A 90,415-nucleotide genomic window follows, 5' to 3' on the forward strand; every position below is an offset into this window, starting at 1 on the left:
ACGTGAACAGGTTGCAATTGACGGCGAGCGTCGTCGAACGCGCACCGGTGCGATACACGCCGGCAGGTGTTCCGATCGCAAGCGCCACATTGCATCACCGCACGGAAGTCGTCGAAGCAGGCATTCCCCGCCAGGTCGAAATGACGATCGAGGCGGTGGCGGCCGGTGAGGCGAGCGGCAAGCTGGAAAGTCGTGAAATGGGCGTCGAAACGCTGTTCACGGGCTTCCTGGCCAAGAAAAGCCGCAACGCGAGAACCTTGGTGTTTCACATCACAGCATTGCAGGACATTGGAAAGGACTGAAATCATGCCCCGCCCGACTGGTAAGAAATTCGACAAGCGTCGTCAGCAACAAAACCCGCTCTTCAAGCGCAAGAAGTTCTGCCGTTTCACGGCTGCCGGCGTCGAGCAGATCGACTACAAGGACACGGAAACGCTGAAGGACTTCATCGGCGAAAACGGCAAGATCACGCCGGCTCGTCTGACGGGTACGAAGGCGCACTATCAGCGTCAGCTGGATACGGCCATCAAGCGTGCGCGTTTCCTCGCGCTGCTGCCGTACACCGATCAGCACAAGGCGTAATCAGGCGACGCAATAAGGAGAATTCGAATGCAAATCATTCTGTTGGAAAAAGTCGCCAATCTGGGTAACCTCGGCGATATCGTCAAGGTCAAGGACGGTTACGCTCGCAACTTCCTGATCCCGAACCGCAAGGCTCGCCGTGCAACGAAGGAAGCGATCGCCGAATTCGAAGTGCGCCGCGCTGAACTCGAAAAGATCGCCGCTGAAAAGCTGGCGGCATCGCAGGCAGTCGGCGAGAAGCTGAACGGCCAGACGTTCGAAATCACGCAGAAGTCGGGCGTCGACGGCCGTCTGTTCGGCTCGGTCACGAACGGCGACGTCGCGGAACTGCTGAAGAAGGCAGGCTACGAAGTCGAAAAGCTGCAAGTGCGCATGCCGGAAGGCCCGCTGAAGATGATCGGCGAGCACAACGTCCAGGTTGCGCTGCACACGGACGTCGTCGTCGACGTCACGATCAACGTGATCGGCGACCACGCGTAAGCGTATGCAAGCTTGCCGGGCGGCTTCCGCCGTCCGGACAAGGGCAGGCGCCCGGGCAACCGGGGCCTGCCTTTTTTATTGCCTGCTCGCCGGCAAGCGGTGGTAGCGCTGCCGTCATCTATTCGCGATAATCCCAACCCATGAACGCGCCGCAAGATCCCCAAATCGAATCGCTGAAAGTCCCGCCGCATTCGGTCGAAGCCGAACAGTCGGTGCTCGGCGGCCTGTTGCTCGACAACGCGGCATGGGACCGGATTGCCGACTTCCTGTCGCAGGGCGATTTCTACCGCTACGACCATCGGATCATCTACGAGCACATCGGCCGGCTGATCGCGGCGACGCGCCCGGCCGACGTCGTGACCGTGTACGAAGCGCTGACCACGTCCGGCAAGGCCGACGACGTCGGCGGGCTCGCGTATCTGAACGCCCTTGCGCAGAACACGCCGAGCGCGGCGAACATCCGCCGCTACGCGGAAATCGTGCGCGACCGCGCGGTGCTGCGCCGGCTGGTGTCGGTCGCCGACGAAATCTCGGCCGACGCCTTCAATCCGCAGGGCAAGGAAGTCCGCCAACTGCTCGACGAAGCCGAATCGAAGGTGTTCTCGATCGCCGAAGAGGGCGCGCGCGGCAACCAGGGCTTCCTCGAGATCGGCCCGCTGCTCACGCAGGTGGTCGAGCGCATCGACACGCTGTACCACACCGCGAATCCGAGCGACGTCACCGGCACGCCGACCGGCTTCGTCGATCTCGACCGGATGACGTCGGGGATGCACGGCGGCGAACTGATCATCGTGGCCGGCAGACCGTCGATGGGTAAGACCGCATTTTCGATGAACATCGGCGAATATGTCGCGGTCGAGTACGGGTTGCCGGTCGCGGTGTTCTCGATGGAAATGCCGGGCACCCAGCTCGTGATGCGTATGCTCGGCTCGATCGGCCGGCTCGACCAGCACCGGATGCGAACCGGCCGCCTGACGGACGAGGACTGGCCGAAACTGACGCACGCGGTGCAGAAGATGAGCGAGGCGCAGCTCTTCATCGACGAGACGGGCGGCCTGAACCCGATGGAATTGCGCTCGCGCGCGCGGCGCCTTGCGCGGCAGTGCGGCAAGCTCGGCCTGATCATCGTCGACTACCTGCAGCTGATGTCGGGTTCGTCGCAGGGCGAGAACCGCGCGACGGAAATCTCGGAGATTTCGCGCTCGTTGAAGAGTCTCGCGAAGGAGCTCGACGTGCCGGTGATCGCGCTGTCGCAGCTGAACCGCGGCCTCGAACAGCGCCCGAACAAGCGTCCGGTGATGTCGGATTTGCGCGAATCGGGCGCAATCGAACAGGATGCGGACGTGATCCTGTTCATCTATCGCGATGAAGTCTACAATCCCGACAGCCCAGACAAGGGGACGGCCGAAATCATCATCGGCAAGCAGCGTAACGGCCCGATCGGGCCCGTTCGGCTCACGTTCCTGGGGCAATACACGAAGTTCGACAACTTTGCCGGGGCGCAAACCTTCTACGGCGAGTGAAGCCGGTTGTAAACACCTATTTCGCCAAATGTTGTATCCAATCCCGGCGTGCGCATATGCGCACGTCGCGTCGCGACCGGAAACGGTACAATGTCGCCCGTTTTCGTGACAGTAGTTTGACAATCTCTCAGGAATCCCATGTTCGGTCGATTCATGCCCACCGAGGGCAAGTTCTTTGAACTCTTCAACGCGCACGCGAAGCACATCGTTTCCGGTGGCCGCGAGCTCGAACTGCTGATCGACAATCTCGCCGACGCCGAGATTCACAAGCAAAACGTGCAAATCGCCGAGAAGGCCGCCGACAAGCTCACACACGAGGCGATCGATCTGCTGCACAAGACCTTCATCACGCCGCTCGATCGCGACGAGATCCACAAGCTGATCACGACGATGGACGACATCCTCGACCTGATGGAAGACGTCGCGACGGCCGTGTCGCTGTACGACGTGCAGTCCGTCACGTCCGAGGCGAGCCAGCTCGCGCACATCGTCACGCAGTCGGCCCAACACGTGCAGCAGGCCGTCGGCTTGCTGTCCGACATGAAGCAGTCGGCACAGATCCTCAAGCAGTGCGAGGAAATCGACCGCTGGGAGTCGGAGGCCGATCGCGTGCTGCGCGCGGCGATGTCGAAGCTGTTCCGCGAGGAAGACGACGTGAAGACGCTCATCAAGCTGAAGGCGATCTACGAGCTGCTCGAGGAGATCACCGACAAGTGCGAGGACGTCGCGAACATCATCGAAGGCATCGTGCTGGAAAACGCCTGAGCGGACCACGATGCATTCGATACAACTCGCCCTATGGATGGTCGCGACGCTGGTGCTCGTCGCGCTCGTATTCGACTTCATGAACGGCTTTCACGACGCGGCGAACTCGATCGCCACCGTCGTGTCGACCGGCGTGCTGAAACCCCAGCAGGCCGTGGTGTTCGCGGCCGCGTTCAACGTGATCGCGTACTTCATCTTCCACCTGAAAGTCGCGCAGACCGTCGGTAAAGGCACGATCGACCCCGAGATCGTCGACCATTACGTCGTGTTCGGCGCGCTGGTCGGCGCGATCGGCTGGAACGTGATCACGTGGTACTACGGGATTCCGTCGAGCTCGTCGCACGCGCTGATCGGCGGCCTCGTCGGCGCGGCGCTCGCGAAGTCCGGCTGGAGCGCGCTGAACATCGACGGGCTGCTGAAGACGATCGCGTTCATCTTCATTTCGCCGCTGCTCGGTTTCATCCTCGGGTCGCTGTTCATGCTCGGCGTGTCGTGGCTGTATTTCCGTACCGCGCCCAGCAAGGTCGACCGGCGCTTCCGCCGGCTGCAACTGCTGTCGGCCGGGCTGTACAGCCTGGGTCACGGCGGCAACGACGCACAGAAGACGATCGGTATCATCTGGATGCTGCTGATCGCGAGCGGTTACGCGTCGGCGAGCGCCGATGCGCCGCCGGCCTGGGTGATCGGCGCGTGCTACCTGTCGATGGGCCTCGGCACGCTGTTCGGCGGCTGGCGCATCGTGCGCACGATGGGCCAGAAGATCACGAAGCTCAAGCCGGTCGGCGGTTTTTGCGCGGAAAGCGGCGGCGCGATCACGCTGTTCATCGCGTCGTTCCTCGGCATTCCCGTGTCGACCACGCACACGATTACCGGCGCGATCGTCGGTGTCGGCGCGACGCAGAAGCTGTCGGCCGTGCGCTGGGGCGTCGCCGGCAACATCGTGTGGGCGTGGGTGCTGACGCTGCCGGCGGCCGCGTTGTTCGCGGCTGGCGGATGGTGGCTCGGACGCCAGATCTTCTGAGCGCCGACACGGCCGGATCGACATGAAATGCGCCGCAAGCCGAAAGGCTGCGGCGCATTTTCTTTTGGGGGCGGCGCAAGAGAGCGGCGACGAGGCGGGGGCGGCAGATGCCGTCAACGTCGTTGACGCGCGGAGTCGGGCAATCGCTCAATAACTGCCGTTCGCAAACCGCGCGATCGGATCGTCTGCCGTACCGGTGCGCGGGCTGATGGGCGCGGATTGCGTCGATGCTCGCCACACCTGCACGGGCGCGGGCTCGATACCGCGTGGGGGCGTCGACGCGATGGCGGGCGGCGGTTCGGCATCGAAGGCGGCGGCCTGGGCGGCCGTCAGCGCGGTCGTCGGGATCTGCGTGCCGACTTCCGCCGGGGTGGCCGGTGCGGCATTGGCCGTCATCGCGGGCATCGCGTCATTCGCCGACGTGGCTTGCTGCTGCGCCGCCTGCATCCGCGGCGGCGGAGGTTCGTACGGATCGGCGACCGGTGCCGCCGGTGCAACTGCGGCGGCCGTCACGACCGGCGTGGTCGGGGCGGCCGGCGCCTGCGTCGCTCTCGTTTGCGGCGGCGCATACGCGGGCTGCCGCGGCGCGGCGGCAGCCGTCACGACCACGGGAGCGGCCGCGACCGCCGGGGCATTGCGCGGCTCGTCGCGCTTGGCTTCGTAGGTCGGCGCATCGAACGGCGTCGGGGCCGAGCGCGGCGGCGCGACGCGACGAATGCCGTCGAAGCGCTTCGCCCAGTATGGATTGGTCAGATAGTCGAGCCGCACGGTGCCGCCGCTCGAGGGCGCGTTCACGAAGCGCAGCTTGCCCACATAGATGCCGACGTGCGAATGCGGACGCCCGGTCGTATTGAAGAAGATCAGGTCGCCCGGCGCGATCTCGTCGGGTTCGATCGCCACGCCGCGGCCGCTCATGTCGGCGGTCGTGCGCGGCAGGTTCACGTCGGCCGCGCGGCCGATCACGTAGCGGACGAGCCCGCTGCAGTCGAAGCCGCTCGCCGGCGTGTTGCCGCCCCAACGATACGGGACGCCGACGAGGCTCATCGCCTGGATCGAGATTTCTTCCTGACCGACGCTGTGGTCGACGAATTTCGGGAAATTGGCGGGCGCGGGGAATGCACGCGGCGTCGTGATCTTCATGCCCGAAGCGGAACGCGATGCCGACTGCGGCGGCACGCTGGAACAGGCCGCAAGCAGGGAGACGACGGCGACGGGAACCCAGATTCGAAGCATGGCAAGGCGGGCGAGCGCGGCGCGCTCGCGAATCGTATGACGACAGACAGACCCGATGGTAGACGCACCGGCGGGGCTTAAGCAACCATTCTTGAGAATTTACTTGAAGTTTCGCGCGTAAACTGCATGGTCGCGTGACGAAGCATTACTTATATCTTCGACCCTAAATAAAAAACGGCGCTCCAAAAAACGGAGCGCCGCGTGGCGTCGAAAGCCGGCCGATCGGCCGACCTGCGCGTTACAGGATGTCCGACGCGTAGTCGGCGAGCCGCGAGCGTTCGCCGCGCGCGAGGGTCACGTGGCCGCTGTGGCCCCAGCCCTTGAAGCGGTCGACGACGTAGGTCAGGCCCGAGCTGCCTTCGGTCAGGTACGGCGTGTCGATCTGCGCGATGTTGCCGAGGCAGACGATCTTCGTGCCGGGGCCCGCGCGCGTGACGAGCGTCTTCATCTGCTTCGGCGTCAGGTTCTGCGCCTCGTCGATGATCAGGTACTTGTCGACGAACGTGCGGCCGCGCATGAAGTTCATGCTCTTCACTTTGAGGCGCGAACGGATCAGCTCCTGCGTCGCGGCGCGCCCCCATTCGCCGGCCGCATCGTCGGTCTTCTGCAGCACTTCGAGGTTGTCGTCGAATGCGCCCATCCACGGCTGCATCTTCTCTTCCTCGGTACCGGGCAGGAAACCGATGTCCTCGCCGACGGGCACGGTCGCGCGCGTCACGATGATCTCGTTGTAGCGCTTGTCGTCGAGCACCTGCGCGAGGCCGGCCGCGAGCGCGACGAGCGTCTTGCCGGTGCCGGCCTGGCCGAGCAGCGTGACGAAGTCGATCTCGGGGTTCATCAGCAGGTTCAGCGCGAAGTTCTGCTCGCGGTTGCGCGCGGTGATGCCCCACACGTTGTTCTTGTGGTGGCTGTAGTCGCGCAAAGTCTGCAGCAGCGCCGTCTTGCCGTTCAGCTCGCGGACGATCGCGTGGAACGTCGGCTCGCCGTTCTGCGGCTCCAGATAGACGAACTCGTTGACGAGCATCGACGCGACGAGCGGGCCCGTCACGCGGTAGTACGTGGTACCCGTCTTCGTGTCCTGCCAGCTCTCCATGCCCTTCGCGTGCTTGGTCCAGAAGTCCTGCGGCAGCTCGCGCACGCCGTTGTACAGGAGATCCGAATCCTCGAGCACCTGGTCGTTGAAGTAGTCTTCCGCGGGCAGGCCGAGCGCGTGCGCCTTGATCCGCATGTTGATGTCTTTCGACACCAGCACGACCTGGCGATCGGGGCGGTCGCGCTGCAGCGCGCGCACGACGCCGAGGATCTGGTTGTCGGCCTTGCCTTCGGGCAGGCCTTCGACGGGGGCGATGTCGGCGAGCTTCGTCTGGAAGTACAGGCGGCCGAGCGCGTCGCGGCTGCCGAGGCGCGACAGCGGAATGCCGGCCGAGATCGGGCCGCCGTCGGCGACGAGCGCGTCGAGCGTGCGGCTGACCTGGCGTGCATTGCGCGCGACTTCGGACATCCCCTTCTTGTGGTTGTCGAGTTCCTCGAGCGTCATCATCGGCAGATAGACGTCGTGTTCCTCGAAGCGGAAGAGGCTGCTCGGGTCGTGCATCAGCACGTTGGTGTCGAGCACGAACAGTTTCTGCAGTTCGGCTTCGGCGGGTTTGCGGCCGCGCGACTTCGTCGCGGCGCCGGCGTCGCGCGCGGGCGCGGCCGCCGGTTTGCCGGCGGCCGGCTTGTCGTTGCGTGCGACGACCGGCGCCGCGGGCTCGACGGGCGCCGGCAGCGGCTGCAGCAAGGCGGCCGTCTGCTTGGTCTTGCGGCCGCGTGCGGGTGCGCTCGCGGCGCCGGACACCGAAGACGCGACGGCGCGCAACGGCGCGGCCGTGTTCGCGGCTTCGATCATCGGTGGGGCCACGCTGGCCGAACCATAGTCACCGGCTGTGGATGCGTCCCCTTCGGCGGATTTCTTCGCGGCTTTCGCGGGCCGCGCTTTCGCCTTGTATTCGTCGGGCGGCAGCAGGCTGCCGAGCTTGCTGGGGGGAGTAGGCAAAGGCATGGTGTCCCTCGGGAGGAATCGTGTCGCATGAAGTGCGCCGCTGATCGCATCCTGCGTGACGTAGACGCATGCAGTTTGCGCGCGGTGGCGCACAGGAATTTCGTCTAGCCGGTTCGCCTAAGTGTCGATCAGCTCCTCGATGCGGTAAGGGCCGGACCGGGGAGGGCCGGCGCGCGTTCCATAAAAAAAGCCGCTGCCCCGTCGACAGGGACATGCGGCTCGGCTGATGCCGTCGTGATGCGCGTCAGGTGCCGGCAAGCATTGCAACGGGCACCGGCGCAGCTACGAGAAATATGGGGCGAACTGGCATTCATTGCGGCCCAATATAACGCGCCTCAAAGCGCTTGTACAGCCTTTAGCACGTCGTCCACGTGACCCGGTACCTTGATGCCGCGCCATGCCTGGCGAAGCACGCCGTCGGCGTCGATCAGGAACGTCGAGCGCTCGATTCCGCGCACTTCCTTGCCATACATTTTCTTCATCTTGATGACATCGAACAACGCGCACAGCGCTTCGTCGGCATCGGAGATCAGCGGGAACGGCAGCTCGAGCTTGGCCTTGAAATTGTCATGCGAGCGCAGGCTGTCGCGCGACACGCCGATGACTTCCGCACCGGCCTTCTTGAACTTCGGATAGAGATCGCGGAACTGCAGCCCTTCGGTCGTGCAGCCCGGCGTGTTGTCCTTCGGATAGAAGTACAGCACGAGCTTCTTGCCCTTCAGGTCGGACAGCGAAATGTCGCCGCCCGTGGCCGGTGCGGTGAAATCGGGAACTTGACGGTCAACTTCGACGGACACGTGTTTCTCCTGTTGTTATGGAAGAGCGCCGCTGCGGCGGCGCGGTTCGGCGGGGCGTCGCAAGGGCGCGGCGGCGACGCCGGCTCGCGCGCGAACTCAGTCGGGCTGGACGATCAGTTCACCGGAGCGGCCGGGGATTTCGCCCCACGCGACAGGGTACGATGGCAGCGAGTCGCGGTCCAGCGTTGCATGGTAGTCGCCCATCGTCGCAAACGTGTGGCCTTGCGCACGCCAGCCGGCGAGCAGTTGCTCGAATACGGGCGCGAGCTTCTGGCCTTCCAGTTCCGCGTGCAGCGTGAACACCTGGTCGTGCGGATTGGTTTCGGTGAACTTGAGGAGGTGCGCGGCGACGTTGTGCGTGTCGACGCCGTCGACGCCGAGCACTTCGTCGAGCGTCGGCAGCGTGGTCGGCATCTGCACGTGCGACAGCGTGCGACCGCCGACCACGGGCAGGTACGGCGAGTGGCCGCGACCGTCGGACGCGTAGCGCATCCCCCACGCGTCGATCTGCTCGAACGCGGCGTCGTTCATCTGCCAGCCCGCCGCGCCGTGCGTGACGGGCGGCGCGCCGAAGATCTCGACGAAGCGCGCGTGACTCTTCTGCATTTCACGCGCGGTCCAGTCGCGATCGCGTACGCGCACGTTGTCCTGCCAGTAGACGTGATCCCACGTGTGGATCCCGCATTCGAAGCCGGCCTCGTGAATCGCGCGCATGTCGGCGATCGCGCGGCGGCCGATGTCGGGGCCGGGCAGCAGCACGCCGTACATCAGCTGCTTCACGCCGTAGTGCTCGACCACCGACGTACGCGACACCTTCTTCAGGAAGCCCGGGCGGAACACGCGCCGCAGCGCCCAGCCCGTGTGATCGGGGCCGAGGCTGAAGAGGAAGGTCGCGCGGGCATTGAAGCGGTCGAAGATGCGCGCGAGGTTCGGCACGCCTTCGCGCGTGCCGCGCAGCGTGTCGACGTCGATCTTGAGGACGATACGAGCCAAGCGAGCGTCCCGATCAGCCTTGCTGTTCGACGAGCGCGCGCGCGTCGGCGACGTGGCCGCGGTACGCTTCGAAGATGTTGCGCAGCGCGTCGTCGAACGTCGCCTGCGGCGCCCAGCCGAGCTCCTGCATCGTGTTGTCGATCTTCGGCACGCGGTTCTGCACGTCCTGATAGCCGTTGCCGTAGTAGGCGCCGGACGTCGTTTCGACGAGCTTCACCTGCTTGGCCGACTCGGCGTACTCGGGGAATTCCGCGGCCAGTTCGAGCATCTTGTGCGCGAGCTCGCGAACCGAGAAGTTGTTCTTCGGATTCCCGATGTTGTAGATCTTGCCCGACGCGACGCCGCCCTTGTTCTCGATGATCTTCATCAGCGCGCTGATGCCGTCGCCGATATCGGTGAACGCGCGCTTCTGCGAGCCGCCGTCGACGAGGCTGATGTTCTCGCCGCGCACGATGTGGCCGAGGAACTGCGTGACCACGCGCGAGCTGCCTTCCTTCGGCGTGTAGATCGAGTCGAGGCCCGGGCCGATCCAGTTGAACGGACGGAACAGCGTGAAGTTCAGGCCTTCCATCCCGTAGCCCCAGATCACGCGATCCATCAGCTGCTTCGAGCACGCATAGATCCAGCGCGGCTTGTTGATCGGGCCGTAGGTGAGCGCCGACGCATCCGGGTCGAACTGCTCGTCCGAGCACATGCCGTAGACCTCGGAGGTCGACGGGAACACGAGGTGCTTGCCGTACTTGACGGCCGAACGCACGATCGGCAGGTTCGCCTCGAAGTCGAGTTCGAACACGCGCAGCGGCTGCTGGACGTAGGTCGCGGGCGTCGCGATTGCGACGAGCGGCAGGATCACGTCGCACTTCTTCACGTGATACTCGACCCACTCCTTGTTGATCGTGATGTCGCCTTCGAAGAAATGCATCCGCTCGTGGTTGACGAGGTCGCCCAGCCGGTCGGTCTGCATGTCCATGCCGAACACTTCCCAATCGGTGGTTTCAAGAATGCGCTTCGACAGGTGATGGCCGATGAAGCCGTTCACACCCAGGATCAGGACTTTTTTTGCTTTCATGAATGACGGGAAGAATGAATGAACTGCGCGAATTCCGCGGGCGTCACGACGGTTTCGCCGCCGTCGCGCTGCTGCCACAGCTCGAGAATGGATAGGGCGCGGCTGTCGCCGCAGACGCCGAATAGCGCATTATCGCTTACGTGCAGGCCGGGCGGCAAATCTGCCGCGGCCGTCGCCGCCGCGCTGCCGGGCGCCGCAAGGCGCGCGCGCGCGATCACGAAGCGCGCGCCGCCGACGTCCGTGAATGCACCCGGATACGGGGGGGCGACCGCGCGCACCAGGTTGTAGACCTGCGCGGCCGGTTTCGACCAGTCGACGCGGCCGTCCTCCGGCTTGCGCCCGCCGTAGTAGCTGCCGGTCGCGAGATCGTTCGGCAGGTGCGGCGCCTCGCCCGCGAGCAGCGCGGGCAGCACGCGCCACAGCGTTTGCTCGGCGGCTACCGTGACCTTGTCGAATACCTGCGCGGCCGTATCGTCCGGCAGGATCGGCACCGCGGTCTGCGCGAGGATCCCGCCCGCGTCGGGCTTGGCGGCCATCTCGTGCAGCGTCGCGCCGGTTTCGGTCTCGCCGTTCAGCACGGCCCAGTTGGTCGGTACCCGACCCCGGTATTTCGGCAGCAGCGAACCATGCATGTTGTACGCGCCGCGCGGCGCGATCGCGAGCAGGTCCACCGGCAGCATGTGCCGATAGTAGAACGAGAAGATGAAATCGGGCCGCGCGTCGGACACCGCGCGGCGCAGCGCCGGATCGGCGGGATCGGCCGGCGTGACGACCGGAATGCCGTGTTCGGCCGCGACGGACGCGACGCTGCCGAACCAGATGTTCTCGTTCGGATTGTCCTCGTGCGTGACGACCAGCGCGACGTCGACGCCGCGCGCGAGCAGCACCTGCAGGCACCGCACGCCGACGTTGTGATACGCGAAGACGACCGCGCGCGGCTTCATTGCGCGGCTCCCGGGCGGTGCGCGGCGGCCGGCACCGGCGGCACGCCGTCGTGCTGCTCGAGCACGGCCTGGATCAGGTAGCGCGGCCGCGCGCGCACCTGCTGGTAGATGCGGCCGACGTATTCGCCGAGCAGGCCGAGCGCGAAGATGATCACGCCGAGCAGGAAGAACGTGATCGCGAACAGCGTGAACACGCCTTGCACTTCCGCGCCGACGATGAAGCGGCGCACGAGCAGCAGCGCGAACAGCGCGGCGGAGCCGAGCGACAGGATCACGCCGATGAACGACAGCCACTGCAACGGCACGACCGAGAAGCCCGTCACCAGGTCGAAGTTCAGCCGGATCAGGCTGTACAGCGAATACTTCGATTCGCCCGCGAAGCGTTCCTCGTGCGCGACCTCGATTTCGGTCGGGTTCTGCGCGAACGTGTACGCGAGCGCGGGGATGAACGTGTTGACCTCGCCGCACACGTTGATCGTGTCGATGATGCGGCGGCTGTACGCGCGCAGCATGCAGCCCTGGTCGGTCATCTTGATGCGCGTGATACGCTCGCGCAGCCGGTTCATCATCTGCGACGCCTTGCGTCGCCACAGGCTGTCCTGGCGCTGCTTGCGGATCGAGCCGACGTAGTCGTGGCCCTCGCGCATCTTCGCGATCAGCTTGCCGATTTCCTCGGGTGGGTTCTGCAGGTCGGCGTCGAGCGTGACGACGATCTCGCCGCGCGATTGCGCGAAGCCGGCGAGGATCGCCATGTGCTGGCCGTAATTGCCGTTGAGCAGCACCACGCGCGTCGTGTCGGGCCGGACGTGGAACTGATCGGCGAGCATCGCGGCCGAGCGGTCGCGGCTGCCGTCGTTGATCAGGATCACTTCGTACGACGCGTCGAGTGCGTCGAGCGCCGGATACAGCCGCGCGAACAGCGCGGCGAGGCCGTCTTCCTCGTTGTACACGGGGATGATGACCGATACTTCGGGCCGGCCGGCGTCCAGGTGCGCGGCGCCCGAGTGCCCGGCGCGTGCTTCAAGGTGACTCATGTACGCTTATTTTCCGTATTGTTCGCAAATCTGATTGACGGCGTCGACCACGCGACGCACGTCGCCTTCCGTCATCTGCGTAAACAGCGGCAGCGTGACGGTCGACGCGCCGTACCGTTCGGCGTGGGGGAACATGCCCTCCTTGAAACCGCGCGCACGGTACAGCGTGAAAAGATGGATCGCCGGGTAGTGGATGCCCGTGCTGATGCCGCGTTCCTTCATCTGCGCCATGAACTCGGCGCGCGAGATCGACAGCCGCTCGAGCGGCAGCGTGACCAGGAACATGTGCCAGTTGCCGTGCTCGAATTCGGCGACCGGCAGGCCGATGCCGAGCTTCACGGCCGTGCCGCCGTCGAACGCGGCGAAATACGCGCGGGCGAGTGCGCGGCGCTGCGCGGTGAAGCGCTCGATGTGCGGCAACTGGCCGAGGCCGACACGCGCGGCCACGTCGGTCAGGTTGTACTTGCCGCCGAGCACGTCGCAGTCCATCCCGTCGAAGCCGGTGCGCGTGATGCCCTGCAACCGGTACTTCTGCGCGAGCACGGCTTCGTCCTCGTCGTTCAGCACGAGCGCGCCGCCTTCGATCGTCGTCAGGTTCTTGTTCGCGTGGAAGCTGAACGACACGAGGTCGCCGATCGCGCCGATGCGCTTGCCGCGCCACGTCGAGCCGAACGCCTGCGCGGCGTCCTCGATCACGCGCAGCTTGTGCGCGCGGGCGATCGCGTACAGGCGATCCATGTCGACCGGCAAGCCGGACAGGAACACGGGGATGATCGCCTTCGTGCGCGGCGTGATCGCCTGTTCGAGCTTGTCGAGGTCGATGTTGCGCGTGACGGGATCGATGTCGGCGAACACGGGCGTCGCACCCGTTTCGATGATCACGTTGCTGGTCGAGACCCACGACGCCGGCGTCGTGATCACCTCGTCGCCGGGCCCGACGCCCGCGATGCGCAGGCCGATCTCGAGCGTGCAGGTGCCCGAATTGAATGCGCGGACCGGACGGCCGCCGCAGTACTCGGACAGCGCGGCCTCGAATTTCTGGCACTGCGGGCCGGTGGTGATCCAGCCCGAGCGCAGCACGTCGACGACGCCCTGGATGGTTTCCTCATCGATCTCGGGGCGGGTGAACGGCAGAAACGGAGCGGTAGTCTGGCTCATGAACGCGTTTGGCCTGTAATGGCGTGTAATAAAAGGGTCGGGCGATCCGTCCGAAACCGGCATTAAACACCGGTTGGCGGATTCGTACCGTGATTTTTTGTAGGCGGACGCTTAACGCGGCGGGCCGTGCTCAACTGCGCGCGAGCACGAGCACGCCGATCAGGATGATGCCGATGCCGACGAGCCGCTGGACCGACAACACCTCGCCGAACAGGTACCACGCCGCGAACGCATTGACGACGTAGCCGAGCGACAGCATCGGGTACGCGATCGACACGTCGACCCGCGACAGCCCGACGATCCACACGACGACGCTCAGCACGTAGCAGCCGAGGCCGCCGATGATCGGCAGTTGGGTCGCGATCTTGAGCCCGACCGGGATGATGTTCGCACGGCTGAATTCGAAGTGTCCAACGGCGTTGACGCCGGCTTTCAGCAGAAGTTGCGCACAGGCGTTGAGCATCACGCCGGTGACGATGCAGACGAACGAAACGGGATTCATGCGGGGGCGTCCTTACGATTGCGGTTTCTCGACGATCACGCGGCGGTTGTCGCGCGCGATCACGCGCATCGGCACGCCTTCCTTGACCAGCGCGTCGTACTGGCCGGGCGCCATGATCGCGAGCGCATGGGCGTCCTGCTTCCAGCGCGTGATCCATTCGCCGACGGTCGGAATCCACTTGTTCGGCTCGACCGAGATCCCGAACGCGAGCTCGTCCTGGCGCTGCACCATGATCGTCGTGTGGCCCATGTAGAACGGGAACGTGTGATCGAGCATCTCGACCGAGTAGAACGGCGTGTCGGGCGGCAGTTTCGCCAGTTCGGCGCGCACGGCCGGCGCGAGCAGCGCGCCCGAGCTGTAGCGGCCGAACTCGTCGTGCCCGGTGCCGCCGATCGTCCCGAACGCGAGCCACGCGGCGCCGAACGCGGCGAGCGCGGCGGTCACGCCCGCGCGGCGGTTCAGCCACGCGGCCGCGAGCGTCAGCGCGGCCGAGACCGCGAGACCGGCGTACAGCCACATCTGGAAAGCGCGGTACAGCGCGTTCGGCGTGCGGGCGTCGCCTTGATAAGCGAGGAAGATGATCCCGAACGCCGCGGCGACGAAGAACACGAGGTAGCCGAGCAGATGGCGACGGAAGCGCTCGGCCGTCATCAGCGGCAGGTACGCGCCGATAATCAGCGCGAGCGCCGGTGCGACCGGCAGCACGTACGAGATCAGCTTCGAATGCGACGCGCTGAAGAACAGGAAGATGAACGCGCTCCAGATCAGCAGCACGAGCATCGGCGAGAAGCCGTTCGGCTGGCGCGGCATGCGCAGCGCATGACGGATGCTCTGCCACGCGACCGACAGCCACGGCAGGAAGCCGACCAGCAGCACGGGCACGAAGTAGTACAGCGGGCCCGGGCGGTTCTGTTCCGGGGTCAGGTACCGGCGGAACTGCTGGACGATGAAGAAGAAGTTGAAGAATTCGGGGTTGCGCTGCTGGACGAGCACGAACCACGGCATGACGATCGCGAAGAAGATCACGAGGCCGCTGACCAGGTACAGGCGCTTCCACAATGCCCAGTCGCGCGCGATCAGCGTATACAGCACGAGCACGGCGCCGGGCAGGATCAGGCCGACGAGGCCCTTGGACAGCACCGCGAACGCCATCGCGGCCCAGCACGCCCACATCCAGCCGCGCACCGCGCTCGGGCGCAGCCCGGGCCGTTGCGCGAGCAGCAGCGAGCAGAGCGACAGCGCCATCCAGAACGCGAGCCCCATGTCGAGCGCGTTGAAGTGGCCCATCAGGTTCCAGTACGGCGAGCTGGCGAGCACGACGGCCGCGAGGAAGCCCGACAGCGGGTTGAACAGGCGCGCGCCGGTGTAGCCGACGAGCAGCACGCCGGCGAAGCTCGCCACCGCGGTATACAGACGCGCCTGCCACTCGCCGATGCCGAACCACGCGAACGTCAGCGCGTTCAGCCAGGTTTGCAGCGGCGGCTTCTCGAAGTACTTGTAGCCGTTGTAGCGCGGCGTGATCCAGTCGCCGGTGACGAACATCTCGCGCGCCATTTCCGCATAGCGGCCTTCGTCGCTTGGGATCAAGTGGCGCAGCCCGAGCGGCGCGAACCAGACGATCGTGAGCGCGACGAGCAGGAGGACGAGCGTGATGCGATTGAGCGGTAGCCTCGACGGCGTATCGTTCATGGGTTTTCAGCCTGTTTGGTTGTTGTGACGGGCCGCCGGCGGATGCGCCGGGGCCGGGCGGCCTGGCCGGGGCGATCGGGGGATCGACCCGCTGCGCCGGCCCGATTTTTACCGCATCGGGGGTTAACGTTCAATTAAGAGCGCGGCGGCGACTTTGCGGCCCTCGGCCATCAGGATGTTGTAGGTGCGGCAGGCGGCCTGGAAATCCATCGTTTCGACGCCGATCCGCTTCGCGGTGAGCGCCGCGACGAGCCGCGGATGCGGGAAGCGCAGCCGCGCGCCGCTGCCGAAGATCACGAGCTCGGGCGTCGGGTCGAGCAGCATCGCGAAATGCTCGGGCGCGAGCGCGTCGAACGACGACACGGGCCAGGTCTGGACCGGCGCGCCGGGCAGCACGATGACGCTCGTTTCATGGCGTTCGAGGTTGACGTCGACATAATCGGGGCCGTAGCCGGTGACGGTGTTGAGCGCGCCGCTCGTGTCCTGGTGCAGTTTCAAATCGGTATTCCGCGGTTCCGTAGGAATGGGTTGGCAGGGCCGTACCGGCCCGGCCGGCCGGTTTCGCGCCCTCGGGCACGCGCGGACGCCCGACGGCGCGGGCCCGGCACGGCTATGGTGCATTGCGAAAGTCGGCCAAAATCCGCTAAATTATAACTTTTTGGTCGCCCGCGGGCGCCACTCGCGTCGTGCGCCGCCACAAGCCGCGTCCGACCGCCGCTTTTTCCCAGCCTAGACAGCGCGCACAGACCGGCCGCTTTCCAGTTTTGATCCCGTCCCCCGGCCGCAAGGCCAACCCAGGAACCGTGTCGTCGTGAAACCGATTCAGAAGTCGAACAAGCTGCTCAACGTCTGCTACGACATCCGTGGCCCGGTGCTCGAGCACGCGAAGCGCCTCGAGGAAGAAGGCCACCGCATCATCAAGCTGAACATCGGCAACCTCGCGCCGTTCGGGTTCGACGCGCCGGACGAGATCATCCAGGACATGATCCGCAACCTGCCGGCGTCGTCCGGCTATTCGGACTCGAAGGGCGTGTTCTCGGCGCGCAAGGCCGTGATGCACTACACGCAGGAAAAGGGCGTCGTCGGCGTCGGCCTCGACGACATCTACATCGGCAACGGCGCGTCCGAGCTGATCGTGATGGCGACCCAGGCGCTGCTGAACGACGGCGACGAAGTGTTGCTGCCCGCGCCCGACTACCCGCTGTGGACGGCGGCCGTGAGCCTGTCGGGCGGCACGCCCGTGCACTACGTGTGCGACGAGCAGAACGCGTGGATGCCCGATCTCGACGACATCCGCAGCAAGATCACGCCGAACACGAAGGCGATCGTCGTGATCAACCCGAACAATCCGACCGGCGCGCTTTATTCCGACGAATTGCTGCTCGAGCTGCTCGAGATCGCGCGCCAGCACGGGCTGATCGTGTTCGCCGACGAGGTCTACGACAAGATCGTCTACGACGGCCTCGAGCACACCGCGTTGGGTGCGTTGTCGGAGGACGTGATCACCGTCACGTTCAACAGCCTGTCGAAGAGCTATCGGTCGTGCGGCTATCGCGCGGGCTGGATGGCCGTGTCGGGCCTCGGCGGCGACAACCGCCGGCGCGCGAAGGACTACCTCGAAGGGCTCGGCATCCTGTCGTCGATGCGCCTGTGCGCGAACGTGCCCGGCCAGTTCGCAATCCAGACGGCGCTCGGCGGCTACCAGAGCATCAACGAGCTGATCGTGCCGAGCGGGCGCCTGTACAAGCAGCGCGAACTCGCGTACGACATGCTGACGTCGATCCCGGGCGTGACCTGCGTGAAACCGCAGGCCGCGCTGTACATGTTTCCGCGCCTCGACCCGAAGCTCTACCCGATCCAGAACGACCAGCAGTTCATTCTCGACCTGCTGCTCGAGGAACGCGTGCTGCTCGTGCAGGGCACGGGTTTCAACTGGGCGGCGCCGGACCACTTCCGCGTGGTCTTCCTGCCGAACCTCGACGACCTGGCCGATTCGATCAACCGGATCGCACGCTTTCTCGACGGCTACCGCAAGCGCCATTCGGTCTGAGCGGGCAGGGGCCGCACGGAACTCACTACTTCTTACTCATCGATCACACGCAGCATGGAACCGATCAAAGTTGGCCTGTTGGGCTTCGGCACCGTCGGCAGCGGCACCTTCACGGTGTTGCACCGCAACCAGGAAGAAATCAAACGACGCGCGGGACGCGGCATCGAGGTCGCGCGCATCGCCGTGCGCAACCCGGCCAAGGCGCAGGCCGCGCTCGGCGCTCACGCCGGCACCGCGCAGATCACCGACGATTTCAACGCGGTCGTCGACGATCCGTCGATCGCGATCGTCGCCGAGATGATCGGCGGCACGGGCATCGCGCGCGAGCTCGTGCTGCGCGCGATCGCGAACGGCAAGCACGTCGTGACGGCGAACAAGGCGCTGCTCGCGGTGCACGGCACCGAGATCTTCGAAGCCGCGCGCGAGCAAGGCGTGATGGTCGCGTTCGAGGCGGCCGTCGCCGGCGGCATCCCGATCATCAAGGCGCTGCGCGAAGGCCTGACCGCGAACCGCATCCAGTACATCGCCGGCATCATCAACGGCACGACGAACTACATCCTGTCGGAAATGCGCGACCGCGGGCTCGACTTCGCGACCGCGCTGAAGGCCGCGCAGGAACTCGGTTATGCGGAAGCCGATCCGACCTTCGACATCGAGGGCGTCGACGCCGCGCACAAGGCGACGATCATGAGCGCGATCGCGTTCGGCGTGCCGGTGCAGTTCGACCGCGCGTACGTCGAAGGCATCAGCAAGCTCGACGCGACCGACATCCGCTACGCGGAGGAGCTCGGTTACCGGATCAAGCTGCTCGGCATCGCGCGCCGCGCCACGAACGGCATCGAGCTGCGCGTGCACCCGACGCTGATCCCGGAAAAGCGCCTGCTCGCGAACGTCGAGGGTGCAATGAACGCGGTCGTCGTGCACGGCGATGCGGTTGGCACGACGCTGTACTACGGCAAGGGTGCGGGCGCGGAGCCGACAGCGTCGGCCGTGGTCGCGGATCTCGTCGACGTCACGCGCCTGCATACGGCCGATCCCGAGCACCGCGTGCCGCACCTCGCGTTCCAGCCGGACAGCCTGTCGAACACGCCGATTTTGCCGATCGAGGAAGTGACGAGCGGCTACTACCTGCGCCTGCGCGTCGCCGACCAGACCGGCGTGCTCGCCGCCATCACGCGCATCCTCGCCGAATCGGGCATCTCGATCGACGCGCTGCTGCAGAAGGAATCGGAGCAGATCGACGGCGCGAACGGCGAAACCGACATCATCCTGATCACGCACGAAACGGTCGAGAAGAACGTCAATGCGGCGATCGCACAAATCGAGAGCCTCGCGACCGTCGTGTCGAAGGTGACGAAGCTGCGCATGGAAGCGCTGAACTGAGGCTGACGACATGAACTACATCTCCACGCGCGGCGCCGGCATCGGCGAGCGCCACACGTTCTCCGACATCCTGCTCGGCGGTCTCGCGAAGGACGGCGGGCTCTATCTGCCGGCCGAATACCCGAAGGTCTCCGCCGACGAGCTCGCGCGCTGGCGCACGCTGCCGTACGCGGATCTCGCATTCGAGATCCTGTCGAAGTTCTGCGACGACGTGCCGGCCGACGACCTGCGCGCGATCACCCGCCGCACGTATACGGCCGCCGTGTACAGCAACACGCGCCACGGCGAGAACGCGTCCGACATCACGCCGCTGAAGACGCTCGGCACCGAGAGCGGCGCGGCGCTGTCGCTGCTCGAACTGTCGAACGGCCCGACGCTCGCGTTCAAGGACATGGCGATGCAGTTGCTCGGCAACCTGTTCGAGTACACGCTCGCCAAGCATGGCGAAACGCTGAACATCCTCGGCGCGACGTCGGGCGATACCGGCAGCGCGGCCGAATACGCGATGCGCGGCAAGGCCGGCGTGCGCGTGTTCATGCTGTCGCCGCACAAGAAGATGAGCGCGTTCCAGACGGCGCAGATGTTCAGCCTGCAGGATCCGAACATCTTCAACCTCGCGGTCGAAGGCGTGTTCGACGATTGCCAGGACATCGTGAAGGCCGTGTCGAACGATCATGCGTTCAAGGCGCGGCAGAAGATCGGCACCGTCAACTCGATCAACTGGGCGCGTGTCGTCGCGCAGGTCGTGTACTACTTCAAGGGCTACTTCGCGGCGACGCGGTCCAACGACGAGCGCGTATCGTTCACGGTGCCGTCGGGCAATTTCGGCAACGTCTGCGCGGGCCACATCGCGCGGATGATGGGGCTGCCGATCGCGAAGCTGGTGGTCGCGACCAACGAGAACGACGTGCTCGACGAGTTCTTCCGCACCGGCGCGTATCGCGTGCGCAGCGCCGAGCACACCTATCACACGAGCAGCCCGAGCATGGACATCTCGAAGGCATCGAACTTCGAGCGCTTCGTGTTCGACCTGCTCGGCCGCGATCCGGCCCGCGTGATGCAACTGTTCCGCGACGTCGAGGAGAAGGGCGGCTTCGATCTCGCGGCGAGCGGCGATTTCGCGCGCGTCGCCGAATTCGGTTTCGTGTCCGGCCGCAGCAGCCACACCGACCGTATCGCGACGATCCGCGACGTGTTCTCGCGCTACGACACGATGATCGATACGCATACGGCCGACGGCGTGAAGGTCGCGCGCGAGCATCTGGAGGCCGGCGTGCCGATGGTCGTGCTCGAGACGGCGCAGCCGATCAAGTTCGGCGAGACGATTCGCGAAGCGCTCGATCGCGAAGCCGAGCGGCCGGCCGCATTCGACGGGCTCGAGGCGCTGCCGCAGCGCTTCGAGGTCGTGAAGGCCGACGCGCAGCAGGTGAAGGACTTCATCGCCGCCCATACGGGCGCATGACGCGCGGCCGGGCCTGCGGGCCCGGTCGTGCAGGACGGCCGGAATGCCGATTCGTCGAACGGATCGGGGTTCCGGCCGTTTCGTTTGGCCTGCGGCATCGCAGGTGGCGCGAAACACGTGCCAAATCCGCGCGTTCGCGCCGATCACAGTCTTCGCATGTCCGCCATATCGCGCGCCCGCGTGGCGGCGTCGCTACAATGACGTACTGACTCCAACGATTCCCGATTCCATCGATGTCGAACCCGAATCCCGCGGCGCCGCGCGCGCCGATGCTGTCGACCGCCGAGGCGCTTGCCGCGCTGCTCGATGCCGCGCAGCCGCTGCCCGGCGCCGAAACCGTCGCCACGCTCGACGCGCTCGGCCGCGTGCTGGCGGCCGACGTGAGCTCGCCGCTCGACGTGCCGCCGATGCATACGAGCGCGATGGACGGCTATGCGGTGCGCGTCGCCGATCTGCTGCACGGCGATCGACGCTTGCCGGTGTCGCAGCGCATTCCGGCCGGCCATCCGGCCGCGCCGCTCGCGGCCGGCACGGCCGCGCGGATCTTCACCGGCGCGACGGTGCCGCCGGGCGCCGACGCCGTCGTGATGCAGGAGCAGACGTCGGCCGACGGCGACGCGGTCGAGATCCTCCACACGCCGAAGGCCGGCGAATGGATCACCGCGCAGGGCGCGGACATCCGTCGGGGTGCGGTGATCCTGCCGGCCGGCACGCGGCTCACGCCGCAGGCGCTCGGCCTGGCCGCATCGGTCGGCTGCGCGCAACTGTCGGTCGCGCGGCGGATTCGCGTGGCGGTGTTCTTCACCGGCGACGAACTGACGATGCCCGGCGAGCCGCTGAAGCCCGGTGCGATCTACAACTCGAACCGCTTCACGCTGCGCGGGCTGCTCGAGCGGCTCGGCTGCCACGTGACCGACTACGGGATCGTGCCCGACTCGCTGGTCGCGACGCGCGACACGCTGCGCGAGGCCGCCCGCGATCACGACGTGATCCTGACGAGCGGCGGCGTGTCGGTCGGCGACGAGGATCACGTGAAGCCGGCCGTCGAGGCCGAAGGGCGGCTCGCGCTGTGGCAGATCGCGATGAAACCCGGCAAGCCGCTCGCGTACGGCGCGGTGCGCCGCGGCGACGCGCGCGCCGATGCGCATTTCATCGGGCTGCCCGGCAACCCTGTGTCGAGCTTCGTCACGTTCCTGCTGTTCGTGCGGCCGTTCCTGCTGCGCCTGTCCGGCGTGCGCGACGTCGCGCCGCGCGCGTTGTCGCTGCGCGCCGATTTTTCGCAGAGCAAGGGCGACCGGCGCAACGAATTCCTGCGGGCGCGCGTCAATGCGGCCGGCGGCCTCGACCTGTTCCCGAACCAGAGCTCGGCCGTGCTCACGTCGACGGTCTGGGGCGATGGCCTGATCGACAATCCGCCGCAGCACGCGATCAGCGCAGGCGAGACCGTGCGTTTCATTCCGTTTTCCGAATTGCTGTCGTAACGCGGCGGCTCCCCGAACCATGAAGATTCAGCTGAAATTTTTTGCAAGCGTGCGTGAAGCACTGGGCGTGGCCGACGAAGAAGCCGACGTGCCGGACAGCGTGACGACCGTCGGCGACGTGCGCGCGTGGCTGCGCGTGCGCGGCGGCGCGTGGGCCGACACGCTCGCCGAAGGGCGCGCATTGCGCATGGCATGCAACCACGAGATGACCGATCCCGGCACGCGGCTCACCGAAGGTTGCGAGGTCGCGTTCTTCCCGCCGGTGACGGGCGGTTGAGTCTTGCATGGGGCCCGGGGTAGGCACTGAAGCGCTCACGCGGGTCGACAGCGTTGCATGGGACCCGAGTAAGCGCCAAAGCGCCAACTCGGGTCGACAGGAGCAGGAGCAAACGATGGTTATGGTACGAGTCCAGACCGACGATTTCGATCTGAATGCCGAAGTGACGGCATTGCGTGCGCGCAACCCGAAGATCGGCGCGGTCGCGTGCTTCGTCGGCACGGTGCGCGATCTGAACGAAGGCGATGCGGTCGCCGTCATGGAACTCGAGCACTATCCTGGAATGACCGAGAAGGCGCTCGAGAAGATCGCGGCCGAGGCCGGCCGGCGCTGGCCGGGCATCGACGTCGCGATCGTGCATCGCGTCGGCAGGCTGCTGCCCCTCGACCAGATCGTGATGGTCGCGACGGTCGCGGCGCACCGCGGCGATGCGTTCGCGTCGTGCGAGTTCGTGATGGACTATCTGAAGACCGAAGCGCCGTTCTGGAAGAAGGAAACGACGCCGGACGGCGAGCGCTGGGTCGATGCGCGCAGTACCGACGACGCCGCGCTCGCGCGCTGGGGCGTCGAGTCGGGCAACACGCCGCGCTGAGCGCGGCACCCGGGCGATGCGGCGATGTGCCGCAGGCGCGCCATCGTCGTGCGCGAGGGGCGTTACGCGTCCGGGTCGACGCCGCGCCCGATGATCTTGGCCGGAAACGGCTCGCCGCGGGCGCGCGACGGCAACCCATGCGGATCGTCGCCCGTGTCGCGGCGGCGCGGCGCGATCGCGTCGAGGAGCGCCTGCTGCTCGGGCGGAATCCGGTAGTCCCAGCCGAACCGGCTCAACTGCAGGCTCTGCGCGATCCGCAATGCGGGCTCCATGAAACGGATCGCCGCGGGCGGCGCGTAGCGCGCCTCGACGGTCTTCAGGAACAGCGCCAGCCAGCGGCTGAAATGGGCCGGCTCGATCCCGTCGAGCGGCTGGTGCGCTTGCTGCACGTTGCCGCGATAGCCCTTGGTGCCGAGCACGAGGCTCGACCAGAACGTCACCATCTTCGGCAGATGATCGTCCCAGCGCCCGGCCAGCTTCGCGTCGAACACGGGCCCGAGCAGCGGATCGGCGCGCACGCGGTCGTAGAACGCGTAGACGAGATCGCGGATGTTGTCTTCGGTCGGCTCGGCGTCGCGAGGGCGGGCCGGTGCGGGTTCGGGCGAGGCGGGCAGGGCAGTCATGACAAAAAAGGGGCCGGTGGATCGGGGCGGCGGCGCGGGCGACGAGCAGGACGCCGGCCGGATTTTGACGCAAAATAGCGTCCTATAACCCCTGAAAAACGTGTAGATACTGCGCATCTTATTGCGCGCACGCGCTCCCGGCAACCCGCGGCCGTGCCACGGCACCATCATCGGCCCTGCACGCATCGAGCGCCGCCCGGCTCAGGTAATCGGGGCACGATCGATCTTTTCCGTATTCGCTCATGAGACTCACCGACTACACCGACTATTCGCTACGCGTGATGCTGTACCTGGCCGTGCGCGGTGAGGGGCTCGCGACCATCCAGGAGATCTCGGACGCCTACGGCATCTCGAAGAACCATCTGATGAAAGTCGTCCAGCGACTCGGCGAACTGGGCTGGGTCGACACCGTTCGCGGCCGCAACGGCGGGTTGCGGCTGTTTGCCGATTCGCTGGAACTGACGGTCGGCCAGGTCGTGCGGGCGACCGAGAACGACTTCGCGCTGGTCGGCTGCTTTTCGCCCGACGGCAGCGAGTCGCGCGGCTGCGTGATCGAGCCGCAGTGCCGGCTGAAGGGCGTGCTGGCGGCCGCGCGCGACGCGTTCTTCGCGGAACTCGATCGCCACACGCTCGGCGAACTGGCCGAGCCCGCATCGCCGCTCGTGGCGCTGCTCGGCATCCGTCCGGTCGCGCTCGTGCGTGCCGCGCCGGTGCCGGACGACGCACCGGCTGCCGCCGAGCCGTCGTCCAACACCCACTGACACGCGGACGCCGCGCGCCGCACGGCGATTCCGTCCCCATCGCGCCGCTGGACCGTTTTCAGGCTATCCGGCAATTTTTGCGCTGAATCAACCCGAATTTCGCTTGAAAGCCGCATAGCCATCCTCATCTTGGTGTTAATCGAAAATTGGAGGTCTCGACTAAATGAGAATCGACAAGCTCACCACCAAGTTCCAGGAAGCACTCGCGGACGCGCAAAGCCTTGCCGCCGGCCGCGACAATCAATACATCGAACCCGTTCACGTGCTGGCGGCGCTCATCGCGCAGCAGGACGGCTCGGCCCGCTCGCTGATGTCGCGCGCGGGCGTGCACGTGCAGGCGCTGCAAGGCGCGCTGAACGAAGCGATCTCGCGCCTGCCGCAAGTGACGGGCACGGGTGGCGACATCCAGGTCGGCCGTGAGTTGGCCGGACTGCTGAACCAGGCCGACAAGGAAGCACAGAAGCTCAACGACACGTTCATCGCGAGCGAGATGTTCCTGCTCGCCGTGTCCGACGACAAGGGCGAGGCCGGCAAGCTCGCACGCCAGCACGGCCTCACGCGCAAGTCGCTCGAAGCCGCGATCGCCGCGGTGCGCGGCGGCTCGCAGGTGCACAGCCAGGACGCGGAAAGCCAGCGCGAGGCGCTGAAGAAATACACGGTCGACCTGACCGAGCGCGCCCGCGCGGGCAAGCTCGACCCGGTGATCGGCCGCGACGACGAAATCCGCCGCTCGATCCAGATCCTGCAGCGCCGCACCAAGAACAACCCGGTGCTGATCGGCGAGCCGGGTGTCGGCAAGACCGCGATCGTCGAAGGGCTCGCGCAGCGGATCGTCAACGGCGAAGTGCCCGAGACGCTCAAGGGCAAGCGCGTGCTGTCGCTCGACATGGCCGCGCTGCTCGCCGGCGCGAAGTATCGCGGCGAGTTCGAGGAGCGCCTGAAGGCGGTGCTCAACGATATCGCGAAGGACGAAGGGCAGACGATCGTCTTCATCGACGAGATCCACACGATGGTCGGGGCGGGCAAGGCCGAAGGCGCGATGGACGCGGGCAACATGCTGAAGCCGGCGCTGTCGCGCGGCGAACTGCACTGCATCGGCGCGACCACGCTCGACGAATACCGCAAGTACATCGAGAAGGACGCCGCGCTCGAACGCCGCTTCCAGAAGGTGCTCGTCGACGAGCCGAGCGTCGAGGCGACGATCGCGATCCTGCGCGGGCTGCAGGAGAAGTACGAACTGCACCACGGCGTGGACATCACCGACCCGGCGATCGTCGCCGCGGCCGAGCTGTCGCATCGCTACATCACCGACCGCTTCCTGCCCGACAAGGCCATCGACCTGATCGACGAGGCCGCTTCGAAGATCAAGATGGAAATCGATTCGAAGCCCGAAGAGATGGACAAGCTCGACCGTCGTCTGATCCAGCTGAAGATCGAGCGCGAAGCCGTGAAGAAGGAGCAGGACGAAGCGTCGCAGAAGCGCCTGCAACTGATCGAGGAAGAGATCGATCGCCTCGGCCGCGAATATGCGGACCTGGAGGAGATCTGGACCGCCGAGAAAGCCGCGGTGCAGGGCAGCGCGCAGCTCAAGGAAGAGATCGAGAAGGTGCGGGCGGACATCGCGCGCCTGCAGCGTGAAGGCAAGCTGGAGAAGGTTGCCGAGCTGCAGTACGGCAAGCTGCCGCAGCTCGAGTCGCAACTGAAGCAGGTCACACAGGCCGAAGAGCAGGAGCAGCACAACCCGACCCGCCCGCGCCTGCTGCGCACGCAGGTCGGCGCCGAGGAAATCGCGGAAGTGGTGTCGCGTTCGACGGGCATTCCCGTGTCGCGGATGATGCAGGGCGAGCGCGAGAAGCTGCTGCACATCGAGGAAAAGCTGCACGAGCGCGTGGTCGGCCAGGACGAGGCGATCAGCGCGGTGGCCGATGCGATCCGTCGTTCGCGCGCGGGTCTCGCCGATCCGAACCGTCCGTACGGCTCGTTCCTGTTCCTCGGCCCGACGGGGGTCGGCAAGACCGAGCTGTGCAAGGCGCTGGCGTCGTTCCTGTTCGATTCGGAAGAGCACCTGATTCGCATCGACATGAGCGAATTCATGGAGAAGCACAGTGTCGCGCGGCTGATCGGCGCGCCGCCGGGCTATGTCGGCTACGAGGAAGGCGGCTACCTGACCGAAGCCGTGCGTCGCAAGCCGTACAGCGTGATCCTGCTCGACGAGATCGAGAAGGCGCATCCGGACGTGTTCAACGTGCTGCTGCAGGTGCTCGACGACGGCCGCATGACCGACGGGCAGGGGCGTACGGTCGACTTCAAGAACACGGTGATCGTGATGACGTCGAACCTCGGCTCGCAGGTGATTCAGGCCATGACGGGGGCGCCGCAGGAAGAGATCAAGGACGCCGTGTGGCTCGAGGTGAAGCAGCACTTCCGTCCCGAGTTCCTGAACCGGATCGACGACGTCGTCGTGTTCCATGCGCTCGACCGCAGCAACATCGAATCGATCGCGAAGATCCAGCTCGCGCGCCTGCACGACCGGCTCGCAAAGCTCGACATGGCGCTCGACGTGTCGCCCGCAGCGCTCGAACAGATCGGGAAGGTCGGCTACGATCCGCTGTTCGGCGCCCGGCCGCTGAAGCGCGCGATCCAGCAGGAGATCGAGAACCCGGTCGCGAAGCTGATCCTCGCCGGCCGCTTCGGCCCGAAGGACGTGATCCCGGTCGACGTCAACGACGGCCAGTTCGTGTTCGACCGCGTCGTTCACTGATCGCCTGCCGTCGGCAGCGCGCCCGGTTCGCACCGGGCGCAAAAACGAACACCCCGCCTCGGCGGGGTGTTTGCTTATGGAGCGGCCGAACGGGCCGCCCGGTCGCGGCGGGCGCTCAGGCCTGCTTGTTGCCGCCGAACATGCCGGCGAGCTGCGTGAGCGTGCCGAGCACGTTCGACGTGTCGACCTGGCCGCCGGCCGGCACTTCGCCGTTCGGCGTCGCGCCGTTGACGACGTGCGGCAGCACCTGCGCGAGGATCGACGAGGCCTGCGCCGGATCGATGCCGACCTTGCTCGCGAGCGAGCCGACGACGTCCGAGCCCAGTACGTTCTGCAGCGTGTCCGGCGAGATCGGCTGGTTTTCGCCGTTGCCGACCCACGAACCGATCACGTCGCCGGCGCCGCCGGCCTTGAACTTCTCGATCAGCCCGTTCAGGCCGCCCGGCTGGTTGTTGATGAATTCGAGCGCGGTCGCGATCAGCGCGCTTTGCGAGTTGCCGCCGGCCTGGCCGCCGATCAGACCGCCAACGATGTCGAGGAGACCCATGGTTCTTCACCTTTACTGAAAAGGGCGCCGTGACGACGGCGCCCGTTGAACGAATGCCGCGCGCACGCCGTCGTGCGCGCGGCGCACATCAGGCGCCCGACGCCGCGGCGGCGGAGGCTGCCTTGTCCTTCTTGCTCTTCTTCTTCGAACCCTTCGTCGCCTTCGTGGACGACGCGGCCGCCGGTGCGCTCGCACCCGCGTCGGCGGATGCCGCGGCAGCCGCTGCCGCCTTTTCCTTCTTCGATGCGCGCTTGGTCTTGGCCGGCTTGGCGGCCGCCTCCGGTGCGCTCGCCGTCGGCGCGGGCGCCGCGGTCGTCGTGCCGGCCGTCGCGGTCGTGGACGTCGATGCGGTGCCCGCCGACGTCGTGGTCGACGTGGTCGCGGACGTCGTCGCGGCCGGCTTCGACAGCTTCACGCCCTTCGGCGGCGTCGACGCGCCGCCGATCGTCAGGCCGTTTTCCTCGAGATGCCCGACCGACTTCGTGCCGAGGCCCTTCACGCGGTTTGCGAGATCGTCGGCGTCCTTGAACGGGCCGTTCTTGGTGCGTTCGTCGATGATCGCCTTCGACTTCACGGGCCCGAGACCCTTCACGGATTCGAGCGCGGCCTGGTCGGCCGTGTTGACTTCGACGGCTGCGGCAAGGCCGGCGGCGAGCGACAGCGATAGCGCGACGAACAGCATCAGCAGCTTTTTCAGCATGGCAAAGGCTCCCTGGTTCTGACGGATGAATGGCTGTTGCAACGGACGACGGGGCGCGAGGTGGCCGGGCGTCGCCGTTAAGCATAGGACAAATGCGTGCCCTTTTTAAGACAAGCTGACCGAATCTTGCTGAAGGCTTGCGGTGCTGTAAAGGCCGAAACCGATGCCATGCGCCGATTTTGACCATTCTTTACGGTGTCGCCGGTTGTCGCGACGCTGGCCGTTCGACGACGCTTGACTTAGAGTGAACTCTAACTCCTAACCTTGTTCCTGCCATGTCGAAAACCGTATCCCAACCCTCCGCCGCCGGTCCGCTGACGATCGGGCAAGTCGCCGAACTGACGGGCGTGTCGACGCATACGTTGCGGTATTACGAGCAGGCCGGCCTGCTGCGTGCGATTTCGCGCACGGCGGCCGGGCACCGGCTCTATGCACCGGCCGACCTTGCCGGGCTGGCCTTCGTGATGCGCCTGAAGGCGACCGGCATGCCGATCGCGCAGATCCAGGCGTTCGCGGTGCTGCGCGAGCAGGGCGAGTCGACGTTCGGCGCGCGGCGCGACTTGCTGGTCGCGCATCGCGACGCGGTGCGCGCGCATATCGCGGAGCTGCAGGCGAACCTCGATGCGATCGGCGACAAGATCGCGTACTACGAGGCGCAGGCACGGGAAACGGAACGACGGGCGAATCCTTCTCACTCTTTATCGGAACAGGACGGACACGATGGAACGACTCGCTGAGGATCGCTACACGCGCGGCTGGAACAAACTCAAGGAAATCGACGGCGAAGTGGGCGAACGCGTGATCGCGGCGCTTGCGCCGATCGCGCCGGACTTCGGGCGGCTGCTGGTCGAATTCAGCTTCGGCGACATTTACAGCCGGCCGCAGCTCGACCTGAAGGCGCGCGAAATCGCGACGATCGCGGCGCTGGCCGCGCTCGGCAACGCGCAGCCGCAATTGAAGGTGCATATCGAGGCCGCGCTGAACGTCGGCTGCACGCGCGACGAGATCGTCGAGGTGTTCATGCAGATGGCCGTGTATGCGGGGATGCCGGCCGCGCTCAACGCGCTGTTCGCCGCGCACGAGGTGTTCACGCGGCGCGACGAAGCGGCCGGCGTGGCGGACGACGCGAACGAAGCGGCCGGGCAGCCCGCCTGACGGAGCGTGCGCCGGTGCGTCACGCGCGGTGCGGCGCGACGATCCGGTACTTCGCGATGCGCCGATACAGCGTCGCGCGCGACATGCCGAGCGCGCGGGCGGTCGCGTCGGGCCGCCAGCGATGCGCTGTGAGCGCGGCGACGATGCGGCCGCGTTCGCCATCGGGCAGCGCGCCCGTCTGGGCGCCGTCGAGTTGCGCGGCGAGATCGGCCGGCAGGTCGCGCCGCGTCACGCGTGCGGCGTCGCACACCGCGCATGCATAGCGCAGCACGTTACGCAGTTGCCGCACGTTGCCCGGCCATGGATACGCGGCGAGCTGTTCGGCGAGCGTCGCGTCGAGCGTGAGCACGTGGCCGGTCGCCTGCGCTTCCTCGGCGAATACGGCGGCGATCACGTCGCGCACGTCCGCGCGTTCGCGCAACGGCGGCAGGTCGAACGTCGCACCGCTCAACCGGTAGTACAGGTCTTCGCGGAACGTGCCGTCGGCCACCATCCGCGCGAGATCGCGGTGGGTCGCGCAGATCACGTCGAGGTCGACACGCACGGGCGTATCGCTGCCCAGCGGCACGACCTCGCCGTCGGCCAGTACGCGCAACAGACGCGTCTGCAGCGCGAGCGGCATGTCGCCGATTTCATCGAGAAACAGCGTCCCGCCGTCGGCGAGCGCGATCTTGCCGCGCGCACCGTGCTTGCGTGCGCCGGTGAACGCGCCGGCCGCATAACCGAACAGTTCGCTCTCGATCAGCGCTTCCGGCAGCGCGCCGCAGTTGACGGCGACGAACGGCCGCGCGCGCCGTGGGCCGGCGTCGTGGATCGCGCGGGCGAACACTTCCTTGCCCGCGCCGGTTTCGCCGAGCACGAGGATCGGCAGCCGCTTGCTCGCGACCCGCAGCGCGAGTTCCGCCTGTTGCGCGATGCGCGGGGCGCTGCTGTTCAGGAACGGCGTCAGCGCGCCGACGTGACGCGGCGCGGTGGTGCCCGGGCGGCGCGATGCCGCGCCGGGTTCGCGGCCGGCGCGCCGTAGCGGCGCACGCAGCCGCGCGTAGAGCGGGGCGCCGGTCGCGCGCAGCCGCAGCGCGACGATCGCATCGAGCCGCGCGGCGTCGCGCAGCGGCATTTCGGTCGCATCGAAGATCTCGTCGATATGGCGCGGCTCGCGTAGCGCCGGCAGCGCGTCGCGCGCCTGCCGGTTCGCGGCGACGATGTTGCCGCATTCGTCGAACGCGATCAGCCACTCGGGCTGCGCCTCGACGTAGTGACGGTTCGGATGCCCGAACAATATCCAGTGCTGCGCGGTGCTGTGCACGAAGTAGCCGTCCTCGATCAGCGCCGCGCTCTGTCGCACGAGCTGGTAGACGAGGCGCTGGCTGTCGCGGCCGTCCGGCGAGTGCACGGCCGACGCGTCGAGCACGCCGATCAGTTCGCCGCCCGGCGAGAAGATCGGCGCCGCGCTGCACGTGAGCGTCGTGAACGCCGCACGAAAGTGATCGGTCTTGTGCACGGTGATCGGCGCGAGATCGGTCAGCACGCTCGCGACACCGCAGGTGCCTTCCTCGCTTTCCGACCAGCACGAGCCGATGTGCAGCCCCGCGTGACGGAAGTCGTTGCGGCGTTCGCGGTCGATCCGATAGTCGATCGTCACGCCGTGCGCGTCGGTCAGCATCACGCAGTAGTCGGCGACGCGGATCATGTCGTGCAGCCGCGTCAGGCACTGGCCCGACGCGCGCAGGAAGGCTTCTTCCTTGTCGCGTACTTCGCGCAGCTCCGCCGCGGTCAGCACGCGCGGGCCGATCGACGAAGCGGGGTCGAGGCGGTAGCGCTCCAGCGACCGCTGCCACGACGACACGAGACGCGCGGAATCCGCCGGCGCGGGCAGGCGTCCGGCGAGCGCGCCAAGTACACGGTCGGCGTGCTGGGCCTGGGGGACGGCGTAGGGCATGGTCGGCTCCGGTTCCGTACGGCGGGGATGTCGCTGTTCTTGTAGCACATCCGGTCCGGCGGATCACATTGCATCGCAGCACGCGATGTGCGTGAGACGGTCGTCTCACCGGTATCGCAACGTGTCTCGCGCCGTTGAGACGGCCGGATGCGCGGCGTGCGGCGGGACGTCGCCTGCGCGACGCCGCGCGAACGCTGGGTTTGCGGCGGAACGACGCGCATGCGCGGGCGCCGCGACGATCGCGTTCGCCGTATCGACGAGGTGAGACGTCCCGGCGAATTCGATGCGCGCCGCGTCGTCACGGTCGCGCATTCCGAACCCGTGCAGGCCCGCTGCGCCAGTGCGGACGCGGGTTTCGCGGCCATCGCACGCACGATGGCACGCCGCTTGCAGAGATAAGGGCAAGCCGGCGCGATCGCATCGGCGACGACGATCCGCCGCCCGTCGATGGCGGCGGACGAAACAGGCGGAGCCGGCGCGCGCCAACGCGCGGGCCCTGCAGACTGGATGGAGACAAACCCGTGACGACGCCCGTTACCGTCGGCGTGATCGCGAACCCCGCGTCGGGGCGCGACATCCGCCGCCTCACGACGCATGCATCCGTGTTTCCGACCGCGGAGAAGGCGAACATGATCGTGCGCCTGCTGGCCGGCCATCGGTGCGATGGGTGTCGAGCGCGTGCTGACGCTGCGCGACCGCACGGGCATCGCGACGCTGCTGCTGCGCGCGATCGACACGCATCGTGCGGTCGCGCCGCACGAGCGCTGGCCCGAGGTCGACTTCGTCGACCTGCCGATCACCGATACCGTCGCCGACACGCAGGCCGGCGCTGCCTATCTGCACCGGATGGAGGTGTCGCTGATCGTCGTGCTCGGCGGCGACGGCACCCATCGCGCGGTGGCCGCGCATTGCGGCGCGACGCCGCTCGTCGCGCTGTCCACCGGCACCAACAACGCGTTTCCCGAACATCGCGAGGCGACCGTCGCCGGCGTCGCGGCAGGGCTCGCCGCGAGCGGCGCGGTCCCGGCCGAGGTCGCGTTCGTGCGCAACAAGCGGCTCGTCGTGCGCTGCGTCGCGGGCGAGCAGCCGGGGCGCGAGGAGATCGCGCTCGTCGACGTGTGCGCCGCGCGGCAGCGCTTCATCGGCGCACGCGCGATCTCCGGCCCCGACGACATCGACTCGCTCTACCTGACGTTCGCGGAACCGGACGGCATCGGCCTGTCCGCGCTCGGCGGCGCATGGGCGCCGCTCGAACGCAGCGCGCCGCACGGGCTCGCGATGCGCTTCGCGCAAGCCGGCAACGCGGCCGGCACACCGCTCGTCGCGCCGATCGCGCCGGGGCGCGTCGACCGTGTCGTGATGCGCAGTTGCGAGCGGCTCGAACCGGGCGCGTGGCACGCGATTCCGTTCGAGCGCGGCACGCTCGCGTTCGACGGCGAGCGCGAGATCGAGGTCGCACGCGGCGATCGCTACGAGATTTCGCTCGATTGGCGCGGGCCGTTGACGGTCGACGTCGGCCGCACGCTGCGCTACGCATCGTCGCGGCAACTGCTGCGTGACGCCGGTGTGCGGCACGACTGACGACCGGCGCAACGATATTTCGGCATCCGTCACGATCATCAAGGAGACATCGCCATGACAGCCCCTCTCGAAGGACAGGTTGCCATCGTCACGGGCGGCGCGCGCGGCATCGGCCGCGGCATCGCGCTGACGCTCGCCGGTGCCGGCGCCGACATCCTGCTGGCCGATCTGCTCGACGACGCGCTCGATTCCACCGCGCGCGAGGTGCGCGCGCTCGGTCGCCGGGTGGCGGTCGCGAAAGTCGACGTCACGCAGGTCGAGCAGGTCGACGCGATGGTCGCACAGGCGCTCGCCGAGCTCGGCGGGCTCGACATTCTCGTGAACTGCGCAGGCGTGGTCAGCATTCGTCCGGTCGCCGAACTGACCGAGCGCGACTGGGATTTCGTGATGGACGTGAACGCGAAGGGCACGTTCCTCGGCTGCCGCGCGGCGCTCGCGCATCTGAAGGCGCAGGGCCGCGGCCGGATCATCAACGTCGCGTCGATTGCGGGCAAGGAAGGCTTTCCGAATCTCGCGCATTACAGCGCATCGAAATTCGCGGTCGTCGGCTTCACCAACGCGCTGGCGAAGGAGCTCGCGCGCGACGGCGTGACCGTCAACGCAATCTGCCCCGGCATCGTCCGTACCTACATGTGGGACCGGCTGTCCGACGCATGGAAGACCGACGGCGAATCGGTCGAGGAATCGTGGCAGCGGCACCAGTTGACGCTGATTCCGCAGGGCCGCGCGCAGACGCCGGAAGACATGGGCCGGCTCGCGCTGTTCTTCGCGACGATGGACAACGTGACGGGTCAGGCCGTGAACGTCGACGGCGGCTTCACGTTCCACTGACGGCCGCAAACCGTGCAATCCGCCGCCGCGGCATGGCCGGGGCGGCATTCGCAGTCAGACCTACCCAGGAGACACACATGACCGCTTCGACACAGCTCAGCAGGGACAAGCTGCTGGATGCCTACCGGCTGATGCGCACGATCCGCGAATTCGAGGAACGCCTGCACGTCGAATTCGCGACCGGCGAGATCCCCGGCTTCGTTCACCTGTACGCAGGCGAGGAGGCGTCCGCCGTCGGCACGATGCTGCACCTCGGCCTCGACGACTACGTGGCCACCACGCACCGCGGCCACGGCCATTGCATCGCGAAGGGCGTCGACGTGCACGGGATGATGGCCGAAATCTACGGCAAGAAGACGGGCGTCTGCCATGGCAAGGGCGGCTCGATGCACATCGCCGATCTGTCGATGGGGATGCTCGGCGCGAACGGGATCGTCGGCGCGGGCGGCCCGCTCGTGTGCGGCGCGGCGCTCGCGGCCAAACACAAGAAGACGGGCGGCGTCGGCGTGTGCTTCTTCGGCGACGGCGCGTCGAACCAGGGCGTGATCTTCGAATCGATGAACCTCGCGTCGGTGTGGCGGCTGCCCGCGATCTTCGTCGCCGAAAACAATGGCTATGCGGAAGCGACGTCGTCGAGCTGGTCGGTTGCGACCGACAACATCGCCGATCGGGCGAACGGGTTCGGGATGCCGGGCGTGATCGTCGACGGCTTCGACTTCTTCGCGGTGCACGAGGCGCTGGGCGAAGCCGTCGAGCGTGCGCGCAACGGCGGCGGCCCGACGCTCATCGAGGTGAAGTTCACACGCTATTTCGGTCACTTCGAGGGCGATGCGCAAACCTACCGCGCGCCGGGCGAAGTGCAGAAGCTGCGCGACGAGAAGGACTGCCTGAAGCATTTCGAAACGCGTGTCGTGCGCGCCGAAGCGCTGACCGCCGCCGACCTGCGCGCGATCGACGCCCAGGTCAAGGCGCTGATCGACGACGCGGTCGCGCAGGCGAAGGCGGCACCGCTGCCGGATGTCGCCGACCTGCTCGCCGACGTCTACGTGTCGTATCCGTGAGCGCGGGTTGACCCGGCGGCCGGCACGGCGAAACGAACATTCCAGGAGACAGACATGGCAAGGAAGATCACTTATTCACAGGCGATCAACGAGGCGCTCGCGCAGGAAATGGCGCGCGACGACAGCGTGATCGTGATGGGCGAGGACAACGCGGGCGGCGCGGGCGCGCCGGGCGAGGACGACGCATGGGGCGGCGTGCTCGGCGTGACGAAGGGGCTGTTCCACAAGTTTCCGGGCCGCGTGCTCGATACGCCGCTGTCGGAGGGCGGCTACATCGGCGCGGCGGTCGGCGCGGCCGCGTGCGGGATGCGGCCCGTCGCGGAACTGATGTTCGTCGATTTCATGGGCGTGTGCTTCGACCAGATCTTCAACCAGGCCGCGAAATTCCGCTACATGTTCGGCGGCAAGGCCGTGACGCCGGTCGTGATCCGCGCGATGTACGGCGCCGGCCTGCGCGCGGCCGCGCAGCACTCGCAGATGCTCACGTCGCTGTTCACGCACATCCCGGGGTTGAAGGTCGTGTGCCCGTCGACGCCGTACGACGCGAAGGGGCTGCTGATCCAGGCGATCCGCGACAACGATCCCGTGATCTTCCTCGAACACAAGCTGCTCTATACGCGCGAGGGCGATGTCCCGGAGGAATCCTATGCGATTCCGTTCGGCGAGGCGAACGTGATGCGCGACGGCGACGACGCGACGATCGTCACGTACGGCCGGATGGTGCATCTCGCGATGGACGCGGCCGCGACGCTCGCGAAGGACGGCATCCAGTGCGACGTGATCGACCTGCGCACGACGTCGCCGCTCGACGAGGAAACGATTCTCGAGAGCGCCGAGCGTACCGGGCGCGTGGTGGTCGTCGACGAAGCGAACCCGCGCTGCTCGATCGCGACCGACATCGCCGCGCTCGTCGCGCAGCGCGCGTTCCGCTCGCTGAAGGCGCCGATCGGGCTCGTCACGGCGCCGCATACGCCCGCGCCGTTCGCCGGCGTACTGGAAGACCTGTATATCCCGTCCGCCGATGCGATTGCGCAGGCGGTCCTGAAGACGAGGAGCTGACACGATGTCGATTCACATGATCACGATGCCCAAGTGGGGGCTGTCGATGGAGCAGGGGCAGGTCAACGGCTGGCTGAAGGCGATCGGCGAACGCGTGGCGAAGGGCGACGAGGTGCTCGACGTCGAGACCGACAAGATCTCGTCGGGCGTCGAGTGCGCGTTCGACGGCACGCTGCGCCGGCAGGTCGCGCAGGCGGGCGAGACGCTGCCCGTCGGCGCGCTGCTCGGCGTCGTCGCGGCCGCCGATGCGAGCGACGCCGACATCGATGCGGCGATCGCCGACTTCCAGCGCGATTTCGTGCCGAGCGCGGCTGCCGACGAGGCGGCCGGCCCGCAGCCGGAGAAGGCGCAGATCGGCGGCCGCACGATCCGCTTTCTGAAGCTGGGCGACGGTGCGGGCACGCCGGCCGTGCTGATCCACGGCTTCGGCGGCGACCTGAACAACTGGCTGTTCAATCACGCGGATCTCGCCGCGCACCGGCCGGTGTGGGCGCTCGATCTGCCCGGCCACGGCGAGTCGGGCAAGGCGGTCGAGACCGGCAGCCTCGACGAACTGGCCGACGCGGTGCTCGCGCTGCTCGATGCGCAGCACATCGAGCGCGCGCATCTGATCGGCCATTCGATGGGCGGCGCGGTTGCGATGGCGGCGGCCGAGCGTGCGCCGCAACGCGTCGCATCGCTCACGCTGATCGCGAGCGCGGGGCTCGGCACCGACATCAATCGCGCGTACATCGACGGCTTCGTCGCCGGCAACAGCCGCAACACACTGAAGCCGCACCTCGGCGCGCTGTTCGCGGACAACGCGCTGGTCACGCGGCAGCTCGTCGAGGATCTCGTCAAGTACAAGCGGCTCGAAGGCGTGCAGGCCGCGCTCGAGAAAATCGCGCATGCCGCGTTCGACGGCGCCGCGCAGCGGCGCGTGTTCCGCGACCGGCTCGCGACGCTTGCGCCGCGCACGCTCGTGATCTGGGGCGAGCGCGATCAGGTGATTCCCGCGCAGCATGCGCAGGGTTTGCCGGACGGCGTGCGCGCCGAGGTGATCGCCGGCAGCGGCCACATGGTGCAGATGGAGGCGGCCGCCGACGTGAACCGCCTGATCGTCGCGTTCCTCGGAGACTGACGATGGCCGCCGCGCTCGAACGACCCAGTCTCACGGCGCTCGGCCAGCCCGGCGCGCGAAGTCGCGACAAGCTCGCGCGCATTCCGGTGCGCGTCGAGCCCGCGGTCGGCGCGGTCTTGCCGAAGCCGCCGTGGCTGCGCGCACGGCCGATGATGAGCGCGGCGGTGGCCGACATGGCCGCCGTGCTGCGCGAGCATCGGCTGCATTCCGTCTGCGAGGAGGCGATGTGTCCGAACATCGGCGAATGCTTCACGCAGCGCACCGCGACCTTCATGATCATGGGCGGGCTGTGTACGCGGCGGTGCCCGTTCTGCGATGTCGCGCACGGCCGTCCCGAGCCGCTCGATCCCGACGAGCCCGCGCGGCTGGCCGATGCGGCGACGGCGCTCGGGTTGCGCTACGTCGTGATCACGTCGGTCGACCGCGACGACCTGCGCGACGGCGGCGCCGCGCATTTCGCCGCGTGCATCGCGGCGGTGCGCGCGAGCGTGCCGGGCATCGGCGTCGAGGTGCTGACGCCGGACTTCCGCGGCCGCGTGGCCCGTGCGCTCGACGCGTTGTCGTCGGCGTGGCCCGACGTGTTCAATCACAACATCGAGACGGTGCCGTCGCTGTACCGCGCGGCGCGGCCGGGTGCCGACTATCGCGGCTCGCTCGAACTGCTCGCGCAGGCGAAGGCCGCGCGGCCGACGCTCGTGACGAAATCGGGATTGATGCTCGGGCTCGGCGAACGCGACGACGAGGTGCACGACACGCTGCGCGACCTGCGCGCGCACGAGGTCGACGTGCTGACGCTCGGCCAGTATCTCGCGCCGTCGGCGCACCATTTGCCGGTGCGGCGCTACGTGAGTCCGGATGCCTTCGCCGCCTGGCGCGACGAGGCGCTCGCGCTCGGTTTCAGGGAAGTCGTCGCCGGCCCGCTCGTGCGGTCGTCGTATCACGCGGCCGACGTGCTGGAGGACGCGTAGCGCGCCGCGCGTCAGGCCGCGGCGGTGGCGTGCGCGCGGCCGACGCGGCGCAGGTACAGCACGAGCCCTGCGCCCGCCAGCATCAGGCTGACCGTGTTCGCGAACCAGAAGCCGCGCGCGCCGGTCAGCCACGCGGGCGCGATGCCGCCGACGTCGAAGCCGAGCACGTAGCCGCCGCTGAGTCCGACGCCCCACAGCGCGACCGCATAGATCACGGTCGGCACGACCGCCACCTTGTATGCGCGCAGCACGAACGCCGACGTGACCTGCAGTGCATCGAACACGTGGTAGCACGCGACGATCGCGACGAGCGGCATCGCGGCCTCGGCGACGGCCGGGTTCGGCGTATAGCCGCCGATGATCAGCGGGCGCAGCGCGAACACGAGCACGCCGTAGGCGGCCGCCACGCCGCACGCGAACATCACGCTGTGCCGGCCGAGCAGCCGGGCTTCCTCGGTGCGCCCGGCGCCGAGCGCGCGCGCGACGAGCGTCGACGCCGCCACGCCGATCGACAGCGGCGTCATGTACAGCACCGCGCCGATGTTGCCGGCGATCTGGTGACCGGCGAGCGTCGTCGTGCCGAACTGCGCGATGAACAGCGCCATGCACGTGTACGACGTGACCTCGATCAGGTACGACAGGCCCATCGGCACGCCGAGCTTCAGGATCGCCTTCTGGCGCGCCCACACGGGCCAGCAGAAGCGCGAGAAGATCGCGAGCGGCGCGAACACGTCGAGCTTCGCGAGCAGCGCGTAGCCGATCAGCGCGAGCGCCCAGTTGATCAGCGTGCTGGCGAGCCCGCAGCCGGGGCCGCCGAGCGCCGGTACGCCGAAGCCGCCGAAGATGAACCACACGTTCAGCGGAAACTTGAGCAGCAGCGCGCCGATCTGCAGGATCATCGCGAGCCGCGGCTTGCCGGCCGCGTTGGTCAGCGCGTTGTAGATGCGGAAGACGAGGCTGGCGGGCAGCCCATACGACAGGATGCGCAGGTAGTCGACGGTGCGGTCGTGCAGCGCGGCGGGTGCGTGCGCGACGCGCAGCAGCGGCTCGGGAAAATGCAGCAGCAGGAAGCCCGGAATCGAGAGCAGCAGCGCGAGCCACAGCGCCTGGCGCACCTCCTCGCCGATCTCGGCATAGCGCCGCGCGCCGTACAGTTGCCCGGTGATCGGCTGCAGCGCGGACAGGATGCCGGTCAGGCCGATGTAGATCGATACGTAGATCGACGAGCCGAGCCCGAGCGCGGCGAGATCGACGGCCGAGTAGCGGCCGACCATCGCGGTGTCGATCACGCCGAACGCGATGATCGCGAGCTGGCCGACCAGCACCGGCCATGCGAGACCGACGATTCGGCGGATGTCGCCGAGCATCGTCAATCGGCCGCCTGGCGGCGCGGCGGACGCCGCTTGACGGGCGTCTTCGGCCGCTCGATGCGCTCGTACAGGCGGAAGCGCTCGTCGCGGTCGGCGACGCGGCGGCCTTCCCAGACGAGACGCCACACGTATTGCGACATCGCGCTCGGCTCGCCGAAGTCGGCGCGGTCCTGGCGCAGGATCACGTCGCAGTCGCCGGAGAAATCGAAGTGCATGTTGCCGAAGTACGCGAAAGTCGCGATCTGCGCGTCGCCGAGCCGCACTGGCGAAATGCATTCGTAGTCGGACGGCAGGTGTACGGCGATCTGTTGCGCGACGTCGCGATAGGTGCGGCCGTAGTTGACGATCGGCAGCCACAGCGTCATCAGCAGCACCCACATCAGCGTGGTGCCCGCGCTCGACAGCACGACGCTGCGCCACAGCACCTTCGGCTGTCGCGAGACGCGCCAGCGCACGAGGAGGCACCAGCACACGGTGACGATCACCGCGCAGACGAACGACAGGATCTTGAAATGCGGCTCGTAGCCGGGCACGAGGCGCGCGAGGTTGCGTGCGAGCGGATGCGGGAAGCCGGTGAGCGACGCGAGCCACACGAGCCACACGAAGGTGCCGAGGATCGTGAAGCTCAGCACGGCGAACCAGTCGATCGCGTTGATCGCGCCGCGCTTGAGGGTCGGCAGCGCGAACGTCGCGAGCACCGCGAGCGGCGGCAGCAGCAGCATGTACATGCGGTTCGACTGCTGGCTTTGCAGGATCACGAGCGCGACGAGCGGCACGGCGACCGACAGCGGAATCGCGATGTGCGCGCGACGGCGCATGCCGGCCCAGCTCCACCACGCCCAGATCGCGAGCGGCCACGCGGGCCACGTGAACAGCGGCAGGTTCTTCGCCGCATAGCCGAGCACGGCCGTCGGCGGGCCCGAAAAGCGCATCAGGCTGCCGTGGATCCACTGGTTGAAGAACCACGCGGCGTCGTCCGGCGCCGCGACGAAGGCGGCGAGCGGCCAGAGCGCGAAGATCGCGGCCGCGAGCGGCACGCCGACCAGCGGCAGGCGCAGGTTGCGCATCTCGGGCGTCACGAGCCACAGCGCGGCCGTGCCCGCGAGCAGCGCGACGACCAGCACCGGGTTGCCGGACAGCGCGACGAGGCCGATCGCGAGGCCCCACCACAGCGCGCCTTGCAGCGGCTTGTCGATGCCGCGCACGATCCCGTAGACGAGCATTGCGATCCACGCGAACTGCGCAAGCTGCGGCGTCGTTTCGTGCCCGCGTTCCGCGAGGCCGAAGCAGGCGACGAGCACCAGTAGCGCGCCGTCCGCGAGCGTACGGCCGTAGTCGCGCGGCTCGGGTTCGCCGCCGAATGCATATTTGAACGGTTGAACCTCGGCGCGCCGGCCGAGGAGGTAGGCCGCGTACCAGACGAACGCGCACGCGACGCAGAACAGCACGCCGGTGTCGACGCGCGACGCGTTGCTCGCGTCGACCCACGGGCCGAGGCCGCGGATCGACAGCGCGCCGAGCCAGTAGCCGAGCGGCCCGTCGGTCGTGATGAACTTGCCGACCAGGTTCGGCAGCAGCCAGTCGTGCCAGCCGCCCTTGGCCATCGTCCACATCACGCCGAAGCCCGCCGCATCCTCGTTTTTCCACGGGTCGCGGCCGAACAGGCCGAACGCCGCGTAGACGAAGCAGAGCGTGAGCAGCAGCCAGCGCGGCAGCGCACGCGTGGCGGAGGCGGTGAGACGGACGACAGGCTTCATGCAGATGAGCGATTTGTTATGGGCGGGCGGCCGGCGCGGTCGCGCGCGGTCGAGCCGGTTTCGAGCATCCGGCATTGTAGTCGCGCCCGCTGTTGTGCGTCAGGTCGTTGCCCGGGCGCGGGGTGGCGCCTGCCGGGCGAGCAGAGACAAAAAAGGGCAGCCTGGGCTGCCCTTTCGTGCGGTACCGGTGCGTTGCAACCACCGGATCGGTGCAAAGCTTACTTTGCTGCAGCCTTGCCGTTCGCGCGTGCGCCGAACTTGTTCTTGAACTTCTCGACACGGCCTGCCGTGTCCATGATCTTTTGCTGACCCGTGTAGAACGAGTGCGATTCCGACGACACTTCGATCTTGGCGAGCGGGTAGGTCTTGCCTTCGTGTTCGATGGTTTCACGCGTCTGGATCGTCGAGCGCGTGATGAACTTGAAGCCGTTCGACATGTCTTGGAAGACGACTTCGCGGTAGTCCGGGTGAATGCCAGGTTTCATGATTTTCCTTGGTGATAGCGGTAGCCAACCCGCCGCTTGCCGTGTCGAGCCGCCCCGATGGGAGCGATTCGGCCGCCGTCAAGCCCGGCGCGAGCCACTTGCCTAAGGTCGAAAAACGGCGATTATGCCAGAAAATCAGACGGTTGACGAATAATTTTCATGGCGCGTCGAGTGCGCCGGTGCCGGCCGGATCCTGCCGGTAGTAGCGCGCGAGCAACCGGTACAGCTCCGGAAATTCGGACTCGAACGCTTTCGGCCGCACGAACAGCGCCTCGCTGCACACCGCAAAGAATTCCGACGGGTGATCGGCCGCATAGGGATCGATCAGCGAGTCCCGCTCGAAGCGTGCCCACGCGCGGTCCGGCACCGCGTCGACGCGCGCGCAGAACTGGTCGTACGCGTGCTCGAACACGTCGGCCCATGCCTGTGCGTCGAGATGCGGCGCATGCCAGCGGCGAAAAAGGGGCGGATAGCCGTCGGCCGCGCCGTTGACCATGTCGATCTTGTGCGCGAACTCGTGGATCACGACGTTGTACGCGTCCCGGCCGTCCGTCATCTGCGCGTCTTCCCACGACAGAATCACGGGGCCGCCTTCCCAAGCCTCGCCGCTCGCATCCTGCTCGACCTCGTGGACGACGCCGTCCTCGTCCTGCACGGTCTTGCGGATCACGAATTCGCCCGGATACACGACGACGCCGACCCAGCCGTCGTACAGCGACAAGTCGAGATTCAGCACGGGCAGGCAGGCCTGCGCGGCGATCGCGACGATCATCGCGTCGGTCAGTTCGAGCCCGTGCGCGGTCGAAAACGATTTTTTCGCGACGAACAGGCTCGTCAGCTCGCGCAGCCGGCCGAGCGCGTCGGGCGGCAAGGTCGCGAGGAACGGCAGGCGCTCGACGGTTTCGTGCCACAGCGCGTCGGGAATCGGGTGGCTGCGCAGCGCGCGGTCGCGGCGGCGGTCGTCGAACCAGCGGGTCAGTTTCGAAAGCATGGAGGCTGCGGACGAAAATCCAAAGCCTGTCTTTTAACTCAATCGATCTGTTTTTGCCATGCCGCGAAGAGGCCGCCGACGAGCGCCACGCCCGCGAGGAAGTAAAAGCCGTCGAGCGACGTGAGGAACGACGCCTGTTGCGCCACCATCCGCGCGATCGACGCGATCGCGAGGCCGTGCGCATCGTTCGGTGCGTGGCCGGCGGCCGCAAAGCCGCGCGTCAGCGCATCGACGGTCTGCTGGAACAGCGGATCGAACGCGTTCGCGCGCTCGACGAGCCGTGTCTGGTGCACGGCCAGCCGGTGCTGCTCGACGATGATCACCGATGACGTCGCGAACGAGATCGTCAGTTGCCGCACGATGTTCTTCAGCCGGTAGCCGTGCGTGTATTCGTCGATCGCGAAAATCCGGAACGTGAGGTTCGCGACCGGCAGCACGATGAACAGCAGCAGCAACCCGCGCAGCAGCAGCGGGACGATCAGCGCGGCTTCGCCGACCTGCGGCGTCATCCGCGTCATCCACAGCGCGGCCGTGACGGCGATCGCGAACCCCGGCACGACGAACCACTTCTTGTGCGTGACGAATTTCGCGTAGCGCAGGTAGGCGAACAGTGCGGTGGCCGAGATCAGCGACATCGTGCCCACCAGGCGCCCGGCGTTCTCGACCGGGTAGCCGAGCCCGCCCTCGAGGAACCGCGACGTCAGGTAACTGAAGCCCGTCGTCTCGTAGTAATAGAACATGTAGAGCAGCAGCCCGATCTGGAACGTCCGCTCGCGAAACGCGTGCAGCCGCACGAGCGGCGTCGGGTGATGCCACTGGTGATACGCGAACCACGCGAGCGCGCCGAGCCCCGCGATCGTCAGCACGATCAGCATCGGCGAGCCGCTGTAGAGCTGGTAATGCACCTGCTGCAGCACGATCTGCAGCGCGCCTTGCGCGAGCGCGAACACCACGTACGGCCAGAAGTGTCCGGAACCGCGTTCGTCGTCCGGCGTGCGGCCCGAATCGGGCAGCGTGAGCAACGCGAGGATCGCGAACGCGATGCCGGCCGGCGCCGTGCACGCGAACAGGGCGCGCCACGTCGAATGCGCGACCAGCAGCCCGCCGACGATCGGTGCGAGCGCGCTGCCGAGCAGGATCATGATCAGGAACGCACGCGTCGCGGGCGGCCGTTCCTGCGGCTTGAAGCTGATCTGGATCAGGATCCGGCACGCGCCCATCATCGGGCCGATGAAATAGCCCTGGAAGCCGCGCGCGAACGCGAGCGCCAGCGACGTGTCGGCCAGCGCCGCCGCGATCGCGCCGAGCGAGAACATCAGCATGCAGCCCGCGACGTAGCGGCGATGGCCGAGCCGGTCGACCCACCATTGCTGCTGCAGGATGCCGAGCACGGCCGCGACCGCGTAGGCGCTCGACGACCAGACGAGTTCGTCGGGCGACGCGTTGATGCCGCCCGCGATGTAGCTCGCGAAGAACGAGAAGACGGCGTTGTCGAAGTAGTCGATGCCGGTGACGAGCGCGAGGGCCCACGGGAACAGGTCCCCGCGCAGGTTCGCGCGGCTCCACAGCGGCGGCCGGCCGGGCACCGCGTTCATTCGCGATCCTTGCGTGCGCGCCGCGTGCCGGCTTCGGCCTGCCGCTGCGCGATCAGCGCGTCGGCGTTTTCGCCGGCGAGGCGCCGTTCGACGTAGTCGATGTCGTGTTGCAACTCCTTGCGCAGCGCGACGGCCTCCTTCAGTTCGCGCTGAACGGCCGCGATCCGCCGGTCCAGCGTCTCGATCTGCCCGGCGAGGCCGGCGCGGATCTCGCGCAGCGACGCCTCCGAATAGCGGCGCCGGCCGTCTCCTGTTTCTTCCAGCGGGCGCTTCAGCATTTCGGTGATGCCGTGCAGCGAGAAGCCGAGCGCACGCAACCGCAGGATGCGCGCGAAGCGCTCGAGGTCGGCTTCGTCGTAAAGGCGGTAGCGGCCTTCGCTGCGCGACGGCGTAACGAGCCCGCGCTCTTCGTAATATTTGAGCGTGCGCGGCGTGACGCCGAGCCGCGAGGCGGCGTCGCTGACGGTCAATAGCGGGGTGGAGGCATCGTTCGGCATCGGTCAGGGAGATTCGGCGGGACAATGACGCGATTATAGATCAACCTGTACGTTCACGTTCAGGTTTGGATCGAAAAACGGCCGCCGGCAAGGATGCGCGGGCGGCCGTGTCGCAGAGCGGGGGCGATCAGCCGCCGCGGCGCATCAGGTCGAAGAACTCGGAGTTGCTCTTCGTCTGGCGGATCTTGTCGAGCAGGAATTCCATGGCCTCGACTTCGTCCATGTCGTGGATGAACTTGCGCAGCACCCAGATCTTCTGAAGGATCTCGGGCTTGATCAGCATTTCCTCGCGGCGCGTGCCCGACTTGTTCAGGTTGATCGACGGATACACGCGCTTTTCCGCGAGGCGGCGCTCGAGGTGCACTTCCATGTTGCCGGTGCCCTTGAACTCTTCGTAGATCACGTCGTCCATGCGGCTGCCGGTTTCGATCAGCGCGGTGCCGATGATCGTCAGCGAGCCGCCTTCCTCGATGTTGCGCGCGGCGCCGAAGAAGCGCTTCGGACGCTGCAGCGCGTTCGCGTCGACACCGCCCGTCAGCACCTTGCCCGACGCCGGAATCACGGTGTTGTACGCACGCGCGAGACGCGTGATCGAGTCGAGCAGGATCACGACGTCATGCTTCATTTCGACGAGGCGCTTGGCCTTCTCGATCACCATTTCGGCGACCTGGACGTGACGCGTGGCCGGTTCGTCGAACGTCGACGCGATCACTTCGCCGGCGACCGAGCGCTGCATTTCGGTCACTTCTTCCGGGCGCTCGTCGATCAGCAGCACGAACAGGATCACGTCCGGGTGGTTCTGCTTGATCGCGTGCGCGATGTGCTGGAGCATCACGGTCTTGCCCGACTTCGGCGACGCGACGAGCAGGCCGCGCTGGCCCTTGCCGATCGGCGCGATCATGTCGATGATGCGGCCGGTGACGTTCTCTTCGCCGCGCATTTCGCGCTCGAGCGACAGCGGCTTGTTCGGATGCAGCGGCGTGAGGTTCTCGAACATGATCTTGTGTTTCGAGGCCTCGGGCGGCTGCCCGTTGACTTTGTCGACCTTCACCAGCGCGAAGTAGCGCTCGCCGTCCTTCGGCGTACGGACTTCACCTTCGATGGTGTCGCCGGTGTGCAGGTTGAAGCGACGGATCTGCGACGGGCTGATGTAGATGTCGTCGGTGCTCGCGAGGTACGACATTTCCGGCGAGCGCAGGAAGCCGAAGCCGTCCGGCAGCACTTCGAGCGTGCCGTCGCCGAAGATCGTCTCTCCCGTCTTGGCGCGCTTTTTGAGAATGGCGAACATCAACTCCTGCTTGCGCAGGCGGTTCGCGTTTTCGATCTCCAGGCCATTGGCCATTTCGATCAGTTCGGACACGTGCAGAGACTTGAGCTCGGATAAATGCATACGGAGAACCCGCCAGGGAGGAGAAGCGACGAAAGAAAATAAGGGAGGAGGGCGAGCGGAGGCGCTCAGAGACTTAAATGCGTCTTGCCGACGTTTTTTAATTCTAGCATAGGCCGATTCGCGCTTGAGCGAGCGATCGGCGGCTTGACGACGGACGTGTTGCCGACTGACAACACGTCCGCGGAACTGCCGGTATTACAGGTGGCTGTCCAGGAATGCGGTGAGCTGCGACTTCGACAGCGCGCCGACCTTCTGCGCGGCGGCCGCGCCGTTCTTGAACAGGATCAGCGTCGGGATGCCGCGCACGCCGAATTTCGCGGGCGTGGCCTGGTTGTCGTCGACGTTGATCTTCGCGATCTGCAGCTTGTCGCCGTAGTCCTTCGCGACTTCGTCGAGGATCGGGGCGATCATCTTGCACGGGCCGCACCATTCGGCCCAGAAATCGACGAGTACGGGCTTGTCGGACTTGACGACGTCCTGTTCGAACGATGCGTCGCTGATGTGTTTGATCTGTTCGCTCATTGGGTCAATACCTCTTACGGTTCGGGGACTGCCTGCTTGCGCGTTGCGGCGTACCGGCCGCCGTAGGCTGCCGGCCGCTGCGGCAGGTCACTCCGCCTTCCGGAAAGGGGGCGTAAGCGCTGCATGCCGCGGCTCGCGGGTCGTTCGGGCGTCATATTAGCCTAAATTGCTATCTGCTGCGGGCGGCGATAGTAGCCGCTACGCGAGTAGGGGTACGACGCGACGTTCGACCGTTGTGCCATGCAGGTGGAGGCCGGTCCGCGAATTACAAGGGGCGCGCCGCATTCAACGTGTCCGATCGAACGACGTGCCGGTTTGTCCGGCGACATTCGCATGGATGCGAACAAACGGTCGCATTCGTCCGGAAGCAGTGATAGAATATGCCGTGACGGGCCTCCTCGCATGGTGGGGCGGTGAACCTGGTCAGGTCGGGAACGAAGCAGCCACAATCGTTTTCCGCCAGTGCCGAGGGTTGGGCTCGTCACCTTCCTTCTCGCCCCGTTCGCAGGGCGTTTTTTATTTCTGCGTCACACTCCGTTCGACCTGCGCCTTGCCCGTGTTCCGCACCGTTTCGCGTGTCGGCGCGACGCAGCGTTACTGATACAATTTCCCGATGACCTATCAAGTTCTCGCACGCAAGTGGCGTCCGAAGGATTTCGCTTCGCTCGTCGGCCAGGAGCACGTCGTCAGGGCGCTCACGCACGCGCTCGACGGCGGGCGTCTCCATCACGCCTATCTGTTTACCGGAACCCGCGGTGTCGGCAAGACGACGCTGTCGCGGATCTTCGCGAAGGCGCTCAACTGTGAAACCGGCGTCACGTCGCAACCGTGCGGTGTGTGTCGCGCCTGTCGCGAGATCGACGAGGGCCGTTTCGTCGATTACGTCGAGATGGACGCGGCGAGCAACCGCGGTGTCGACGAGATGGCCGCGCTGCTCGAGCGTGCGGTGTACGCGCCCGTCGATGCGCGCTTCAAGGTCTACATGATCGACGAAGTGCACATGCTGACGAACCACGCGTTCAACGCGATGCTGAAGACGCTCGAAGAGCCGCCGCCGCACGTCAAGTTCATCCTCGCGACGACCGATCCGCAGAAAATCCCTGTCACCGTGCTGTCGCGCTGCCTGCAGTTCAACCTGAAGCAGATGCCGGCCGGGCACATCGTGTCGCATCTCGAGCGGATCCTCGGCGAAGAGCGGATCGCGTTCGAGCCGCAGGCGCTGCGCCTGCTCGCGCGCGCCGCGCAGGGCAGCATGCGCGACGCGCTGTCGCTGACCGACCAGGCGATCGCCTATTCGGCGAACGAGGTGACCGAGTCGGCGGTGTCGGGCATGCTCGGCGCGCTCGACCAGACTTACATGGTGCGCCTGCTCGACGCGCTCGCGGCCGGCAGCGGCCCGGAAATCCTCGCGATCGCCGACGAGATGTCGCTGCGCAGCCTGTCGTTCTCGACCGCGCTGCAGGATCTCGCGAGCCTGCTGCACCGGATCGCATGGGCGCAGTTCGCGCCGGGCTCGGTGCTCGACGAATGGCCGGAAGCGGCCGACCTGCGTCGTTTTGCGCAGACGCTGAGCCCCGAACAGGTTCAATTGTTCTATCAGATCGCGACCGTCGGGCGCGCCGAACTCGGCTTGGCGCCGGACGAATACGCCGGTTTCACGATGACGCTGCTGCGCATGCTCGCGTTCGAGCTGGCCGTTGGCGCCGGCAGTGCGCCGGGTGGTCAGCCGTCCGTGCCGCCGCGTGCGGTGCCGGCGCCGACGCCGCGTGCAGCCGCGGCACCCGCCGCTGCGGCGAAGCCGGTATCGGCCGCGCCCGCTGCCGCAGCACGGCCGCCCGCCGCGGCGCCGGCCGCGCCGGTCGCACGTTCGGCGTCGGCGCAATCAAGCGACGAAGCCGAGCGGCCGGTCATCAAGCCGGCTGCCGTCCCGTCATCGGCAGCACCGGCAGCACCGGCAGCACCGGCAGAGGCGGCGGCACCGGTAGCGTCCGACGCACCAGCGATCGAGCCGCCGCAGCCGGAAGCGAAGGCGGCGCCCGCAGGCGACATGCCGCCTCCCGCGCGTAAGGAACCCGAGCCGTCTGCCGTTGCCGCCGTGCAGCGAAACGACGAACCGGCTCCAGCGGGCGAACCGGCGCCGCGCGCCGCATCGCCCGAGCCCGCCGCCGCGCGGTCGACGGCACGCGCAGGCGGTGCCGCCGCCGCGCTCGACGTGCTGCGCAATGCAGGGATGCGCGTGTCGTCGGACCGCGGCCGCGCAGGCGCTGCCGCCAAGCCGGCGGCAGCCCAGCCGGCTGTCGACAAGCCGGCCGCGCCGCGTCCGGCTGTCCAGGTGCCGACGCCGCGTGCCGTTGCGCGTGCGCCGCAGGCAGCCGATTCGCGTCAGCCGTCGCCGCCTTGGGAAGACATCCCGCCCGACGACTACGTACCGCTCAGCGCCGACGAGATGTTCGGCGGTTCCGACGACGGCTTCGTGCCGGCATTCGACAGCGGTCCCGACGATGTGCGCGTGACGCCGAAGCCGGCGGACGCGCGTCCGGCCGCGCCGATCGACTCGCGCCCGTTGCCGCCGGCGATCGCGCTCGATCCGATCGGCTTCGACGGCGAATGGCCGGCGCTGGCCGCGCGGCTGCCGCTGAAGGGTGTCGCGTATCAGCTCGCGTTCAACAGCGAGCTGACGGCCGTCGATGCGACGGCATTGAAATTGTCCGTGCCGGTGCCGCAGTATGCGGACGCCGCGCAGGTGGCGAAGTTGAAGGCGGCATTGGCCGATGCGCTCGGCAAGCCGGTCGAGGTGAGCGTCGAGGTCGGGCCTGCGCGGCGCACGGCGGCGGCGCTCGATGCGGCCGCCCGCGCGGCGCGCCAGCGCGAAGCCGAGCAGGAGATTCACGGCGATCCGTTCGTCCAGCAGCTCGTGCGCGAGTTCGGTGCGCGCATCGTCGACGGCTCGGTGCGCCCGCTCGCCGATTCGGCGCCGGACGGCGCGCCGCCGACGCTGCATTGAACCGAGCGCCCGTCGACAGGCACAATCACGCCCCGCACACATTGGCCGGCACGCGCCGCGTGCCGGTTTTCACACGATCCAGAAGGAGTATTCCCATGTTGAAAGGCAACCTCGCCGGACTGATGAAGCAAGCGCAGCAAATGCAGGAAAACATGAAGAAGATGCAGGAGCAGCTTGCGCTCATCGAAGTCGAAGGGCAGTCGGGCGCCGGCCTCGTCAAGGTGACGATGACGTGCCGCAACGAAGTGCGCCGCGTGTCGATCGACCCGAGCCTGCTCGCGGACGACAAGGACATGCTCGAGGATCTCGTCGCCGCCGCGTTCAACGACGCGGTGCGCAAGGCCGAAGCAACGTCGCAGGAAAAGATGAGCGGGATGACGTCGGGCCTGCCGCTGCCCCCGGGCTTCAAGCTGCCGTTCTGAGCGCAGCGTCCTTGTCACTGTTTGCCGCCGTATGAAACAGCCGTCCGCCTTGTCCGCGCTCGTCGAAGCGTTGCGCGTGCTGCCCGGCGTCGGGCCGAAATCCGCGCAGCGCATGGCGGTTCACCTGATGCAGCACGACCGTGAGGGTGCCGAGCGGCTCGGCCGCTCGCTGCTGTTCGCGACCGAGCACCTGCAGCACTGCGAGAAGTGCAACACGTTCACCGAAGCGCGGATCTGCGAGGTCTGCAGCGACGAGGAGCGCGATCCGACGCTGCTGTGCGTCGTCGAGACGCCTGCCGACCAGATCATGCTGGAGCAGACGATGACCTACCGCGGGCTGTATTTCGTGCTGATGGGGCGACTGAGCCCGCTCGACGGAATCGGCCCGAAGGAAATCCATTTCGACCGCCTCGTGCGGCGCGCGTCCGACGGCGTCGTCAAGGAGGTCGTGCTCGCGACCAACTTCACGAACGAAGGCGAAGCCACCGCCCACTACCTCGGCCAGACGCTCAAGGCGCGCGGGCTGGCGGTTACGCGCCTCGCGCGCGGCGTGCCGGTGGGCGGCGAGCTCGAGTACGTCGACGCGGGCACCATCGCCCGCGCGATGCTCGACCGCCGCACGATGTAAGCCGGGCGCCGCCTGCCGTCGGCGCCGTTCCTCATGCCAGGGAGACACATGAGCGTCAGCCAGGGCCCGCTCGCGGGCGTCAAAGTGCTCGAATTCGGAACGCTGATCGCGGGGCCGTTCGCGTCGCGGCTGTTCGCCGAATTCGGCGCGGAAGTGATCAAGATCGAGGATCCGAACGGCGGCGACCCGCTGCGCAAGTGGCGCAAACTCCATCCGGAGCAGGGCGGCACGTCGCTGTGGTGGTCCGTCCAGGCGCGCAACAAGAAATCGGTCACGCTCAATCTGAAAGCCGACGCCGGCAAGACGATTGCGCGGCAGCTCGCGAGCGAGGCCGACATCGTGATCGAGAACTTCCGTCCGGGCCTGCTCGAAAAGCTCGGGCTCGGCTACGACGTGCTGTCGGCCGACAATCCGGGCCTCGTGATGGTGCGCCTGTCCGGCTACGGGCAGACGGGCCCGTACCGCGACCGGCCCGGCTTCGGCGCGATCGCCGAATCGATGGGCGGGCTGCGCCACATCACCGGCTATCCGGATCTGCCGCCGCCGCGCATCGGCATCTCGATCGGCGATTCGATCGCCGCGCTGCACGGCGTGATCGGCGCGCTGATGGCGCTCCATCACCGCAAGGTCAACGGCGGCGCGGGGCAGGTGGTCGACGTTGCACTGTATGAAGCCGTCTTCAACATGATGGAAAGCGTGGTGCCCGAGTACGGCGTGTACGGGATGGTGCGCGAGCGCACCGGCGCATCGCTGCCGGGCATCGTGCCGTCGAATACGTATGCATGCCGCGACGGCAGCATCGTGATCGGCGGCAACAGCGATCCGATCTTCAAGCGGCTGATGAAGGCGATCGAGCGCGACGACCTCGCCGACGATCCCGCGCTCGCGCAAAACGACGGGCGGGTGCCGCGCACGCAGGAAATCGACGACGCGATCGCCGCGTGGCTCGCGCCGCGCACGATCGACGAGGCGCTCGCCGTGCTCAACGCGGCCGACGTGCCGGCCGGGCGCATCTACAGCGCCGCCGACATGTTCACCGATCCGCAGTTCGTCGCGCGCCAGATGATCCAGCATTTCAAGCTGGCCGACGGCACCGACATTCCGCTGCCGAACATCACGCCGAAGCTGTCCGACACGCCGGGCGAAACGCGCTGGCTCGGGCCCGCGCTCGGCGAGCACACCGACGAGGTGCTGCGCGGCCTCGGCTACGACGCGCAGGCAATTGCCGCACTGCGCGAGGCGGGCGCGATCTGAGCGCACCCGGCCTGGCGCTTCGCGCCGGGCTTCTCGGCGATGGTATCCCCGAGGAGATTTTCTCCGCGCGGAAAAGCGGGCGGCCCGGCGTTTTCCCCGATGTGCAGAACGCCGCCGCGCAGTGCGGCGGCGCATCGCGTGCCCATGCGTATACCCGCCCATCCACGGTGGCCGGACTGTCGCTCTCGCGCCATCTTTCCTCGGTTACAATCGCCGGATGCGAATCCTACTCAGCAACGACGACGGCTATCTCGCCCCCGGTCTCGCCGCGCTCAGCGAAGCGTTGCAGCCGCTGGCCGAGCTTACGGTGATCGCGCCCGAGCAGAACTGCAGCGGCGCGTCGAATTCCCTCACGTTGTCGCGGCCGCTGTCGGTGCAGCGCGCAGCGGGTACGGGTTTCTTCTACGTGAACGGCACGCCGACCGATTCGGTGCACGTCGCGCTGACCGGGATGGCCGATGCGAGGCCGGATATCGTCGTGTCGGGCATCAACAACGGCCAGAACATGGGCGAAGACACGCTCTATTCGGGGACAGTTGCAGCCGCCACCGAAGGCATCATGTTCGGTGTGCCGGCGATCGCGTTCTCGCTGGTCGACAAGGGCTGGGCCCACCTGGCCGACGCCGCGCGCGTCGCCGCGGAAATCGTCGCGCACTACCTCGCGCACCCGCTGCCCGGCCAGCCGCTGCTGAACGTCAATATTCCGAACCTGCCGTACGACCAACTGAAGGGCTGGCAAGTCACGCGCCTCGGCAAGCGTCATCCGTCGCAGCCGGTGATTCGCCAGACCGACCCGCGCGGTGAGCCGATTTACTGGATCGGTGCCGCGGGCGAGGCGCTCGACGCCAGCGAGGGCACCGATTTCCATGCCGTCGCAAACGGTTTCGTGTCGATCACGCCGCTGCAGCTCGATCTGACGCATACGCAGATGCTGCCCGCGACGCGCGAATGGGCGCGCGCCGGAGGGCGGGCTTCATGAGCGGCGAGCGCGCGAAGCGGTTCCCGCTCGCGCTCGAAGATCTCAAGCGAGCGCCACGCAAGTCGGAAGGTCGGGCCGGTGAACGCCAGGTGGCGGGCGCGATGTCGAAGGCCGCCGACAAACCCTCGGCCGTGCTGAAACCCGTTGCGGTGAAGCCGGCCGCCGTGCGGGCGCCGCTGCCGGGTGTCGCCGCCGCGAAGCCGGCGACCGCACCGAAGCCGACCGTGCTGAAGCCGGCGCTGCCGAAGCCGGCGGCGCCGAGCGTCGCGCCGGCCGGCGCGTTCGCGCTCACGTCGGAACGTGTGCGCGAGCGGATGGTCGAACGCCTGCGCGCGAACGGCGTGACCGATGCGCGCGTGCTGGACGCGATGGCAGTGGTGCCGCGCCACATGTTCGTGGATCCGGGCCTCGCGACGCAGGCCTACGAGGATTCGGCGTTGCCGATCGGCCACCAGCAGACCATTTCAAAGCCGTCGGTCGTCGCGCGCATGATCGAGCTCGCGATGGCCGGCCGCACGCTCGAGCGCGTGCTCGAGATCGGCACCGGTTGCGGCTATCAGGCCGCCGTGCTGAGCCACGTGGCACGCGACGTGTATTCGATTGAACGCATCAAGCCGCTTTACGAGCGCGCGAAGCTGAACCTGCGGCCGCTGCGCGTGCCGAACATCCGTCTGCACTACGGCGACGGGCGTGTCGGCCTGCCGTCCGCGGCCCCGTTCGACGCGATCGTGATCGCGGCTGCGGGGCTCGACGTGCCGCAGGCGCTGCTCGAGCAACTCGCGATCGGCGGGCGGCTCGTCGCGCCGGTCGGCGCGCAGAGCGGGCAGCACCAGGTGCTCACGCTCGTCGAGCGCGTCGCGCACGCGCAATGGCGAGAGTCCCGGCTTGATCGCGTTTTCTTTGTCCCTTTAAAATCCGGAGTGATTTGAAACCGATGAGTATGTTGCGCGCGATGCAAAACAACCGATCCAGGGAACCGCTCACGCTCGCCCAGCGCGCGATCTGTGTGGCTGCGCTCTCCACGCTACTGGCCGCCTGTGCGACGCGGCTCGACAACGCGCCCGTCGTCGACCGCTCCGGGTCGCTCGGCACGACCGCCGCCGCACAGCCCGCGGTGCCGCTCGGCCCGCCGCCGCCGGGCTTCTATCGCGTGAAGCCGGGTGACACGCTGTACCGGATTGCGCTCGAGAACGGGCAGAACTATCGCGACATCGCGTCGTGGAACAATCTGGCGAACCCGAACCAGATCGAAGTCGATCAGTTGCTGCGCGTGGCGCCGCCAGGCGGCGCCGCGGTCGCGGGCGTACCGGCTGCGGGCGCGCCGGCCACCGCGCCGATCGCCGGTGGCACGGTCGCGACCGCACCGCTGAGCAGCGGTCCGGCCACGCCGGCCGCGGGCACGTCGTCCGCACTCGCCGCCACGCCGCCGGCTGCGGCCACTGGCTCGAGCGATACGGCGGCCGCGCCGAGCGGCCCCGTGACGTTCGCATGGCCCGCGCGCGGCCCCGTGCTGAACGGGTTCGACGATGCGAAGAACAAGGGAGTCAATATCGGCGGGACGGCCGGCGAGGCCGTGAAGGCGGCGGCAGACGGCCGCGTCGTTTACTCCGGCAACGGTCTGCGCGGCTACGGCAACCTCATTATCATCAAACACGATGCAACTTACCTCACGGCGTATGCACACAATCGCGCTTTGATGGTAAAAGAGGGGGACGCGGTAACGAAGGGGCAGAAGATCGCCGAGATGGGTAACAGCGATGCCGACCGCGTGATGCTGCATTTCGAGGTTCGCCGGCAGGGTAAGCCTGTCGATCCGCTGAAGTATTTGCCGCCTCAATAACCGAGACGACCATGCCGAAATCGAAGCGCCACGAGCCGCAAGCCGAGTCTGAGAAGATCAGTCGTGCCACGCAAGCATCGGTGGGGCGAGTAGCTGCTTCGACGGACGACGAAGATGACGTCGCTGAAAACGAACGTGATCTCGATGTACGCGACGGCGAAGCGGACGGTGGCGACGACGAGCGCGAAGGCCGCCCGGAAGTAGCGCCCGACGTCGACGATTTCCGCACGCTGCTGCAGGCCGAGCTCACGGCCGATACGATCCAGCATTACCTGAACCGCATCAGCGTGAAGCCGTTGCTGACCGTCGAGGAAGAGCAGCGCTATTCGCGCCTCGCGAAGGCCGGCGAATTCGAGGCGCGGCAGGTGATGATCGAGCGCAACCTGCGTCTCGTCGTGAGTATCGCGAAGGGGTATCTGAACCGCGGCGTGCCGCTGCTCGACCTGATCGAGGAAGGCAACCTCGGCCTCATGCACGCGATCGAGAAATTCGACCCGACGCGCGGTTTCCGTTTCTCGACCTACGCGACGTGGTGGATCCGGCAGAGCATCGAGCGCGCGATCATGAACCAGGCGCGCACGGTGCGCCTGCCCGTGCACGTGATCCGCGAACTGAATCAGGTGCTGCGCGCGAAGCGCCACCTCGAAAAGAATTCGATGTCGACGGGCGAGGCGGCCGAGCGCCGCGAAGCCAGCATCGACGACATCGCTTATCTCACCGGCAAGACCGCCGAGGAAGTCACCGATATCCTCGCACTCAACGAACACACGGCGTCGCTCGACGCGCCGCTCGACCTCGATCCCGCGAGCAGCCTGCTCGACCTGCTGCCCGACGACCAGAGCCAGTCGCCCGACGCGGAGGTGCAGCACCGCGAGCTCGAAACGTTGACGCGTGCATGGCTGTCACGGCTGTCCGACAAGCACCGGCACGTGATCGAGCGCCGCTTCGGGCTGAACCACATCGAACCGGCGACGCTCGAGGAGCTGGCCGACGAGATGGGGCTCACGCGCGAGCGCGTGCGGCAGATCCAGCAGGAAGCGCTGGTGCGCCTCAAGCGGTTCTTCGCCTCCAACGGCGTGCGCAAGGACGCCGTTCTGTAACCGATGACTCCGATTCTTGTTTTTGACATCGAGACGATTCCCGATGTCGACGGCATTCGCCGTCTGGAAGACCTGCCCGCGACGCTCGACGATGCAGCAGTGGCCGAACACGCATTCGCCGCACGTCGCGAGAAGACCGGCAGCGATTTCCTGCCGCACCACCTGCAGCGGATCGCGGCGATCTCGTGCGTGTTCCGCGACAACAACGGTTTTCGCGTGCGCTCCCTCGGGACGCCGCAGGACAACGAAGCCACGCTGATCCAGTCGTTCTACCGCGTGATCGAGAAATACACGCCGCAGCTCGTATCGTGGAACGGCGGCGGTTTCGATCTGCCGGTCCTCCATTACCGCGCGCTCGTGCACGGCATTCCCGCCACCCGCTACTGGGATCTCGGCGAGGACGACCGCGAATTCAAGTGGAACAACTACATCTCGCGCTATCACTCGCGGCATACCGACCTGATGGATGTGCTCGCGATGTATCAGGCGCGCGCCAACGCGCCGCTCGATGCGCTCGCGAAGCTGTGCGGCTTTCCGGGCAAGCTCGGGATGGACGGCAGCCAGGTATGGCCGGCGTTCCAGGACGGGCGGATCGACGAAATCCGCAACTATTGCGAAACCGACGTCGTCAACACCTACCTGCTGTATTGCCGGTTCCAGTTGATGCGCGGCGGCCTGACGCCGAGCGAGTACGCGGACGAGATCCTGCTCGTGAAGAACGCGCTTGCGCAGGAACCGGCCGCGCACTGGGTCGAATACCTGGCGGGTTTCGACGCGTAGCGCGGGCGGCTCATGCCCGCAATCGGTGCGATCAGGCCAGTTCGAGCAGCACCGGCTGGTGATCGGACGCGCGTACGTCGCCGTCGATCTCGCAGCCGATGACGCGCGGCAACAGTGTGTCGGTCACGAACACGAAATCGCACGCAAGTGGCCCGTCCGACCATTGCGCCGTATCGTAGACGCCGGCCGTCGGCGGCGGCGTACGACCGGGATGCCGTGCGACCCACGCGTCGACGAAACCCGGCGCGTCGGCGATCGGCTCCAGGAAGCGCCGGTACGCCTCGCCGTCGAAGGCGCTGTTGAAATCGCCGCAGACGATCGCATCGCGCGGTTGCCCGGTCGCGCTGAATGGCCCCTCGGCGGTTTCGGCGGGGGCGGGCTGGTTCGCGTGCGCGCAAGCCTCGCGATGCCGGTCGCGCAACGCATCGACCTGTGCAAGCCGCTGGCGCGCCGAGTAATACTCCAGATGCGTGGTGACCACGCGCAACGGCCCGAAGGGCGCGTGTAATTCGATATCGAGCGCGACGCGCGGCATCGACGGCGCGCCGGCGTCGGCCGGCCACGGCAGCGATCGGCGCAGCACGCGCCCAACCGGCAGTCGCGTCGCGATCGCATTGCCGAACTGGCGGCGCGGTGCGTCCGGCCGGACGGCCGGCAGGTCCGCGCCGATGGCGTCGACGATCGTATAGCCGGGCAGCAGCGCCGCGAGTTCGGCGAACTGGTCGGTGCGTGGCCGGCCGGGCAGTGCGTCGAAGCCGCGCGTGACTTCCTGCAGGCACAGCACGTCGAAATCGCCGAGCTGGCGGATGGCCGAGACGGTACGGGAAAGATCGACGACGCCGTCCGCGTCCCGACCCCATTGGATGTTCCAGTCGATCAATCGCATGGTCGAATCTCCTGTTGGGCGGAATGTCGGGGCTTGGGCGTTGCCCCGGCCGGTTTGCGGCTCCGCTCGCCGCACGTGCATCCCGAAGCCGCATTGCATGGCGGCGCGGGCGCACCACAGGGCTGTCTGTGCGCAAGTTCGACGCCTGCCTCATCCAAAGCACGCGACGGGGGCTTTCGTCGTCTACAATCTCGCCTTCTTCAACGTTTGTCAGGAAAAGCTGGTGTCCGAAGCCGTCCCCACTTCTGCGCGCAAATCGAAAAACGCGCCCGTCGCGCCCGGGCCTGCCCCGGTTCTCGAGATCGAATCGCTCGACATGGAAGCGCGCGGTGTCGGCCGCACGATGACCGAGGACGGTCAGCCGGGCAAGGTGATCTTCGTCGAAGGCGCGCTGCCGGGCGAGCGCGTGACCTATTCGAGCTATCGCCGCAAGCCGAGCTACGAGCAGGCGACGGTAGTCGACATTCTGCGCCCGAGCGTGATGCGCACGCAGCCGAAGTGCAAATTCTTCGGCACCTGCGGCGGCTGCTCGATGCAGCATCTCGACATGCGCGCGCAGGTGGCGATCAAGCAGCGCGTGCTCGAAGACAATTTGTGGCATCTGGCGAAGCTGCGTGCGGAAACGATGTTCGCGCCGATCCACGGTCCGTCGTGGGGCTATCGTTACCGTGCGCGCCTGACCGTGCGCAACGTGGCGAAGAAGGGCGGTGTGCTGGTCGGCTTCCACGAGAAGAAGAGCAGCTACGTCGCCGACATGACGAGCTGCGAAGTGCTGCCGCCGCACGTGTCGGCAATGCTCGTGCCGCTGCGCCGGCTCGTCGAAGGGCTGTCGATTCGCGACCGGATGCCGCAGATCGAACTCGCGGTCGGCTCGGCAGTCACTGCACTCGTGCTGCGCGTGCTGGAGCCGATCAACGCGGACGACGAAGCGCTGCTGCGCGCGTTCGCGGACGAGCACCACGTGCAGTTCTGGCTGCAGCCGAAGGGCCCCGACACGGTGACGCCGTTCTATCCGCTCGACGTCTCGCTCGATTACACGTTGCCGGAATTCGGCATCCGCATGCCGTTCAAGCCGACCGACTTCACGCAGGTGAACCATCAGATCAACCGCGTGCTGGTGGGGCGGGCGCTGCGCCTGCTCGCGCCGTCGCGCGACGATCGCGTGCTCGACCTGTTCTGCGGGATCGGCAACTTCACGCTGCCGCTCGCGCGGCTGTCGCGCGAAGTGATGGGTATCGAGGGCAGCGACACGCTGACCACGCGCGCGCTGGCGAATGCACGCGAGAACGGTGTCGACGGCCACACGACGTTCGCATGCCGGAACCTGTTCGAAGTGACGGGCGACGACCTCCGCGCACTCGGCGCATTCGACAAGTTCCTGATCGACCCGCCGCGCGAAGGCGCGCTCGCGGTGTCGAAGGCGCTGGCCGAGATCGCGCAGAGTGGCGCAGGCCCGCTGCCGAAGCGCATCGTCTATGTGTCGTGCAATCCGTCGACGCTCGCGCGCGATGCGGGCCTGCTCGTGCACGAGGCCGGTTACCGGCTGAAGGGTGCCGGGGTCGTGAACATGTTCCCGAATACGTCGCACGTCGAATCGATCGCGCTGTTCGAGCGCGACTGAGCCGGGCGGCGGACGTAAAAAAACCGGCCCGCGGGCCGGTTTTTTCATGGTGCGCCGCGAACGTCAGTTGCGGTTGCCGCCGAAGATGCCGAGCAGCGCGAGCAGGTTCGTGAACACGTTGTACAGGTCGAGGTAGATCGCGAGCGTGGCCGAGATGTAGTTCGTCTCGCCGCCGTTCACGACGCGCTGGACGTCGAACAGCATGTAGGCCGAGAAGATCGCGATCGCGAGCACCGACACGGTGAGCATCAGCGCCGGCAGTTGCAGGAAGATGTTCGCGACCGAGGCGAGCAGGATCACGATCACGCCCATGAACAGCCACTTGCCGAGCCCGGAGAAGTCGCGCTTGCTGACGGTGGCGATCGTCGCCATCGCGGCGAAGATGATGCCGGTGCCGCCGAACGCGAGCATGATCAGCGACGGGCCGTTCGAGAAGCCGAGGATGAAGCTCAGCAGCCGCGACAGCATCAGGCCCATGAAGAACGTGAAGCCGAGCAGCACGAACACGCCGGCCGCGCTGTTCTTGGTCCGCTCGATCGCGAACATGAAGCCGAACGCGATCGCGAAGAACGCGAGCAGGCTCATCATCGGGCTCGTGGCCGCGAACAGCGAGAAGCCCGTCGCGACGCCGACCCAGGCGCCCAGCACGGTCGGCACCATCGACAGCGCGAGCAGCCAGTACGTGTTCCGCAATACGCGGTTGCGAACCGCGGCGGTGCTGACGGAGTCGCCGCGGCCGAAATTGTACGGATAGTCGTTCATGGTTTCTCCTAACATTGAACGCGTGGGCGTCCGGGGCCGGTTCGGCGCGCGCGATGTGCGGCGCAGCAAACCGGGGCAGCTATGGCTAAGATACGTTCCGTGCCGCGAGGTTTCAATGGATCGGCGGCACAAAACATATGGATTCTGAACCTTTCATTCGTGTAAGGGTTCAATCGCAATGATACACGGGATCGTGCTACAATAGCGGATTCATTTGAACCTGTAACTTCTTAATTTTTTGGAGTTTTTATGGCAATCGAGCGCACCCTGTCGATCATCAAGCCGGATGCGGTGGCAAAGAACGTGATCGGCCAGATCTACAGCCGTTTCGAAGGCGCCGGCCTGAAGATCGTCGCAGCGCGCATGGCGCACCTGTCGCGTGCCGACGCAGAGAAGTTCTACGCAGTTCACGCAGCACGTCCGTTCTTCAAGGATCTCGTCGATTTCATGATCTCGGGCCCGGTGATGATCCAGGTTCTGGAAGGTGAAGGCGCGATCCTGAAGAACCGCGACCTGATGGGCGCAACGGATCCGAAGAAGGCGGAAAAGGGCACGATCCGCGCCGACTTCGCCGACAGCATCGACGCGAACGCCGTGCACGGCTCGGACGCTGCGGAAACGGCAGCGGTCGAAATTGCGTTCTTCTTCCCGGAAATGAACGTTTACTCGCGTTAAGCCCTGGCTGACAGCAAGTAGGCAGGATTCAGCGCACGCGGCAAGGCAGCACATCATGACGAGCGAAACTTCCGTCAATCTTCTCGACTTCGACGCCGAGGGTCTTGTCGCGTACTGCGGCAGCCTGGGCGAGAAGCCGTTCCGCGCCAAGCAGTTGCAGCGCTGGATCCACCAGTACAACGCCGGCGATTTCGACGGCATGACCGATCTCGCGAAGTCCCTGAGGGAGAAGCTCAAGGGCCGCGCATCGATCGTGATGCCGGACATCGTCAGCGATCACGTTTCCACCGACGGCACGCGCAAGTGGCTGATCGACGTCGGAAACGGCAATGCGGTCGAAACCGTGTTCATCCCGGAAGAGACGCGCGGCACGCTGTGCGTGTCGTCGCAGGCCGGGTGCGCGGTGAACTGCCGCTTCTGTTCGACGGGCAAGCAGGGCTTCTCCCGCAACCTGTCGACAGCCGAAATCATCGGCCAGCTCCGGATGGCCGAATTTGCATTGCGAGCGTCGCTAGGCCGCGCGCCCGGTCCGAACGGCAAGGCCGAACGGGTCGTTACCAACGTGGTGATGATGGGCATGGGCGAGCCGCTCCTGAATTACAGCGCGGTCGTGCCCGCGATGCGGTTGATGCTCGATGACAACGCATACGGCCTGTCGCGCCGTCGCGTCACGCTGTCGACGTCCGGCGTGGTGCCGATGATGGACCGCCTCGGCGCCGAGTTGCCGGTCGCGCTGGCCGTTTCGCTGCATGCGCCGAACGATGCGCTGCGCGACGAGCTGGTGCCGCTCAACAAGAAGTATCCGCTTCGCGAGCTGATGGCTGCGTGCCAGCGCTATCTGCAAGTCGCGCCGCGCGACTTCATCACGTTCGAATACTGCATGCTCGACGGCGTCAACGACACCGAAGCGCATGCGCGCGAACTGCTGGCCGTCACGCGCGACGTGCCGTGCAAGTTCAACTTGATCCCGTTCAATCCGTTTCCGGAGTCGGGCCTCATCCGCTCGAAGCCGGAGCAGATCAAGCGCTTCGCGCAGGTCCTCATCGACGCGGGTGTCGTCACGACCGTGCGCAAGACGCGCGGCGACGACATCGACGCCGCGTGCGGGCAACTGGCCGGCGCGGTGAAGGATCGTACGCGCCTTGCGGAACGAACGGGCGCAGCAGGAAAAATCATCGAAGTTCGGGCAGTTTGACGGGGGCGCCTGGCCGGGGTGCCCGAACCCTTTGGCGGTGCAACACGCGAATAGCGATCGGTCGCGGCGCCTCGGCGCCGCGCATGGTATGAACCGTTGCGGATGCCGGCCGGCGGGAGCCGGCGGCAGCCGCCAGTGAAGAAGAATCGACGCGAGGACAAGGATGAGTGAGCCGCAGCCGTCTAACGGCGCAGAGACGAATGCCGCGAAGCCGGCACCGGCGGGACTGGAATCGCTGGCGGCGGTCGGCAGCCGGCTGGCGCAGCTTCGGGAGGCGAAGGGCTGGTCGGTCGACGACGTGTCGGCGCGACTCAAGGTCGCACCGCAAAAGCTCCGGGCGCTCGAGGCCGGCGACATCAGCCATTTGCCCGGCGTGACGTTCGCGCTCGGGGTCGTGCGCAGCTACGCGAAGATGCTCGGCGTCGATCCAGAGCCGTTCGCGCAGGCATTGCGCCGCGAGCGCGGGGTGCCGGAAGTCGACCTGTCGATGCCTGCGTCGTCGGGCACGGATCTGCCGCGCGGCCGCGTGTCGATTCCGCTGGGCGGCTCGTCGCGCCACCATCCGTGGCTGTGGGGAACGGGGATCGTCATCGTCGCGGTGGTCGCCGTACTGATGTGGCACACTGGCGGCGATTCGTCGAGTCTGCTCGCACGCTTGAAGGGCGGCGACGCCGAGCATGCGTCGGCCGCGAGCGCGGCGGCGGCATCGTCGTCTGCCGAAGAAGCGGCCGCGACCGGCGCGTCGGCGGCGGTGGCGAATGAGGTTCCGGCCCCGGCTGCCGCATCGGCATCGGCTGCCCCGGCGCAGCCGATTGCGTCGGCTGTTCCGGCGCCTGCGGCCCCGGTCGCGACGGCTGCCGCATCGCAGCCGGTGGCGGCAACGGCGGCGGCAAGCACGGCCGCGCCGGCCCAGCCGGCGAGCGTCGTGGTGGCGGCAGGCCAGTCGATGGTCGAACTGAAGGTCAAGCAGGATTGCTGGTTCAGCGTGCGCGACAAGAACGGCAAGGAGCTGTTCTCGGCGCTGGTGCGTGCCGGCGAAACGAAGCAGGTTGCCGGTGACGGGCCGTTCAAGGTCACGATCGGCAACAAGGCCGGTCTCGACGCGGTTGCGTTCGACGGAAAACCGGTCGATCCGGCAAAATATTCGGCAGCGCGGGGTAACGTGGCGCGGTTCACGTTGCCCTGACGTCAAGCGCCGTGGCGAAGGCCTGCCGTCGATATCGGCAGGCCGTGAGGGCACGGCGCTTTTTCAATTCATGCGCCGCGTCGCGGCGCATTCCGCGTAAATGGATCTATCGATGCAATCCGAAGCTCAATCCCCACGCAGCAGTCAGATTTGTTCAACCGAACCGGTGTTCGGCGGGCATCAGCCGCGCCGTGTATCGCATGCGGTGGATGTCCGCTGGGGCGGGCAACTCGTGACGATCGGCGGCGACGCGCCGGTGCGCGTGCAGTCGATGACGAATACCGACACGGCCGATGCGATCGGCACGGCGATCCAGATCAAGGAACTCGCGAACGCGGGCTCCGAACTGGTGCGCATCACGGTCAACACGCCGGAGGCCGCGGCCGCCGTGCCGGCGATTCGCGAGCAGCTCGACCGGATGGGCGTGACCGTGCCGCTCGTCGGCGATTTCCACTACAACGGCCACCTGCTGCTGCGTGACTACCCGGGCTGCGCGGAGTCGCTGTCGAAGTACCGGATCAACCCCGGTAACGTCGGTCAGGGCGCGAAGCGCGACACGCAGTTCGCGCAGATGATCGAAGCTGCGGCGAAGTACGACAAGCCGGTGCGGATCGGCGTGAACTGGGGCAGCCTCGACCAGGATCTGCTCGCACGCATGATGGACGAGAACGGTGCGCGCGCGCAGCCGTGGGACGCGCAGAGCGTGATGTACGAGGCGCTGATCCAGTCGGCGATCGGCTCGGCCGAACGCGCGGTGGAGCTTGGCCTCGGCCGCGACCGCATCGTGCTGTCGTGCAAGGTCAGCGGCGTGCAGGACCTGATCGCCGTGTACCGCGAACTCGGCCGCCGCTGCGGCTTCGCGCTGCATCTCGGGCTGACCGAGGCCGGCATGGGCTCGAAGGGAATCGTCGCGTCGACGGCGGCGCTCGGCGTGCTGCTGCAGGAAGGGATCGGCGACACGATCCGCATTTCGCTGACGCCGGAGCCGGGCGCGCCGCGCACGGGCGAAGTGATCGTCGGCCAGGAAATCCTCCAGACGATGGGCCTGCGCTCGTTCGCGCCGATGGTGATCGCATGCCCGGGCTGCGGCCGCACGACGAGCACGCTGTTCCAGGAACTCGCGATGCAGATCCAGACGTATCTGCGCGAGCAGATGCCGGTGTGGCGCAAGGAATATCCGGGCGTCGAGAAGATGAACGTCGCGGTGATGGGCTGCATCGTCAACGGCCCGGGCGAATCGAAGCACGCGAACATCGGCATCAGCCTGCCGGGTTCGGGCGAGAACCCGGCCGCGCCCGTCTTCATCGACGGCGAGAAGGTCAAGACGCTGCGCGGCGAGCGGATCGCCGAGGAATTCCAGCAGATCGTCAGCGACTACGTCGCGCGCAATTACGGCCGCACCGAGGCCCTGAACTAATTCGTCCACACACACGAACGATGACTGAACAGAAACGCAAGATCGAGAAGCTCACCGGCGTCAAAGGCATGAACGACATCCTTCCGCAGGATGCCGGCCTGTGGGAATTCTTCGAAGCTACCGTGAAATCGCTGCTGCGCGCGTACGGCTATCAGAACATCCGCACGCCGATCGTCGAGCACACGCAGCTCTTCACGCGCGGCATCGGCGAAGTCACCGACATCGTCGAGAAGGAGATGTACAGCTTTACCGACGCGCTGAACGGCGAACACCTGACGATGCGTCCGGAGAACACCGCGGCCGTCGTGCGCGCGGCGATCGAGCACAACATGCTGTACGACGGCCCGAAGCGCCTGTGGTACATCGGCCCGATGTTCCGTCACGAGCGTCCGCAGCGCGGCCGCTACCGGCAGTTCCATCAGGTCGGCGTCGAGGCGCTCGGCTTTGCGGGCCCCGATGCGGATGCCGAGATCATCATGATGTGCCAGCGCCTGTGGGACGACCTCGGGCTGACCGGCATCAAGCTCGAGATCAACTCGCTCGGTCTCGCCGAAGAGCGCGCCGCGCATCGCGTCGAACTGATCAAGTACCTCGAGCAGCACGTCGACGTGCTGGACGAAGACGCAAAGCGCCGCCTGTATACGAACCCGCTGCGCGTGCTCGACACGAAGAATCCCGCGCTGCAGGAAATCGCGCAGAACGCGCCGAAGCTGATCGACTTCCTCGGTGACGAATCGCGTGCCCACTTCGAAGGGCTGCAGCGCCTGCTGCTCGCGAACAACATTCCGTTCAAGATCAACCCGCGTCTCGTGCGCGGCCTCGATTACTACAACCTGACCGTGTTCGAATGGGTGACCGACAAGCTCGGCGCGCAGGGCACGGTTGCGGCCGGCGGCCGCTACGATCCGCTGATCGAGCAGCTCGGCGGCAAGCCGACCGCCGCGTGCGGCTGGGCGATGGGCATCGAGCGCATCCTCGAGCTGTTGAAGGAAGAGGATCTGGCGCCCGAGCAGGAAGGCGTCGACGTATATGTGGTGCATCAGGGCGAAACCGCGCGCGAACAGGCGTTCATCGCGGCCGAACGCCTGCGCGACACGGGCCTCGACGTGATCTTCCACTGCAGCGCCGACGGCGCGCCGGCGAGTTTCAAGTCGCAGATGAAGCGGGCCGATGCAAGCGGCGCCGCGTTCGCGGTGATCTTCGGCGAAGAAGAGGTCGCGAACGGCACGGTGGGCGTGAAAGCGTTGCGCGGCGCGGGTGCGGAAGGGGAAAAGAACGTTCAGCAGACCGTACCGGTCGAAAGCTTGACCGAATTCCTAATCAATGCGATGGTTGCATCCGCCGAAGACGGCGACGACTGATCGCGCTCGCATTCGCTCGACAAGAAAAGCCTGAACAGGAAGGAATCGCTCGCCGATGAGTTATCACGACGAACAAGAATCGATTGAAAATCTCAAGGCGTGGTGGGCCCGCTGGGGCAACCTCACCACGTGGATCGTGCTCGCGGCACTCGTCGTCGCGGCCGGTTTCAACGGCTGGAATTACTGGCAGCGCCGTCAGGCTGCCGAGGCGTCCGGGCTGTACGAGCAAGTCCAGAAGGCTGCCGCCGCGAACGACAAGGCAACGATGGCCCGCGCGGCTGCCGACATGGAGGACAAGTTCGGCAGCACGCCGTATGCGCAGATGACGGCGCTTGCGGCCGCGAAGACGCTGTACGCGGCCGGCGATGCGGCAGGCGCGAAGGCGCAGCTGCAATGGGCCGTCGATCACGCCAAGGACGACGAGTACAAGCAGATCGCGAAGCTGCGCCTCGCGTCGCTGCTGCTCGACGAGAAGGCGTACGATGCGGGCCTCGCGCTGCTGTCGGGTACGCCGGTCGATGCATTCAAGGGCCTCGTGGCCGATCGCCGCGGCGATCTGCTGGCCGCGCAAGGCAAGACCGACGATGCGCGCGCCGCTTACAAGCTCGCGCTCGACGGCCTGTCGAAGGACGACCAGTCCGCGCGCCAGCTGGTGCAGTTCAAGCTGGACGCGCTCGGCGGCTGAATCCCGGTCCCCTCAACCTCTTAACTCTGCTTCGCTAACCGATGAATTTGCTGAAACGTTACGCTGTGCCCGTTGCCTGCGCGGCGGCTGTCCTCGCTCTGGCGGCTTGCTCGTCGTCGAAGGACGCGCGCCGCGTGCCGACGCCGCTCACCGAGTTCAAGCCTGTCCTGGACGTGCAACAGGTCTGGAAGGCGAGCGTCGGCAAGGGCGGGCGCTACCTGTTCTCGCCGGTAGCCGTGGGCGACGCCGTCTATGCGGCGGGCGAAAACGGTTCGGTCGAGAAGATCGACGCGAAGACGGGCCAGACGCTCTGGCGCTCGAAGGTCGGTTCGGACCTGTCGGCCGGTGTCGGCAGCGATGGCAACCTGACCGCGGTCGGTGCGTTGAAGGGCGGCGTGTTCGTGCTGGGCCCGGACGGCAAGCAGCTGTGGAAGACCAGCGTGCAGGGCGAGATCTTCTCGCCGCCGCTCGTCGGTAACGGTCTCGTGATCGTCCGCACGATCGACGGCCAGGTGATCGCGTTCAACGCGCAGACGGGCGAGCAGAAGTGGGCCTACCGCAACCGTGCGGTGCCGCTGAACCTGCGCGTGTCGGCCGGCATGACGTTCGCGGGCGACGCGGCCGTGCTGGCGGGCTTCCCGGGCGGCGGGCTCGTCGCGATCAACCTGCAGACGGGCGAGCCGTTCTGGCAGACTCCGGTGTCGTTCCCCAAGGGCGTGACCGAGGTCGAGCGCATCAATGACGTCAGCGGCCCGCCGACGCTCGTGGGTGCGCAAGCCTGCGCGGTGACGTTCCAGGGTCAGCTCGGCTGCTTCGATGCGAACTCGGGCCGTCCGCTGTGGGAAAAGCCGTTCTCGAGCCGCAGCGGCCTCGCGCAGGACGATTCGGTGGTCGCCGGCGGCGACGACTGGTCGGTCGTGACCGCATACGACGCGGCCACGGGCAACCAGCTCTGGCGCAACGACAAGCTGAAGAGCCGCGACGTCGGCGTGCCGTACCTGCTCGGGCATGCGGTCGTGATGGGCGATTACAAGGGCTTCGTGCACTTCCTGTCGCGCGAGGACGGCAGCTTCATCGCGCGGATGAAGACCGACGGCAGCGCGATTACGGCGGCGCCGGTCCTCGCGGGCAATACGCTCGTCGTGCAGACGAAGGACGGCGGCCTGTACGGGTTCCGCCCGCGCTGACGCGCAGGAAACCGGCGTGGCCGTGGCGTGGCGGGCGGGTCCCGCGCGCCGCGGCCACGCGACTTGACAGCGGCCGGTGTTCCCGGCCGCTCGGTATTTGAAAGGCAGTTCGAGACGAAAGACGACGGCGCGCAACGCGCGCCGGGCGCGCGCATCCGGCGCGGCGCGAATTCGTGATATTTTCATTCAGCGCAGCCGCCCGCAGCAGCGGGCCTCCCGCTGCTGCGCTTCACCGTAGAAAACACAGATGAAACCGGTCATTGCCCTCGTTGGGCGCCCCAATGTGGGGAAATCCACGCTGTTCAACCGGCTCACGCGCTCGCGCGATGCGCTGGTCGCCGACTTGCCGGGCCTCACGCGCGATCGCCATTACGGCGAAGGGCGCGTCGGCGCGCGGCCGTACCTGGTCGTCGATACCGGCGGCTTCGAGCCCGTCGCGAAGGACGGCATCCTGCACGAAATGGCGCGCCAGACGCGGCAGGCCGTCGAGGAAGCCGACGTCGTCGTGTTCATCGTCGACGGCCGCAACGGGCTCGCGCCGCAGGACAAGTCGATCGCCGACTACCTGCGCAAGACCGGCCGGCCGATCTTCCTGGTCGTCAACAAGGCCGAGGGGATGAAGTACACGGCGGTCGCGACGGATTTCTACGAGCTCGGGCTCGGCGATCCGCGCGCGATCTCGGCCGCGCACGGCGACGGCGTGACCGACATGATCAACGAGGCGCTCGAAGTCGCGTACGCGGGCCAGCCCGAGGAAGCGGACGAGGACGATCCGTCGCGCGGCATCAAGATCGCGATCGTCGGCCGTCCGAACGTCGGCAAGTCGACGCTCGTCAACGCGTTGATCGGCGAAGACCGCGTGATCGCGTTCGACATGCCGGGCACGACGCGCGATTCGATCTACGTCGACTTCGAGCGTAACGGCAAGAAATACACGCTGATCGACACGGCCGGCCTGCGGCGCCGCGGCAAGGTGTTCGAGGCGATCGAGAAGTTCTCGGTCGTGAAGACGCTGCAGTCGATTTCCGACGCGAACGTCGTCATTCTTCTGCTGGATGCGCAGCAGGACATTTCCGACCAGGACGCGCACATCGCCGGCTTCGTCGTCGAGCAGGGCCGCGCGCTCGTGATCGGCGTCAACAAGTGGGATGGCCTCGACGACCACGCGCGCGACCGCGCGAAAGCGGATTTGACCCGCAAGCTGAAATTCCTCGACTTCGCGAAATCGCACTTCATTTCCGCCGCGAAGAAGACGGGTATCGGCGCGCTGATGCGCTCGGTCGACGACGCCTACGCGGCGGCGATGTCGAAGCTGCCGACGCCGAAGCTCACGCGCGCGCTGATCGAGGCCGTCGAATTCCAGCAGCCGCGCCGTCGCGGCCCGGTGCGTCCGAAGCTGCGCTACGCGCACCAGGGCGGCCAGAATCCGCCGATCATCGTGATTCACGGCAACGCGCTCGACGCGGTGACGGAAACCTACAAGCGCTACCTCGAAAACCGATTCCGCGAAACTTTCTCGCTGACCGGGACTCCATTGCGCATAGAGTTCCGTTCGTCGAATAACCCGTACGCGGACAAGGGCTGACGCATGTCCCGCAACGGCCAGGCCGCATGGCCTATGCCCGGGCGGGGCAGGCAAAATCGGCTATAGTGTAGCGATTGGCGCCGGATCTCTTTTTCTTCGTCGCCAATCCAGATCAACCTGCAAAAAAAGATGGAGTACGCCATGAGCAACAAAGGGCAATTGTTACAAGACCCGTTTTTGAACGCACTGCGCAAAGAGCACGTTCCCGTTTCGATCTATCTCGTCAACGGCATCAAGCTTCAAGGGAACATTGAATCGTTCGACCAGTACGTCGTGTTGCTCCGTAATACGGTGACCCAGATGGTTTACAAGCACGCCATCTCGACGGTCGTGCCGGCGCGCCCGGTGAATTTCCACCCGGACGCGGAAGCCTCGTCCTAACCAATTGCAGCGGCCGGCATCCGGTCGCCGCGAGCGACCGATGCCAGCCGCCTTATCTTGACACCCGATAATTTGATCAACGCAGCGCTCGTCGGCATCGATTTCGGCAAGACCGATTTCGAAGCCAGTCTCGAAGAACTCAGTCTTCTCGCCTCCAGCGCGGGGGCCCGTCCCGCCGTCACCCTCACGGGCCGTCGCTCAAGTCCCGACGCCAAGATGTTCATCGGCAGCGGCAAAGCCGAAGAACTGCGGCTTGCGTGCGACGCGCACAACGTCGAAATCGTCATCTTCAACCACGCGCTGGCGCCCGCCCAGCAACGCAATCTGGAGCAGGCGCTTAACAGGCGCGTGGTCGACCGCACGAGCCTCATCCTCGACATCTTCGCGCAGCGTGCCCGCAGCCACGAAGGCAAGCTGCAGGTCGAGCTCGCGCAGCTTCAATACCTGTCGACCCGGCTCATTCGCGCATGGACCCACCTCGAGCGGCAAAAGGGTGGTATCGGCCTGCGCGGCCCCGGCGAAACCCAGCTCGAAACCGACCGCCGCCTGATCGGCGAACGCATCAAGATGCTGAAGTCGCGGCTCGACCGGCTGCGCCGCCAGCACAGCACGCAGCGCCGGCAGCGCGCGCGCAGCGGCACGATGTCGGTGTCGCTCGTCGGCTACACGAACGCGGGCAAGTCGACGCTGTTCAATGCGCTGACGAAAGCGCAGGCGTACGCGGCCGACCAACTGTTCGCGACGCTCGATACGACGTCGCGGCGCGTGTACCTCGGCGACGAGGTCGGGCAGATCGTCGTGTCCGATACGGTCGGGTTCATCCGCGAGCTGCCTCACCAACTCGTCGCGGCGTTCCGCGCGACCCTCGAGGAAACGATCCATGCGGATCTGCTGCTGCATGTGGTCGACGCGTCGAGCGCGGTCAGGCTCGAGCAGATCGAGCAGGTCAACGGCGTGCTGCACGAGATCGGCGCGGACACGATCCGGCAGGTGCTGGTGTTCAACAAGATCGACGCCGTGCCCGAGCTGGCGGCCCGCGGCGACGCGGTCGAGCGGGACGAGTATGGTAATATTTCGCGCGTCTTTTTGAGCGCGCGCACCGGTCAGGGTCTCGATACGTTGCGTGCCGCCATCGCCGAAATCGCCTCCGCGGAACACCTTTCCAGCGCGACGTTGCCCGACGCGCTCGATGGCACGTCCGCTGAATCGCACGAAGACCACACGATTTCCGAACACGGGCGCTAACCGGTCCCGGCCGGTTCGCCGGCGTCCAATCTGGTGAACAAACTCTGGTGAACGAATACAACGAGCGGAGTACCTGGCGGCGGATGCGCGCCTTGCTGTCGATCAACGATCCCCGCTGGGGACGCGGCGAAGGCAATGGCAAGGACGGATCCCGCCCCCGCGCGAACGAATCGAAGCGTCCGCCAGGCGGCGACGGCGACGGTCCGCCCGATCTCGACGAGATGTGGCGCAATTTCAACCGGCGCCTGAGCGGCCTGTTCGGCGGCAAGGGCGGCAACGGCTTCCGTCCCGACAATGGCCGGGCCGCACGGGTCGGCGTCGGCATCGTGATCGGCGTGCTGGTCGCGGTTTATGCGGGAAGCGGGCTGTTCGTCGTGCAGGAAGGCCAGACGGGCGTCGTGCTGCAGCTCGGCAAGGTGTCGGGCACGGTCGGCCAGGGCGTGCACTGGCGCGCACCGTATCCGTTCGCGTCGCACGAGATCGTCGACACGTCGCAGGTCCGCTCGATCGAGATCGGCCGCAATAACGTCGTGCGCCTGGCGAACGTGAAGGAAGCCGCGATGCTGACGCGCGATGCCGACATCGTCGACGTGCGCTTCATCGTGCAGTACCGGATCCGTTCCGCCACCGATTACCTGTTCCGCAGCGTCGATCCCGAGCGCAGCGTGTCGCAGGCCGCGCAGGCCGCGGTGCGCGCGATCGTCGGCACGCGCAGCGCGGCCGACATGCTGAACCAGGACCGCGATGCGCTGCGCGAGCAGCTTTCCAGCGCGATCCAGCGCGATCTCGACCGCTACCAGTCGGGGCTCGAAGTGACGGCCGTCACGATGCAGAGCGTCGCGGCGCCCGAGCAGACCCAGGCCGCCTACGCCGAAGTCGCGAAGGCGCGCGACGAGCGCGAGGCCGCGAAGCGCGCCGCGCAGGCGTATGCGAGCGACCTGCTGCCGAAGGCGCAGGGCGATGCGGCGAAGCTCGTCGACGAAGCGAAGGCGTATGCCGATCGCGTGGTCACGGAAGCCGAGGGCGACGCGGACCGCTTCAAGCAAGTCTATGCGCAGTACTCCAAGGCGCCTGCGGTCATTCGCGAGCGGATGTATCTCGAGACGATGCAGGAAATCTATTCGAACGCGACGAAGGTGTTCGTCGGCAACAAGGGCGGTAACAGCGTCGTGTACCTGCCGCTCGACAAGCTCGTCGAGCAGGGCCGGCAAAACGCCGCGACGTCGGCCGGCGCGTCCGCCGCCGATGCGGCGTCGGCACCGGCGGTCACGGCGCCGTCGGCAGCTGCAGCCGCGCCGGCGAGCGCCGCATCGGCCGCCGCCGCGTCAGGTGTCGACGTGCTGCGATCGCGCGAAGCGTTTCGCAGCCGGTCGCGTGAAGACGATACGAAGTAACGGGGAGCGCAGAACATGAACCGAATCATTGCGCTCGTCGTCGCAATCGTGATTGTCGCCTTCGCGGCATCGTCGACGGTCCTCACCGTCGATCCGCGCCATACGGCCGTGCTGTCGGGCCGCGACGGCACGCAGCCGGAACTCGCGGGCCCCGGCGTCCATTTCAAGCTGCCGCCGCCGCTGCAGACGGCGACGCTGATCGACACGCGCCTGCAATCGCTGGAGTCGTCCGATCCGCTGCAACTGGCAACCGAAGACAAGCACGACCTGCTCGTCGCGTATGCGGTGAAGTACCGGATCAGCGACCCGATGAAATATTTCACCGCGACGGGCGGCGACCCGGCGGCGGCGAGCGAACGACTGTCCGGTACGCTGAAGAGCGCGCTCGGCGATGCATTCGGCAAGCGCGCGCTCGACGATGCCCTCGGCGGCCAGCGCGCGATCGCCGATGCGGCTCGCGATGCGGCGAAGGCGAGCGCGGCCGGTTTCGGCGTCGACGTGGTCGACGTCCAGCTCACGCGTGTCGACCTGCCGGCTGCGCAGACGGACGCCGTCTATCAACGGATGATCGGCGCGTTGCGCGATCAGGCGGCCCAGGTGCGTGCGCAAGGCGCGGCCGACGTCGAGCAGATCAAGGCCGACGCCGAACGCGAGCAGCAGGCCGTGCTCGCGAACGCGTACAAGTCCGCGCAGACGATCAAGGGCGAGGGCGACGCGAAGGCCGCGACGATCGCCGCCGATGCGTTCGGCCGCGATCCGCAGTTCTATCAGTTCTACGCGAGCCTGCGGGCCTACCGGAATACGTTCAAGCGCAACGACATCATCGTCGTCGATCCCGACAGCGAGTTCTTCCGCTTCATGCGCAGCCCGACGGGCGGTGCCGCACCGGCGGCGCCCGCTCCCCGCAAACATTGACCTTGGGGCGCCGCGTCGAGCGGCGCCGTCGCTCGCATGGACCTGGCTGGCTCGTTGTTGCTCGCAGTAGCGCTGATGCTGATCATCGAGGGGGCGTTCCCCTTTGTGTTTCCCGTCGCCTGGCGCGACACGTTTCGTAGAATAGCCGAGCGGCCGCCGCATCATATCCGGATCGGCGGGCTGATCGTGATGGTGCTCGGGCTCGCGCTGTTGCTGCTCGCGACCTGACCGTAGCCCCGATCCGGACGGCGCATCCGCCGTTCGTTCCGCCCGATTTCGAAGTTCCGATTCAACTCGCGGCGCGCGTGTCGCGCGCCGTTTCCCGTCGTAGGACCGTACCGATGTCGACCTGGTTACTTCCCGAGAATATCGCCGACGTACTGCCGTCGGAAGCGCGCAAGATCGAGGAGCTGCGCCGCAGGCTGCTCGACCGCTTCCGTTCGTACGGCTACGAAATGGTGATGCCGCCGTTGCTCGAGTATCTCGAGTCGCTGCTGACGAGCGGCGGCGCCGATCTGCGCCTGCGCACCTTCAAGCTGGTCGACCAGCTGTCGGGCCGCACGCTCGGCCTGCGCGCGGACATCACGCCGCAGGTCGCGCGGATCGACGCGCATCTGTTGAACCGTCAGGGCGTGACGCGTCTCTGCTACGCGGGCCACGTGATGCATACGCGTCCGCGCGGCCTGCACGCGACGCGCGAACAAATCCAGATCGGCGCCGAAATCTACGGCCACGCCGGGCTCGAAGCCGATCTCGAGATCCAGCAACTGATGCTCGACGCGCTGCATCTCGCGGGCCTGTCGCGCATCCGTCTCGACCTCGGCCACGCGGGCGTGCTCGCGGCGCTGCTGGCGCGCGACGCGCAGGCCGCCGAGCGTGGCGAGTCGCTGTACGACGCGCTGTCGGGCAAGGACGTGCCGCTGCTGAACGAACTCACCGACGATCTCGGCGCCGATACGCGCGCCGCGTTGCGCGCGCTGCCGAACCTCTACGGGGACGCGAGCGTGCTCGCCGAGGCGCGCACGCGCCTGCCGGTGCTGCCTGAAATCACACGGGCGCTCGACGATCTCGCGCAGCTCGCGTCGCAGGCGAAGGGCGTCGAAGTCGCGATCGATCTCGCCGACCTGCGCGGCTACGCGTATCACAGCGGCGCGATGTTCAGCGCATACATCGACGGCGTGCCGAACGCGATCGCGCGCGGCGGCCGTTACGACCACGTGGGGCAGGCCTATGGCCGGGCTCGTCCGGCGACCGGCTTCTCGCTCGACCTGCGCGAGCTCGCACGAATCTCGCCGGTCGAGGCGCGCGGCACCGCGATCCTCGCGCCGTGGGCGCAGGACGATGCGTTGGGCGCGGCCGTCGCGGCGCTGCGCGATGCGGGCGAGGTCGTGATCCAGGCGCTGCCGGGCCACGATCACGTGCTCGACGAATTCGCGTGCGATCGTTCGCTCGTCGAGCGCAACGGCGCGTGGGTGGTCGAACCCCGATAAAGAGGTGCTCGCGGGCCGTGCTTCGGCGTGCATATCGTTGAAGCGAAACGGAAAAATTCGGAATCGCCCGCGAACATAGGTAGAATACGTTTTTAACCAGCTAACGAATCAACATGTCTGCCAGCGCAGTGAACGTGACTCCCGGGCGCAATGTCGTCGTCGTGGGAACGCAATGGGGTGATGAAGGCAAGGGCAAGATCGTCGACTGGCTGACGGACCACGCTCAGGGCGTCGTGCGTTTCCAGGGCGGTCACAACGCCGGCCACACCCTCATCATCGGCGGCAAGAAAACGATCTTGCGCCTCATTCCGTCGGGCATCATGCGTGAAGGCGTCGCCTGCTACATCGGCAACGGCGTCGTCCTGTCCCCCGAAGCACTGTTCAAGGAAATCGGCGAGCTCGAAGAAGCCGGCGTGAACGTGCGCGATCGCCTGTTCATCTCCGAAGCCACGACGCTGATCCTGCCGTACCACATCGCGATCGACCAGGCGCGCGAAGCGCGCAAGGGCGCGGGCAAGATCGGTACGACCGGCCGCGGCATCGGCCCTGCGTACGAAGACAAGGTGGGCCGCCGCGCGCTGCGCGTGCAGGATCTGTTCGACGCGAAGACCTTCGCCGATCGCCTGCGCGAAAATCTCGATTTCCACAATTTCGTGCTGACCCAGTATCTGGGCGGCGCGGCCGTCGATTTCCAGGCCACGCTCGACACGATGCTCGGCTATGCCGACCGCCTGAAGCCGATGGTGGCCGACGTGTCGCGCCGCCTGTACGACGCGAACAATGCGGGCCAGAACCTGCTGTTCGAAGGCGCGCAAGGCACGCTGCTCGACATCGACCACGGCACCTATCCGTTCGTCACGTCGAGCAACTGCGTCGCAGGTGCGGCGTCGGCCGGCGCGGGCGTCGGTCCGCAGAAGCTCAACTACATCCTCGGCATCACGAAGGCGTATTGCACGCGCGTCGGTTCGGGTCCGTTCCCGAGCGAACTGTACGATGCGGACAACCCGCAGCGTCAGGACCAGATCGGCGTCACGCTCGCGAACGTCGGCAAGGAATTCGGTTCGGTCACCGGCCGTCCGCGCCGCACCGGCTGGCTCGATGCGGCCGCGCTGCGCCGCTCGATCCAGATCAACGGCGTGTCGGGCCTGTGCATGACGAAGCTCGACGTGCTCGACGGCCTCGACGAAGTCAAGCTGTGCGTCGGCTACCAGGTCGACGGCAAGGACGTCGACATCCTGCCGCGCGGCGCGGTCGATGTCGCGCGTTGCGAACCGGTGTACGAGACGTTCGCCGGCTGGAAGGAAAGCACCGTCGGGATCAATACGTGGGACGCACTGCCGGCGAACGCGCAGGCATACCTCGCCCGCGTCCAGGAAGTGGCTGGCGTGCCGGTCGACATGGTGTCGACGGGCCCGGACCGCGACGAAACGATCCTGCTCCGCCATCCGTTCAAGGTGTAATTCCCAGATGACGCAGCAAATCACGATGACGGCGGCAGACTTGATGACCGATCCGCGCAACGACGACAAGAACCTGTGGGTAGGCTGGGACGAGTATCACCGGCTGATCGAGCTGCTCGCGCTGCAGGTGCACGCCTCGGGCTGGAAGTTCGACCAGATCCTGTGCCTCGCGCGCGGCGGCCTGCGCGTTGGCGACCAGCTGTCGCGCATCTACGACGTGCCGCTCGCGATTCTCGCGACGAGTTCGTACCGGGAAGCGGCCGGCACCGAGCAGGGCGAGCTCGACATCGCGCAGTACATCACGATGACGCGCGGCAACCTGGCGGGCAACGTGCTGCTGGTCGACGATCTCGTCGATTCGGGCGTCACGCTCGCGCGCGTGCAGGAGCACCTGAAGGAGCGCTATCCGTCCGTGACGGCCGTGCGTTCGGCAGTGCTCTGGTACAAGGGTTGCTCGAAGGTCAAGCCCGACTATCACACGCAGTTCCTGCCGACGAATCCGTGGATTCATCAGCCGTTCGAGGAGTGGGATACGGTTCGGCCGCACAACCTCGAGGCGTGGATCAAGCGCGGTCGCGCGCAGCGCGACGGTTCGGGCGCGTAAGCGGCCGGCCGATCGAACGAAAGCCTTGTACGGCGCCGCTTGCGGCGCCGTTTTTCATTGGCGCGCCGGGGCGCCGCGGGGCCGCGCCGCGCACCCGATAGGCAGGCGGCGCGGCCCCGGCTATGATGGCAGCCCTGCCACAGGTCGCGCCGGATTGCATGCGCGGCGTGGATCACGTGGCTCCACGGCAACACGGCAGGGCGGCGTTTCACGAGGGCGCGAGTAGAATAGCGCTCGTTTTGTCCGACCCGGACCCGATTATTACGCTTCATATGAACGACACGACTCACGCGACCGACGCCGCACACGCGCCGCATTCGACGCAACAACACTCGATGCGGGCGCTAGCGATAGCAGCCATCGGCGTCGTGTTCGGCGACATCGGCACCAGTCCGCTGTATTCGCTCAAGGAGGCGTTCAGCCCCGCGCACGGCATTCCGCTGACCGAAGGGTCGATTCTCGGCGTGATCTCGCTGCTGTTCTGGGCCATCGTGCTGGTGGTCGGCGTCAAGTACCTGCTGTTCGTGATGCGGGCGGACAACAACGGCGAAGGCGGCGTGCTCGCGCTGATGGCGCTGTCGCTGCGGCCGCTCGACTCGAAAACCCGTGTCGCGGGCGCGCTGATGGCGCTCGGGATATTCGGCGCGTGCATGTTCTACGGGGACGCGGTGATCACGCCGGCGATCTCGGTGATGTCGGCCGTCGAAGGTCTGGAGATCGCGACGCCGCACCTGTCCCATCTCGTGCTGCCGATCACGATCGTGATCCTGATCGCGCTGTTCTGGATCCAGCGGCACGGAACCGCGCTGGTCGGCAAGCTGTTCGGCCCGATCATGGTGCTGTGGTTCGTCGTGATCGCGGCGCTCGGCGTGTATCACATCGTTCGCGTGCCGGGCATCATCGCGGCGATCAATCCGTATTACGCGGCGTCGTTCATGGCCGACCACCTGCTGCAGGCGTACGTCGTGCTCGGCTCGGTCGTGCTGGTGCTGACCGGTGCGGAAGCGCTCTACGCGGACATGGGCCATTTCGGTGCAAAGCCGATCCGGTTGGCCGCGTACGGGCTCGTGATGCCGTCGCTCGTGCTGAACTACTTCGGCCAGGGCGCGCTGCTGATCCAGAATCCGAAAGCGATCGAAAACCCGTTCTTCCTGCTGGCGCCAGAATGGGGGCTGCTGCCGCTCGTCGTGCTGTCGACGGTCGCGACCGTGATCGCGTCGCAGGCCGTGATCTCCGGCGCGTATTCGCTGACGTCGCAGGCGATCCAGCTCGGCTACGTGCCGCGCATGAAGGTGCTGCATACGTCCGAGCTCGCGATCGGCCAGATCTACGTGCCGGTCGTGAACTGGCTGCTGCTGTTTGTGATCCTCTGTATCGTCGTCGGTTTCAAGAGTTCGGACAACCTCGCGGCCGCGTACGGTATCGCGGTGACGGCGACGATGGTGATCACGACCGTGCTCGCGTGCGTCGTGATGGTGAAAGTGTGGAACTGGAACCGGCTGCTGGTCGGCGCGATCATCGCGGTGTTCCTCGCGATCGACCTCGGCTTTTTCGGCGCGAACCTGCTGAAGGTCGCGCAGGGCGGCTGGTTGCCGCTCGGCATCGGCGCGCTGCTGTTCTTCCTGCTGATGACCTGGTACAAGGGGCGTCACATCGTCAAGGAGCGCACGGCGGCCGACGGTATTCCGCTCGAACCGTTCCTGCAGGGGCTGCTCGCGCATCCGCCGCACCGCGTGTCGGGCACCGCGATCTACCTGACCGGCAACGACAAACTCGTGCCCGTCAGCCTGCTGCACAACCTGAAGCACAACAAGGTGCTGCACGAGCGGACCATTTTCCTGACGTTCGTCACGCGCGACATTCCGTACGTGCGCGACGACAGGCGCCTGAGTTCGCGTGATGCGGGCGGCGGACTGTACATCGTCAAGGCCGAGTACGGCTTTAACGAGACGCCGGACGTGAAGGCCGTGCTCGAGGAATTCGGCCGCACGCACGACATGACGTTCGAGCTGATGGACACGTCGTTCTTCCTCGCGCGCGAAACGGTCGTGCCGACGCATCTGCCCGGCATGTCGATCTGGCGCGAGCGCGTGTTCGCGTGGATGCATCAGAACGCGGCGAAACCGACCGATTTCTTCTCGATTCCGGCGAATCGCGTCGTCGAGCTCGGGACGAAGATCGAGATCTGACGGGCGAGCGGGCCGCGTATGCGGCCCATGCCGAATCGGGCTGCGCGCTTCGCCGAAGTAATAAAAAAACCCGCCTTTCGGCGGGTTTTTTTGTGCGTCGACGCCTTCGACTCAGCGTTTCAGCTTCGCGAATGCCGCGGCCATCGCGCCGGCCGGTTCCGGCTCGCGCGTACGCTGCGGACGGGCTGCGCCGCGCCCCGCGTTGCCGCGATCCTGGCCGCCGCGCGACGACGTGCCGGGTGCTGCCACGTCGTCGTCGAGGCGCATCGTCAGCGCAATGCGCTGGCGCTTCACGTCGACGTCGATCACCTTCACCTTGACGACCTGGCCGGCCTTCACGACTTCGTGCGGATCCTTGATGAACTTCGTCGACATCGCGGACACGTGGACGAGGCCGTCCTGGTGCACGCCGATATCCACGAACGCGCCGAATGCGGCAACGTTCGTCACGACGCCTTCGAGCGTCATGCCCGGCACGAGATCCGAGACCTTCTCGACGCCTTCGCGGAACGTGGCCGTCTTGAATTCCGGGCGTGGATCGCGGCCCGGCTTTTCCAGTTCGGCCAGGATGTCGCGCACGGTCGGCAGGCCGAAACGTTCGTCAACGAATTCCATCGGCGACAGGCCCGCTAGCGCCTCGCGGTTGCCGAGCACGTCGTCGATGCGCTTGTTGATCTTCGCGAGCATCCGTTCGACGACCGGATACGCTTCCGGGTGCACCGACGAGCGGTCGAGCGGATTCTCGCCGCCATTGATGCGCAGGAAGCCGGCGGCCTGTTCGAAGGTCTTGTCGCCGAGGCGCGGCACCTTGCGCAGGTGCTCGCGCGACGGGAACGGGCCGTTCGCGTCGCGATAGTCGACGATGTTGCGCGCGAGCGTCGCGTTCAGGCCCGACACACGGGCGAGCAGCGGGGCCGACGCCGTGTTCGCGTCGACGCCGACCGCGTTCACGCAATCCTCGACGACCGCGTCGAGCGAGCGGGCAAGTTCGCGCTGGTTCACGTCGTGCTGGTACTGGCCGACGCCGATCGCCTTCGGCTCGATTTTCACGAGCTCCGCGAGCGGGTCCTGCAGGCGGCGGGCGATCGACACGGCGCCGCGCAGCGACACGTCGAGTTCCGGGAATTCCTTCGCGGCGAGCTCGGACGCCGAGTAGACCGACGCGCCGGCTTCCGACACGACGATCTTCTGCAGCCGCAGCTCCGGGTGTTTCGCGATCAGTTCGCTCGCGAGCTTGTCGGTTTCGCGCGACGCGGTGCCGTTGCCGATGCTGATCAGTTCGGCCCGCGTCTGCGCGGCGAGGCGCGCGAGTTTCACGATCGAGCCGTCCCAGTCGCGGCGCGGTTCGTGCGGGTAGATCGTGTCGGTCGCGAGCACCTTGCCGGTGCGGTCGACGACCGCGACCTTCACGCCGGTGCGCAGGCCGGGGTCGAGACCGATCACGGCCTTCGGGCCGGCCGGTGCGGCCAGCAGCAGGTCGTTCAGGTTGCGCGCGAAGACGCGGATCGCTTCGGTTTCGGCCGTTTCGCGCAGTTGCGTGAGCAGTTCGTTTTCGATATGCGGCTGCACCTTCACGCGCCAGCACCAGCGGCAGACGTCGGACAGCCATTTGTCGGCCGGGCGATTCTGGTTCGCGATGCCGAAATGGCGCGCGATCATCGCCTCGCCGGGATGCGGCACCTGCGCGTCGAGTTCTTCGCCGAGGCCGAGCTTGATCGTCAGCACGCCCGCGTTGCGGCCGCGGAACAGCGCGAGCGCGCGGTGCGACGGCACGGTCTTGATCGTTTCCGCGTAGTCGTAATAGTCGCGGAATTTCTCGCCTTCCTCGTTTTCCTTGCCCTCCACGACCGCCGACGACACGACGCCCTGGGCGTGCAGGTAGTCGCGCAGCTTGCCGAGCAACTCCGCCGTCTCGCCGAACTGTTCGGACAGGATGTCGCGCGCGCCGTCGAGCGCGGCCTTCACGTCGGCGACGCCCTTGTCGGCATCGACATACGCGGCCGCCTCGGTCTGCGGGTCGAGCAGCGGATTCGCGAGCAGCGCCTGCGCGAGCGGCTCGAGGCCGGCCTCGCGGGCGATCTGCGCACGCGTGCGGCGCTTCGGCTTGTAAGGCAGATAAAGGTCCTCGAGCACCTGCTTGCTGTCGGCCGCGTCGATCGCGGCACGCAGTTCGTCGGTCAGCTTGCCCTGTTCGTCGATGCTCGACAGGATCGCGGCGCGGCGATCCTCGAGCTCGCGCAGGTACAGGAGGCGTTCCTCGAGCTGGCGCAACTGCGTGTCGTCCAGGTTGCCGGTCACTTCCTTGCGGTACCGGGCAATGAACGGAACGGTCGAGCCTTCGTCGAGGAGTTGCACGGCCGCCGCGACCTGGCGCGGCTGGACGGACAGTTCGGTGGCGATGCGCTGTACGATCTTGAGTGCTACGGTTTCCGTCATGTCGTGGATGGTCTGCCTGCTGAAATCGCGGCGCGGGCCGGCAGGCCCGGAGCGGCGGGCTGCCCGGCTGGCCCGCCGGGCCAGAGGCCGCGGGTGAATGAAGCGGGGCATTTTGCCATAAATGGCGGAGCGTCCAGCCGAGGGTGATAGAATTTGACACATGTCCTGCAGCTTTCCTACGACGTTGCCAACTTCCCGCATTTCTCTCGTCGCGCTCGGCGCAGCGCTCGCCGCGGCTTTGTCTGCCGGGCCTTCCGGCGCATTCGCGCAGGCCCAGGGCGCCAGCGCGCCGGACGCCGCCGCGTCCGCGCCCGTTGCAGCCTCCGCCGCCCCGGATTTCGACGCCCGTCAAAAAGTGCTCAATCAACGCTCCGCGGAAAACGATTATCGTTATGCGGTGGCGGAGCACGATTGTTACAGCAAGTTCTTCGTCAACCACTGTCTCGGCAAGGCGCGCGATCAGATGCGCGAGGAGCGCGCGAGCATTCGACAGGAGCAGCTCGCGCTCAACGACGAGCAGCGCGCGGTGCGGGCGCAGCAGCGCGACCAGCAGCAGGCGCTGAAGCAGGCCCGGAACGCGGCGGAAGCGCCGCAGCGGGCGGCGACCGACGCGGCGAACGCGGCTGCATTCCGCGACAAGCAGGAGCAGAATGCACTGAAGCAGGCGCAGCGCGGCGCGGAAGGCCCGCAACGCGCGGCGAACAGGCAGGCATACGACCAGAAGCAGGCGGATTTCCAGCGCAAGCTCGACCAGGCGCACCAGCAGGCGGCGCAGAAGGCGCAGGAGCGGGCGGACAACGCCACGCGCTACGAGCAGAAGCAGAAGGCAGCCGCGCAGCACAAGGCCGATGTCGAGCGGCGTCAGCAGGAAGCGGCCGAGAAGGCCAGGCAGCAACAGCAGGGGCAGTAACGTGTTGAATTGATCGGGCTCAGTCTCGGGCGCGTCGGCACGCCAGCCGTCGCGCTGCTTCGATGAGGAGGCAGGTATGCAAAACCGTCACACGGAACAGCAGCAGGAATTGCACAACCGTTTGGCTGCATTGCAGGAGCAGCACCAGCAGCTCGCTCGGGAGATCGAGCTGAAGGAAGGACACTCCGACATCGACGACATCACGCTGCACCGGCTGAAGAAGGAAAAGCTGGCCGCCAAGGACAAAATCATTTTGCTGCAATCGCAGCTCGAACCGGATAAGCGCGCCTGAGCGCGGCCTGGCAAGCGCCGGCGCCGCTCGGGCGCTGGACACAGGAACGCTTGCCTTGAATTCACCGCTTGAAGCCACCCCCGATGCCCGGCGTGACACGACGTCCGCCGGGCGCGTTCGTGCGCCCGAAGGCACTTTCGAGCTGAGCCGCAAGCGCGTCGACGAACTCGACACGATCTTCGGCGAAGGCGGGTTGCTGGCGCGCGCGCTCGACGGCTATCGGCCGCGTACGTCGCAGATCGAGATGGCGCGCGCGGTCGCGTCCGCGATGGAGGCATCCGCACGCCGGATGCCCGATCCCGAGATCTTCGAAACCCGCAAGCGGCCGGCGCGCCGCCTCGGCGACGGCGACAAGGCGGCCGGGCCGGCCGCGGATGACGCCGCAGCAGCCGAATCCGACAACGACGCAGGCGACAACACGCTGATCGTCGAGGCCGGCACGGGTACCGGCAAGACCTACGCGTATCTCGTGCCCGCCATGTTGTGGGGCGGCAAGGTGATCGTGTCGACCGGCACGAAGCATCTGCAGGACCAGTTGTTCCAGCGCGACATCCCGACCGTGCGCAACGCGCTCGCGGTGCCGGTGACGGTCGCGATGCTCAAGGGACGCTCGAACTACCTGTGCCATTACTACCTGCAACGCACAGCCGACAACGGCCGGCTGCCGTCGCGGCAGGATACCGCGTATCTGCAGGAAATCGTCCGCTTCGCGAAAATCACGAAGAGCGGCGACAAGGCCGAACTCGCGAGCGTGCCGGAAACGGCGCCCGTGTGGTCGATGGTCACGTCGACGCGCGACAATTGCCTCGGCCAGGAATGCCCGCACTACAAGGAATGCTTCGTGATGCAGGCGCGGCGCGAGGCCCAGCAGGCCGACGTCGTCGTCGTCAACCATCACCTGTTCTTCGCGGACATCATGCTGCGCGACACGGGGATGGCCGAACTGCTGCCGAACGCGAACACGATCATCTTCGACGAAGCGCACCAGTTGCCGGAAACGGCGACGCTGTTCTTCGGCGAGACGCTGTCGACGACGCAGATCCTCGAGCTCGCGCGCGACACGGTCGCCGAAGGCCTGAGCCATGCGCGCGACGCAGTGGAGTGGGTGAAGCTCGGCGGCGATCTCGAGCGCGCGGCGCGCGACTTGCGTCTCGCGTTCGCGAACGACCAGATCGTGCGCATGTCGCTCGCACAGCTCGGCGACGATCACCCGATGTTCGGTGCGCTCGACGCGCTCGACGTTGCGCTCGATGCGCTCGCATCGGCGCTCGCGAGCCAGGCCGAGCGCGCGGAATCGCTCGGCGCGTGCCTGCGGCGCGCCCGCGAGCTGCAGGACCTGCTGGCGGGCTGGGTCGCGCCCGGCGCGGCGCAAGCGGCAGCGAAGGCCGATGCGTCGGCGGTCGGCGACAACGCGGCCGCCGACGGCGATCCGAACGAGAAGGTGCGCTGGGTCGAGGTGTTCGCGCATACCGTCCAGCTCCATGAAACGCCGCTGTCGGTCGCGCCGATTTTCGCGAAACAGCGTGCGGGCGTACCGCGTGCATGGGTGTTCACGTCGGCGACGTTGTCGGTGCGTGGCGATTTCACGCACTACGCGGCGCAGATGGGCCTGAGCTCGCGTCGTTCGATGACGCTCGCCAGCCCGTTCGATTACCAGTCGCAGGGGCTGCTGTACGTGCCGCGCAACCTCCCGCAGCCGTCTTCGCCGGCATTTACCGACGCCGTCTTCGATGCCGCGCTGCCGGCGATCGAGGCATCCGGCGGCGGCGTGTTCATGCTGTGCACGACGCTGCGCGCGGTCGACCGGATCGCGTCGAAGCTGCGCGACGCGATCGAGTCGCGCGGCTGGAACATGCCGCTGCTCGTGCAGGGCGACGCGAGCCGCACCGAGCTGCTCGACCGCTTCCGCGCGTACGGCAATGCGATCCTGGTCGGCAGCCAGAGTTTCTGGGAAGGCGTGGACGTGCGCGGCGATGCGTTGTCGCTGGTCGTGATCGACAAGCTGCCGTTCGCGCCGCCGGACGATCCGGTGCTGGCCGCGCGGCTCGATGCGTTGACGAAGAAGGGGCTGAGCCCGTTCGCCGTGCATCAACTGCCGCAGGCCGTGATCACGCTGAAGCAGGGCGCGGGCCGGTTGATTCGTGCGGAGACGGATCGCGGCGTGCTGATGATCTGCGACACGCGGCTCGTCGACAAGCCTTACGGGCGCCGGATCTGGCAAAGCCTGCCGCCGTTCAAGCGCACGCGCGAGATCGCGGTCGTGCAGGATTTCTTCGACGAGCACCGCGCGGACAAGCGCGCGTGAGCGCACGCGCGGCGCTTGCCGCGTGAACGCCTTGGCGTCAACCGAATGCGGCGCCAATAAAAAACCCGGCTCGATGGCCGGGTTTTTCGTATGCGCAACGGGTGTTGCAGCGCGCCGTGCGTTAGAACTGCCACCACGACTTCTTCGCACCGGGGCGCGCATGGCCCGTCACGTACGGGCTGTCGGGGAACGTGCCCGCGAGCACGCGCTTGGTGTCCTCGGCGAGTTCCGGCTGGTTCAGCTTGCCGTACGACAGGATCATGATGTGCAGCGCGTCCTCGATCGCCGGCGCGCCCTTGTAGTCCTTGATCGCGAGCTGGGCACGGTTGATCGCCGCGACATACGCGCCACGGCGATAGTAGTAGTCGGCCGCATGCACTTCGTGCGATGCGAGCGCGTTGACGATGTAGCGCATCCGCGCGGCCGCATCGGGCGCGTACTTGCTCTTCGGGAAGCGATCGACGACGACCTTGAACGCATCGTACGATTCGCGCAGCGCCTGCGGATCGCGTTCGCTCATGTCCTGGCCGGAGAAGCGACCGAACAGCCCGAGATCGTCGTTGAAGTGGATCATCCCCTTCAGGTAGTACGCGTACGGGATATCCGGATGATCGGGGTGGAGCTGGATGAAGCGATCTACGGCCTGGTCGGCGGCCGCCGCTTCGTTGTCCTTCCAGTTGCAGTATGCAACGTTGATCTGCGCCTGTTGCGCGAAATGGCCGAACGGATCGCGGCCTTGCAGCGATTCGAAATATTTCGCGCACTTGCCCCAGTCGCCGCCGGACAGTGCGTCCTGGGCCTCTGAGTATAATTTGTTGTTCGACCAGGTAGCCGTCTCGTCCTGCTTCTGCGGCAAGCCGTGGCAGCCGGCGATGAGGGCCGCGGCCGCTACCGCCGCAGCCCGGGCGGCGACGGTTCTGGCCGTGCGTTTGGTCGAATTCATCATGCTCGCATGTCCTAGCTTCAAGTCTCGGTGACCCAGTCTAAATGACCCGTTCAAGTTCGCAGAATGCCCAGCCGGGCACACCAAATCGCGAAGATTATAGCCCAAGCGATCGGCCCGCCGACGCTGCGTCGGGGGATTCCCTCGATGACGATCTGGCCGGTGACGCCATGCAGCCGCCCGTGGTGCCGTCCGCAGCGCACGACGACGCGCCGCGCATCGTCGAAGTGCCGCTGTCGCTCGCGGGCGAACGTCTCGACAAGGCGCTCGCCCAACTGTTCCCCGAATTCTCGCGCAGCCGCCTGCAGAGCTGGATCGAGGCGCAGCGCGTGCTCGTCGACGGCGCGCCGGCGAAGATCCGCCAGCCGGTGCCGCTGGGCGCGAAGATCGAGCTCGTGCCCGATCTGCTGCCCGAGCAGCTCGCGTTCACGCCGGAGCCCGTGCCGCTCGACGTGATCTACGAGGACGATGCGCTCGTCGTCATCAACAAGCCGGCCGGTCTCGTCGTCCATCCGGCCGCCGGCAACTGGAGCGGCACGATCCTCAACGGTCTGCTGCATCGCTACGGCGACGCGGCGGCCGGCCTGCCGCGCGCGGGGATCGTCCACCGGCTCGACAAGGAAACGTCCGGCCTGATGGTGGTCGCCCGCACGCTGGCCGCGCAGACGGACCTCGTGCGCCAGTTGCAGGCCCGCACGGTGAAGCGCCGCTATTTCGCGCTGGTGTGGGGCACGATGCCAGAGGAAGGCACGATCGACGCGCCGATCGGCCGCGACCCGCGCGAGCGCACGCGCATGGCCGTGGTCACCGGCGCCTCGGGCAAGCCCGCGCGCACGCATTTCCGCACGGTTGACACATGTCTGTGGCAACGTCAGCCGGTTTCGGCGATTCAATGCGATCTCGAAACCGGCCGCACGCATCAGATCCGTGTGCACTGCGCGCACGCCGGGCATCCGCTGCTCGGCGATCCGGTCTACGGGCGTGCGCGCGGCAAGCGCTCGGTCGCGCCGCTGCCGGACGGGTTCGCACGACAGGCGCTGCATGCGTGGCGGCTCGGTCTCGTGCATCCGGTCACGGGCAAGGCGATGCAGTGGCGCTGCCCGCTGCCGGACGACATGAACGCACTGGTCGCGGCGCTCGGCTTCGGGCAGGGCGACGAGGAATTCGACGACGACAATCCCTACGACGATGACGATTTCGGCGGCGAGTATCACGACGACGAGCCGTACCTGGACGATGAGGAGGAGTGAGTGCCGATGACGAATCTGGCGCCGTTGACGTGGCAGGACTGCGTGCAGCCCGACTGGCGCGTGTCGCCGCGCGTGCGTGCGCTGATCACGACGCGCGACGGCGGCGTGAGCGAAGGCCCGTACGGGCGCTGGCAGGATGGGGCGGCATTGGCGGGCGGGATGAATCTCGGCCTGCATACCGGTGACGATCCCGACCATGTCGCCGTCAATCGCGCGCGCCTGCTCGCCCTCGCTGGCCAGTCGGGCGCCGCATGGCTCGAGCAGGTTCACGGCGCGCAGATCGTGCGGGCGGACGAGGTGATCGCCGCGGCGCCTGCCGCCACGGCGCCGGTGCAGGCCGACGCGAGCGTCACGGATCGGGCCGGCGCCGTCTGCGTGGTGATGGTGGCCGATTGCCTGCCCGTGCTGCTGTGCGACGCGCAGGGCCGCGCGGTCGGTGCCGCGCATGCGGGCTGGCGCGGGCTCTCGGCCGGCATCGTCGAGCAGACGGCCGCGCGCGTCGCGGCGCTCGCGGGCGGGACGGCGGACACGCTGCATGCCTATCTCGGGCCGGCGATCGGCCCGCAGGCGTTCGAGGTCGGCGCCGACGTGCGCGACGCGTTTCTCGACACGGCTCCGCAGTCGGAGCATGATGAAACCCGTCGTGCGTTCGTCGCGAGAGACGGCGCGCCCGGCAAGTTTCTTGCCGATCTCTACGCGCTCGCGCGCCTGCGGCTCGCGCGTGCGGGCGTGGTGCACGTGAGCGGCGGGACGGCCTGCACGGTCGCCGAGCGCGCGCGCTTCTATTCGTATCGGCGCGACCGCGTGACGGGCCGCATGGCCGCGGCGATCTGGCTGGCCGATTGATCGCATGCGCATGCGCGCCGGTTTTGTTGCGCCGCGAAATCGGGTTATCTCGATATTGAGGCGGCAATGCGGCGTTGCATGCGCGACTGAATGAAAAATCCCGACGTCAAGTCAGGCAAAACATTTTATGTTTCGCCGGAACCCTTGTCCCGTCTATCGTGCGCGGATTATCTCCGCGCGGAAATGTTCAGTGGTTTGACCGGGCGCTTCACATGGGGAAAACGATAATGATAAAAATACCGCACTGCGGCAGAATCTGGAGACGCCTCTCCAGAGCATGACGGCCCGGCTCGCAGCCGGCACGCCGCGCGCGAGCAGGATTTCACGATTGACGCTCACGAATCACCGGTAAGGCAGGTAATGACAGCATCGAAAAATTCGTCGACGTCCGCTCATGCGGGCACTTCCGCGGGCAGTACCGGCTTCGATCCGGCCGCCCAGCCGATGCAGCAGATGTTCGAGTCGTGGTTGAACGCGTGGCGCGGTTTTGCCGATCCGGCACGCGCCGCGACGGCATCGGCCTCCGTCAACCCGTTCGCGACATTCCAGTTCCCGACGTCGTTTCCGTTCCAGATGCCGTCGATGCCCGACCTCGGCGCGATGGCGTCGCCGTTCGCGGGGCTGAAGCTGCCGGTTGCCGCGATTCCGCCCGAACGGCTCCAGGCATTGCAGGCCGACTACGCGCGCGACTGCATGACGCTGATGCAGCAGGCGGCCGCCGCGAAGCTCGAACCCCCGGAGTTGAAAGACCGCCGCTTCAGCGGCGACGCGTGGAAGGCATCGCCCGCGCATGCCTTCGCGGCCGCGTGGTACCTGCTCAACGCGCGCTATCTGCAGGAGCTGGCCGACGCGCTTCAGACCGATCCGAAGACGCGCGAGCGCATCCGTTTCACGGTCCAGCAATGGACGGCCGCCGCCGCGCCGAGCAACTTCCTCGCACTCAATCCCGACGCACAGAAATCGATCCTCGAAACGCAGGGCGAAAGCCTGCGGCAAGGGATGATGAACCTGCTCGGCGACTTGCAGCGCGGCAAGATTTCGCAGACCGACGAATCGCAGTTCGTGGTCGGCAAGAATCTCGGGTGTACCGAGGGTGCGGTCGTGTACGAGAACGACCTGATCCAGTTGATCCAGTACACGCCGAAGACGGACAAGGTGTTCGAGCGGCCGCTGCTGATCGTCCCGCCGTGCATCAACAAGTTCTACATCCTCGACCTGCAACCCGAGAATTCGCTCGTCGCGCATGCGCTGTCGAACGGTCATCAGGTATTTCTCGTGTCGTGGCGCAATGCGGATGCATCGGTCGCGCACAAGACGTGGGACGACTACATGAACGAAGGGCTGCTCGCGGCGATCGACGCCGTGCAGCAGATCAGCGGGCGCGAGCAGATCAACACGCTCGGCTTCTGCGTCGGCGGCACGATGCTCGCGACCGCGCTCGCGGTGCTCGCCGCGCGCGGCGAACATCCGGCCGCGTCGATGACGCTGCTCACCGCGATGCTCGACTTCACCGATACGGGCATCCTCGACGTGTTCGTCGACGAGGCGCACGTGCAGATGCGCGAGCAGACCATCGGTGGCAAGAACGGTACGCAACCGGGGCTGATGCGCGGCGTCGAGTTCGCGAACACGTTCTCGTTCCTGCGGCCGAACGATCTCGTGTGGAACTACGTCGTCGACAATTACCTGAAGGGCCGCACGCCCGCGCCGTTCGACTTGCTGTACTGGAACAGCGATTCGACGAGCCTGCCGGGCCCGATGTACGCGTGGTACCTGCGCCATACCTATCTCGAAAACAAGCTGCGCGAGCCGGGGGCGCTCACCGTCTGCGGCGAACCGGTCGACCTGTCGCTGATCGACGTGCCGACGTTCATCTACGGTTCGCGCGAGGATCACATTGTGCCGTGGCAGACGGCCTACGCATCGACGTCGATCCTGTCGGGCCCGCTGAAGTTCGTGCTCGGCGCGTCGGGGCACATCGCGGGCGTGATCAACCCGCCGGCGAAGAAGAAGCGCAGCTACTGGGTCAACGACGACCTGCCCGAATCCGCGGACGACTGGTTCGCCGCGGCGACCGAGCAGCCCGGAAGCTGGTGGACGACATGGGTCGAGTGGCTCGACGCGTACGGCGGCCGTAAGGTCGCGCCGCCGGCCCAGCCGGGTTCAACGCAATTCCCGGCGATCGAGCCGGCGCCCGGGCGCTACGTGTTGCAGCGCGATTGACGAAAACCGGACAGCGGCGCACGCTGTCCGGCGCACCGCAGTTTTTTTAACGGGGCCGGTAACGACGCGCCGTGTCGTGCGGGCCTGGAGGAAAGGGAAATGACGGATGTAGTGATCGTATCGGCCGCGCGGACCGCGGTCGGCAAATTCGGCGGCTCGCTGGCAAAGATTGCGGC

83 protein-coding genes, 1 other RNA gene and 2 pseudogenes are annotated in these 90,415 nt (G+C 66.9%); 58 read left to right on the plus strand and 28 right to left on the minus strand.

Annotated features, from left to right (window positions below):
* The first annotated feature begins 2 nt into the window (after positions 1-2).
* The 6 genes from priB to WS89_RS09905 all read left to right on the plus strand — a co-directional run bounded on the left by priB (position 3) and on the right by WS89_RS09905 (position 4,371).
* On the plus strand, positions 3-302 hold the full coding sequence (gene priB, locus WS89_RS09880) for a primosomal replication protein N (RefSeq protein ID WP_006486250.1): 300 nt from the start codon (positions 3-5) through the stop codon (positions 300-302).
* Between the two features lie 4 nt (positions 303-306).
* Entirely contained in the window at positions 307-582 is a 276-nt protein-coding gene (rpsR, locus tag WS89_RS09885) for a 30S ribosomal protein S18 (protein WP_006486248.1), read from the plus strand.
* Between the two features lie 27 nt (positions 583-609).
* Complete coding sequence (rplI, locus tag WS89_RS09890; protein ID WP_027784634.1) at positions 610-1,062, plus strand: 50S ribosomal protein L9; 453 nt, start codon at positions 610-612, stop codon at positions 1,060-1,062.
* A 140-nt stretch (positions 1,063-1,202) separates the two neighbouring features.
* Entirely contained in the window at positions 1,203-2,585 is a 1,383-nt protein-coding gene (locus WS89_RS09895; protein WP_034207487.1) for a replicative DNA helicase, read from the plus strand.
* A gap of 138 nt (positions 2,586-2,723) precedes the next feature.
* Complete coding sequence (locus WS89_RS09900; protein ID WP_006478627.1) at positions 2,724-3,350, plus strand: DUF47 domain-containing protein; 627 nt, start codon at positions 2,724-2,726, stop codon at positions 3,348-3,350.
* A gap of 10 nt (positions 3,351-3,360) precedes the next feature.
* Complete coding sequence (locus WS89_RS09905; RefSeq protein ID WP_059505011.1) at positions 3,361-4,371, plus strand: inorganic phosphate transporter; 1,011 nt, start codon at positions 3,361-3,363, stop codon at positions 4,369-4,371.
* A gap of 147 nt (positions 4,372-4,518) precedes the next feature.
* On the opposite strand, the gene WS89_RS09910 is transcribed toward WS89_RS09905, so the two are convergent.
* Positions 4,519-5,604 (minus strand): C40 family peptidase, encoded by a 1,086-nt coding sequence (locus WS89_RS09910; protein WP_059790711.1) that lies wholly within the window; start codon positions 5,602-5,604, stop codon positions 4,519-4,521.
* A gap of 238 nt (positions 5,605-5,842) precedes the next feature.
* Entirely contained in the window at positions 5,843-7,645 is a 1,803-nt protein-coding gene (locus tag WS89_RS09915; protein ID WP_059790713.1) for a PhoH family protein, read from the minus strand.
* Here WS89_RS09915 and WS89_RS34835 point away from each other — a divergent pair.
* Positions 7,541-7,782 (plus strand): annotated as a pseudogene (locus WS89_RS34835) (hypothetical protein); the annotation flags it as partial. The gene WS89_RS09915 and the pseudogene WS89_RS34835 sit on opposite strands and share 105 nt — an antisense overlap.
* Before the next feature lie 198 nt (positions 7,783-7,980).
* Here the strand turns inward: WS89_RS34835 and WS89_RS09920 are convergent.
* The 9 genes from WS89_RS09920 to WS89_RS09960 form a co-directional block, all read right to left on the minus strand.
* Complete coding sequence (locus WS89_RS09920; protein ID WP_034207483.1) at positions 7,981-8,442, minus strand: peroxiredoxin; 462 nt, start codon at positions 8,440-8,442, stop codon at positions 7,981-7,983.
* Between the two features lie 96 nt (positions 8,443-8,538).
* Positions 8,539-9,435 (minus strand): polysaccharide deacetylase family protein, encoded by an 897-nt coding sequence (locus tag WS89_RS09925; protein ID WP_059504999.1) that lies wholly within the window; start codon positions 9,433-9,435, stop codon positions 8,539-8,541.
* Between the two features lie 13 nt (positions 9,436-9,448).
* The gene (locus tag WS89_RS09930) at positions 9,449-10,504 is read right to left on the minus strand and encodes a bifunctional UDP-4-keto-pentose/UDP-xylose synthase (RefSeq protein WP_059504997.1); all 1,056 of its coding nucleotides are present in this window, start codon (positions 10,502-10,504) and stop codon (positions 9,449-9,451) included.
* On the minus strand, positions 10,501-11,448 hold the full coding sequence (locus WS89_RS09935) for a formyltransferase (RefSeq protein ID WP_059790715.1): 948 nt from the start codon (positions 11,446-11,448) through the stop codon (positions 10,501-10,503). Before WS89_RS09935 ends, WS89_RS09930 begins: the two co-directional genes overlap by 4 nt.
* Positions 11,445-12,482, minus strand: a complete 1,038-nt coding sequence (locus WS89_RS09940) for a glycosyltransferase (protein WP_059504993.1) — start codon at positions 12,480-12,482, stop codon at positions 11,445-11,447. Before WS89_RS09940 ends, WS89_RS09935 begins: the two co-directional genes overlap by 4 nt.
* Before the next feature lie 6 nt (positions 12,483-12,488).
* Positions 12,489-13,640, minus strand: a complete 1,152-nt coding sequence (locus tag WS89_RS09945) for a DegT/DnrJ/EryC1/StrS family aminotransferase (protein ID WP_059790717.1) — start codon at positions 13,638-13,640, stop codon at positions 12,489-12,491.
* Positions 13,641-13,770: 130 nt separating this feature from the next.
* The gene (locus WS89_RS09950) at positions 13,771-14,142 is read right to left on the minus strand and encodes an EamA family transporter (protein WP_006482863.1); all 372 of its coding nucleotides are present in this window, start codon (positions 14,140-14,142) and stop codon (positions 13,771-13,773) included.
* A gap of 12 nt (positions 14,143-14,154) precedes the next feature.
* Positions 14,155-15,831 (minus strand): glycosyltransferase family 39 protein, encoded by a 1,677-nt coding sequence (locus WS89_RS09955; protein ID WP_059790719.1) that lies wholly within the window; start codon positions 15,829-15,831, stop codon positions 14,155-14,157.
* 123 nt (positions 15,832-15,954) lie between these two features.
* The gene (locus WS89_RS09960) at positions 15,955-16,329 is read right to left on the minus strand and encodes an Mth938-like domain-containing protein (RefSeq protein WP_059504987.1); all 375 of its coding nucleotides are present in this window, start codon (positions 16,327-16,329) and stop codon (positions 15,955-15,957) included.
* A gap of 313 nt (positions 16,330-16,642) precedes the next feature.
* Between WS89_RS09960 and WS89_RS09965 the strand changes: the two genes are divergently transcribed.
* The 6 genes from WS89_RS09965 (at position 16,643) to WS89_RS09990 (ending at position 23,076) form a co-directional block, all read left to right on the plus strand.
* Complete coding sequence (locus WS89_RS09965; protein ID WP_059504985.1) at positions 16,643-17,881, plus strand: pyridoxal phosphate-dependent aminotransferase; 1,239 nt, start codon at positions 16,643-16,645, stop codon at positions 17,879-17,881.
* 54 nt (positions 17,882-17,935) lie between these two features.
* A complete protein-coding gene (locus WS89_RS09970; protein ID WP_059504983.1) occupies positions 17,936-19,264 on the plus strand; it encodes a homoserine dehydrogenase in 1,329 nt (442 codons plus the stop codon).
* Between the two features lie 10 nt (positions 19,265-19,274).
* Positions 19,275-20,726: a threonine synthase gene (gene thrC / locus WS89_RS09975; protein ID WP_059790721.1), complete on the plus strand. Its 1,452-nt coding sequence runs from the start codon at positions 19,275-19,277 to the stop codon at positions 20,724-20,726.
* A 233-nt stretch (positions 20,727-20,959) separates the two neighbouring features.
* A complete protein-coding gene (locus tag WS89_RS09980) occupies positions 20,960-22,207 on the plus strand; it encodes a molybdopterin molybdotransferase MoeA (protein ID WP_059790723.1) in 1,248 nt (415 codons plus the stop codon).
* 19 nt (positions 22,208-22,226) lie between these two features.
* On the plus strand, positions 22,227-22,484 hold the full coding sequence (gene moaD, locus WS89_RS09985; protein WP_059790725.1) for a molybdopterin converting factor subunit 1: 258 nt from the start codon (positions 22,227-22,229) through the stop codon (positions 22,482-22,484).
* A gap of 115 nt (positions 22,485-22,599) precedes the next feature.
* Entirely contained in the window at positions 22,600-23,076 is a 477-nt protein-coding gene (locus WS89_RS09990) for a molybdenum cofactor biosynthesis protein MoaE (protein ID WP_059790727.1), read from the plus strand.
* A 62-nt stretch (positions 23,077-23,138) separates the two neighbouring features.
* On the opposite strand, the gene WS89_RS09995 is transcribed toward WS89_RS09990, so the two are convergent.
* The gene (locus WS89_RS09995) at positions 23,139-23,699 is read right to left on the minus strand and encodes a group III truncated hemoglobin (RefSeq protein ID WP_059790729.1); all 561 of its coding nucleotides are present in this window, start codon (positions 23,697-23,699) and stop codon (positions 23,139-23,141) included.
* 242 nt (positions 23,700-23,941) lie between these two features.
* Here WS89_RS09995 and WS89_RS10000 point away from each other — a divergent pair, with 242 nt between their 5' ends.
* Entirely contained in the window at positions 23,942-24,460 is a 519-nt protein-coding gene (locus WS89_RS10000) for an Rrf2 family transcriptional regulator (RefSeq protein ID WP_059790730.1), read from the plus strand.
* Positions 24,461-24,623: 163 nt separating this feature from the next.
* Positions 24,624-27,221 (plus strand): ATP-dependent chaperone ClpB, encoded by a 2,598-nt coding sequence (gene clpB / locus WS89_RS10005; RefSeq protein ID WP_059504973.1) that lies wholly within the window; start codon positions 24,624-24,626, stop codon positions 27,219-27,221.
* Between the two features lie 115 nt (positions 27,222-27,336).
* Here the strand turns inward: clpB and WS89_RS10010 are convergent, their stop codons facing one another.
* Both WS89_RS10010 and WS89_RS10015 read right to left on the minus strand, forming a co-directional pair.
* Positions 27,337-27,768 carry a YidB family protein gene (locus WS89_RS10010; RefSeq protein ID WP_059790732.1) on the minus strand — a complete coding sequence of 144 codons (432 nt, stop codon included), beginning with the start codon at positions 27,766-27,768 and terminating at the stop codon, positions 27,337-27,339.
* 88 nt (positions 27,769-27,856) lie between these two features.
* Positions 27,857-28,468, minus strand: a complete 612-nt coding sequence (locus WS89_RS10015; RefSeq protein WP_006496393.1) for a ComEA family DNA-binding protein — start codon at positions 28,466-28,468, stop codon at positions 27,857-27,859.
* Positions 28,469-28,743: 275 nt separating this feature from the next.
* Between WS89_RS10015 and WS89_RS10020 the strand changes: the two genes are divergently transcribed.
* On the plus strand, positions 28,744-29,205 hold the full coding sequence (locus WS89_RS10020) for a MerR family transcriptional regulator (protein WP_059790734.1): 462 nt from the start codon (positions 28,744-28,746) through the stop codon (positions 29,203-29,205).
* The gene (locus WS89_RS10025) at positions 29,189-29,623 is read left to right on the plus strand and encodes a carboxymuconolactone decarboxylase family protein (protein WP_059790736.1); all 435 of its coding nucleotides are present in this window, start codon (positions 29,189-29,191) and stop codon (positions 29,621-29,623) included. Before WS89_RS10020 ends, WS89_RS10025 begins: the two co-directional genes overlap by 17 nt.
* A 19-nt stretch (positions 29,624-29,642) precedes the next feature.
* Here WS89_RS10025 and WS89_RS10030 read toward each other — a convergent pair whose 3' ends face one another.
* Positions 29,643-31,562: a sigma-54-dependent Fis family transcriptional regulator gene (locus WS89_RS10030; protein WP_059790738.1), complete on the minus strand. Its 1,920-nt coding sequence runs from the start codon at positions 31,560-31,562 to the stop codon at positions 29,643-29,645.
* A 147-nt stretch (positions 31,563-31,709) separates the two neighbouring features.
* On the opposite strand from WS89_RS10030, the gene WS89_RS34425 reads away from it, so the two are divergent.
* The 7 genes and pseudogenes from WS89_RS34425 (at position 31,710) to lipA (ending at position 38,182) form a co-directional block, all read left to right on the plus strand.
* Positions 31,710-31,961: a hypothetical protein gene (locus WS89_RS34425; RefSeq protein WP_059790740.1), complete on the plus strand. Its 252-nt coding sequence runs from the start codon at positions 31,710-31,712 to the stop codon at positions 31,959-31,961.
* A gap of 122 nt (positions 31,962-32,083) precedes the next feature.
* A pseudogene (locus tag WS89_RS10040) lies at positions 32,084-33,143 on the plus strand (ATP-NAD kinase family protein).
* Positions 33,144-33,197: 54 nt separating this feature from the next.
* On the plus strand, positions 33,198-33,974 hold the full coding sequence (locus WS89_RS10045) for an SDR family NAD(P)-dependent oxidoreductase (RefSeq protein WP_059790742.1): 777 nt from the start codon (positions 33,198-33,200) through the stop codon (positions 33,972-33,974).
* A gap of 77 nt (positions 33,975-34,051) precedes the next feature.
* Complete coding sequence (locus WS89_RS10050; RefSeq protein WP_059790745.1) at positions 34,052-35,035, plus strand: thiamine pyrophosphate-dependent dehydrogenase E1 component subunit alpha; 984 nt, start codon at positions 34,052-34,054, stop codon at positions 35,033-35,035.
* 54 nt (positions 35,036-35,089) lie between these two features.
* On the plus strand, positions 35,090-36,094 hold the full coding sequence (locus WS89_RS10055) for an alpha-ketoacid dehydrogenase subunit beta (RefSeq protein WP_059504955.1): 1,005 nt from the start codon (positions 35,090-35,092) through the stop codon (positions 36,092-36,094).
* A gap of 4 nt (positions 36,095-36,098) precedes the next feature.
* Positions 36,099-37,214 (plus strand): acetoin dehydrogenase dihydrolipoyllysine-residue acetyltransferase subunit, encoded by a 1,116-nt coding sequence (locus WS89_RS10060; RefSeq protein WP_059790747.1) that lies wholly within the window; start codon positions 36,099-36,101, stop codon positions 37,212-37,214.
* A 2-nt stretch (positions 37,215-37,216) separates the two neighbouring features.
* Entirely contained in the window at positions 37,217-38,182 is a 966-nt protein-coding gene (gene lipA, locus WS89_RS10065) for a lipoyl synthase (protein WP_059790748.1), read from the plus strand.
* A gap of 11 nt (positions 38,183-38,193) precedes the next feature.
* Here lipA and WS89_RS10070 read toward each other — a convergent pair whose 3' ends face one another.
* The 8 genes from WS89_RS10070 to trxA all read right to left on the minus strand — a co-directional run bounded on the left by WS89_RS10070 (position 38,194) and on the right by trxA (position 46,789).
* Positions 38,194-39,549, minus strand: coding sequence for an MATE family efflux transporter (locus WS89_RS10070; protein WP_059790750.1), 1,356 nt, complete (start codon positions 39,547-39,549; stop codon positions 38,194-38,196).
* Positions 39,550-39,551: 2 nt separating this feature from the next.
* Positions 39,552-41,384, minus strand: a complete 1,833-nt coding sequence (locus WS89_RS10075; RefSeq protein WP_156440529.1) for an ArnT family glycosyltransferase — start codon at positions 41,382-41,384, stop codon at positions 39,552-39,554.
* Positions 41,385-41,527: 143 nt separating this feature from the next.
* The gene (locus WS89_RS10080; protein ID WP_011549676.1) at positions 41,528-41,794 is read right to left on the minus strand and encodes a type B 50S ribosomal protein L31; all 267 of its coding nucleotides are present in this window, start codon (positions 41,792-41,794) and stop codon (positions 41,528-41,530) included.
* A 157-nt stretch (positions 41,795-41,951) separates the two neighbouring features.
* Positions 41,952-42,785, minus strand: a complete 834-nt coding sequence (locus tag WS89_RS10085) for a zinc-dependent peptidase (protein ID WP_059790754.1) — start codon at positions 42,783-42,785, stop codon at positions 41,952-41,954.
* Positions 42,786-42,823: 38 nt separating this feature from the next.
* Complete coding sequence (locus WS89_RS10090) at positions 42,824-44,380, minus strand: MFS transporter (RefSeq protein ID WP_059790757.1); 1,557 nt, start codon at positions 44,378-44,380, stop codon at positions 42,824-42,826.
* Positions 44,377-44,877 carry a MerR family transcriptional regulator gene (locus WS89_RS10095; protein WP_059504942.1) on the minus strand — a complete coding sequence of 167 codons (501 nt, stop codon included), beginning with the start codon at positions 44,875-44,877 and terminating at the stop codon, positions 44,377-44,379. The genes WS89_RS10090 and WS89_RS10095 overlap by 4 nt, the downstream gene beginning before the upstream one ends.
* 127 nt (positions 44,878-45,004) lie before the next feature.
* Positions 45,005-46,267 carry a transcription termination factor Rho gene (gene rho, locus WS89_RS10100; protein WP_006478662.1) on the minus strand — a complete coding sequence of 421 codons (1,263 nt, stop codon included), beginning with the start codon at positions 46,265-46,267 and terminating at the stop codon, positions 45,005-45,007.
* Positions 46,268-46,462: 195 nt separating this feature from the next.
* Positions 46,463-46,789, minus strand: a complete 327-nt coding sequence (trxA, locus tag WS89_RS10105; RefSeq protein ID WP_006402348.1) for a thioredoxin TrxA — start codon at positions 46,787-46,789, stop codon at positions 46,463-46,465.
* Positions 46,790-47,176: 387 nt separating this feature from the next.
* Between trxA and ffs the strand changes: the two genes are divergently transcribed.
* The 10 genes from ffs to WS89_RS10155 all read left to right on the plus strand — a co-directional run bounded on the left by ffs (position 47,177) and on the right by WS89_RS10155 (position 56,796).
* An RNA gene (gene ffs / locus WS89_RS10110) (signal recognition particle sRNA small type) lies at positions 47,177-47,275 on the plus strand.
* Positions 47,276-47,402: 127 nt separating this feature from the next.
* A complete protein-coding gene (locus WS89_RS10115; protein WP_059790759.1) occupies positions 47,403-49,793 on the plus strand; it encodes a DNA polymerase III subunit gamma/tau in 2,391 nt (796 codons plus the stop codon).
* Between the two features lie 95 nt (positions 49,794-49,888).
* Entirely contained in the window at positions 49,889-50,215 is a 327-nt protein-coding gene (locus tag WS89_RS10120; protein ID WP_006482124.1) for a YbaB/EbfC family nucleoid-associated protein, read from the plus strand.
* Between the two features lie 31 nt (positions 50,216-50,246).
* Entirely contained in the window at positions 50,247-50,843 is a 597-nt protein-coding gene (gene recR, locus WS89_RS10125) for a recombination mediator RecR (RefSeq protein ID WP_034207452.1), read from the plus strand.
* A 48-nt stretch (positions 50,844-50,891) separates the two neighbouring features.
* Positions 50,892-52,097 carry a CaiB/BaiF CoA transferase family protein gene (locus WS89_RS10130; RefSeq protein ID WP_059790761.1) on the plus strand — a complete coding sequence of 402 codons (1,206 nt, stop codon included), beginning with the start codon at positions 50,892-50,894 and terminating at the stop codon, positions 52,095-52,097.
* 217 nt (positions 52,098-52,314) lie between these two features.
* Positions 52,315-53,076, plus strand: a complete 762-nt coding sequence (gene surE, locus WS89_RS10135) for a 5'/3'-nucleotidase SurE (protein WP_034207450.1) — start codon at positions 52,315-52,317, stop codon at positions 53,074-53,076.
* Complete coding sequence (locus tag WS89_RS10140) at positions 53,073-54,005, plus strand: protein-L-isoaspartate(D-aspartate) O-methyltransferase (protein ID WP_059790796.1); 933 nt, start codon at positions 53,073-53,075, stop codon at positions 54,003-54,005. The genes surE and WS89_RS10140 overlap by 4 nt, the downstream gene beginning before the upstream one ends.
* A gap of 5 nt (positions 54,006-54,010) precedes the next feature.
* On the plus strand, positions 54,011-54,916 hold the full coding sequence (locus tag WS89_RS10145; protein WP_059790764.1) for a peptidoglycan DD-metalloendopeptidase family protein: 906 nt from the start codon (positions 54,011-54,013) through the stop codon (positions 54,914-54,916).
* Positions 54,917-54,927: 11 nt separating this feature from the next.
* Positions 54,928-56,016, plus strand: a complete 1,089-nt coding sequence (gene rpoS / locus WS89_RS10150) for an RNA polymerase sigma factor RpoS (RefSeq protein ID WP_059504934.1) — start codon at positions 54,928-54,930, stop codon at positions 56,014-56,016.
* A gap of 3 nt (positions 56,017-56,019) precedes the next feature.
* Positions 56,020-56,796 carry a 3'-5' exonuclease gene (locus WS89_RS10155; RefSeq protein ID WP_059504932.1) on the plus strand — a complete coding sequence of 259 codons (777 nt, stop codon included), beginning with the start codon at positions 56,020-56,022 and terminating at the stop codon, positions 56,794-56,796.
* A 31-nt stretch (positions 56,797-56,827) separates the two neighbouring features.
* Here WS89_RS10155 and WS89_RS10160 read toward each other — a convergent pair whose 3' ends face one another.
* The gene (locus tag WS89_RS10160) at positions 56,828-57,682 is read right to left on the minus strand and encodes an endonuclease/exonuclease/phosphatase family protein (protein WP_059790767.1); all 855 of its coding nucleotides are present in this window, start codon (positions 57,680-57,682) and stop codon (positions 56,828-56,830) included.
* A 223-nt stretch (positions 57,683-57,905) separates the two neighbouring features.
* Between WS89_RS10160 and rlmD the strand changes: the two genes are divergently transcribed.
* Complete coding sequence (gene rlmD / locus WS89_RS10165; protein WP_059790768.1) at positions 57,906-59,303, plus strand: 23S rRNA (uracil(1939)-C(5))-methyltransferase RlmD; 1,398 nt, start codon at positions 57,906-57,908, stop codon at positions 59,301-59,303.
* Positions 59,304-59,366: 63 nt separating this feature from the next.
* Here the strand turns inward: rlmD and WS89_RS10170 are convergent, their stop codons facing one another.
* Complete coding sequence (locus WS89_RS10170) at positions 59,367-60,065, minus strand: Bax inhibitor-1/YccA family protein (RefSeq protein WP_059790770.1); 699 nt, start codon at positions 60,063-60,065, stop codon at positions 59,367-59,369.
* 249 nt (positions 60,066-60,314) lie between these two features.
* Between WS89_RS10170 and ndk the strand changes: the two genes are divergently transcribed.
* From ndk to WS89_RS10255, 17 genes are all read left to right on the plus strand, one after another.
* Positions 60,315-60,740: a nucleoside-diphosphate kinase gene (gene ndk, locus WS89_RS10175; RefSeq protein ID WP_040144283.1), complete on the plus strand. Its 426-nt coding sequence runs from the start codon at positions 60,315-60,317 to the stop codon at positions 60,738-60,740.
* 55 nt (positions 60,741-60,795) lie between these two features.
* Positions 60,796-61,935 (plus strand): 23S rRNA (adenine(2503)-C(2))-methyltransferase RlmN, encoded by a 1,140-nt coding sequence (rlmN, locus tag WS89_RS10180; protein WP_059781063.1) that lies wholly within the window; start codon positions 60,796-60,798, stop codon positions 61,933-61,935.
* Between the two features lie 163 nt (positions 61,936-62,098).
* Positions 62,099-63,121, plus strand: a complete 1,023-nt coding sequence (locus tag WS89_RS10185) for a helix-turn-helix domain-containing protein (RefSeq protein WP_059504924.1) — start codon at positions 62,099-62,101, stop codon at positions 63,119-63,121.
* 112 nt (positions 63,122-63,233) lie between these two features.
* A complete protein-coding gene (ispG, locus tag WS89_RS10190; protein ID WP_034207441.1) occupies positions 63,234-64,538 on the plus strand; it encodes a flavodoxin-dependent (E)-4-hydroxy-3-methylbut-2-enyl-diphosphate synthase in 1,305 nt (434 codons plus the stop codon).
* A 20-nt stretch (positions 64,539-64,558) separates the two neighbouring features.
* Positions 64,559-65,899, plus strand: coding sequence for a histidine--tRNA ligase (hisS, locus tag WS89_RS10195; RefSeq protein ID WP_059790772.1), 1,341 nt, complete (start codon positions 64,559-64,561; stop codon positions 65,897-65,899).
* A 55-nt stretch (positions 65,900-65,954) separates the two neighbouring features.
* The gene (locus tag WS89_RS10200; RefSeq protein ID WP_059504921.1) at positions 65,955-66,584 is read left to right on the plus strand and encodes a tetratricopeptide repeat protein; all 630 of its coding nucleotides are present in this window, start codon (positions 65,955-65,957) and stop codon (positions 66,582-66,584) included.
* Positions 66,585-66,625: 41 nt separating this feature from the next.
* Positions 66,626-67,771: an outer membrane protein assembly factor BamB gene (gene bamB, locus WS89_RS10205; protein ID WP_059504919.1), complete on the plus strand. Its 1,146-nt coding sequence runs from the start codon at positions 66,626-66,628 to the stop codon at positions 67,769-67,771.
* 247 nt (positions 67,772-68,018) lie between these two features.
* Positions 68,019-69,356, plus strand: a complete 1,338-nt coding sequence (gene der / locus WS89_RS10210; RefSeq protein WP_052100298.1) for a ribosome biogenesis GTPase Der — start codon at positions 68,019-68,021, stop codon at positions 69,354-69,356.
* Positions 69,357-69,497: 141 nt separating this feature from the next.
* Positions 69,498-69,737, plus strand: a complete 240-nt coding sequence (gene hfq, locus WS89_RS10215) for an RNA chaperone Hfq (protein WP_006399927.1) — start codon at positions 69,498-69,500, stop codon at positions 69,735-69,737.
* 72 nt (positions 69,738-69,809) lie between these two features.
* Positions 69,810-70,982, plus strand: a complete 1,173-nt coding sequence (gene hflX, locus WS89_RS10220) for a GTPase HflX (protein ID WP_179949341.1) — start codon at positions 69,810-69,812, stop codon at positions 70,980-70,982.
* A gap of 47 nt (positions 70,983-71,029) precedes the next feature.
* Positions 71,030-72,376 (plus strand): FtsH protease activity modulator HflK, encoded by a 1,347-nt coding sequence (gene hflK, locus WS89_RS10225; protein ID WP_059504915.1) that lies wholly within the window; start codon positions 71,030-71,032, stop codon positions 72,374-72,376.
* A 15-nt stretch (positions 72,377-72,391) separates the two neighbouring features.
* Positions 72,392-73,291 (plus strand): protease modulator HflC, encoded by a 900-nt coding sequence (gene hflC, locus WS89_RS10230; RefSeq protein ID WP_059790775.1) that lies wholly within the window; start codon positions 72,392-72,394, stop codon positions 73,289-73,291.
* 36 nt (positions 73,292-73,327) lie between these two features.
* Complete coding sequence (locus tag WS89_RS10235; RefSeq protein WP_034207433.1) at positions 73,328-73,519, plus strand: DUF2065 domain-containing protein; 192 nt, start codon at positions 73,328-73,330, stop codon at positions 73,517-73,519.
* Between the two features lie 113 nt (positions 73,520-73,632).
* On the plus strand, positions 73,633-74,781 hold the full coding sequence (locus tag WS89_RS10240; protein ID WP_006496416.1) for an ATP phosphoribosyltransferase regulatory subunit: 1,149 nt from the start codon (positions 73,633-73,635) through the stop codon (positions 74,779-74,781).
* Positions 74,782-74,894: 113 nt separating this feature from the next.
* Positions 74,895-76,241, plus strand: a complete 1,347-nt coding sequence (locus tag WS89_RS10245; RefSeq protein ID WP_059504911.1) for an adenylosuccinate synthase — start codon at positions 74,895-74,897, stop codon at positions 76,239-76,241.
* Positions 76,242-76,248: 7 nt separating this feature from the next.
* A complete protein-coding gene (locus WS89_RS10250; protein ID WP_006485899.1) occupies positions 76,249-76,845 on the plus strand; it encodes a phosphoribosyltransferase in 597 nt (198 codons plus the stop codon).
* A gap of 272 nt (positions 76,846-77,117) precedes the next feature.
* Positions 77,118-79,034: a potassium transporter Kup gene (locus WS89_RS10255; RefSeq protein WP_034207430.1), complete on the plus strand. Its 1,917-nt coding sequence runs from the start codon at positions 77,118-77,120 to the stop codon at positions 79,032-79,034.
* Positions 79,035-79,145: 111 nt separating this feature from the next.
* On the opposite strand, the gene WS89_RS10260 is transcribed toward WS89_RS10255, so the two are convergent.
* Positions 79,146-81,470, minus strand: a complete 2,325-nt coding sequence (locus tag WS89_RS10260; protein ID WP_059790776.1) for a Tex family protein — start codon at positions 81,468-81,470, stop codon at positions 79,146-79,148.
* 160 nt (positions 81,471-81,630) lie between these two features.
* Here WS89_RS10260 and WS89_RS10265 point away from each other — a divergent pair, with 160 nt between their 5' ends.
* The 3 genes from WS89_RS10265 to WS89_RS10275 all read left to right on the plus strand — a co-directional run bounded on the left by WS89_RS10265 (position 81,631) and on the right by WS89_RS10275 (position 84,977).
* Positions 81,631-82,380, plus strand: a complete 750-nt coding sequence (locus WS89_RS10265; RefSeq protein ID WP_059790779.1) for a hypothetical protein — start codon at positions 81,631-81,633, stop codon at positions 82,378-82,380.
* A 76-nt stretch (positions 82,381-82,456) separates the two neighbouring features.
* Positions 82,457-82,672: a YdcH family protein gene (locus tag WS89_RS10270; protein WP_006478692.1), complete on the plus strand. Its 216-nt coding sequence runs from the start codon at positions 82,457-82,459 to the stop codon at positions 82,670-82,672.
* Between the two features lie 55 nt (positions 82,673-82,727).
* Complete coding sequence (locus WS89_RS10275; RefSeq protein ID WP_059790780.1) at positions 82,728-84,977, plus strand: ATP-dependent DNA helicase; 2,250 nt, start codon at positions 82,728-82,730, stop codon at positions 84,975-84,977.
* A 121-nt stretch (positions 84,978-85,098) separates the two neighbouring features.
* Here WS89_RS10275 and WS89_RS10280 read toward each other — a convergent pair whose 3' ends face one another.
* Complete coding sequence (locus tag WS89_RS10280; RefSeq protein WP_034207426.1) at positions 85,099-85,923, minus strand: outer membrane protein assembly factor BamD; 825 nt, start codon at positions 85,921-85,923, stop codon at positions 85,099-85,101.
* 41 nt (positions 85,924-85,964) lie between these two features.
* On the opposite strand from WS89_RS10280, the gene WS89_RS10285 reads away from it, so the two are divergent.
* From WS89_RS10285 to phaC, 3 genes are all read left to right on the plus strand, one after another.
* A complete protein-coding gene (locus tag WS89_RS10285; RefSeq protein WP_059504903.1) occupies positions 85,965-87,170 on the plus strand; it encodes an RluA family pseudouridine synthase in 1,206 nt (401 codons plus the stop codon).
* A 6-nt stretch (positions 87,171-87,176) separates the two neighbouring features.
* Complete coding sequence (pgeF, locus tag WS89_RS10290; protein WP_059505031.1) at positions 87,177-88,016, plus strand: peptidoglycan editing factor PgeF; 840 nt, start codon at positions 87,177-87,179, stop codon at positions 88,014-88,016.
* A 360-nt stretch (positions 88,017-88,376) separates the two neighbouring features.
* Entirely contained in the window at positions 88,377-90,239 is a 1,863-nt protein-coding gene (gene phaC, locus WS89_RS10295; protein ID WP_059790783.1) for a class I poly(R)-hydroxyalkanoic acid synthase, read from the plus strand.
* Here phaC and WS89_RS34430 read toward each other — a convergent pair.
* On the minus strand, positions 90,218-90,415 hold a 198-nt coding region (locus WS89_RS34430; protein ID WP_218921292.1), incomplete at its 5' end, for a hypothetical protein. The genes phaC and WS89_RS34430 overlap by 22 nt on opposite strands.

The sequence above is a fragment of the Burkholderia sp. MSMB1072 genome, assembly GCF_001524725.1.
Lineage (GTDB): Bacteria > Pseudomonadota > Gammaproteobacteria > Burkholderiales > Burkholderiaceae > Burkholderia.

Bases quoted from the DNA above. Each gene is read 5' to 3' on its own strand.
- WS89_RS10185 (WP_059504924.1), top strand. From the start codon at position 62,099: ATGAGTGAGCCGCAGCCGTCTAACGGCGCAGAGACGAATGCCGCGAAG.
- WS89_RS09950 (WP_006482863.1), bottom strand. From the start codon at position 14,142: ATGAATCCCGTTTCGTTCGTCTGCATCGTCACCGGCGTGATGCTCAAC.
- rlmN (WP_059781063.1), top strand. From the start codon at position 60,796: ATGACGAGCGAAACTTCCGTCAATCTTCTCGACTTCGACGCCGAGGGT.
- WS89_RS09935 (WP_059790715.1), bottom strand. From the start codon at position 11,448: ATGAAGCCGCGCGCGGTCGTCTTCGCGTATCACAACGTCGGCGTGCGG.
- WS89_RS10240 (WP_006496416.1), top strand. From the start codon at position 73,633: ATGTCGACCTGGTTACTTCCCGAGAATATCGCCGACGTACTGCCGTCG.
- rho (WP_006478662.1), bottom strand. From the start codon at position 46,267: ATGCATTTATCCGAGCTCAAGTCTCTGCACGTGTCCGAACTGATCGAA.
- WS89_RS09900 (WP_006478627.1), top strand. From the start codon at position 2,724: ATGTTCGGTCGATTCATGCCCACCGAGGGCAAGTTCTTTGAACTCTTC.
- WS89_RS09945 (WP_059790717.1), bottom strand. From the start codon at position 13,640: ATGAGCCAGACTACCGCTCCGTTTCTGCCGTTCACCCGCCCCGAGATC.
- surE (WP_034207450.1), top strand. From the start codon at position 52,315: ATGCGAATCCTACTCAGCAACGACGACGGCTATCTCGCCCCCGGTCTC.
- clpB (WP_059504973.1), top strand. From the start codon at position 24,624: ATGAGAATCGACAAGCTCACCACCAAGTTCCAGGAAGCACTCGCGGAC.
- WS89_RS10020 (WP_059790734.1), top strand. From the start codon at position 28,744: ATGTCGAAAACCGTATCCCAACCCTCCGCCGCCGGTCCGCTGACGATC.
- hfq (WP_006399927.1), top strand. From the start codon at position 69,498: ATGAGCAACAAAGGGCAATTGTTACAAGACCCGTTTTTGAACGCACTG.
- ndk (WP_040144283.1), top strand. From the start codon at position 60,315: ATGGCAATCGAGCGCACCCTGTCGATCATCAAGCCGGATGCGGTGGCA.
- WS89_RS09940 (WP_059504993.1), bottom strand. From the start codon at position 12,482: ATGAGTCACCTTGAAGCACGCGCCGGGCACTCGGGCGCCGCGCACCTG.
- WS89_RS10000 (WP_059790730.1), top strand. From the start codon at position 23,942: ATGAGACTCACCGACTACACCGACTATTCGCTACGCGTGATGCTGTAC.
- hisS (WP_059790772.1), top strand. From the start codon at position 64,559: ATGACTGAACAGAAACGCAAGATCGAGAAGCTCACCGGCGTCAAAGGC.
- WS89_RS10235 (WP_034207433.1), top strand. From the start codon at position 73,328: ATGGACCTGGCTGGCTCGTTGTTGCTCGCAGTAGCGCTGATGCTGATC.
- WS89_RS10170 (WP_059790770.1), bottom strand. From the start codon at position 60,065: ATGAACGACTATCCGTACAATTTCGGCCGCGGCGACTCCGTCAGCACC.
- WS89_RS09905 (WP_059505011.1), top strand. From the start codon at position 3,361: ATGCATTCGATACAACTCGCCCTATGGATGGTCGCGACGCTGGTGCTC.
- WS89_RS10095 (WP_059504942.1), bottom strand. From the start codon at position 44,877: ATGCCGAACGATGCCTCCACCCCGCTATTGACCGTCAGCGACGCCGCC.
- WS89_RS10080 (WP_011549676.1), bottom strand. From the start codon at position 41,794: ATGAAACCTGGCATTCACCCGGACTACCGCGAAGTCGTCTTCCAAGAC.
- WS89_RS10085 (WP_059790754.1), bottom strand. From the start codon at position 42,785: ATGCTTTCGAAACTGACCCGCTGGTTCGACGACCGCCGCCGCGACCGC.
- pgeF (WP_059505031.1), top strand. From the start codon at position 87,177: ATGACGAATCTGGCGCCGTTGACGTGGCAGGACTGCGTGCAGCCCGAC.
- WS89_RS34425 (WP_059790740.1), top strand. From the start codon at position 31,710: ATGCGCGGCGTGCGGCGGGACGTCGCCTGCGCGACGCCGCGCGAACGC.
- WS89_RS10130 (WP_059790761.1), top strand. From the start codon at position 50,892: ATGAGCGTCAGCCAGGGCCCGCTCGCGGGCGTCAAAGTGCTCGAATTC.
- WS89_RS10265 (WP_059790779.1), top strand. From the start codon at position 81,631: ATGTCCTGCAGCTTTCCTACGACGTTGCCAACTTCCCGCATTTCTCTC.
- trxA (WP_006402348.1), bottom strand. From the start codon at position 46,789: ATGAGCGAACAGATCAAACACATCAGCGACGCATCGTTCGAACAGGAC.
- WS89_RS10200 (WP_059504921.1), top strand. From the start codon at position 65,955: ATGAGTTATCACGACGAACAAGAATCGATTGAAAATCTCAAGGCGTGG.
- WS89_RS10075 (WP_156440529.1), bottom strand. From the start codon at position 41,384: ATGCCGGATGCTCGAAACCGGCTCGACCGCGCGCGACCGCGCCGGCCG.
- ispG (WP_034207441.1), top strand. From the start codon at position 63,234: ATGCAATCCGAAGCTCAATCCCCACGCAGCAGTCAGATTTGTTCAACC.
- WS89_RS10245 (WP_059504911.1), top strand. From the start codon at position 74,895: ATGTCTGCCAGCGCAGTGAACGTGACTCCCGGGCGCAATGTCGTCGTC.
- WS89_RS10090 (WP_059790757.1), bottom strand. From the start codon at position 44,380: ATGAACGCGGTGCCCGGCCGGCCGCCGCTGTGGAGCCGCGCGAACCTG.
- der (WP_052100298.1), top strand. From the start codon at position 68,019: ATGAAACCGGTCATTGCCCTCGTTGGGCGCCCCAATGTGGGGAAATCC.
- WS89_RS10120 (WP_006482124.1), top strand. From the start codon at position 49,889: ATGTTGAAAGGCAACCTCGCCGGACTGATGAAGCAAGCGCAGCAAATG.
- WS89_RS09990 (WP_059790727.1), top strand. From the start codon at position 22,600: ATGGTTATGGTACGAGTCCAGACCGACGATTTCGATCTGAATGCCGAA.
- WS89_RS10010 (WP_059790732.1), bottom strand. From the start codon at position 27,768: ATGGGTCTCCTCGACATCGTTGGCGGTCTGATCGGCGGCCAGGCCGGC.
- WS89_RS09915 (WP_059790713.1), bottom strand. From the start codon at position 7,645: ATGCCTTTGCCTACTCCCCCCAGCAAGCTCGGCAGCCTGCTGCCGCCC.
- WS89_RS10250 (WP_006485899.1), top strand. From the start codon at position 76,249: ATGACGCAGCAAATCACGATGACGGCGGCAGACTTGATGACCGATCCG.
- WS89_RS10285 (WP_059504903.1), top strand. From the start codon at position 85,965: ATGACCCGTTCAAGTTCGCAGAATGCCCAGCCGGGCACACCAAATCGC.
- rplI (WP_027784634.1), top strand. From the start codon at position 610: ATGCAAATCATTCTGTTGGAAAAAGTCGCCAATCTGGGTAACCTCGGC.
- WS89_RS09980 (WP_059790723.1), top strand. From the start codon at position 20,960: ATGTCGAACCCGAATCCCGCGGCGCCGCGCGCGCCGATGCTGTCGACC.
- WS89_RS09930 (WP_059504997.1), bottom strand. From the start codon at position 10,504: ATGAAAGCAAAAAAAGTCCTGATCCTGGGTGTGAACGGCTTCATCGGC.
- WS89_RS09895 (WP_034207487.1), top strand. From the start codon at position 1,203: ATGAACGCGCCGCAAGATCCCCAAATCGAATCGCTGAAAGTCCCGCCG.
- WS89_RS10030 (WP_059790738.1), bottom strand. From the start codon at position 31,562: ATGCCCTACGCCGTCCCCCAGGCCCAGCACGCCGACCGTGTACTTGGC.
- WS89_RS10255 (WP_034207430.1), top strand. From the start codon at position 77,118: ATGAACGACACGACTCACGCGACCGACGCCGCACACGCGCCGCATTCG.
- WS89_RS10260 (WP_059790776.1), bottom strand. From the start codon at position 81,470: ATGACGGAAACCGTAGCACTCAAGATCGTACAGCGCATCGCCACCGAA.
- rpoS (WP_059504934.1), top strand. From the start codon at position 54,928: ATGCCGAAATCGAAGCGCCACGAGCCGCAAGCCGAGTCTGAGAAGATC.
- thrC (WP_059790721.1), top strand. From the start codon at position 19,275: ATGAACTACATCTCCACGCGCGGCGCCGGCATCGGCGAGCGCCACACG.
- bamB (WP_059504919.1), top strand. From the start codon at position 66,626: ATGAATTTGCTGAAACGTTACGCTGTGCCCGTTGCCTGCGCGGCGGCT.
- WS89_RS10045 (WP_059790742.1), top strand. From the start codon at position 33,198: ATGACAGCCCCTCTCGAAGGACAGGTTGCCATCGTCACGGGCGGCGCG.
- WS89_RS10015 (WP_006496393.1), bottom strand. From the start codon at position 28,468: ATGCTGAAAAAGCTGCTGATGCTGTTCGTCGCGCTATCGCTGTCGCTC.
- WS89_RS10160 (WP_059790767.1), bottom strand. From the start codon at position 57,682: ATGCGATTGATCGACTGGAACATCCAATGGGGTCGGGACGCGGACGGC.
- WS89_RS10140 (WP_059790796.1), top strand. From the start codon at position 53,073: ATGAGCGGCGAGCGCGCGAAGCGGTTCCCGCTCGCGCTCGAAGATCTC.
- WS89_RS10025 (WP_059790736.1), top strand. From the start codon at position 29,189: ATGGAACGACTCGCTGAGGATCGCTACACGCGCGGCTGGAACAAACTC.
- WS89_RS09970 (WP_059504983.1), top strand. From the start codon at position 17,936: ATGGAACCGATCAAAGTTGGCCTGTTGGGCTTCGGCACCGTCGGCAGC.
- WS89_RS10055 (WP_059504955.1), top strand. From the start codon at position 35,090: ATGGCAAGGAAGATCACTTATTCACAGGCGATCAACGAGGCGCTCGCG.
- recR (WP_034207452.1), top strand. From the start codon at position 50,247: ATGAAACAGCCGTCCGCCTTGTCCGCGCTCGTCGAAGCGTTGCGCGTG.
- WS89_RS10155 (WP_059504932.1), top strand. From the start codon at position 56,020: ATGACTCCGATTCTTGTTTTTGACATCGAGACGATTCCCGATGTCGAC.
- WS89_RS10050 (WP_059790745.1), top strand. From the start codon at position 34,052: ATGACCGCTTCGACACAGCTCAGCAGGGACAAGCTGCTGGATGCCTAC.
- WS89_RS10280 (WP_034207426.1), bottom strand. From the start codon at position 85,923: ATGATGAATTCGACCAAACGCACGGCCAGAACCGTCGCCGCCCGGGCT.
- WS89_RS09955 (WP_059790719.1), bottom strand. From the start codon at position 15,831: ATGAACGATACGCCGTCGAGGCTACCGCTCAATCGCATCACGCTCGTC.
- phaC (WP_059790783.1), top strand. From the start codon at position 88,377: ATGACAGCATCGAAAAATTCGTCGACGTCCGCTCATGCGGGCACTTCC.
- WS89_RS09910 (WP_059790711.1), bottom strand. From the start codon at position 5,604: ATGCTTCGAATCTGGGTTCCCGTCGCCGTCGTCTCCCTGCTTGCGGCC.
- WS89_RS10270 (WP_006478692.1), top strand. From the start codon at position 82,457: ATGCAAAACCGTCACACGGAACAGCAGCAGGAATTGCACAACCGTTTG.
- WS89_RS10070 (WP_059790750.1), bottom strand. From the start codon at position 39,549: ATGCTCGGCGACATCCGCCGAATCGTCGGTCTCGCATGGCCGGTGCTG.
- WS89_RS10145 (WP_059790764.1), top strand. From the start codon at position 54,011: ATGAGTATGTTGCGCGCGATGCAAAACAACCGATCCAGGGAACCGCTC.
- rpsR (WP_006486248.1), top strand. From the start codon at position 307: ATGCCCCGCCCGACTGGTAAGAAATTCGACAAGCGTCGTCAGCAACAA.
- hflC (WP_059790775.1), top strand. From the start codon at position 72,392: ATGAACCGAATCATTGCGCTCGTCGTCGCAATCGTGATTGTCGCCTTC.
- moaD (WP_059790725.1), top strand. From the start codon at position 22,227: ATGAAGATTCAGCTGAAATTTTTTGCAAGCGTGCGTGAAGCACTGGGC.
- lipA (WP_059790748.1), top strand. From the start codon at position 37,217: ATGGCCGCCGCGCTCGAACGACCCAGTCTCACGGCGCTCGGCCAGCCC.
- WS89_RS09995 (WP_059790729.1), bottom strand. From the start codon at position 23,699: ATGACTGCCCTGCCCGCCTCGCCCGAACCCGCACCGGCCCGCCCTCGC.
- WS89_RS10060 (WP_059790747.1), top strand. From the start codon at position 36,099: ATGTCGATTCACATGATCACGATGCCCAAGTGGGGGCTGTCGATGGAG.
- WS89_RS10115 (WP_059790759.1), top strand. From the start codon at position 47,403: ATGACCTATCAAGTTCTCGCACGCAAGTGGCGTCCGAAGGATTTCGCT.